The organism is Gluconobacter sp. P1D12_c, assembly GCF_018812105.1.
GTDB classification, from domain to species: domain Bacteria; phylum Pseudomonadota; class Alphaproteobacteria; order Acetobacterales; family Acetobacteraceae; genus Gluconobacter; species Gluconobacter oxydans_A.
This window is the reverse complement of record NZ_JACSIQ010000009.1, coordinates 1-115,343: the sequence shown is the minus strand read 5'-3', so window position 1 is coordinate 115,343 and position 115,343 is coordinate 1. Positions and strand designations below refer to the sequence as shown.

Below are 115,343 nucleotides of genomic sequence, written 5' to 3'. Positions count from 1 at the left end.
GTAACAACGTTCCTATGATCAATGGGGCATATCATTGTTATCTGGATGATATTCAGCTTCTGTCGCTGTTCCGTGACGATGATTTCAAGCATCTTTATCGGGGGGAATACGGTTCGGAAGAGTATCGTTCCGGACAAGTTATTGAGCTTCTGGGTGTTCGGTTTATTCCGACGACAGAGGCCCCTCAGCAGCTTTCTCTTGGTGCTGGTCCTATTCATCGTGCTCTGCTGTTGGGCCAGGGAGCTCTGATCGAGGGTGACTGTGCGCTGACTGGCCATTCGGACATCCCAGACGCTGATCGCGCACTGATTGAGATGGTGGATGGGGTTGCAATGGTGACGCGTGAGCCACTGGATCGACTGCGTCAGATTATCGCTCAGTCCTGGTACTGGATTGGGGGTTTTGCGCTGCCGACGGATGTGACGGCAGATACAAACGTTATTCCCACGGCGACGAACAGCTATCTCAAGCGTGGCGTTATAATTGAGAGCCTGGGCACGGATGCACTTGGCATGACCTTCTAAGCTGATTTCGAACCCCCATGATTCCATGGGGGTTCTTCTGGTGGAGGAGGATTATATGTCTGGGACCGCAAGCCTTTCCTCGGGCCCATTGACGGACGGGGAAAAGGTCGATGTTCGGCGATTCTGCGGGTATCCGGCAATCGGATCGCGGGAGACAGGGCAGGAATCCTGGCGCTTCTTTCAGGTTGAGGGAGCGTTGGAGTGGCGGATTAACAGCTTGTCTGGCGCAGAACTGCAGCAGGTGCGTTTGTACCTTTCACAGCTTTACCCGTTGGAAGCTGCTCTTTTGGGGGCGTCTGAAAATCTGGACACGGCACAGGCTGCGAGTTGGTACCACAACGGTCATGAAGTGCGTGATCGCGTGATGCTTCTGACGTTATGGCGTCGGCGTTTATGCGCGTTTCTTGGGGTGACAGGCGGTTTGGAATTGCAGGATGGCCGATTGGTCGTCATCTGAAGGGGGCATGATGCGGGCGGAACAGATCGCGTCCAGACTTTGTCGAGGGTATGCAAAAGCGGCAGGGATTTTAGGTCACTCCGGAGAGCAATACCGGCCGGATAATCCGTTGTCTCCCATGCAAAATATTTATGCACATCCGATGCTCGCTTTTGATTCGAGTGCTGACTTTACATTCTCCCGATCCCCCAATTGGGGTGGGGTTATGGAATATGTGCTTACGGATTGCCGTGAAGACACTGTGGTCGGAGATATTCTGACTTGCGGGGGAAATACGTTTTTTGTTGCGGCCGTGGATGACCTTCGGCCTCCGCTATGTGTGGCATGTAATCGAATTGTGGAGATCAGTGGCGTTTCTGGGACGCAAGGGAACATCGTTGAGGAATGTCCTGCTGCGATTGTTTTGCGGTCTAAAGGAGAGGGGCCTGGGAGTGGCATTCCGGGTTCAGCCAAGCCTGGGCAGTTTGTCATGTATTTACCGCGGCTGCCGGGCATTGTGTTGCAACCCTATATGACAGTCACGACGGATCTGGATACGACGTACACAATTAACGCTGCCGAGATGTCGGACTGGGGTTTGCGTTGCACCATGTCTCTGCAACAGGTCTGAGGAGAGAAAAATGGCGGATGCTTCTCAGGTCGGATTGGCTCTGGCTTATGTGTGTGCGGGAATTTTATATCCAGAAGGCCTCGAAAGGCCGTCTGTAACGGGACGGCAGACGATCGTTCGTCGCGGGTGGCTTTTACCGAGTGATATATTTGCAGCTCAAAATATTCGGAATAATACGGATTTCCTGACGGTCACACTGGCACCTCAGAAAGGTATTGTTGTGCCAGAGCCTTTGGGGCGCCCCTGGCAGGTTCAGGCGCGTGTTCTGCCCACGGTGTCGGTGAAGCAGAGCGCGCAAGCTGTTTGCATTGCTTTTCCGTCTGAGGGCGCGCCTTCAGGGGTTGTCGGTGTCTGGTACGAGGCGGGAAAAACTCAGATTTCTGCCGCCTATGCCGTGACTGAGCAGGACACTCCTGAAACTGTGGCTTTGGCCTTGGCCGGGCAACTCCCAGAGGGTCTTGCAGACGGAAATTCTGTTCAGGTTCCGAGGTATAACTTGGCCGGAAACGTTGTTGGTTATGGCCAGTCCGTAAGGGTGAACCGCCGACAGAATCAGCGATATAGGGTTTCGCTCTGGACGGCTGATTCTGGTGTTCGGGATACGCTTGGACAGTTTCTGGATACGGAGCTGGCTGAGAAGAGCTGGATTTCCACGCTGGATGGTCGGCGGGCACAGCTTAGATTCGTAAGTGTTGAGGATGTCGATACGATGCAAAATCAGGCATTGTATCGACGGGATTATTTGTACGATCTGGTTTTTGACACCCTTCAGGTTCAGTGGTCGTCTGACATGATGTTTGGGGCCGGGGCTGTTTCTGCTGGTGATCAGGTTAGCAGTTTCGGCGCAATCGGGCCTGCTTTTGATAATGGTGTGGTTCTGCATGCTCTTGAAGCAATGCAGGCTGCACAAACTTCTCAGACAGCTCAGAATTCATATCCGGGAATGATGGTCAATCAGTTTGGGACTGTCGTCTGTCAAAGCCATTAAAAACAAACTCAATGTAATAGAGAAAAATTAATTGTTCGTTTATCGGAACAATATACTGTATTTTTTGGAGGAAATATCGGGGGATGTCTCTGGTTTATCAGGCGGGTACGCTAAATACGACTGCGCTTACGGTTCCTAACCTTTATGTACAGATTGCGCAGCCACAGCCGCTGGGACTGACGGGTGCCTCTTCATCGAAGCTGGGTATCGTTGGAACGGCGGGATGGGGCCCGGTAGGGCTTCCGGTGCCCGTGGGTGGCATGAGTGATTATCTCTCTGCGTTTGGAAGTAAGCAGAACAAAACGACTGATGCAGGGCTGGCTGTAAATATTGCGGCTCTGCAAGGGGCGTCATCGTTTGTTGTCGTGCGTGTAACAGATGGAACGGATGTAAACGCAACGGCCTCTTTGGGAGGCGTTACACTCAGTGCTGTTCATACCGGCGCTTCTGGTAATTCTATCGTTGTGACCCTGACCGCAACGGGGGCGGGTTATGGGCTGGCAGTTTCGCATCCGGTTCTTGGAGCGGCAAATTATTCAGGTGCGACCTGGAATATCCTGGAAGCCGCTGTTGCGCAGGATCTGTCAGCTCTGGTGACGGTCCATTTGCCGGATGCAGTTCCTGATCCTGTTCCTGGAAGCGTGACGCTGTCTGGAGGACTAGATGGTGGGGCGCCTGATACGTCAGCTTTTCTAGGAAAGGACGATATCATTCGGACGGGAATGTATGCTCTGAGGGGCCAGGGATGTGCCGTTGCCACCCTTCATGGCGTGACAGATAGCGCGTCCTACTCGTCGCAGGCGGCATTTGGCCTCGGTGAAGGGGTTTATATGGTGGCGGCAAGCCCCGCATATGACAGTGTAAGCAATGCAGTGTCCGCCAAAGTCGCCAGCGGTCTGGACTCTTCAGCCGTAAAGTTGATGTTTGGTGACTGGATCTGGTGGAACGATGACGTCAATGGCATGATGCTTGTCAGCCCTCAGGCATTTGCTGCAGGCATTCTTTCCGCACTTTCACCTGAACAGTCGAGCCTGAACAAAGCACTTGCGGGTATTGTTGGCAGCCAAAAGGCAGGGTTAGGGGGAAGTAGCGCAACCTATTCCACAGCCGAACTGTCTACACTGTTTACGGCTGGGATCGATGTTATCTGCAATCCAGCGCCGGGCGGGACTTACTGGGCAGTACGGTGTGGGCACAATACGTCAAGCAAATCGACGGTAAATGGAGACAATTATACCCGTCTGACCAATTATATTGCGTCATCCCTTGCCGGTGGCATGGGAGCATATGTCGGACAGGTCGTGAATGATACGCTCTTTTCCGACATTCGCTCGACCTTGCTGGGTTTCCTGTCGTCCTTGTTGTCTCAAGGTATTTTAGGTGTTCAGAATTCTGAACTGCCTTACCGCGTTGTTTGCGATAGTTCGAATAATCCTCAGTCGCGGACTGCGTTGGGATATGTGCAGGCTGACGTGGCTGTGCGGTACCAGGGCATCAATGAAAAATTTGTGGTGAATTTGCAGGGCGGCACCTCCGTGACGGTGACGACTGCGGGCGGGAGCGTCTGAGCATGGCAAATCCTTACAGTATTGGTCGTGACTGCCGGATTACAGTTCTCTGGAACGGCCAGCGGGTTGATCTGCGTGATGTCACGTCTTTCGGGGCATCACAGGAGACGCATGCTCTGCGAGCGAGTCCGCTTAATGGCATGCCGGTCGAGTTCAATGTTCCGAATGGCTGGCGTGGTTCGTTTCAGATCGCACGTGCGAGTGCGGCGCTGGATAATCTGGTTGCCGCTATTGAAGCTGCTTACTGGAATGCTGGAACGGTTGGTAGCGGTACAATTTACCAGTACGTGACAGAGCCTGATGGCACGACAAGTACGTGGGAATACACGAACGTGTCCATCAAGTTGAAAAATGATGCCTGGCAGTCGGATCAGATGGTTCATCAGACGGTACAGTTCTTTGCGTCGACGAGGGCAAAGATTTCATGAACACGCTCCCAAAAGAAGTCCATCTTGCTGATGGACGGTGTCTTTCTCTGAGAGAGATTGATCCTGCGGATATGCTGGATCTGATTGAGGCGGCAGGCTCTGCTGTGACTGGTGCTTCGGCTGCTGCATGGTTGGGCTATGCGGAAATGATCTGTTCAGTTACGGCTATCGACGGTGTGCCAGTGCAGATGCCGGGTACGAAAGAAGAAATTCGTGATCTGGCGCGCCGTATCGGTAAAGGTGGAATTGCAGTGCTTTATCCATGTTTTCATCAGGATACTGATGAAGAGATGGTGGTCGCTACAGCAAAAAACTGAGTAGGCACTCTGCGTTTCAGGAGATGCTTTACCTTCTGGATCATGGGGTGCCATGGAATTTGTTGAAGTCGTGGTCTCGCGCAAGGCGGATGGCTGCGTGTGTTGTGACGGCAGAGCGTGCAGGTCATGTCTTTGACTGGGACCAAAGACAGTACCGAGAATAGGCATGCATACGGATAAATTGTGGAAAGGCGTTCTTTCGTCAGGAAAGTTGTTTTCCCGGAATGTGTTGCGACGATCTTTGCTAGAGGGGAGGACGGCTGTCATTCCCCCAGTGAGTTTTGTTAAGAGCCGCGAAAAAGGAAATTTGGATTTCCCGAAATTATCGATGGTTTCTTTAATACCCCGCGTGACGTCAGCCAAGAGCTCTTTCTTCTCGGAAGTTGGCCCTGAGACACATGTCGAAGGCATATTAGAAAACGCTCCAAAACTTGTAAGAAATAAAAGCAGCATTTTTAAAATGGGGCCTAAGCAAAGAAGTCTCGTGCATATTGTGCAGGCTAAATTGGAGAAGTCTGGCCATGCTGTATCGCAAAAAATTCGTGATGATATGCTGTTGGGCGTCCCGAAGAATTTTTTTATCAAGCCGGGAAGATTAAGCGCGGCCTCAACGAGAAAGCCTTTTTTTTCTGCAAAAAGCCGGGAGCAACACTGCCGCGTGGCACCTCATGTTTTTTCCCGCAATACGCCAGATTTAGGTGGTTCTCGCCCTGAAATTCTGAAGTCAGCAATCAATACCAAGTCTGTCCCTGTTCTAAAGTCTGGTGTGCGAGACTTGGAAGGTTGTTCAGCAGTTTCATCACAGTTCCTTCCAACATCGTTGGGAAAATTGGGGCGGATACGGCATCCTGAATTTGAAGAAAATACCTTATCCCCCATATCTCACGCCTTCCGGCCAGGAATGCCCACTTTGGGTGAAGAGCAGCGAAAAGACATCAGCGATTTTGGAAAAATGAGCCGTCTTGCTGCGCGACGTGCAACGGGTGGCGTCGATGAAATTCAATTTCCCCAATATCCAGGTTGTAGCATTGGAGTTGGATGAGATCAGAGGAGAGCCGCAATGAGTGTAACGCTCTCTGCTATTGAAAACGTTATCGGTTCCATCGGTCGTTTGGGGGCGTCTGCTCCGGTTACGCTCGGTTCACTTGTACTGAGCGGTATTGAAGTTCCTGACCGACTTGAGGTTGGTGGCCATCAAATGATGGTCGTGCATAGGCTTCCCGGAGGCGAGCGTGTTGTTGATACGCTTGGAAACGATCCTGGCCGACTGGAATTGCGAGGGCGTTTTTTAGGGCCGAACGCACAGGCTCGGGCACAAGCCGTGGAGCGGATGCGCATTTCGGGGCAGCCTGTCGCGTTTTCTGCGGCAGGTATGGCAAGTGATGTTTGGATTGCTCGCTTTGTTTATTCATATGAAGCGAAGGGGGCTGTCTGCTCCTATGAACTGACGTTGGAACGGCCAGCGGAAGCTACTGATTTTGGGACAGACCAAAGTTCACTCACAGGCATTCTAGGAAATGATACTGAGAGTGGCCTCAAGACTGTTTCAGATATGGTTGCGCGTATTTCGGAAAGCGTTTTTACAGGCACTGGGCAAGTTAATTCCATCGTAGGCCAGCTTATGCCATTGGCTACTTTAGTAGGGGCGGGGGGAGCTGCGGCCAGGGTTGTTGATGCTCTGGGTATGGCAAATACCTTGAGTCAGAGTGGTTCTAATCTTGCGGCTACTCCGTCTAGCATGACCGCTATATCTCGTCAGCTTACGACCGCGGGAAATGAGTTGATGTCCATCATGGAGAGCACGGGAAGCAATCTGGAAAGTGTTGTGATTGCGGATACATCGTCTCTGGGTGCGGTTGCCGGGAGTGCCGGTTTGCTTAGTGCAGCATCAGATACGGGTGGTCTGGTTAATCATTCTCTGGCGTATGTCAGTGGTTCTCAAGGTGCTTCCGGGCAATTGCCGGTAGTGCACGCGTGAGGAATTATGAAAAATATTGTTGTAACGGCAGCTGATATTTCGCTCTTTCATGTTGCGGCGCGTGAACTGGGAGATGCTTGCCAGTGGTGGAGAATTGCTCAGACCAATGGGATATCAGATCCAGATTTAAGCAAAGTTGAAACAGTCCAACCTCTGAAAATTCCGATGAAAGACCTTATGTTCTCATCAGGGCTTCCCAATGAGGAGGGAGGATGACCACACGCCAGATCGAAGTTCGAATTTTATGGGATGGAATAGAAAATCCGGATCTTGCGCTTAAAAAATTCGAACTGGATTCTAATAGATATGAGTCTTGTGATACGGCAGTTTTAACGTTCGCAATAAAGAGGCCGAGGGTCAGAAAGGCATCGTTCTGGTTTGAACAGGGTACACCTTTAAGCCCGTGGATTTCTGTTGAAATTAGAGACACTAAAATTTCTTCAGGATGGACGGTTCTATTTCAAGGGCGTGCAGATCATGTCCGGAACGTTGACGAGCATTCTCTTATTGAAATGGAGTGTCGGGACGCTCTCGCGGCACTTATAGACCTTCGCGTCCAAGATTCCTGGCTTAACCATACGGGGTCTGATCTGCTGCAGGATATTGCCAGAAGCGCTGCACTTGCGACCCGGATTTCTCTTCCCAACGATGGCTCTGACCATATGATGGGTCAGTTTTGGCAAGTAGAGCATAAGAGGGGCGCCCTCCTGTCGCAGCATCGCTTTCAGACGGCGGCAGATCTGGCTTTTGCTGTTGCGAGGGACGCATTGTGTGACCTTTATGTAGATGGAAAAACGCTTGTCTGTCAGCCGTCTTACGTAGACGAAGACACCGCTGAAATTATTGATGTTCGAAATGCCGTATTCGAGACAGATGTTTCTCGAGATCTCCAATTGCTCTCAGGTATTGTAGTGCACATGGCATCTTGGGATTCTCGACAGAGAAGCAGTACGCATGTTTATTATGATGGAAAAACATTTTCCCAGAATGCACCGTCAGGTTTGACTGTACTCCATAGCTTTCGTGTGCCGGGCCGTCGTTTGGAAGATTTGCGCCGACTGGCTCGTGGTAAGTATGAGCGTATTTCTGCACATGCAATGTCAGTCCGTATTTCAATGCCCGGTATAATAAGGCTGCGCCCACGGCAATTTATAAAAATTTCACTGGGGACAACGGAGCAGACGCTGGGTGTGGATCAGGTTGTTTCCCGTTTTTCTGTGAATGATGGATTTATTCAGCATGTGGTTTTGCGTAGCCGAAGAAACGGGTCATGAGTGATACAAGAATGCTAGCTGCTGCCCTGGCGAACCGAAGCGCGCACGCTGTCCTTGGAATTGTGTCCGCAGTTGATCCTTCGAACCATACCATCAAGGTTCGTATCCAGCCCGACAATGTGGAAACCGGTTGGATACCTGATGTGGGGGGCGTACAGGCCGGAAATCTGCGTATTTCTTGTCCATCTGAACCAGGGACCCACGTTGCCTTGTTACCCCTTGAAGGTGATGGTGAGCATCTGATTGCTATCGGGGCTGTTTTTGACACAGTTGTGACTGCGCCCGTCTCTCCCTCTGATGGGCAGGCTATTCAGCCAGGGACCATGCTGATCAGGGCAGGATGCGGTGCCCCTCCGACAGAAATGAACGGCAAGGCTGGTGATGTAAGTCCTCAGGCTGGTTGGTGTCAGATTGGCTCTGACGGGGTTATCCTAGGGGCAGGCAATGCGCGCCTACATATCGCAGAGAGTGGTATTTCACTGACGATAGGCGACGTAACGGCTGTGTTTTCTGCAAATGGTCTGAAGGTTTCTGGTGGCGATATTCAAACAGATCAGCACTCGTTGACGCAACACGTACATCTGATGGGTAGCCAGACGACAGGGGGACCTGTTGGATGAGTGCCATCAGTCATTTGTGTGGCGGTGATCTGCTGCTGGAGAACGGTGGCTTACAGGTTATTTCCGGGGCTGACGAAACACGCCAGAGGCTTTTAAGGCGCTTGTTAACCAATCCTGGTGATTACATCTGGCAGCCGGAATACGGGGTGGGTCTGCAAAGCATGGTTGGGGAAGTCGTTGTTCCAGCCGTCATGCAAGCTGGTATTCGGGGGCAGGTTCTCAAGGACCCTGGCGTTGATTCCGGTCATTCTGTTGATGTGACTGTGAGTGCTGCCGATAACGGGCTTTGCCTTTGCCATATCTCCTATGTCGATGCTGACACGGGGCAGCAGCAAACACTGGATTTTTCCGCCTAAACAAGAAGCGCAGAGCTATGTTCTGCGCTTCCGGAGGACGTAATGTCTCTTTCTCTTCGCTCGTTTGCTACGACGGTTTCCACCGCCGTGGCGACGGCGCAGTCTTCCTGTGCGCAGCTTTTGGATGGCTCTGTTGGATCGCCCGTGCGGGCACTGATGGAAGGTGTCGGTGGCATAGGACTATGGCTGCAATATCTTGTTTTACAAACCTTGCTCCGCACACGTCTGGCAACATCCTCTGCTGAGGATTGCGACAGTTTTGTCGAAGATTTTGGGATGATGCGTTTACTTGGAACGGCATCGACCGGGATGGTGACGATGATGTCATTTTCGCCGTCCCAGCAATCGGCAGTGATTGTGCCAGGAGCCATTGTCCGTACTGTTTCCGGCCTGTCATTCGCAGTGATCAAAGACAGCAAGCTGCCTGTCTGGTCCGACGTGGCAGGCGGGTATGTTCGGCAGACGGACATGCAGAGCATATCGGTTCCAGTTCAATGTCAGGTTGCGGGATCAAACGGTAACGTATCTGTTGGTGCGCTCTGTCTGATGGGCACAGCTATTTCCGGCATTGATACTGTTACAAATCCAGCGGCTTTTCTTAACGGTGCAGATCAGGAAACGGATGCGCAGCTGCGTGCGCGTTTTCCTCTGTGGCTTGCTGCAAAAGCATCTGGGTGCAGAGCAGCCGTTGGGAATGCTGTTGCGGGTGTTCAGACAGGATTATCGAGTTCGCTTCGAGATGGTGTTGCTGCTGATGGAACTGCGCAGACCGGGTATTTTACGGTCGTCGTGAATGACGGAAGTGGCTCGCCCTCGGACGCGCTCCTGACACAAGTTTATGAGGCTGTTGACGCTGTTCGGGCCTTGGGAGTCGGCTTTGCCGTCAGACCTCCCCAGACGCTTGCGGTGAATGTGTCCATGACAGTCGTCGTGCCAATGTCGGTTGTGGTTCAGCAGGCGGCAACAGCGATTGAGAATGCCCTTAGCTTGGACATTGCAGGCGCAGTGGTTGGTGCAGGTTATGCCTATAGCCGCCTATCATATCTAGCGTATGTCGGGGCCGGCGTGACGGTTACCTCCGTTCTGGATGTCCGCCTGAATGGTGGGCAAGCCGATATTGCTGCGAATGGCGAGCAGGCACTGACAGTCGGCACAATTCAGATCAACGTTCTTCAGAACTGACCAAACAGGCCCCCTGCTAACTGTATCGGGGCAGAAGGAAGGCTATGCCTGTTTTCAATACATACCCGCGGCTTGATACGTTGACGGGCGATGAAGTTCTGGTGCTGGCAGATTCCAGCGGCCATCAAACTGTTACTGCAACGGCTTCCCAGATTGCAGGTACTCCAGCAGTTTCCAAGCCGAGTGGGGCATTCTATCAGGATAAAGGAGCAAAGATCAGTCGTTTCGCTGATCGTGTTCTGATCGGGGATGCTGCGGCTAATCCAGGACTGAGCGATCGGGATGCAGCGTCTAAAAATGAGTGGCTATCCCAGACAATGGGAGCCACCTCGATTGGGCCCTGGGCATTGCAGGACGCGCAATGCGCTTCGGTAGCCCAGTTTGGAAATAGTGCTTTTGTGGCAGCGTCCCGGACATCTGATGCAAAAACGGCACCAGATATTTTAGGGTTTCAGCCAAGTACGATCGGCATTGCGTCATGGGGTGTCGCTGATGACACTTCTGCACCTACGACCACGACAGCCTACGCTTATTATGGAGAAGCGTGGCGCCTGGCTGGTGTGAATTATCAACCGACTTTCGTCATGGAACTTGAAGCGGTCAATTTTGGTGGCTTGGCGATTGGTCAGTCTACGCCGTATGCCCCCAATGTCGGCGGTGGTGTTTATGGCATTCAGCTCGGTGCGGGTGGTGGTCAGACTTCGGGTACTTCCGATGCTGCTGCGGGGGTCGTTTTTGTTTCAAACCCTGACGCCTGGCAGGTCGGTATTGTTTTCGGCGCGACGGCTTTAAGCGGCACAAACGGGACAGATAATGGATATGCCTCCGCCCTGTCTCTTGCGCGTAATCATGCTCTGGAGTGGCATACGCCGGAAGTTGTTAGTGGGGTCGCGGGCGGTAATGTTGGAGCATTTGTCCGCTCTACCGTAACAGAGCGTTCGAAAGGCGTACGACAGGATTTTGTCGATAATGGAATTCTGTTCAGCAATATTGAAGGACAGACACTCTTTTCCGTCGCAAGTGCTGTGGCACCCAACAACACTTTGCAGGTCCAACCTGGGGCAGGCACTCAGGCGGCTGGTCTGTATGTGCAGAGTGGCGAAAACGGATCGTCAAACCTTGGTTTGTTTCCGGAAGAGGGAGGGCAGTTGCAAATCTCTTCTCCGGTAACGAATGCGGCAGGCACGCTTCCCGCCACAGTGGGGGGCGGCTTTTTGCATATCAGCGTCAATGGAACGGATTATCGTATCCCGCTGATGACTCCAGAGCAGGCTGGAGGTTGAAGCATGGCCAGATTGTACGACCGCCAGAAAGTGGTCCTTCAGGCGACTGATGGGAAAATTCTTTTGGATACGGGGGTGGTTCCCGGATCAGTCGATGATTTTGCGTCGAGGTTGAGAAGCTTTCTGCCTGTCGGCTGGTTCCCAGCAGCGCCTCAGGATCTGGAGGAGGAAACTGCACCAGTTCTTGTCGCTGTTCTGAGGGGATTTTCAGCCGTTCTGGCTGGAATATGGACATTACTTGATGAATGTCAGCAGCAGACACGCCTCATAACGATGAGTGGCCCATTTCTGGATATGCTGGCGGCTGATTATTTTGGACCGGCTGGTTTGACGCGTCGCACTTCGGAGCTGGACAGGGACTATCGCACCCGCATCGTGTCCTCTTTGGTGGCGCAAAAGAATACGCGTGAATCTGTTTTCAACGCGCTGCTGTCAATCACAGGTGTCGCGCCCACTATTCTCGAACCTCTGAATGCAGCGGATTGCCATGCATTGGCATCACTCGCCGCTCCTGCCGGTGGTGGAGGTTATGGATATGGGAGCGCAGGGTTGCGATACGGCAGCCGGCACGGTGGCCAGTTCTTCGTGGAGACAGCGCTGGGGCACGCAGCTGATGCCCACGTAATTTACCAAACAATTGAAAAAACGGCAGCCAGCGGCATAACCGGCTGGGTCAAGGTGAGCAAATAATGGATCGGGCAATTGTATACGCAGGATCAATTCCAATGGATACGGATCTGCTGCGAATAGGGCGATATGGCAAGGCGGCGCTCGGTCATCTGTCTGATATGCTTTATGGCCGGGATGTGACAGCTGCTTCGGGTCTGATTTGTACGCCTTCTCCCTCCGGTCTGTCTGTTACAATCGGGGCAGGGTCCATCACAGCATCTGGGACTATGGATGCTGCATTTCTGGGGGGCGCCGGCGGGGGATATGGAGCGGATGCAACCCCTACAACTTGCCAGTATTCAAGTGATGGGGATGTAACGGTTTCTGTTCCAGGAACTGGCGCGACATATACGGTTTTTGCTCTTTGTACCGAACAGGATGTCGATCAGACCGTCCTCCCGTTTTTCAATGCCTCAAACCCCTCTCAGACGCAGGCGGGCATGAATAATGACGGGAATGCCTTACCAACGCGGAGACAGGCAGGCCTTTCTTTTGTTGTTTCGACAGATACACCAGCTGTGCCGCCGGGCGGTGCGATTGTTGGGCTATATACTTTGAATGTGCCTCAGGGAGCCACGTCTCTTTCTGGCGTACAGCCGCAGGCAGGAAAGGTTTTTTGGCCAACAATTCCTGAATTGGCAACGCAGACTTTACTGCGTGCCGCTATGCAGCCTCTACAGCTTGTCACAGCCAATACATCAGTTTCCATTCCAGTGTGGGCGTCCCGTGTGGAATTGCGTGTTGTGGGCGGCGGAGGCGGGGGCGCATCGTCTAATTCCATGACACTGAACGGATCATTTTCAGGCGGCGGCGGCGGCAGTGGGGGAGATGCTTCAGGGATTTATGACGTCAGCCTCGCAACTGGTAGTGCACTGAATGTGACAGTTGGCGCAGGTGGCGGATCGGAACAGACAGGTGGCACCTCCCTGGTCAGTTACAATGGGCAAACATTGCTACAGGCTGGTGGAGGGCAGGGTGGCTATTTTTATAGCGCCATGGGCTCTGCAGGTGGTGAAGGTGGCGTAGCGTCAGGCGGCACCGTCTGGAATCAGACTGGAACCTCAGGAGGAGACGGTCAAACGAATTCCAGTACCTTTGCAGGCTACGGCGGTAGCGGCCCATGGGGTGGCAGCGGTCGGTGCGGAAACGAAGGAGGGCGCAATGGCACCCATTTTGGTGCCGGAGGCGGGGGCTCTTATTCGACACCTGCAGATGGAACGCACTCGCCGGGCGGCGCTGGTTATTCCGGGTGTGTTATGTACCGTTTTCTGCCGTAAGGCAGGCGAGGGGACCTCAACTGGGTGTTCCCCTCGTTACGTAGACTCAGTTCAATGAAATTTCGCCGTCCACCATATTGCGCGGCGGCCTGTCTTTTTTTAGATTTACAACGTCCTCTCGGCTGACAGCAGGTGCGTTGTTTCCCCATGCATGACGGATAAACGTTGTGACATCTGCGATCTGCTGATCGCTAAGGCGATGCATGAAATCCGGCATCGTAAAGGCAGAAGGGGCTGTCTCGGTCTTCGGTAATGTTGCCCCGCTCTGAATGATGTGAACGAGTGACGCCGGATTTTCTCCCATGACAACAGGGTTACCTGCAAGCGGTGGAAAGACGGCAGGATATCCCTTGCCGTCTGTTCTGTGGCAGGCTGCACAATTATCGATATAGACTTTGGCACCTCGCGCGGAAATGTCTGCTCTACGCAGAGCATTGGTTGATGCCGGGTCATAGACCCAGTTCTTCTGCGTTTTATCGTAAGGCTGGAGAGTGCGCAGATATTTAGCCATCGCAAGAAGATCTGCGGCAGAAAGATGCTGCGTGCCATGAACAATGGCAGACGTCATGGCACCAAAACTTTCTCCCTGCATGTTTCGTCCGGTTTTGAGAAACGCGACGATGTCCTCTTCGCTCCATCGACCTAAGCCAGTCCGGTTTTCCTGACGAAGAGAGGTTGGGACCCATCCATCGACGGCTACTCCGCCCGACAGAAAGGCCTCACTATCGGCCGCCGTAAGAGCTTTTTCCTGCATTGCAAGACCACGTGGTGAGTGACAGGCTCCACAATGTGCTGGACCTTCCACCAGATAAGCTCCGCGGGCTATCTGTGGATCTGTAAATGTCTGAAGCGTTTTGGCTTGAGCCTTGACTGGAGCAGGGGAGAACATCCAGCGCCAGAATGTCAGCGGCCAACGCATGGAAAGTGGCCAGAGAATGCCATTTTCCGGTGTTGCAACGGATGATGCCTCAACACCTTCATGAAAATAAGTGTAGAGCGCGTGAACGTCATGATCTGTCAGGCGGGCATAGGATGGATAGGGCATTGCGGGATAAAGCGTTGCACCATCTCGGCGGATGCCTTCTCGCAGGGCTCTTCCAAATTCGGCTTCTGAATATTTGCCGATCCCGTGCTCCATATCGGGGGTAATGTTCGTGGAATGAACGGTACCGATCGGAAGAGAAAACGATACTCCTCCAGAATATTCCGGTTTTCCATGGATTGAATGGCAGGCTGCGCAATCAGAAGCGGCGGCAAGATAACGGCCTTCTTCGATCAGGGCAGATTTCTCATCATTGGCTGAGGCATCGTAACTGAAGAACAGAACGCTGCTGGTAAAGGCCAGAAAAGGAAAAAATTTCATGCCTTCACCAATGGACCAGGAGATTTCAGATAGGTTGTACGGATGTGGTAGGCCGCCCAATAGGCAAGGGCCGCGACTGTGCCTGTGGGATTATATCCCATCCCTTGCGGAAAAGCATTGGAGCCGATCACAAACACGTTCGAAACATCCCAGCTTTGAAGGTAGCGGTTGAGCGCGCTTGTCTTGGAATCTGTCCCCATGACTGCGCCGCCGCCGAGATGAGTGGTTTGATAGTGACGCGTGTCAAAAGGTTGGCCAGCGTTGAGATGAACGAGATTGGTCTTCGTGGCGCCCATGGCTTTTGCCAGCGGTTCAATCTTGCTGACAACGTACTGGTTCATGCGGATATCGTTATCTTTCCACGTGAAGGTCATGCGAAGCAAGGGCAGGCCGTAAGCGTCTTTCCATGTCGGGTCCAAGTCTAGATAAACATCCCGGTAGGCCATGTTGCTGCCATGTGCATCCACCCCGATAGAGTGCTTATAACTGTCGATGAGCGCGCCTTTATACGCTGAGCCCCATCTTGGTGTGCCCCCGCCGCCTGTCCCGATGGCGGCAGCAATGGGCTTCGTTCCGGCCTGATTGACCCACACCGGAGACCCCCCGATGAAGCCAAGCGGGCCATGATCAAAATTCATGCTGTTGAAGTCATCAAATGCGACACCAACGCCGCCCGCACCAATGAACTGGTTGGTGTATTTGGAAGGTGGTAGCCAGATGCGCGACGAAGTGATTGTCTGGTAAACGAAGTTCCGCCCAACTGTGCCTGCGTTCTGAACAGGATCATACGGCTTTCCGATACCCGAGAGGAGCATCAGATGGACGTTATGAAACTGAAACGCACTCAGAATGACGAGATCAGCGGAGAGGGAAACTTCTTTCTGCGTTTTCGTCTCCAGATACGTGACACCGGTTGCCTTGCTCTTGGTGCTGTCCAAGTCGACACGAAGAACGTGCGCATCGGAAATAAGAGTGAACCGAGGGTCCTGCCGGAGAGCAGGCAGAACGTTTACGTTCGGGGATGCTTTTGAGTAGAGGTAGCAATCATACCCGCTGCAATACCCGCAAAAATTGCAGGGCCCCATCTGGCAGCCATACGGGTTCGTATACTGGCGGGATGCATTGGCTGCGGGTAGGGAATAGGGATGATAGCCCACCTGGGATGCCGCATCCCGAAAGGTAGAGGCTGTGAAGGTGTCTTTCATGGCCGGGAGCGGGAAATTATCCGACCGGTCTCCATCAAAGATATTACCGTTTCCGACAATTTTGCCGTTGACCCGATAAGCTTCGCCAGATGTTCCGAAAACCTTTTCGGCCTTGTCGAAAAAAGGTTCCAGCTCCGCATAGGTCACGCCGTAGTCCTGAAGGTTCATGTCCTCAGGAATGAACTTCTCGCCGTAACGCTCCACTACTGAACTACGAAGCCTGAGATCTTCTGGCGAGGCCCGAAAATGGACGCCTGACCAGTGAAGCCCCGCTCCCCCAACGCCTTCGCCTGGCAGGAATGCTGCTAACTGACGATAGGGCAGTGCAGTTTGATCAATGGTATTGCGGACCGTGACTGTCGTCTGGGAAAGGTTTTGGAAGAGGCGTTTGCGAATTGCCCCTCGAAGTTCATCGATGGACTCCGGGTAAGCGCCTTCTACGGGCGTCGTACGCTCGGAGCCGCGTTCCAGCATGATGACCGACAGTCCGGCTTCGGTCAGTTCTTTCGCCATGATCGCACCAGCCCAGCCAGCTCCGACCACGATGGCATCTACGTGTTTTTTTGTCATGATTTAAGCCCCTCAGGCCGTTTCACCTGAGATGGAAACCGGACCAAACGGATAGGCTGCGCCGTCCTGATTGACCCAGTCCATGAAATCCGCCCGAGCACCCGGGAAGCCCAGCATCAGCCACCCGCCCAGCCCTCTGTTGCCCCCATAAAGAGGATCAGAAAATACACCCTCAAGGGTATTGGTTCGGAGTTGCTCGAAGAAAACCCGGCCAGGAATATCTCCCAACGAGACAGAGCCGCCCTCCAGTGCCGTCAGAATAGCGTCCTGCTCTGCCACAGGAAGATCCGGGAAGGATTTTCCATGTTGCTGGCGGGTATACGCGTCCAGTCCCTGAAGGCCTTTGCGATACAAATCGCGTGGCACAAACGGTAGCTGATAACCGAGATTAGCCGGGCCCTGTACGAAAGGGGCTGACATATACCAGTTGTCTCCCTGCGCGTAGGGCGTTTCCATCTGACGATCTATGAACTCTGCAACACCCAAGGCGCGCGCACCTGGTCCATGCTGATCCTGTGGAAAAAGCCGTTCCGTAGCGGATTCCAGCAGGCGGTACTCGTCAGGTGTGAAGAAGGAAGGGTGGTATGGCTGTTTGGATTCTTCAGCCAGGGCTTCAGCCCAGTGGGCATGGCCCCCAACCATCCAGAAGGATGTGGACCCAAGCAGGCCTTTGACAAAACTGCGGCGAAGAGGGCGGGTCACGGTCGGTTCCGTCGAAGGCACACTGTTCTCCAGCATAAGGGTAGGGTCATATTCGGAAAACAAACATATCCGGAATAAAAGATATCAGACCCCCATAGGACGGGTAGAGGTCCCAATGCCAGAGAACTTTCGATCATCATTTAGCGATGAGCGCTATTTACCCTGCTGAAGCGCTGGCTTTCCCATTGGATGGAAGTTGCAGAACGCCTGCAGGAGGAGACTTCTGCTTCGGTGCTGCTGTTACAGGGGCTGTGCTGTCATCCCCTGCGCCCGTCGGGAAAATTGCATCTGGAATGCTGGACTGAACGGGGGCAGCAACGCTTGGCGTATTTGTGACTGCGGCTGGAACATCCTGTGTGACAGGCTTGGCGGGAGCAGCTGATGCGGTACTGCCTGGTCCATCAAGAGCCTGTTGTTTCACGCCGCCATCAACCAGAGGGTTCCCTACCGCATCTGTCATCCAGCTCATGAGTTTTTTACGGACCTGAAACTCAAGTTCAACATTCATGTCCTGCATCATCTGATTGGTCAGGGCATAGAGAGAGGCTCGGGATGTAGCGCTTTTAGTGCCCGTGTCGAGCTTTCGGCTGATCCGTGCATGGATATATCCCGTATGCAGATTTCCCGCATCGGCAATATTCAGCTGCACATCCAAGGCGCCTGAGATCGCATTCTCCCCCTCTGAAGAAATGTAGGCCTGTTTAATGATGAATGCTGCCTGACCCTGCTGTCCGCTGGCAACCAGTCGTTGGTTAGCCATTTGTTTCAGGGCCTGATCAGGGGGCGTAGGGGCTTTTGAACTTAGGGAACCTGGGGCCGGAACAGCTTCATCCTGAATGTTGATTGTCGCCACATTCAGGTGCAACTGCGACAAATAGCTGTAGTCTGCGGGAGGGAATGTCTGCGCTGGCTCATCATCTGCACAACCCGCAAGACCGAGTGATAATCCCAGAGCGACTGCTCCGAACCAGTACCGTACACCCATCACGCTATTCCCCATGATCTTATTGGTCGTCGCGGCCCAATAGGCTCTTGAAACGCCCGAACAGCCCCTTCTTGTGCGGTGACTGTAATACCGGAGGCGGCTCCAACGGAAGCTCCGGCAAAAAAGACCGACGTTGAACAGGCTCTGATTCCCGAATTTCCGTCACTTCCGGACTGTTATCAGAAGGCTTTTCGGGCTTAGGATCAGTCGGTTTCACAACTGCCGTAGCCGGAGCCGCCTGAGGAACGCGGGGCGTCCGTAGCGAAGACGCCTGACCGACACCAAAATCTTCTGGAAGGAAAGGACGTGCAGCTCTGATGAGATCGGCATGTCTGGAATGTCGTGCAAACCACTCTAAAATCCATCCAGGAATCAGCGGTCCTGACGGGTCCTCACTAATTAGGAGTGGGCCTCTTGGATAGTAAAATGATGGACGGTTTCCCGGTGTTGCTTCGTTCCACACAAGGTAGAAAACTGAATTTTCCAGTGCATCGTGGAAGCGATAAGCAGTTGCTGTGCCCAGCTTCATTTCAATCTGCGCCCGTACAGGCATTGCAGAAAAAGGAGAGGACACGACCAGAACGTCCGTTCCTCTGCGAGCTGAAAGAAGTGCTTTCATCCGCCCTTCAGCCACGGGCTTCCCATCAGGGCAGGTCAGGGCTTCGCCGCTGTCCGCATGTCCGGCAGCAATGAAAATTGCATGGGGCGCATGTCGTCCTAGCCAGAGGCCCGACAGCTCCCGAAAAGCTATTGAAGGAAGGTCAGTTCTAAAAGAGGTGGCATCGTCCCGGATGTCACCACCGAGAACGCCTTCTGCCAATGGCCAGAATACCGGGTCCATGCCCGTCAGAAGGCAATCTTGCACATCCGGGCGAAGCGCCATGACATGGCTGCCCTTGTAGGCTCCATCCTCAATCCACCAGCAGGCTTGTCGCCCGCTGTCCTCATCCTGAAAGAGAATAACTTCGAACTGGCCAACAACCGGGTGGCGCTCCAAAGCTATCCAGCCTGGATAAAGCTGTTCGACGGGAAGGCCGTCGATCCTGATTCCGTCGAGCAGTGGAAGCGTCATGCAGGTTTTTCTCCAAGCTCATCACGGGTGAAACGGAAGCCGACGTTGCAGAACTCACAGTTCATCGTGATGGCGCCGTTTTCCACCATGTGATCCAGATCGTCTTCGCCAAAGCGCTCCAGAACTGAGGCCAGTCGTGCCCGGGAGCAACGGCAGCCGTAAGCCAGAGCGCGGGGTGTGGCAATCTGAACGTCTAACGTCCCGAACAGACGATGGATCAGATCACCACTTTCGAGCGTTTCGTCAAAAATTTCCTGGTCCCGCAATGTTTCGGCAAACGTGCAGGCCGTTTCCCAGGCATCCTCAGCCTGAGCGGCATTCTCGATGCCGCCTTCATCTGCGATCCGTTCCAGCACCAGAGCACTGGCGCTCCAGCCGTCAACCGTCTTGAGGCAGAACAGCCGGATCCAGCAGTCATGCTGCTCGCTGGTCTGAAAATAGTGAACGGCCATCTCAGAAAGGGTTTCACCCGTCAGCTCCACGATACCCTGATGGCGGTCCATATCCGCCCCCTGGTCGATCGTGAAAGCGAGGTAGCCGTTACCAAGCAACTCTTTGGGAGATGTCGGTAGCGCTGCAGGGTCAGTGTCTTCCGAAAGCCGGGCTGTAAAACGCAGGTCGCCTGTGTCTGTGGCATCAGCCAGCAGCATGGAGACTGGGCCGTCTCCCTTGATCTGAAGGGAGAAAGACCCCTTGAATTTCAAGGCAGACGCCATGCCTGCAACCAATGCAAGAGCCTGACCACCCATAGTCAGGACAGCATCCGGGAGATCATGCCGTGACAGGATGGCGTCTGCCAGCGCTCCCAGTCGAATCAGGCGTCCGCGGACGGGAGACTGTGCCAGATGAAATGGCACAATCCCCCCTGAAACGACCATGTTCGGGACGTTGGGGCGTCCCCTGTCAAGGAATGGCGGTGTATCTATCACCCGTTCTCTCTTCCAAGAGCCCAGAGAAGCAGGCCCTTTTGCGTATGAAGGCGGTTTTCCGCCTCGTCAAAAACAACAGACGCCGGGCTTTCGAACACCTCGGCAGTCACTTCCTCCCCGATATGGGCAGGCAGGCAATGAAGGAACAGGGCATGGGGTGCAGCTTTTGCCATAAGGGCTGCATCTACTTGGTAAGGACGGAAAGCAGAAAGACGCTGATCGCGATCCTTGTCCCCCATGCTGACCCATGTGTCTGTCAGAACAGCATCTGCGCCCACGACAGCTTCGGTAGGATTTTGGAAGACCTCGATGGAGGCACCATTCTGGCGGGCCCAGGCAACAGCACGCTCATTGGGCGCGAAACCCTCTGGCGTTGCCAGACGAACATTGAATTTGAGCAGAGCTGCCGCTTCCATCAGGGAAGTGGCTACGTTGTTGCCGTCCCCAATCCACGCGAGCGTCTTTCCCGCAATCGGGCCACGATGCTCTTCAAATGTCAGCACGTCTGCCAAAATTTGGATAGGATGGGAGACCGGCGTCAAACCATTAATGACCGGAACCGTGCTCCACTTTGCCAGCTCGCGCAGGTTCTCGTCCGTACCCGTTCGCAGAACAATTACGTCCAGAAAGCGCGACAGAACGCGTGCTGTGTCTGCAATGGTTTCCCCCCGGCCGAGTTGCATGTCGCCCGGCGACAGGACAGACACCTGGCCACCCAACTGCCCCATACCCACTTCGAATGAAACACGTGTGCGGGTGGAGGGCTGTGCCAGCATCAGTCCGAGCGTACGCCCTTCAAGAGGACGGTCCGGATGTAGTGGGTTTTTACGATTATTCTGGAGTGCCTTGATGCGGGCCGACAGATCAATGATCTGTCGGATTACGTCGCCGCTGAAATCGCGAATATCAAGAAAATGCCGTGGCATCTGCTGGTCCGTTCCTGCTGTCCGGGGGGCAATTGCCAGACTCACGACACGTTCTCCTGTTCTTTCTTATGGGCTGCTGCATATGCTTCGGCAGCTTCGATCAATTTCTTGCAGGCTTCCTGGCAGTCTTCTTCCGTCACGATCAACGGAGGCACCAGACGCAGCACATTATCGCCCGCACCAACGGTCAGAAGCCCTGCGGCCGTTACGAGTGGCATCACCTCTCCAACAGGCGGGATGCAGTGCAGACCACGCATCAGACCCATGCCGCGGACATCGTCGAAAACGCCCGGTGAACGCTTCACGACATCTCGCAGCATGCCGTCGAAGGCCTCTCCAACCGCGCAGACATGCTCCAGAAAGCCGGGGCTGAGAACTTCTTCCAGAACTGTTGTTCCTGCCGCACAAGCCAAGGGATTGCCGCCAAACGTCGTTCCGTGAGAACCGGGTGTCAGATGTTTGGCCAGCTCTTCCGTTGCGAGAACAGCTCCGAGCGGGAAGCCGCCACCAATGCCTTTGGCAATGGAAATGACGTCCGGCTTGATGCCATACCATTCATGCGCAAACAGCTTTCCTGTCCGACCAACACCGGTCTGGACTTCGTCGAAGCCAAGATAGATGCCGTGCTCGTCACAGACTGCGCGCAAGGCTTTCATGAAGACTTCGGACGCTGGCTTGATGCCGCTTTCACCCTGGATGGGCTCCACGATAATACCGGCAGTTTCCGGTGTAATAGCCGCGCGCAGGGTATTGGTATTGTTGAACGGCGCATGGTCGAACCCTTCAACAACAGGCCCAAACCCCTTTTGGTAGGCAGGATTTCCGGTCGCAGAAATCATGGCCAATGTCCGACCGTGAAACGCGCCGTCAAAGCAAAGAATGCGCGTACGCTCGGGATGGCCGTTCTCGAACTGCGCCCGACGGATCATCTTCACCATGCCCTCGTTCGCTTCAGCGCCCGAGTTGCAGAACAGCACAGAGTCCGCGAATGAGTTCTTTACCAGAAGATCCGCAAGCTTTTCAGCCTGCGGAATACGGTAGAGGTTCGAGACGTGCATGACCTTCGCGGCCTGATCCGCAATGGTCTTCACCAGCTTCGGGTGGCCGTGGCCCAGCGAAGAGACGGCAATGCCAGCCCCGAAATCCAGATATCGTCGCCCGTCCGATGCCGTCAGCCAGACGCCTTCGCCCTGCTCGAAAGCAAGGTCGGCACGTTTGTAATTGGGCATGAGGGAGGAGATCATGATGATCGTCGATCCTGGATCAGGGTGAATGAAAGCTGCAGAATCGGAAAACCCTGCCCCGGTCGCCCGGGGCAGGGCCAAAGATTCCGCAGACACATACTGTGCGGCAGAAATGCGATCCGTCAAACCCCTTGCGGGGAAAGAACGGTTGTCAGGCGCGCCTGTAAACCAGATCCCGCGCCAGCCAGCATCCGACCTTCACCGTGTTGACGCCTGAAGAATCCCGCTCGAACAGCAGCGTCCAGTCGCCCGGCGCCGTATGATCGAGCGCCCGGGGGCACGGCAAAACCCAAACATCCCGTGCCAGCCTCTGAAGCGGTTCCATCCGGCCATTGCCCAGAAAGCCTGAGAAACCGCCATAGACCACGCCGCCTGCCAGTTCGATGGTGACTTCCGCCTCATCTAGCTCCTCACAGCGATAAACGCCTTCAAGTGCTTCAATGTCTTCACCGGCAGTTTCGTCACAGGTGGTGAGAATGCCCACGCGGTTTTCACCCGGCCGCTCCATCCGGATTTCGTCTCCCTGACGAACAATCTGGACGCCCGGTGTTTCAGCCCGCGAGGCGGAAACACCTTCTAGCATTTCCGGTACCATCAGATATCGAAGCTTGACTCCGCCGGGAGCAGGCTCGATTCGCGCGGATAGCCCGGTCTCTCGCTCAATGAAGGTGCCGTACAATTCATGAGGCGGCTGTGTCGTCCGATCCGGCTCATAGGGAACACCCAGCGCTGCTGCCAAGATCTGTCCCGCCGCAACCTGTGCAGGCGACATATGATTGAACATCACAACAACAGACAGGCGCTCAGACGCGACGTGCAGCCTGTGGGACCGCCAGCCCCTAAGCGCGCCACCATGCATCGTCACATCCCGCCCGAAAAGTGATGTCCGTTGCAGACCAAATCCGTAAGGCGCGGCTTCACCATCGCGGAAGGTCACCGGCGTTGTCAGACGGTTGTAAAGCCCGTCAGGATCATCGCGCGTCGCATCAATGAAACGCTCCCAGGCAATCATGTCATCCAGCGATGCGCCCAGACCTGCATCCCCGGTCCACCAGATGTTATTGACAGCCGGGCGGAAACCGCTCTCCACGGTTCCTTCATATCCAACAGTCCCATCCGGCATGGCGCGTGTTTCGGCAGCCAGAATGGCCCGTTCCATACCCACGGGATTGAAAATGGACGTCTGAAGCAGTTCAGCAAAATTCCGTCCTGTTCTGTCTTCCAGAATGTCAGACAGCAGGCGGAAATTCTGGTTCACATAGGAGTAAGACGTACCGGGCTGGAACTGGAGCGTACGCGTGCCATCAATAACGCGACGTCCTTCCCGATCCCCGAAAAATCCTTCGACTGGTGCGCCATGCAACATCGCCACAGCCCAGTAGTCACGCAGGCCTGACTGGTTGTGTGCAAGGTGAAGCGCGCCTGGCGCAGGCTCATCCAGTTGCGGCAACCGGTCGTCCACATCTCCATCCAGTTCCGACGGGTCCTGGAAAAGATCCAGCAATACGCCGCAGGTGAACTGCTTCGTGATGGAGCACATGCGAAACAGGGAAGACGGGGTGAACTGCAGGCGCCGCTCCGCATTGGCGTAGCCCCATGTGTGACGGACAAGAACCTCCCCATCTTTCACGACAGCCACAGCCCCACCGGGGCCAGGAAAACGGACAGGAAGGGCGGAGACAGCCGCCTCGAGGCAGGCTGAAAGAGAGTCGCTCATGGGTCGAATGATGACCCTATCCGATCTTGCCGTAAATGCCCTCTTCGCAGCATACTCATCCACTATGGAGGACATACCAACAGCACCTGATTTCAAGGCACTGCGCGAAATGGCCCTGGCCCACGTGGCTCGCTTTGCCACAACCGAGCATAGTCTGCGCCAGACGCTGGAACGTCGTCTTCGGCGCTGGGGCACGCGAGCCGTGCATGCCGGGCTGCCTGAAGAAGATGCCGAAGCCACAATCAGAACTCTTCGACCCGCCGTGGAAGACGTCATTGTCGCCATGACAGAACTCGGAGCCGTCAATGATGCCGGATTCGCCCGTTCCCGCGCTCTGAACCTGACCCGGACCGGACGGTCTCGCCGGGCTGTCGCCGCACATCTGGCCACGAAGGGCGTTGATCAGACGACCACACAGGAAGCGCTCAACGAATCGCTGGGTGAAAGATCAGACGAAACGGCGCGTGAGGCGGAACTGGCGGCGGCGCTCGTTCTGGCGCGCAAACGTCGCGTCGGTCCCTTCTGCCGCCCGGACCGTCCGCAAGAGGATCCGGTTCGCGTCATGGGAATCTTTGCGCGCAATGGTTTCTCCAGGGATGTCGTGCAGACAGCTTTGGAAATGGACACTGAAGAAGCAGAAGACCGCATCATCGCCTTCCGGAGCCGCCCATGAAAAAACTGGCACTCTGCCTGCTGCTGTCGCTCACAGCCTGTGGCGGTAGTCGCGAATACAGTCGTGCCAGTTTCAATGGGCCACTCCAGTGCGCGCCTTATGCCCGCTCCCGAACAGGTCTTCAGTTGCGGGGAGATGCTGCTTCATGGTGGCGCCAGTCTGCTGGGCATTATGCCAGAAGCCATGCCCCCATCGCAGGCTCTGTTCTGGTCTTCCGGGCAACGTCCCGTGTACCGAGTGGACACGTTTCCATCGTGCGCAGACAGATTTCTTCAAACACGATCCTCGTAGATCATGCTAACTGGGAACCGGGACGCATTGACCGCAATGTTCCCATCACGGATGTTTCACCCCGTCATGACTGGACACTCGTCCGGGTCTGGTGGGCACCCATTCACGGCCTGGGGCGCCGAGCCTATCCAACCTACGGCTTCGTTTCGGCCTCCGGTCCGGATGATGCGTCCTGAGCGAACGCTTGCACAAACGCCCAAGCCTTGCCACATGAAGGTGTAGCCTTGGCTTTTCGGAGTAATACATTATGGGCAGCATGAGCCCCGTTCACTGGCTGATCCTGGCGGTCGTCCTGCTCGTCGTGTTTGGCGGCGGTGGAAAGATCAGCGGCCTGATGGGAGACTTCGCGAAGGGCATCAAGTCCTTCAAGAAGAACATGGGCGAAGACGAGAACATGACGCCGCCTGAAGCCAATCAGGCGCCGGGTCATATCTCGGCCCCCAATCAGTCGCCCGGCTACAGCCAGACGACCACCAACAGCGACACGCACCGCACGCAGGTCTGATGTTGAATACGACGTCTGATACGGCATGGACCGAGGCCGCCGGGCAAATCGTCCGGGCAGGCCAGCGGATGGATCAGCGCGGCTGGGTTCCAGCTACAGCTGGCAACCTGTCCGTACGTCTGGCAGATGGCCGCATCGCCATCACGCGGTCAGGAGGGCACAAAGGCTTCCTGACAGAGCAGGACGTGATCCAGATCACCCCTGAAGGCGTGTCACTGGACCCGACGAAGCGGGCCAGTGCGGAAACCCTGCTGCATACCCAGCTCTATGCACATGATCCGTCGATCGGGGCTGTACTGCACGGTCATTCCGTTGCGGCCACCATCCTATCCATGGATGAACCAACAGACGCGATCACGCTCGCGGGCTATGAAGTGCTGAAGGTTTTCGAAGGCCAGTCAACGCACGACACCGGCCTGGACTTGCCGCTGTTTCACAACGATCAGGATATCGCCCGTCTCTCGACAGTTGTTGCTCCGAAACTGTCGGACATGCGTCTGGGTTACCTGATCCGCGGTCATGGCGTTTATGTCTGGGGTAAGGACATGTTCACAGCATTGGCGCGGCTTGAAGGGCTTGAATTCCTGCTGGCCTGCCATCTCGCCCGTCTCCAAAAGGCACGCTGAACCATGAGCAGACTGACTGTCTATCGGGACGATAGCCCCGAAACGATCCTTCTCGACGTCACCACCCCCGGGGAAATCGCCGAGACCTTGCGCCCGCACAACATCCGTTTTGAACGCTGGACGCCGCCTGTCACGCCTGCAAAAGATGCGACGACGGACAAAATTCTGGACGCGTATCGCCCCTACCTCGACACCCTGATGGGTGAAACGGGCGCAGGAAGTGCAGACGTGGTGCGCATCAATGCGTCCACACCCAATCTGCCGGAGTTGCGCAAGAAGTTCCTCTCGGAGCATACGCACAGCGAAGATGAAGTCCGGTTCTTCGTGCATGGTCAGGGCGCTTTCGTCCTGCACATTCACGGTCGGATCTATTCGGTTCTTTGCACGGCCGGAGACTTGATTTCTGTGCCGGAAGGTATTCCGCACTGGTTTGATGCTGGCCCATCCCCGGATGTGGTCGCTCTGCGCGTTTTCACCGACACAACCGGGTGGATCGCCCAATATACAGGCGATGACATCGCCGAGCGTTTCCCCGCAGACGTCTCCATTCCCTCCTGAAAGTCCGACATGATCCGTCTCGTCCTGCTTGATATCGAAGGCACGACACTGCCGATCTCTTTCGTTCGGGACGTCATGTTCCCTTATGCGGCCAAGGCCCTTCCGGCTTTGATCGAAGACCACACAAACCCGCAGGTTGTGGCCGCACGAGCAGATATTGCCATCTCCCATCCTGGAGAAGATCCGCTGAAGGTCTGTCAGGACTGGATGGCCAAGGACGAGAAAGCGGCTCCCCTCAAAACACTTCAGGGCATCACCTGGCGGCAGGGTTTTGAAGATGGCACGCTCCGTGCAGATCTTTACAAAGACGTTCCTCCAGCCCTGAAGGCTTGGTCTGAGGGCGGCCTGCGTCTCGCGGTGTACTCCTCGGGCTCCATTCCATCCCAGAAGCTTCTGTATGGCTACACAGAGCAGGGTGACCTGACGTCCCTGTTCGACGGCTTTTTCGACCTTTCCACAGGTGGGAAGAAAGACGCGGCGTCATACACAAAAATTGCGGCAGCCTGCGGCCTGAAGCCGGAAGATATTCTCTTCCTTTCTGACATCGGAGCAGAACTGGATGCTGCGTTGGAAGCTGGCCTTCAGGTCTGTCAGCTCGTACGGCCACAGGATCAGACAGTGCCGCATGAAGGCGTACCGCACGCGACAGATCTGAATGACGTTACCCAGAAGTTCAGTCTCCCCGCATGACCCTGCACACTGATTGGCGGGATATCCCGAAGGGCGCCCTTGGTACAGTTGCCGCTCTAGGGAATTTTGACGGCGTTCATCGCGGGCATGTGCACCTTCTGAATAGCCTCCGTGCCGCACGTCCAGACCATCCGCTGTCCGTCGTGACATTCGATCCGCATCCCAGAGAGCTGTTTCGCCCTCAGGACCCGCCGTGTCGGCTCATGCTCCCGGATGTTCGCGCCAAGGCTCTCGAAGAGCAGGGTGTGTCGCACGTTTTCCAGATTCCTTTCGACGAAGAGTTTTCACGGTTAAGCGCTGAATCCTTCGTTCAGGATGTTCTTCTGCGGTCTCTAGGTGTTCGTCACGTCGCCTGTGGTGCAGATTTTGCCTTCGGTCACCGCAGAACCGGCAACACTGACGATCTGGAAGCGCTTTTGGCGCCAAGGGGCGTCGGACTGACGATTGTGCCGCAGTTCGTGGATGAGGGCGGCCCTATCTCATCCAGCCGTATTCGTCGTCTCCTTCAGGAAGGATATCCTGAAAGGGCAGCTCTGGAACTGGGTCGGCCATGGTCGATCGTCGGGCCGGTTATCCATGGAGATCAGCGGGGGCGCCTCCTGGGCTTTCCCACAGCGAACATTCCCCTCCGTCAGCATCTCGAACCCGCACGCGGAGTTTATGCCGTTCAGGTGACGCTGCCAGATGGGCGTGTCATCCCCGGAGTGGCAAATATTGGCCGCCGCCCGACGATCAACGACGGGCAGGAAAGCCGTCTTGAGGTCCATCTCTTTGATTTTTCGGAAGACCTTTACGGGAAGACTTTGAGTGTCGCTCTGATTGCTCTGCTGCGAGATGAAAAGCGCTTCACGGGGCTCGAGGAGCTCAAAGCCCAGATTGCTCAGGATGCCGAACAGGCGCGCGGTCTTCTAGGGATTTAAAACCCGCATCATTTTTTGATGGGCCTTCCAACAGGCTGTTCCGTACGGAACAGCCTGTTTTTTTATGCCCACATCCATAGGGTGTCCTCTGTGTTAATTATATCACTTAATGTCTAATTTATGACGAAAGATGTAAAATTCTCGTCTTCCTATATTGAGAATCATTCTCATTGTCGCTTTAAGGGCAATCGCTTTTATCCTTTTGCAGGATCGTGATGCGATGCACCCGAAACATTCCATCCGGCCCCTTGGGCCACTTTCTCTTGCCGCTGGTCTGACATTGGTGGGCACGGCCGCCCATGCCCAGTCCACCTCGCACCATCACAAAACGCGCCATTCACAAGGGCGGCGCAACGCAACATCTGTTTCCAAGGAGACACCGAAAACTACGGCTCCAATGCCGCATTCTGATGTTCAGCAAGCCAGTAGTGTGGAGGCCAGCGCCGCAGAGGCCGAGCACCTGCATGTCGTCGGTTCGCCGATGAACATTCTGCAGACGCCGATGGGCATTAGCCGCCTCCCGGATGATGTTCTGCATACACCGCAGACCATCAACGTTGTGCCTAAAGTCCTGATGGAGCAGCAGAACGTCAAATCCCTTGATGAAGCCCTGCGCAATGTTCCTGGCATCACAGCGTCCGTCGGAGAGGGCGAAGGTGGAATGGCGGGAGACCAGTTCCTCATCCGTGGTTTCCAGGCTCAGAACGATATTTACGAAAACGGCTTACGAGATTTTGGTGTCTATACCCGGGATAGCTTCGATTATGACCATATTTCGGTCATCAAAGGGCCGTCCTCGGAAGTGTTTGGTAATGGCACAACCGGGGGCGCCATCAATATCACGACAAAAGTCGCCCATCTGGGTGATAGCTACGGTGCCAGCCTGTCTGGTGGTTCCGGCGATTACGCACGCGGTACGCTCGACTTCAACAAACAAATCGGTGAATCCACGGCCATTCGTATTACGGGCATGGGAAATGAGAACAACACCGTCGGCCGGAATGACGTATATTCCCATCGCTGGGGTATCGCGCCCTCCATCGCTTTTGGCCTGGGCAAACGTACGACTTTTACGCTGGAATATTTTCATCAGACCGACAATCGTGTTCCTGATTACGGCGTACCCGTCATCACGAAGCCTGGAACGGCCATTGCCAAACCCGCTACTGAATATGGCCTGAACCGTAATAACTGGTATGGAACGAGTTACGATCAGGATGCTTCGAACGTGGACATGCTGACGGGGCGCCTGAAATTCGACCTCAATAAATACGTCACGCTCTACAACGATCTTCGTGGGGGCATGTACAGCAGGTATTTTTCAGCATCCCAGCCGGGATGTGACACGACGTGCGCCACAGAATTCTTTACCAATCCTGCTGCTGCACAGATCAATCGACGCGGTCATCTCGGTGGTCCTGAGCCCTATCAGCAGAATGACTGGTCTGTTCAGGATGTCTTTTCAGGCGTCGCCAAATTTTCTACGGGCCGTTTTCGCCACCAGATCGTTGCCGGTGTTGATATCGAGCATGTGTACGACCGGCGGACGAATTATGCATATAATTTCAATGGTCAGAATGGCACCCGAACAGACACAACCAGCCTAACTCATCCTTCTTCAACACAGTCCGGCTTGTTGCTCGGCTCTCTTGGCCAATACAGCTCCAACCTCGTGAATATTTCTGGCGTTGGTCATGCTTTGTACAAGACTGGTGATGCAACAGACGTCGGTGCTTTCTTTTCCGACCAGATCTGGTTGGCATCGTGGTTCTCGGTGCGTGGTGGTTTCCGTTGGGACCATTGGGACAGCCATTATTCAGCAAATGGCGGCACAACAGGCGGCGGTGTTTCGTATGGTCAGACACAGGATACGTTCAATCCGAACGTCAGTCTCATGTACACGCCAACCAGTAATATCATGGTTTACTTCAATTGGGCTCAGTCCACGACGCCTATGGGCTTGTATGTGACCAACAGTTCGGAGCCCTTGAAATCCTCAACGCAAGGTTTCAGTCCGGAGCGCAGCAGCCTCTACGAATTGGGTGCAAAGTATAATGCATTCCATGGTCGTATGGGCTTTACGGCCTCTGTGTTCCGTCTTGAAAAGGGCAATGCCCTCATGACGGATGCTGCAACCGGCACAGTCTCATCCTCCAGCGACAGGCAGCGCAATCAGGGCGTCGAACTCAGTGTGTCCGGTGAGATCCTGAAGAACTGGACCATGATCGGCACCTACGCCTACTACGACGCAACCACAGTCAGCTCCCTGACGGCTGCGGACGTTGGCAAGCGTATTCAGTACGCGCCGAAAAATTCGGCAACCATCTGGTCCACCTACACCATCGCTCCCAATCGTCCCTGGAACCTGACGTTTGGTGGCGGGCTGACATGGCGCGACGGGGTTTGGCTCAATGCCGCCAATACGGCGCGTGTTCCTGCCACCATGGAGTGGGATGCCGTGATTTCCCATAATTTCGGCAAGCACTGGCGGATCGCCATGAATGGCTACAACCTCGATAACCGCCTGAACTACAGCAACCTGTTCTCTGACCGCGCAACACCTGCAGTCGGTCGCTCCTTCCTGGCCAATATTTCGGCCAATTATTGAGCCTCATGTCAGGCCGGATTATTCCGGCCTGATTTTTGCGTCCTCGGTGGAGGGCGGTACGCCCATTTCTTTCAGACGATCCTGAACTCGTGTTTCCAGAGCCTGGTCTCTTTTGTTTCCCAGAAGAGCCAGCTTCTTGTTCATCGCCAGAAGAATATCAGACGTGGCCTCCACAACAGCCTTGCGCCACCAGCCCAGCGCTTCGTCAATCTGGCCAGCATCCACCAGCGCCGTCGCATAGTTGTGCTGCCCCCGGTAATCTCCACCTTCTGCTGACTTCCGATACCAGTCCAAGGCTGCCGCGCGGTCTTGGGGCACAACCCAGCCTTCCTCCAGAAAACGCGCATACAGGTTCATGGATTTGGCATGGCCGTTATGCGCCGCTGTTCGAAACAGATTGAGCGCCTTAGGCAGATCCTGGGGCTGCCCGATGCCCCGCATGGTCAGAATGCCCAGATTATAGCGGCCCCATTCGTCTCCAGCTTCAGCCGCTGCTGTATAACACCGGGCGGCTTCCTGAAGGTCTTTTTCGCATCCCCAGCCGAATTGAAAGCACCGGCCCCGCATATTGTGCCCCGGTCCGAACCCAGCCTTTGCGGCAATGGTAAACCATTCCAGTGCTCCGATAGGGTCTTTGGGAACATAAATGCTCTCCAGCAGGATCTGTCCCCATTGGACGATTTCCAGATGGTGCCCTTTCAGGGCTTTCTCACGGATGATCTCGATATGAGACGGCAGCAGAGGGGCTGCCTCACGTTCGGGTGGGCGGGGAAATATTTTCCTGAAAACGCGCTTCATGCCGGGGTCACCATTCGCCCTGTCCGAATGCAGAAAATACTGCCGCCGGACTTTAGCTTCCCAGGTCGTTCAAGCAAAGCGCCAGCTGTTTAAAGCGATGTATTTGCCGAAAGCGCAGGTACGATCTGCTGAACGTCGAAGCCGTCCTTTTTCAGAAGCGCAGGAAGTCCTTGTGGGCCCGCCATGTGTAAAGACCCAACTGCCACGAACAGGGACTTTCCAGAATCATGAAGGGTCAGAATTTTCTGGGCCATCGCTGCATTTCGCTCATCAATCATGTGGAACGTCTGGCGTTTCTCCTGTGGTGTCCGCTCACATTTGCACCATTGTTTGTACTGGTTCAGTCGCGTCAGATCGCTGCGTCCCCACATCGCAATCAACTGATCTTCATCTTTCCGCGCTTCCCCCGACGAAATCTGCTTGATGGTTTCATCAATGAAGGCATTTTCTTCGGACAGTTTCGGGGAGATCAGGAGGTTACGCTGTGTCTGAATATCTTCGAGAGCGATAACTTCTTTTTTCAGGCTGCCAGCCATTCCTTGAAGGACAAAGTCGACGGCATAATCGGGATAATATCCATCCGCGCGCGCAGCTGACGCGCTAAGCCCGGCCGCTTCAAGGCCGATTGCCGTAGTGGCAAAGCCTGCCGTGGGAATGCAGAGTTCATCTGCCAGGGCATCGAGTTTTTTCTTCCGCCCGGAAGCAATCAGCTTTTCACGGTTGGCTGGTTCTTCGGGTTTGCGAAGGGCTGCCAGTGTCTGGGGATCCTGCAGATTCAGTTCAAGCGCAACAGCCTGACTTCGCAGGATGGCGGACCGTATGAGCGGCCCAGGCATCAGCCATTCTTCGCGAGAGGCATGAACAGTGCCGTACAGCCAAGACGTATGACCATCTTTCGTGGCTTTCCACAGAAAACCGCGGTCCTGGGATGTCATCAGAAGATGAGGCAGATCAGATTTGGACGGAACAGCTGCCGGCGCCGGACAACGAGGGGCCTGTGCTACCGCGAGAGAAGGAGCAATCGCCAGGATCGCAGCCAGCCAGAATGTCTTCATGAAAATGCCCCTGTACAGATCTTCTGCCAAAACAGATCATGCTTCTGCCCCTGAAACAATCCATGACCAGACCTGTCATTCAATTGTCTTGAAGGCCTGAATAACAGCGTTTTTGGCAGAACATGACGCGGTTTACCCTCAGAAGACTTGACCACATCCCCGCCCAATCTCCATATGGTCCCCCTTATTTTGTGTGAATGACCAAAGTTGGCCCGTCCCATGTCCGACAAGTCCGATACGACCTTCAAAGAACAGCAGGACCGCTACCGCGATACTGTGTTCCTGCCGCGCACCGGCTTCCCCATGCGGGGTGGCCTGCCGAAGCGTGAGCCTGAGACGCTTGCCCGCTGGGCGGCCATGGATCTGGACGGGAAAATCCGTGAGGAAGGGAAGGGACGCCCGGTCTTCACGCTGCATGACGGCCCTCCGTATGCCAACGGGCACATTCACATTGGTCATGCGCTGAACAAGGTGATGAAAGACGTCATCAACCGTGCGCATCGTATGTCCGGTTTCGAAGTCCGCTATCAGCCGGGATGGGACTGTCATGGTCTGCCGATCGAATGGCGGATCGAGGAACAGTATCGTAAGGCTGGCAAGGACAAGGATCAGGTTCCCCTGCTTCAGTTCCGTGCAGAGTGTCGCCAATATGCCGCCGAGTGGGTGAGCAAGCAGGCGGAAGACTTCAAACGCATCGGTGTTCAGGCCGAGTGGGCCAATCGTTACGTCACGATGGACTACAGCTCTGAAGCCAAAATCGTTGGAGAAATCGGCAAGTTCCTGCTGAATGGCGGTCTGTATCGGGGTCTACGCCCTGTTATGTGGAGCCCCGTCGAGAAGACCGCGCTGGCCGAAGCCGAGATCGAATACCACGACGTTGATTCCACCACGATCTTCGTTGCCTTCCCGATCATCAAGGACCCGACGCCGGGGGACGCCCTTGATGGCGTCTCAGCCGTTATCTGGACCACAACGCCTTGGACCATTCCAGCCAACCGCGCGCTCGCTTATGGTCCGGACATCACTTACGTGGTTCTGCGTGCTGACGAGATCACGGAAGCCAGCGTTGTCCCCCAGGGCGCGCGTCTGCTGATCGCGGAAGACCGTGTTGAGGCCTTCTGCGCTGAAACCGGTATCAGTGCGCATCACATTCTTTACACGCTGCCCGGCAGCGCGCTGGAAGGTGCTATTGCCGCGCATCCGCTGCGTGGTCGTGGTTACGAATATGACGTGCCGATGCTTCCGGGCGACTTCGTCACGACAGATGCTGGTACGGGCCTTGTTCATATGGCGCCGTCTCATGGTCAGGATGACTTTATCGTCTGCCGCCAGTTCGGCATTGAAGTGCCGGAACTGGTGCAGGATGACGGTCGCTACGCGTCATGGGTTCCGCATCTCGAAGGCATCCATGTTTTCAAAGCGGCTGACCCGGTCTGCGATCTGCTGACGGAAGCCCGTCAGTCCGCTGAACATGACGACGCGCCAGCGACCGGTCTTATGGCGCGCAGCAAGATCCGTCATTCGTATCCGCATTCCTGGCGCTCCAAAGCGCCGATCATCTTCCGCGCCACACCTCAATGGTTCATCGCGATGGATGGGGAAACGAAGCTGCGCGAGAAGGCTCTCAAAGCGCTTGATCCTGTCACCTTCGTGCCTGAGGCCGCCCGTCGCCGCCTGACCTCCATGGTCGAGCAGCGTCCGGACTGGTGCATCTCCCGTCAGCGCGCGTGGGGCGTGCCGATTGCCGTCTTCGTCGAGAAGCGGAGCGGTGAAGTTCTGCGTGATGCAGACGTCATGGACCGGATCGTCAAGGCTTTCCACGAAAAGGGTGCGGACGTCTGGTACGACACAGACCCGGCTGTTTTCCTTGGTCCAAACCGTGACCCGGCGGATTACGAACAGGTCTTCGATATTGTGGACGTGTGGTTTGAATCCGGCTCCACGCATCAGTTTGTTCTGGGGCAGGAAGGCCTGAACTTCCCGGCAGACGTCTATCTGGAAGGCTCTGATCAGCATCGCGGCTGGTTCCAGTCATCCCTGCTGGAAAGCGTCGGCACACGTGGCGTCGCCCCCTACAAAGCCCTTGTGACGAACGGCTTCGTGCTGGACGAGCAGGGCCGCAAGATGTCCAAGTCCCTCGGGAACGTCATTGCCCCGGCAGACGTCACGGACTCACTGGGCGCTGACATTCTGCGCCTGTGGGTGCTGAACTCCGACACGAACGAAGATCTGCGCATCGGCAACGAGATCCTGAAGCAGCAGGGCGAACTGTACCGTCGCCTGCGCAACACCCTGCGCTGGCTGCTGGGCGCGCTGGATGGCTTCACGGAAGAAGAGGCTGTCTCCTACGCTGAAATGCCGCCGCTGGAGCAGTATATCCTGCACCGCCTCTCGGAACTGCGCGGCCTGATCAGCACGGCCGTCGAAACGCATCAGTGGGTGGGTGTCTATCCGGCCCTGCATGGTTTCTGCACGACGGATCTGTCCGCCTTCTATTTCGACATCCGTAAGGACGCGATCTACTGCGACGCTCCTTCTGATCTGACGCGCCGCGCCTCCCGCACGGTTCTGGATGCACTGCACCGTGCGCTTTGCACCTGGCTGGCACCCGTTCTGGTCTTCACCGCAGAAGAAGCCTGGAGCGCCCGTTTCGGTGAAGAGAGCAGCATCCATCTGGAGCAGTTCTTTGAGCCTGAGGCCGAGTGGAACAACCCGGAACTGGGCGCCAACTGGGACGAGATCCGCGCTTACCGCCGCCTTGTCACGACCGAGCTGGAAACAGCCCGCCGTGATGGCGTCATCGGCGCCTCTCTGGAAGCCAGTGTGACGCTTCCGATCTCACAGGAAGAGGCAGCGTCTCTTACCGGAATTGACTGGGCAGAGCTGCTCATCACGTCCCACGCGGAGATCGAGCTTCTTCCGGGCGAAACAGTTCACGGTGGCCCAGAAGTCGAGCGTGCGCCGGGCCACAAATGTGCCCGTTGCTGGAAGGTGCTTCCGGATGTGGGTGAAAATGCCGAGCATCCGGCCCTGTGCCGTCGCTGCGTCAGTGTGGTGAGTGCCTGATGTCCCTCTGGCAGGAAGGTATGAGCCGTATGGGGCGGCTGGTTCTTGGGCTCGCCCTGCTGGTTCTGGTCCTCGTGCTGGATCAGGCCAGCAAAGACTGGATTCTCTACGGTTATAATCTGCCGGAGAAAGGGTCCGTTCAGATCCTCCCATTCCTGAACTTCACTATGGTCTGGAACCATGCCGTGACGTTTGGAATGTTTGGTGGTCTGGGCAGCAAAGGGCCTCTGGTCTTCTGCACGGTCTCGCTGCTGGCTGTCTGCCTGCTGGTCTGGACCATGACAAAGACGCGCCGAACACTGGTTGCCGGCGCCTGCGGGGCCATCGCAGGCGGCGCCATCGGTAACGTCATTGACCGCCTGCGGTACGGCGCTGTTGTAGACTTCCTCCATGCTCATGCCTTCGGCTGGTCATGGTATGTCTTCAACATTGCCGATGCCGGTATTGTGTGTGGAGTGGCCGTCTGGCTGATCGACTCTCTTCTTGCTGAACGTAACAGCCAGCCGCAGTGAGCAAGGGGAGCTTGCCCCCACGCTGTGTGGACTGTAGGACTATCCCATCATGATCGCGTCCCAGGGTCCCTCAATGCGCCGTAACCGTCTTCCAGTTGCCCGTCTCAGCGTACAGATGGGTGCAATTGCTTCATTCGGCCTGATGCTGTCTGGTTGCTCAGGCAGCGATCTGGAGCGGGCCTTCGGCATGGAACGCTACATGCCAGACGAATACACCGTCACGACGCGTGCTCCGCTGTCTATGCCGCCTACAGAGAAGATGCAGCTTCCTGGTGCTGCCGACGCGCACCGTCCGGACGAGAGCCCGCGGATGCAGGCTCTTGAAACGCTGTCTCCGGATGCAGCCCTTCACCCGTTTAACGGTGAAAACAGCAGCGGCCAGTCCGCGCTGGTGGGCGAGGTGGACAAGGCTTCGGGTGCTCCCAACAATGCCGAACTCGGTGCTGCCGATGCGGGCTTTGTTGACAACCTGATGTTCTGGAAGGGCGGCCAAGCTGGCTCGGTGGTCGACGGAGACGCTGAAAACCGCCGTATTCGTGAGAACTCGGCTCTGGGGCGCAACCCTGCAACAGGCGCTACCCCGACCGTCAAGAAAAAGAGCGGTCACTTTCTGGGCGTGCTGTAAACAGCACTCTCCCTGCCTTCAGGATTGTGAGTCACCGTCCTGTCTGAGAAAAATTCCCTTGCACGCCCGGTTATCCGTCGGCTTTCAGGTCATGTTGTTGATCTGATTGCGGCGGGTGAGGTGATTGAACGCCCGGCTGCGGCTCTGAAAGAGCTTGTCGAGAACGCGATTGATGCTGGCGCCACACGCCTTGTGGTCGCCCTTCGCGCTGGCGGCACAGATCGTATTGATGTCACCGACAATGGTTGCGGCATGACGCCGGAAGAGCTGGACATGGCTGTCCAGCGCCATTGCACATCCAAATTGCAGGACGAACGTCTCGTTCAGATCCGCACGCTTGGTTTCCGTGGAGAAGCCCTGCCATCCATTGGGGCAAGCGCGCGCCTTTCCATTACATCCCGAACAGCCGAATCTGACACGGCCTGGTGCATTCGTGTCGATGGAGGCGTTATCACGCCGCCGCACCCATCCTCCGGTCCGGTGGGCACACGGATTGTGGTTACGGATCTGTTCTTCGCCACCCCTGCGCGACGCAAATTTCTTAAAAGCCCGCGTGTTGAAAACAGTCATGCCGAATCGGTCATGCGGCGTCTGGCTCTGAGCGCGCCGCATTGCGCCATGCGCGTCACGCTGGACGACAAGGTCCTGTTTGACCTACCCGAACAGAGCCCTATCGCCCGGACGGCAACGGTTCTGGAGACAACACCAGACACGCTGATCCCGCTTGATGAACAGCGCGGCCATATACGCCTGTCCGGATTTGCATGTGGCCCTGCCAAAACCAAGGCTACCGGTTCGGGTCAGTTCATCATGGTCAATCACCGCCCGGTTACAGATCCCATGCTGCGGACAGCCATCCGTGTGGCGTATCGTCCCGTCATTGAGCGGGGGCGTTTTCCGGTGATGGCTCTTCATCTCAAGGTGCCTCTGGAGCGACTGGATGTGAACGTACATCCTGCCAAGACGGAACTGCGCTTTGCCGATGAAGCTGAAGTCCGGGCACTCGTTATTGGCGGTTTGGGTCGGGCACTCGGGCATGGGTCTAGCGGCGGAGGCGGAATCCACGCCAGCTTTGGATCACGTCCAGCGCGTCCTTCAATTTCCTATCCGTCGCGGCCAGACGTTCCTGTTGAACTGCCCTCTTTCAATGAGTTCCGGGCAGAGTCAGCAGCATCGTTGCCCTTAAGTGTGCCAAAGGCAGCGCCATTCGCTCCCGATCGATCGGGGTTTGCTGAACAGGAAGCCGGTTTTGCGCCGGCTGCGCGTGCGCCCCAACCTGTCCCAGAGCATCTTGACGCCTCTTTTCCGCTCGGCGCTTCGGTGGCTCAGGTCTTTGACACATATATTATTGCCGTTGCCCCTGATGGGGATCTGGTTCTCGTGGATCAGCATGCGGCTCATGAGCGTCTGACTCATGAGCGCTTGCGAGAGCAATATGCCAGCGGAACTTTACGGTCTCAGGCTCTTCTTCTGCCTGAAGTCGTGGACCTTCCCCGACGGGACGCTGAGGCTCTGCTGGCAAGGTCTGAAGATCTGTCCAGACTGGGGATAGACCTCGAATCCTTTGGCGCAGGGAGTGTGCTGCTTCGATCAGTCCCCGCCCTTCTCGGCACAAAGGACGTTCAGGGCCTTCTGCGGGATGTAGCGGATGAACTCGCCAATGATCCGGATCTTGATGCTGGCAATACGGATAGTTTTTCCAATCGTCTGGATGCCATTCTGGCCCGGATGGCCTGTCATGGAAGCATTCGCGCGGGCCGACGCCTGAAACCGGAAGAAATGGATGCCCTTTTGCGGGAAATGGAGCGTACTCCGCGCGCCAATACCTGTTCGCACGGCCGTCCAACCTGGTTAAAACTGACGCGTAGCGAGATCGAGCGTCTTTTCGGGCGTATTAAATAGTCGCCCGATTGTGATCCCATTGCTTGATCTGAGGCATGGACGGCGTGCTCTTGCGGGTGTGTCTGTAACCAGTCGCTGAACAGGCGTAAATTTTGGAACCATGGAGTCCGCTGGCTGCGCTTTGAAGGTAGCAACGCCAGAAACGTTGAAGGAAGAATACAGACATGCCGGCCAGCTCCAGCAGGAACACGGTTTTCCTTGATGCCCTTCGTTCGATCGTTGGCCGTCGTCATGTTCTGACCAAGCCCAACGCGACTTATCGCTTCCGTAAAGGATACCGGTTTGGGCTCGGCGATGTGCTGGCCGTTCTGCAGCCGGGAAACCTTGTTGAACTGTGGAAAGCTGCCAAGCTCTGTGCTGAAAGCGGCAAGATCATCATCATGCAGGCCGCTAACACTGGCCTGACCGGTGGCTCTACACCAGACGGCAATGACTACGACCGCGAGATCGTCATCATCAGCACGAACCGGCTGGATGGCATCCACCTGATCGGTGAGGGGCGGCAGGTTGTCTGTCTTCCTGGCTCGACCCTGCATGATCTGGAAGAAAAGCTCGCCAAGATTGGCCGCGAGCCCCACTCGGTTATTGGCTCATCCTGTATCGGTGCCTCTGTTCTCGGGGGTGTGAGTAACAATTCCGGCGGCGCTCTGGTCCAGCGCGGGCCTGCTTTCACGGAAATGGCCCTGTTCGGTCAGATGGGGGCAGATGGGAAACTGCATCTCGTCAACCATCTGGGAATCCGCCTTGCAGGTGATCCAGAGCAGATTCTTTCTGCCGTCCAGGCTGGGCAACTTCCGGATAGCGCTATCGACTGGAACGCAGGCCGCGGCCATGACGCTGGTTACGCCCAGCATGTGCGGGACGTGGATGCTGAAACGCCTGCACGCTTTAATGCGGATCCCAACCGCTGGCATGAAGCCGCTGGATGCGCGGGGAAGCTGGTTGTGTTTGCCGTTCGCCTCGACACCTTCAAGGCCAATAAGAATCCAGCGGTGTTCTACATCGGGACCAACAGCACGCAGGATCTGGAAGACCTACGCCGCCATATCCTCACAAGCTTCGACGAGCTGCCAATCGCCGGGGAATATATCCACCGCGACGCGTTCAATATTGCCGAAGTGTATGGCAAGGACACGACAGCCATCATTCGCTACATGGGCACACGGTTCCTGCCCACGTTTTTCGGTCTGAAATCCCGGTTTGATATTGCCGTACAGCGCATCCCGGGCATTTCAGGCCACCTGAGTGACCTGTTGCTTCAGGCGTTCAGCAAGGTCATTCCCAAGCAGCTCCCAGCACGCATGTGTGATTTCCGGGATCGTTTCGAGCATCATCTCATGCTCAAGGTATCGGCGGAGCTTGCAGCGCCCGTCAAAGCGTATCTTGAAGAATGGCACTCAAAAACGTCTGGCGATTTCTTTGCCTGCACCCCGGAAGAAGGCAAGCTGGCGTTCCTTCATCGCTTTGCCGCAGCCGGAGCAGCCATCCGTTATCGTGCCGTTCATTCAAAGACGGCAGAAGACATTGTTGCTCTTGATGTGGCGCTGCGCCGAAATGACCGGGAGTGGTTTGAAACCCTGCCGAAAGAGATTGAAGACAAGCTTATCGTCAAACTCTACTACGGCCACTTCTTCTGCCACGTGATGCATCAGGATTACGTGGTGAAAAAGGGCTACAACGCCATGGCCGTGGAACACTCCATGCTGCCAGGTTTGGAAGCCCGGGGCGCCCGTTATCCTGCCGAGCATAACGTTGGTCATCTTTACGATGCGCCGGAAGAGATGATCGAACACTATCGCAGTCTGGATCCATGCAACTGTTTCAATCCGGGTATTGGCAAAGCCACCAAACGCCGGAACTGGGTTGCTGAAAGCGTCTGATTATCCTTTGCCCGGATGGTCAGTGCAGAGTGGCTTTCCGGGCTGTGAGAACGTTGCCGAGAGACGCAACAACGATGCACAGAACGCCTGCCCATCGTGTGATCGACAGCGCTTCGCCCAGAAAGATCCAGCCTGAAACGGCGCCGAGCATGGGCTCCATGCTCAGCAGAATCCCAAGGTCTTTCGGCCTAAGGCGACGCATGGCCATCATGTCGAGAATATAAGGCACGGCTGAGGAGAGAACGGCCACGCTGAGGGCCGCTCCACCTTGCCAGGGATGCGTGATGACGGTGGGAATTGTGGGGATCAGGCAGGGAAGAAGAAAAATTCCCGCCGTTGCCATACCCAGCGTCGTTGCTTGCCCCGCATCCAGGATCTTCCCCATGCGTGTGCCTGTGAGGATGTACACGATCCATCCGCAGCCACTCAGGAGTGCTGCACAGACTCCGAATATATCCAGAGCATGGGCAGATCCGGCAACGGCTGCCGTCTCTGGGCGCAGTAGCAGATACAGTCCAGAGATTACAAAGAGCACCCAGCACAGGTCGAGCCAGCGACGTGACCCAGCAAGTGCGAGCGTCAGCGGGCCCGTGAATTCAAGTGCAACCACGATTCCCAGTGGCAGGCGAACCAGCGCCACATAGAAGCAGAAGTTCATGACCGCGACAGACGCGCCATAAGGCACCAGCAGCTTCAGGGCAGCTGGTGTCAGGGTCATGCGAGTCGGGCGCCAGATGGCCAGCAGAATAAGCGCGGCCATACAGACACGCAGCCCCACCATCCCGGTCGGACCAAAGAGCGGAAAAAGCCCCTTCGCCAGCGTGGCGCCGATCTGGAAGGAGGATATCCCTCCGATCAGGAGCCCTACCGCCTTGAGTTGTCCGTATTTTTCAACAGGCTGCACACCAGTGGTCACGTTCAGACGTCAAGATCTTCGACGGAACGGGCGTGCTCCTGAATGAAGCGGAATCGGAGTTCCGGCTTGCGCCCCATGAGGCTTTCCACGCGTTCGCTTGTCAGCGCGCGATCCTCAGGAAGAGCAACAACCCGCAGAAGCGTCCGGCGTGCAGGGTCCATCGTCGTCTGCTTGAGGTCCTTCACAGGCATCTCGCCCAGACCCTTGAATCGGGACACTTCGACCTTTGCATTGGACTTGAAGTCCGCCTTGATGCGCTTGTCACGGTCCTGATCGTTCATCGCATAGACCGTCTTTGCCCCATGCGTCAGGCGATACAGCGGCGGCTGAGCCAGATGCAAATGCCCATGACGGATCAGTTCCGGCATCTCGCGATAGAAGAACGTCATCAGAAGGGAGGCGATATGCGCACCGTCGACGTCTGCGTCTGTCATAATGATGACGCGGCCGTAGCGAAGCCGGCTGATGTCGAAAGACGCCCCCAGACCGCAGCCAAGAGCTTCCGTCAGGTCACGGAGTTCCTGATTCCCGCGCAGCTTGTCGGCGGTGGCGGAGGCGACGTTAAGGATCTTGCCGCGCAGTGGCAGAACAGCCTGCGTTTCCCGGTCACGTGCCTGGCGCGCAGAGCCACCGGCCGATTCGCCCTCGACCAGAAACAGTTCGGTCTCGGAGGCATTCTCGCGGGTGCAGTCTGTCAGCTTGCCGGGAAGGCGCAGTTTGCGGGTTGCACTTTTCCGCGCTGTTTCCTTGACTTCACGACGGCGCAAACGCTCTTCAGCGCGCTCCACCAGGAATGCCAGAAGATTATCGGCCTGCTGCGGGTTCCCGCCGAGCCAATGGTCGATTCGGTCACGCAGGGCGCCTTCTACAAGACGCGAGGCTTCCTGATTGGTCAGTTTGTCCTTGGTCTGGCCCTGAAACTGCGGGTCACGAATAAAGACAGAAAGCTTGGCCGCAACGGCGCCAAGAACATCTTCAGCCGTAATCGCTGCTGCGCGTTTGACCTTCCGTTGGTCCCCCCAGGAACGGAAACCCTTAACCAGAGCGGCTCGGAAGCCCGCTTCATGCGTTCCGCCCTGCGGCGTGGGAATCGTGTTGCAGTAGGAGGTGAGTGTGGATGTACCAGCTTCCAGAAACGCGACAGCCCACTCTACCTTGCCACCTGTCCGGCCGTCGGCTGCCAGAGGCAGCTCAGCTTCTCCGGCCCAAAGTGGCGTCAACAGATCAGGGTTGGCACCGAGTTCTGCCATCAGGGCATCTTCCAGACCATTCGGAAACTGGATCGTGGCTTCAACTGGTGTTTCGTCGCCAGCCTTGATCAGCTCCGGATCACATTTCCACTGAATGATGACGCCACGGAACAGGGCGGCCTTGGAGCAGCAGAGCCGGTACAGGCGGGATGCGGAAAAATGAAGATTCCCGAAGATTTCCGGATCCGGCGAAAATCGGACCGTGGTGCCTCGGCGATTGGGAGCCTTGCCGACTTCGGCCAAAGGGCCAAGCGGCACACCACGGGAGAAATCCTGCCGATAAAGTACCCGGTCCCGGGCGACCTCCACTTCGAGCTTCTCGGAGAGTGCGTTGACAACCGAACTGCCGACACCATGCAGGCCGCCAGACGTATCATACGCCTTGCCAGAAAATTTTCCGCCCGCATGAAGCGTCGTAAAGATCACTTCCAGCGCGGATTTATCCGGGAATTTGGGGTGAGGGTCCGTTGGGATGCCACGGCCGTTATCGCGCACCATGAGTGTCCGCGGGCCTTCCAGTCGCATTTCGATGCTACTGGCATGGCCGGCTACGGCTTCATCCATGGCGTTATCGAGAATTTCGGAGGCAAGGTGATGATAGGCGTTATCATCCGTGCCACCGATATACATTCCAGGGCGACGACGAACAGGCTCCAGTCCTTCAAGGACCTCGATATCCTGTGCGCCATAATCCGTGTTGACGGCGCCTTTGCGGCCGCCAGTCGCCTTGGTATTTCCTGCTTTGCCTGACTCGAACAGATCGCTCATGTCTGCGTTGTCGCCGCCCCAGTCCGGAACGTCAAGAGAACGCTTCCGGACGGAACAGAACGACTGACTTCCGGCAGCAGATCAGGCGCGGTGCGTGCGGCGGGTCGTGGTGCTTTTGGTTGTGCCATGGCGCGGACGACGGTCAACCGTGGCAGGTGCTGCACAGCTCTCATAGGAGGCAGGCTGCGCTACGTCCTTGGCTTCTGCGTAGTGAGCCAGATCAGACGCGCTTTCGAGTGCATCGATCTCATCGAACATAGCTGTGCGCTGTTCACAGAAGACCGTGCCGGACTTCAGGCCGCCAAGAGACTGCACATCAGCCAGTTGCGTAATGTAATCATCATGAGCTGCCTGAGCGCGGCGACCGTATGTGGTGCGGAAATAGCCATCAAGGCGCTTTTCCGCGTCCAGAAGGGACGGGCGGAACTTGGCAACGAATGCGTTGTAGCGATCCTGCGACTTGCAGGAGAGAGCCGTTACCATCAGTTCGGACTTCAGGCCCGCGACGTCAAAAGCTTCATGAGCTGGGGAGTTGCCGCACTCAGCTGCGAAAGCTGGCGTGGCATGAGCGGCGAACAGTGTTGTGCACGCCAGGCCAGCACCAGCCAGACGGACGAAGGAACGACGGAAAAACGAAGGCATCGACAAACTCCACAAGGCCGGGACTGATGGCCGGAAACAGACAGACAGCATAATCCGGGCTTGCGGCCCGCGGAAAGATGAATCCGCATGTGAGAAACGTGCGGCAAGCTCTTTACCTGCAACATAATTTCGTGGCGGAAAATGGGCGTTGGCGTTCTCAATTGTAATTTATCGCGCCGACCGCAAAAAAAGCCCTGAAAGTGCGCTTAAGGGAGACGGACAGGCTTTCACCCTCCCTCGTCCTGTTCTACATGCGAACGTCTATCTTGTCGCGGGAAGCGCGGCATTAAGTCTGTCACGAGCGTTGGAGTTGACCGTGCGCCTGCGAGGTTCCGTCATTACCCTGGGATCGGCCTTTGCCTTTTCCCTGCTTCTTTCCGGCTGCGCACAGCAGGCGATCGTTCAACGCTCTGTGACGCCGAACCCCTTCGGCTACCAGAAGGTTTCTGCAGTCTGCCACGTCTCGCCGGTCACAACCGCCGCTGATGGCACGATGAACGTGGACATGACCGTTCGCAGTGACGATGGCCTCTGTGCGATCTCCGTGCAGAAATCCTTTGGCAGCAGCTATTCCTCTTTCGGTGTGAATCCTGCGCCGTCACACGGCAAGGCTTTCCTCTACAATTACGATGGCCACACCTACGTGAACTATACCCCTGCAACGGCCTATGCTGGTGCAGACACGTTCACGGCGGAGCTGATCCCAGGTGGTGGCAAGAAGCGCGAACACCTCGTTGTACACATCACTGTGGACGCGACCGGCGTTGTTGTTGCCAAGCCTGCTGTTACGGCACCAACGCCGAAGGCTGCTACAACCACTACGAAAAAGAAGACAGCTACGCGTCAGACGACACGTCGCAAGCATTGAAGCTCTTAATCTTCGTGACGAAAAAGGCGGGGTTTATCCCCGCTTTTTTTGTGTCGTTTTTACCGGATCAGACATAAAAAAAGCCGGCGCCTTTGACTGGGTGCCGGCTTTCAAGAGCGTTTAAAACGTAAGGCTAAACCTTACTTGAAATCGATTTCAACGCGGCGGTTCTGAGGCTCACGAGCATTCGGGCCTGTCGGAACGAGGGGGTGAGTCTCGCCAAAGCCCTGCGTGGAAATGAGGCCAGCTGCCACACCGTCACGGATCAGCTCAGCCTTCACGCTCTCAGCACGACGCTGGGACAAGCCCAGATTGTAAGCCTGACCGCGGGGGCCTGGCTGTGCAGCAGATGTGTCCGTATATCCACTGACTTCAATATGCGTAACCTGGGTCGACGTGGAGTTCTTGGCAGCTTCAGCCACCACAGACTTCGCACGCTCGCTCAGAGCAGCCGAATCCCAGTCAAAGAAGACCAGATACGTGCGTGTCGGGGCAGGCGCTGGCGCAGCGATCACTGCCGGAGCCGGTGGTGCAGGCGGCGGAGCCGGGTTGAACTCGTAACGCAGGCCTAGGAGCAACGAGTGATTGAAGTTCGTGCGGGTATCGCGGTTGCCCGTGGAAGAGCCATAAGCCTGCTTCTGATCCCAGCCGCCGTAAACGCCTGTTGCCGTAGCGTGATGACCGTTAGGACCAAGCAGGGAATAGAAACGGTATTCTGTCGTGGCAGAGAGACCAACCACCCAGGGAACAGGGAAGGACAGACCGAAGATGCCCTGATAGGCGAAGTTTCCTGCCGTACCCGTGACGTGCTGGTCGAATGCACCGCTGGGCGCATGAACATAGGTGTTCATGGACTGCCAGCCGTAGCCTACACCTGCGCCGAAATACGGATAAACCCAGGACTGCCCGATATCCATGTCAAACAGGGCATTTGCCATTACGCCGTAGCTCTGCTGGCGACCACCAACAGAAGACGGAAACAGGCTGCTCTTGAACTGCTGGAGACGGTTGTTGCGGTAATTTCCCTCAACCTCGACCCGGAACCCGTTTCCAAGGCCCCAGCCAACGCTGCCGAGTCCCGTGACGCCTGCCTGATAGTGGTCACGGCCGCTCGGGAAGACAGGAGAAAGACGGACTGTCTGATCCTGGTTGAAGCTCGCGCCGCCAGACCCGGAAACGTACAGTCCCCTGACCGGCTGCGCCTCTGCGGCCCCCATGACCAGCATCGAAACGCCTGCAGTGAGCCCGGCCCGGGCAAGCCAGGTCCTGAAAACGGATCGCTGCATCATGTCATTTCTCTCCAACCAACCCAATTTGAAAGTCTTCTTGCCGAAACTACAGGCGATGGCAACGCGCCGAACCCTTTAATGGGTGATGCGAAAGTTTCACAATGGGCATGTTCGTCGCCCAGTGTGTCCTCCCTCCCACAGTTCAGTGCATCACGTCCAGATCTGCGCGACGCGAACCGAGTGTTCGTTCCAGTGGCGTGGCCACATTCCGGACTTCCAGTTCAATGACCCAGAGGTCCGGATCATAACGACGCTGGCGTTCCAGATAGTCTTCCAGTCCGGCAGCACCTTCAACGTCCGCCCGAATCCAGTCCGAACCATTTTCACGGAGGAGGGCAACATTGTCGTCGCGGTCCCTGAGAACGATCAGGACGGCTCCCGCATCCTCATCACCTTTTTTCAGGACCATGGCGGACGTGCCGTCGGAAGAAATCCGTCGCATCACGGCGCGCACCCAGAGACCTGTTTTTAAACGTGCACCCATGAAAGTTCCGTCCATATCCTGAAAAGTTAGTGCAGAGGTGCGGTATTTTCGTCAGGGACAGCTTCAAGCGCTGCCTTGTAGGCCGAAGCAGAAGACAGCATGAATCTTGCCGTGTCCATGTCTGCGTCTGTCCCAATCGCTGCCGGGCAATGACGTCGAATGTCCAGAATTCGGGCAACGGGAACAGGGTAGCGCGCTGCCCGAGCCATCTGAACGGCGCCTGCCTGCGGGGCATTCCCGTTTTTTAGAGCGTCAAGCTGGGCATGCAGGTCGTCGCTCCCCCGGGAGGTGCAAACCTGAGGCATGACGCCCAGACCTTGAATGGGCCAACCCAGCGGGGCCTGATTGCGGCTCCATGTCACGAACAGTTCGCCGCCATTGGGCATCTGGCCAATCACCTGAACCAGACCCTTGCCCAAGGTCTCGCTGCCAATGACGACGGCGCGGCGATGATCGGCCAAGGCTGCGGCAAGAATTTCCGCTGCACTTGCTGTGCGACCATCCACGAGGATGACAATCGGCGCTCCACTTGTCATGTCGCCGCCTTGAACGGCCCAGATGTGATTGGCCTGAGGATCGCGGCCATGCGTCGTGACTGCTACGCCATGATCAAGGAACAGGGCGGCAGCCGTAACAGCCTGTTGAAGAACGCCGCCACGATCCCCGCGCAGATCAATGATAATCCCCGCAGGGCGCTTCGCTTTGCCTGCTGCCTGCGTGGCACCAGGGCCATCAGGTGTGTCATCTTCCACCACCTGGTCGAGATACTGGCTGATTTCCTCAGCCGTCTGGGTCGAAAAGGAAGTGATCCTCAAAAGCGTGTAGGCATCCATCGTAGATGCAAAAACAGTCTCGGGCGGAACCTGTGCTCTCATCAGCTTCAAGGTCGCCGGACGTTTTCCCTTAGAAGCCAAGGCCAGAGATACGGCTGTGCGCTCATCGCCGTCCAGCCAGCTCTGGACGGTATCAGGGGACTGTCCGTGCGTAGATTTTCCATTCACCGAGACCACGCGCTGTCCCATGTCCACCCCAGCCTCCCAGGCCGGTCCATTGGCATTGACAGCCGTCACAACGATCGAATGACCTTTTTGTCCCAGCGTCAGGCCTACAGTGCCGCTTTGGCCGGTCCGGCGTGTTCTGTCCGCAACCGCGGGGGTCGGTCCCAGATACCGTGAATACGGGTCCATGTGGTTGAACAGTTCATCAAAGAACCCTTGAAGCAGGGCATCATCACCCGCCTCCCGGATCGTGGATGAGTGGGACCAGGCAGCGCCCATGGCGGCAGTTACAAGATCGGCCCATCCGGTTCGGCTGGTATCGGCTGGGAGGGGATGCTTGAAGAAAACCTTCTGCCCCCGCGTGATTGTCACGGTTTCAGGAATATGCTGACCGTCACGATCCTCAGCAGGGTTCGTTGTCACGATAATGGTGGGATCAATCGCCGTTAGCCCATCCAGTCCCCAGATACAGAATTCCCTTGCGGAATGGGCATCAAGGGTGCGCGGCGCCAGAAACCCAAGGGCGGCGACAAGAACGTCCCTGGTCATTCCACCAGAAAAGGCCGGAGCGGCTTCAGGTGCTGTAGGTGTGGTGCTTGATGGCGTGGCCTGCGTCTGGGCCAGAGCAGGCTGGATACCCCCTCCTAGTGCCAGTGTGAGAAGGCTTAGGATAAGAACCGGGCGGCACGCCGTCTCGCGAATATGCGACAGAAACAGGATCATGGGACGTGCGGCATGGCGCAAAGAGGGGTCCTTGAGGAGAGGCGGAAAGAAGGAAGTGGTTACCCCATCCATCTTTTGACCACGCCACAAACTTCAGCCCCGGTAAAGACACACCAATGACATTGTTGGAAGGAGTGCAACCAGGTCACACCCCCTCCAGAGTAACGCTTCAGGCTTCCGAGGAAGAGTCTGCTGCCGTTTTCCGCTTTTTTGTTGCGGATCCGGCTGTTTTCCGCGCCGTCGAAGTTTTTGTTGTGGCGCGGGTCGTCTTTTTCTTTGGAGCTTCTTCGCCAGAAGTTGCATCCACATCCGAAGTTTTTTTGCTTTTTGCCGTTTTGGCAGGAGCCTTCTTCGCCGTGGTCTTCTTGGCGCCCCCCTTCAGAGGTTTGCCCTTCTCAGCCAGGAGTGCCACCGCAGCGTCGAGCGTGATGTCGTTCATGTCCTGATCTTTGGGCAGATTGGCAATCAACTGGCCATGCTGCGCATACGGACCAAAACGACCCTTGCGGATCATGACCGGCTCACCGTCCTTGGGATGTGCTCCCAGGTTACGGATGGAGGCGAGCTTCTTCGCCAGGCTGTCGACTGCCCGGTTCAGCCCAACCGTCAGAACGTCATCGTCCTTGTCCAGCGTGCCGTAGATCGCACCCATTTTTACATAGGGGCCAAACCGTCCAAGGCCGGCTTCGATCTTTTCCCCAGTTTCCGGATGCATGCCAACCAGCCGGGGTAGGGACAGAAGTCCCAGAGCCTGCTCCATGGTCATGGTGTTGCCGTCCAGCCCCTTGGGGATGGTTGTACGCTTGGGCTTAGCCTTTTTGTCTTCCGGGTTAGGTTCCCCCTGCTGGACGTACAGTCCATAGGGCCCACGACGAATGGTGATGTCCTCACTGGTGTCCGGATGCTGGCCCAGAACCTTGATGCCGTCCTTGAGCCCCTCATCCGCACCGTCATCAGCGACCAGACGTCGCGTGAACTGGCAGGTCGGATAGTTGGAGCAGCCGATGAAGGCGCCAAATTTGCCAAGACGCAGCCCCAGACGGCCTGTGCCGCAGGATGTGCAGACCCGAGGATCAGTACCGTCTTCCTTGGGCGGGAAGAAGTGATCGCCCAGATCTTCATCCAGAGCGTCAATGACGTCTGAGATTTTCAGATCTTTTGTCTGATCTACGGCTGCCGAGAAGTCATGCCAGAAGGCTGCCATGACGTCGTGCCAGTCAGCCCGGCCACCGGAAATGTCATCCAGCTGTTCTTCAAGAGACGCCGTGAAGCCGGTATCGACATAACGCTCGAAAAAAGACGTCAGGAACGCAGTGACAAGGCGTCCGCGGTCCTCCGGCAGGAAGCGCTTGGCTTCCAGTCGAACGTAGTTACGGTCCCGCAGAACGCCCAGAACAGAGGCATAGGTGGAAGGACGACCAATGCCGATCTCTTCCATTTTCTTGACCAGAGACGCTTCGGAGTAGCGCGGAGGCGGCTGGGTGAAGTGCTGTTCAGCGTCAATAGCCGTCGTCGCGACGCGGTCCCCTTCCTTCATGGCAGGAAGCAGCTTGCCGTCGTCGTCTTCCGCCTTCGAATCGTCCTTGCCTTCGATGTAAAGCTTCAGGAAGCCGTCGAACGCAATCGTCGAACCCGTTGCTCGAAGCAGTGTTTGTCCGCTGGCATCCGCCAGGGTGACTGCAACCTGATCAAGCTCGGCAGATTGCATCTGTGACGCCACCGCGCGCTTCCAGACCAGTTCATACAGCCGCCGCTGTTCAGGAGACAGCGCATGAGCGACCTGTTGAGGTGTGCGGAACACATCCGTAGGGCGCACGGCTTCATGCGCTTCCTGCGCGTTCTTGGCTTTGGTCGAATAGGCGCGCGGATAATCCGGTACGTACTCGTCCCCAAACGCCTTGCCGATATGCCCGCGAATCGCGCCGATTGCCTCTTTGGCCATCGTGACGCCATCGGTTCGCATGTAGGTGATCAGACCGATCGTCTCACCACCAAGATCTACGCCCTCATAAAGCTGCTGGGCCGTGCGCATCGTTGTCTGCGCGCTCATGCCAAGCTTGCGGGAGGCTTCCTGCTGAAGCGTAGAGGTCGTGAATGGCGGCGGTGGGTTGCGCTTTGTCCGTTTGCGCTCGACAGAGCGAACGGTGAACTGACCGGCCTGTACGATGTCACGAGCCTCAAAGGCCAGCTGTTCGTTATTGAGATCGAACTGGTCGAGTTTGTCACCACGAAGATGGGTAAGGCGCGCCTGAAAAGCGGCTTTCGCCGGAGTATTGAACCCGCCAGTAACGGTCCAGTATTCCTTCGGCTTGAAAACCTCGATCTCGGCTTCACGCTCACAAATGAGGCGGAGCGCTACGGACTGCACGCGGCCGGCACTCTTGCTGCCGGGCAGCTTACGCCAAAGCACTGGCGACAGCGTAAAGCCCACCAGATAGTCCAGCGCACGACGGGCCAGATAAGCGTCAATCAGGGGCTGATCCAGCTCCCGTGGGCCAGCCATCGCAGCAGTGACGGCAGATTTTGTAATTTCGTTGAAGGTGACGCGATGAACGTCGATTCCCTTCAGGAGCTTCTTTTCTTCAAGGACACTGCGCACATGCCACGAGATTGCTTCACCTTCGCGATCCGGGTCAGTAGCCAGATAGAGGTTCTTTGCTCCTTTGAGAGCCTTGGCAATGGCCGCAATCTGTTTTGCGCCCCGGTCGTCCGTCTGCCAGCTCATGGCAAAGTTCTCGTCCGGGCGTACGCTCCCGTCCTTGGGCGGGAGATCCCGCACATGGCCGAAGGAAGCAAGAACGGTAAACCCGCTTCCCAGATACTTGTTGATCGTCTTGGCCTTTGATGGGCTCTCGACTACCACAACGTCTGTCATTGCCACTCCGGTCTTCCGCGTCACTTCCTGTTCGGCTGTAACGCCACGCGCCCGCCGGGCACGAACTCCACGACACCCCCAAGCTCAAGCTCGGTCATTGTCGACAGTACTGCCGAAACGGAGAACTGGCAGCGGCGCATCACCTCGTCAACTGTTACCGGTGTCATGGAGAGAAGCGGAAGCACCTCAGATAGTACAAGATCTGGGTCTTCCCAGTGATCCTCCGTACTCACATTCCATGCTGTGTAAGGTTCTGAAAAGCCTTGTAAAATACCAGGTTGGTGCGCCTGCTTTACCCATGGAGGTGAAAGGGGAGCCGGGAGCTCGGAAGGGAGGCAAGAAAGAATATCCTGCACATTTTCCGTGAGCGTCGCTCCGCGCCTTAAAAGCTCATTGCCGCCGCGAGACCGGGGATCAAGTGGCGAGCCGGGAACGGCATAGAGTTCCCTGTCGTATGAGATCGCCAGACTGGCCGTAATCAGCGTTCCGGAATGCAGTGCGGCTTCAACAACAACGCATCCGAGAGAGATCCCGGCAATCAGCCGATTGCGGCGAGGAAAGTGCCGCGCCTGGGGAACGGTACCCAATGGCGCCTCTGTCACCAGGCACCCGCGTTCGGCAATACTGGCCTGTAACTTCGCATTTTCTGGCGGATACACGTGATCCAACCCTCCAGCGACAGCTGCCGTCGTCAGGCCGGGATAAAGGGCTGCCTCATGAGCCGCCGAATCGATCCCACGAGCCAGACCTGACACAACACAGATTTTCGAGTCTGCCAGCTCGGCAGAGAGGCTCTCGGCCATGCGAATGCCCGCAGCAGAAGCATTGCGTGCTCCCACAATGCCGACAGAGCGCAGAGAGAGTTTAGCTGGATCTCCCTGAACAAAGAGCACAGGTGGAGCGTCTTTGATGAAGGATAGCATCAGGGGATAATTGGCGTCCCCCCGGATCAAAACCTTTCCACCCATTTTCCGGAGGGTTTCAACTTCATCGGCCATCTGGTTAGCCGATGGAATAACCGGAAGATCCAGGCGACCAGCCTGACGCATCCGTTCAGGAAGTGCGGAAAGAGCCGCAGTCGGGCTGCCATATTGGCAAATCAGTCTGGAAAAATTGATCGGACCCACGCCCGGCGTGCGAGCAAGACGCATAGCGTCGAGTCGCTCTTGATCAGACAACCGGAACGGTGGAGCAGAAAACGTCGTCATGTTTTCGCTCCTATACGAATTTCATTAACGGTTGCTTAAAATCAGGATGATTTTGTCTTGGCGTTCACCCGAGGTTCGTTGCCCGTCAGCAGACGGACTATATTGCTATAGTGTCGCACCCAAATCAGGAGGGCGATGAGAAAAGTCGCGACAGGAATGGGAGAACTGGCACCCCGGCCCAGCACGACAACCATCAAAATCGGCGCGACAAGAAATGCTGAAAGCGCTCCAGCCGACGAAATCCGGCTTATCCGCGCTACGGCGAGCCAGACCACGCAGCACGCCACACCAACAGGCCAACATAGAACCCAGATTGTCCCGAGTCCCGTGGCAACGCCCTTGCCGCCCCTGAATCCCAGCCAGACGGGAAAACAGTGTCCGACCACCACAGAGACTGCCGCTACGGCCATGGCGAGTGACGGCGGGCCACCACCGAACCGAAGCGCCAGAAAGACTGCCAGCGCCCCTTTGAGGGCATCCAGAAGAAGGGTGGCCGCTGCCAAGCCCTTGCGACCGGTCCGCAGGACATTGGTGGCGCCGATATTCCCGGAACCAATCTGGCGAATGTCTCCACCGCCACCGAGAGCCGTTAAAATCAGCCCGAACGGGATGCTCCCGATAACATACGCGACTGTGGCGACAAGCAGCAGATTGGGATGAGACAGCGTCATGCCAAGCCCTCAGCCGTGAAGACCTCGCGGCCCCGTCGGAAGGTCCGCAGGACCCGTCCTGTCAGCTTCTGACCATCAAACGGCGTATTTTGCGCCCGGCCCGGCAGTTCGCCAGCCGTCACTTCCCAGACGGCGTCAGGATCGAACATGCAGAGATCGGCATCCTGACCAATTGCCAGTGTTCCAGCCGAAATACCCAGAAGAGCGGCAGGAGCACAGGTGACAAGACGCAGGGCATCCATCAGAGGCAGCCCTGCACCCAGTGTCACACCCAGGAGCGTGACAAGACCTGTCCCACCTGCACGCGCCTGCGCGAACGGAAGACGTTTGTCGTCCGCATCTGCCGGGGCGTGATCAGATGCCACGGCATCAATCGTACCATCAGCAAGCGCAGCACATACAGCTGCCCGGTCCGACTCTGCACGGAGCGGTGGGGAGAATTTCGCGTAGGTACGGAAGTCCCCAATGTCTTCTTCCGTCATGGCGAAATAAGGAGGCGCTGTGTCACATGTTACTTTGACGCCACGTGTTTTGGCTGTTCGGATCAGATCCAGCCCTTCGGCGGTAGAGACGTGTGCGAAATGCAGTCTCGCCCCAGTCATCTCGGCCAAACGAAGATCGCGGGCAATCATGATCGCCTCAGCAGCGGCCGGAACCTGCGGTAGGCCTAGCCGGACTGCCAGCGCACTGGCGGTCGCGCAAGCGCCCTTGGCGAGCGAAGGCTCTTCCGGGTGCTGCACAACCAGCGCGTCAAGGAAGCGGGAATAGGACAGCAGATTGCGCATCTGCTTGGCGTCTGTGATGGCACGCGTGCCATCGGTAAAAGCAACAGCTCCTGCATCTTGCAAAAGGCCCAGCTCCGCCATGTCTCCGCCCTCGCAGCCACGCGTCAGCGCGCCATAAGGGTGAATGGAGACCATACCCGTCTCTTCGCCGCGCACCTTCAAAAGATGCACCAAAGCCGGATTGTCTATCGCTGGAGATGTGTTGGGGAGAACGGCCATGGTGGTAATCCCACCCGCTACGGCAGCCCGCGCACCTGACTTGACGCTTTCACGATACTCAAAGCCCGGTTCACCCAAGGCGACACGCATATCCACAAGCCCAGGGCACAGAACTGCACCCTGACCATTAATCACGCGCGCGCCTTCTGGCGTCTCGGGGGTGTCGATAGCGGCGATGCGGCCGTCTTCAACCGTCAGGCGTCCGATGCCATCTCGGCCAGATGCTGGATCGACCAGACGGACATTTTCAAAAACAGTAATCGTCATGAGGGCATCCGTGCGCGTGACAGGCGATCAAGAACGGCCATACGCACCGCCACACCCATTTCTACCTGTTCGGCAATCACGCTCTGGTCTGAATCTGCTACATCAGAGGCAATCTCGACACCTCGGTTCATGGGGCCGGGATGCATGACCAGCGCGCCCGGGTTAGCCAGTGCCAGACGGCGGCTATCCAGACCGAAAAAGCGGAAATATTCGCGCGAGCTTGGTACGAGACCGGCGCCCATGCGCTCTTTCTGAAGCCGCAGGGACATGACGACGTCTGCGCCCTTCAGGGCCTCGTCCATGTCCGAATACAGCGTGACGTTCCCAAGCTCTGCCATGGCGGACGGTAAAAGCGTTGGCGGCCCAACCAAGCGGATTGTATTTCCCATTGCGGTCAGGAGATGGATATTGGATCGCGCGACCCGGCTGTGACCCACATCTCCGCAGATCGCAATGGTCAGACCTTCCAGCCGCCCGAAATGACGACGGATGGTCAGAGCATCCAATAAAGCCTGAGTTGGATGTTCATGCGTGCCATCGCCAGCATTCACCACGCTGGCTTCGACCTTCTGGGACAGCAGGGCAGGCGCACCGGACTGGCCATGACGCACGACCAGAAGATCGCAGCGCATGGCATTCAGCGTGGATGCCGTATCCAGCAGCGTCTCGCCCTTATTCACCGAGCTGGTCGCGACCGTCATGTTGATGACGTCTGCGCCAAGGCGTTTGCCTGCCAGTTCGAAACTGGTGCGGGTCCGGGTGCTGTCCTCGAAGAACAGATTGATGACTGTCCGGCCCCGCAACGCATCACGTGGTGCGGAACGGGAACGGCTCAGGAGTGCATAGCTCTCCGCCAGATCGAGGAACGGAGCAATTTGCCCCGCTGTCAGCCCCTCGATTCCCAGCAGATGCCGGGGGACGGATGGCCGCTCAGGCACTGAGCACACTCGCAATGCGGGCCAGAACCTCGTCACGGCCAAGAGCCGCCAGCGTCAGGTCAATGCCCGGAGATGTCGTGGACCCTGTCATTGCTGCCCGGAGCGGCTGAGCTACGGACCCAAGCTTCAACTCGTTCTTCTCGGCATAGGCGCGGAGGGCACTGTCGATGGCTTCCGCTGTGAAATCCTGCAGAGCTGCCAGATCATGCCCGACGCCTTCAAGAACCTTACGACCGTTCTCGTCCAGCAGCTTCTCAGCCTTGGGCGTAAAGGTCAGCGGAAGTGTGAAGCCTGCGAAGGCTGCGTTATCCGTCAGTTCGACCAGCGTCTTGGCGCGTTCCTTAAGGCCGGACATCATGGCCAGAATACGGGCACGCGTGCGGTCATCAGCAACAACGCCTTCACGGCCTTGCAGACGCTCCAGAACATCGTTTGTGAGACGCTCATCGTCAGCCTGACGCATCCAGACACCATTAAGGTGAGCCAGCTTTACGTAATCCATACGGGACGGGGAGCGACCGACGCCATCCAGATCGAACAGCTTGATCTGTTCTTCACGGGACAGAACCTCAGCATCACCATGGCCCCAGCCCAGACGGAGCAGGTAGTTGCACAGGGCTTCCGGCAGATAGCCTTCCTCGCGGAAGTCCACGACGGACTGCGCGCCGTGACGCTTGGACAGCTTGGCGCCATCCGGGCCGTGAATCAGCGGTAGATGGGCGAAGTGCGGGAGATCCCAGCCCATCGCGCGGTAGATCATGGCTTGACGGAAGGTGTTCGTCAGATGGTCATCACCGCGCATGACATGGGTAATCTTCATGTCATGGTCATCACAGACCACGGCGTGCAGGTAGGTCGGCGTACCGTCGGAGCGCAGGATGATCAGGTCATCCATTTCCACGTTCGCAACGCGGACTTCGCCCTGCACCAGATCCTTGATGACGGTCTCGCCCTCACGTGGTGCCTTCAGGCGAATCACATAAGGCGCACCTTCCGGCGCTTCGGACGGATCACGGTCACGCCAGGTGCCGTCGTAACGGGGCGGACGCTTCTCGGCCATGGCCTTCTCGCGCATGGCTGTCAGTTCTTCTGGCGTGCAATAGCACTTGTAGGCTTCGCCTTTGGCCAGAAGCTCAAGAGCGACTTCCGTATGGCGATCCTGACGGGCTGACTGGAAAACGGGTTCGGCATCGGCCGTAATTCCCATCCAGGCAAGGCCATCAAAGATGACGTCCACCGCACGTTGCGTGGAACGTTCCTTGTCAGTGTCCTCAATCCGCAACAGGAATTCGCCACCGTGATGGCGTGCGAAGAGGAAATTGAACAGAGCAGCCCTGGCATTACCAACATGCAGCAGGCCCGTAGGGGAGGGTGCAAAGCGCGTACGGATGGTCATGCGGCTCTCATATCATGGTCATGCGGCACGGGCCATCCGCATCCTTCGACCATGAAGTGTGTCACTCTTTTGCAATGTGTTGCCTTTAGGTGTCACAAGGCCGTTACATGAAGAAAAACCCGGTTTTTCAAGCGTGTGTGATTTCCTGCACCAAGGATGCGTTCCCTATCCTGCCTTCAGTATTTCCATTGGGGGTGATCATGGACAGGCGAGATTTCAACGCCATGCTGACGGGGGTCGGGCTGACTCTGGGGAGTGGCCGCATCCGGAAGGCCGCTGCGTCTTCCGCACGGGTTGAGACCTTCATGCTCCGCTCCAATGGATGGGTGCCCAACAACCAGCATCTACCCGTCATTCTCTATCGAAATGTGCTCGAGAGCGGCGTGGGCCGTGAAGATGTCTATGAACACCTGTTCGGTCAGAACGGTTGGCCTGCGCGGTGGCGGAATGGGGTTTATTCCTTCCATCACTATCATAGTCTGGGCCATGAGGTTCTGGGGTTCTCTAACGGTTCAGCCAGATTGATTCTTGGCGGCCCTGAAGGGCGGGAAGTCGAGGTTCGCGGTGGCGATGTTGCGCTGCTCCCGGCAGGAACCGGTCACTGTAACGTGGGCTCCACAGACGATTTCACAGTCATCGGGGCTTATCCCCCGAGCCAGTCTTTCGACATTCTGCGGAGTGCACCGTCTGCGGAGCAACTGGCTCGGATCAACGCGCTGACTTTCCCTTCGATCGACCCCGTCCAGGGTAAGGGCGGTTCTCTGTCCCGAGAATGGCACCCTTCATGAAGAATTTTCCTCTCCGCAGACGCCCTTTCCTTGCCGCTGTTGCCGGACTGGCTGCCGTTGGCAGCGCAGCAATGGCCGACTCGAAGCGTGAACTCCCAAGAATCGGTATTATTGGTTCCGGGCAGGTTGGCAGAACGCTGGCAGCCCTGTGGGTACAGGCGGGTTACTGTGTCATGCTTTCCGCCCGTAATATTGCGGACGCCCAAGCTCTGGCGCAGACGCTCGGGCCACTGGCGTCTGCCGGCACGCCCCTTCAGGCTGCTGCTTTCGGCAAAGTCGTAGTGCTTGCCGTGCCGTATGGCGCGATACCTGCTCTCGGGCGCGATCTGAACCGGACATTGACCGACAGGGTCATAATTGACCCTGCCAATCCCTATGTGGGCCGCGACGGATGGATTGCTGATGTTGCTCTCAGAGATGGCGCAGGCATCACCACACAGCGATATTTTCCCTCTGCGCATGTCGTACGGGTTTTCAATTCCATCGACATGACCAGCCTGCGTGCCGAAGCACACCGGCCAGACCCACGTCTCGCCGTACCAATCGCGGGTGATGACACGGCGGCGGTGCTCAAGGTCAAGGATCTGGTTGAGGCCGCGGGTTTCGACCCTGTTGTGACGGGAGGGCTCGCCAGCGCTCGGCTCTTCCAGCCAGGAAGCGCGGGTTTTGAGCTGGAACGGGACGCTGCGGGTCTCAGAAGCGCGCTGCACCTTCATAACTGACGGGCACAGGAATTACGGCAGAGCGTGATGGACTAAAATCCGTTACGCTCTGCCCGTGACCCGTCCGATATTTCCTGCCGATACTCTGTTGCTTGATGAGTTTGACACCTCTCTGGACGCGCCAGCCAGTGGTGGCTTCCGCCCGTCGCTGATTGAGAGGATCTTGGCAGAGCAGGGGCGGCGGCTGTTCTGCTGGCTCCCTGTGGCGGTTGCTTTGGGGGCCCTCACGTATCTGACACTCCGCTCCGAACCTCCTCTTTGGCCTGCATCCGGTATTTCGGGCTGCGTAGCGGTGGCCGTCTGGTTCTGGCGGAATCGTCCGGCCTTACTGTTTCTATTTGCGGTACTTTCAGGGTTTTTGATCGGCTTTCTGGACGTCTCATGGCAGACACGCCGACAACCGCCCATGCCGTCTCTGCCAACGCGAGCCTCTGTCGTAACAGGGCAGGTTATCGCGCTGGAAGCACTGCCTCCCAGGCCAGGTAGTGATGAAGGCGGGAGACGGATTGTTCTGGCGCAGGCGACGTTCGATACGCCTGTCGACGCAGGAATGGCGCCTCTCAAACGTACGTTGCGTTTGAAACTCCGTGATGATGATCCGGCATCCCCACTACCGGACAGTACCGTCCAGATCAGGGCAATGTTGCGGTCTCCTTCGGCTCCGTCATGGCCGGGCGGCCGCGATCTGCAGCGGGAAGCCTGGTTCTCTGGCTCAGCAGGGAGTGGGTATGCTTTGGGCACACTCCAGCACGTGGACAGTGCAGACACGACGGCAGGCCTGGAGGGACTGAGAGAAGTCATAGAAGCGCGCATCGAAAGCGTGCTCCCCGGCCAGACCGGCGCCATCGCCGCGACGCTGCTCGCAGGAGAGGCGGGCGGGATTGATGCCTCTACCCGTCAGGAATTCGCTGCCTCCGGGCTGGCGCATCTTCTGGCGGTCGCCGGCCTGCATCTTGGGTTAGTCATGGCTGTCGTCACGGTTTCTGTTCGCGCGTTTCTGACTGCCTTCGAGCGTCTGGCACTGTATTGGCCCTGCCGAGAAATCGCAGCAGTTTCAGGATTTTTTGCCGGTATCGGATATGTCCTGTTGACCGGTGCTCATCTGCCCAGCGTCCGCGCGCTCGGCATGGCGGCACTGGTCACGCTGGCTCTTGTTACAGGGCGGCGCGCACTGTCCATACGGTCACTTGCCCTGATTGCGCTCGTTATCCTGCTGGTCTCTCCGGTTTCCGTTCTGGACGTTTCTTTTCAGATGTCTTTTGCCGCCGTGATGGGTCTGATCGCCGGGTATGAAGTTCTGCGTGAACCGCTTGTACGACTTCGAGGCGAAGGGGGGGCAGGGCGCGTCGTCCTGTCCCATCTGGCTGCCTTGTCCCTCACCAGCCTTCTGGCCGGGATAGCGACCCTGCCGGTCAGCATGGCGCATTTTGGTGTCTTCCAGCCGTGGTTCGTGCTCGCCAACATGCTGGCCGTTCCTTTGGCCGCCGTCTGGATCATGCCCGCAGGTCTCCTGTCCCTGCTCCTGATGCCACTGCATGCCTCGGGTCTTCCGCTCATCGTCATGGGGTGGGGCATCCGGATTATTCAGATCATCGCGCACACAGTTGCGATGTTCCCGTTTGCTTACGAACCTGTTCCAGCCATGCCAGGCTGGGGGCTTGCTGCCTTGCTTCTCGGGCTGTGCTGGTTGTGCCTCTGGAAGGGGTGGTCTCGCCTCGTTGGATTAGGGCCTATTGGTGTGGGAATTCTCTCCATCTGGATGGCGCCTCATCCGGACCTTCTGGTTTCCGCTAATGCAGGGTTGCTTGCCTTGAGGGACGACGGCGTTCTGATGGTTGGTCCTCATGGCAGTCTCGAAAACCTGGCGCTTCAGGACTGGGAACGGGCGCTGGCTCTACCAACAGGCTCCCTGCCACCTGACTGTATGACGGGTCTCTGCCGTGTCTCACTCAATGGCCAGACGGTGTTGCTGCGAGCCAAAGATAACTTGGATGGCGCTCGTCTCCCGTCTGAGCAGGACTGTCAGGGAATAAGCTTGTTCGTGAGTGCATCTCCGGCCCGTAATGCCTGCCCCGGAGTTCCGTTTATTGACCGTTTTTCGGTCTGGAGAAATGGCGCCTATGCGGTCTCTCTCCATCGAGGCGGTCCAGAGCTCGTCTCGGATCGAAGCTGGCGTGGGAGCCGTCCCTGGGTTCCTGCCATAGGCTCACACGGAATGCCCAATCTGCCCTTGGCTGAGGCAGAGTAGCTTCAATCAGGCCGCCTCTTTTGTACGGGGCGGGGTGAGACGCTTGTCCGGATACAGGCACCATTGTGTCGCCGGGCAGCGCCAGCATTCCGGCGCACGGGCCTTACAAACATAACGCCCATGCAGGATCAGCCAGTGATGAGCTGGCCGCAGCATATCCTTGGGGATACGCGCTACCAGACCATCCTCAACCTGCCGGGTTGTTTTCCCCGGAGCCAGCCCGGTCCGGTTCCCGATGCGAAAAATATGCGTATCAACCGCCATGGTATCGGCGCCAAACGCGACATTCATCACAACGTTGGCCGTCTTCCGCCCCACACCCGCCAGCGCCTCAAGAGACTTGCGATCAGCAGGGACTTCCCCGCCATGTCGTTCCAGAAGCTGCTCGCACAGTAGGGCCACATTATGCGCCTTCGCGCGCCATAAGCCGATCGTCTTGATATATTGTGCGATCCCGGCTTCCCCAAGTTCCGCCATGCTTTTCGGATCAGGCGCGTGTTCAAACAGCCCCTTGGTGGCTTTGTTGACGGACTTGTCCGTGGCCTGAGCCGACAGAACCACGCTCACCAGAAGCTCAAACGTATTGCGGAAGATCAGCTCACTTTCCGCATCCGGGTTGGCTTCGGCCAGTGCTGTAATGAAAGCCTTGGCCGAGGCCTTGCTCATGGGTCTGGGGGCGTCTGTCATGGCTGAAACTCCGCGCGGGCTGTTGCGTCTGATCCGGACTGTCCGGCAAGATACGCGAAACATCTGAAAATTTCATGCCATCAGGCCGTTGTCCTTGAGGGACAAGACGGCGGAGCTCTTCGTGTCCGATACTTCTACGCAACTCACCGGCCAGAAACAGGAAGGCCGGAAAATCGACGTTTCCTTTACAGAAGTCCTGTCCTTTGTCTGCCGCCGCTGGCTGGCACATCCAGCGCTGCTGGCCTGGACACTCTCTGGTGTGGCGCTCGCCACACTGGCAGACGTCGTCACACCGATTCTGGCTGGTCGCCTCGTCTCGGATATTTCCAAACACGCCGCCGGGCCAACCATCCCGAAAACCGATGAGCTTCTGAGCCTGCGTAATGATGCGTTCCTCATGGTGGGAGGATTAATTGCGCTTGGCTTGATTGGGCTGTTTGGTCGTCGGTCGTCTTTTGTCGGGATTTCACATCTGACGCTGGCAATCATGCACAAGGTCCTCAATCAGGCCTTTGCCCGCGTGCAGCGATTCTCAACCGACTGGCACGCCAATACCTTTGCCGGATCGACGGTTCGCCGCCTGACCCGAGGCATGTGGGCTATCGACACACTGGACGACACCCTGCTGCTGATGATCGGGCCAGAGGTTCTGGTGCTCGGTGGCACTACGGCCGTCCTCATGTTCCGTTCTCCCCTTATGGGATCGGTCCTTGCGGTTTCGGTCGTGCTGTTTGCCTGGCTCTCAATTATCCTGACGCTTCGTTACGTTGCGCCCAGTGCCCGTTCGTCCAATGAATGGGACACGAAAATGGGTGCAGCCATCGCGGATTCCGTTACCTGCAATCCGGTTGTCAAAGCGTTCGGCTCTGAAAAGCGGGAAGAGCAGCGGCTGGACACCATCGTCGAAGGCTGGCGCGGACGTACCCTGAGGACATGGCTGCGCGGCACCAATAGCGCCAATATTCAGGCGCTGGCTTCTCTCGTGATGCGGATGCTCATGATCGGGCTTGCCGTCATGCTGTGGTGGCAGGGCAAGGCCGGTCCGGGTGACGTCGCATATGTTCTGACAATGATGTTTCTCGTGCAGGGATATCTTCGGGATCTTGGTCAGCAGGTCAGTCAGGTGCAGCGTTCCGTCAATGAGATGGAAGAGCTGATCGCCATCTTCCGCCGGGATTCGGCTATTCAGGATGCACCAGACGCTCAGACTGCACGGTTTACGCAGGGCGAAGTCCACTTCGATAACGTGACGTTCCAGTACCCGGGGCAGGACAAACCTCTTTATCAGGACCTCACGATCGATATTGCGCCGGGATCACGTGTGGCCCTCGTGGGGCCGAGTGGATCTGGAAAGACGACCCTCACGAAGCTTCTGCAACGCCTGTATGATGTGAACAGTGGACGCATCACGGTTGATGGGCAGGACATCGCGCATGTCACGCAGGATTCCCTGCGGTCGCATATTGCCATTGTGCCACAGGAACCTGTGCTGTTTCACCGGACGCTGGCTGAGAATATCGCCTATGCCCGGCCTTCGGCATCCATCGAAGACATCAAGGAAGCAGCGCGTCAGGCCAACGCAGCAGCCTTTATTGAGCGTCTGCCGGAAGGCTACAACACGATGGTCGGCGAACGCGGGGTCAAGCTCTCGGGCGGTGAGCGTCAGCGTGTCGCGATTGCCCGGGCATTCCTTGCAGATGCACCCATCCTTATTTTCGATGAAGCAACATCCAGTCTGGATTCAGAATCTGAATCCCTGGTGCAGGAGGCAATGCGCCGCCTGATGCAGAATCGCACCGTCATCGTGGTGGCCCATCGCCTTTCCACGGTGATGGAGCTGGATCGGATTCTTGTCTTCAGTCGGGGTGAGTTGAAGGAAGATGGCACTCATGCCGAACTGGTAGCTCAGGAGGGCGGTATTTATCGCCGCCTGTTCGAGCTTCAGTCTCTCGAAGGCTAAAAGTTCCTAGGGTCTTTTCACAATTGCGAGACTGTATTGGTCTTTTCTGCATAACAGAACGTTTCCCCTCAGCCTAAATGCTGCTGAGGGAAAATTCCATCATGACACTTCGTTCTGCTTTCGCTGGGCTTTTGCTGGCCGCACCGGCGACGTTGATGGCCTGCACCGCGCAGGCAGAACCTGTAGCATTCGATCATGCCCGTCTGATCGATGGAACAGGAGACCCTGTCCGTGAGAACGTCACAGTCGTCATTAACGATGGACGAATTGTCTCTATCGGTGATCCGGCCCCATCAGGAGCCGAACATGTCGATCTCAGTGGCAAAACCCTGTTGCCCGCTTTGATCAGCGACCACAGTCATGTCGGTATCATCAAGGGAACGTCTGGCAGCAACGAGAACTACACCCGAGCCAATATTCTGGCGGCTCTGAAGCAGTACAGTGATTACGGCGTCCTCACCGTAACTGCGCTGGGCCTGAATCGATCGCCGCTCTTTGATGATCTGCGGCGGGAGCAGCACGCGGGTAAGAATCCAGGCGCGGATCTGTTTGGCGTCGATCAGGGCATTGGTGCTCCCAATGGTGCGCCGCCATCGGCCATGGTCAAAGGGCTCGGCCCGGATCAGGTTTATCGTCCGACCACGCCGCAGGAGGCGCGTCAGGACGTAGACCGTATGATTGCGGAACACACGGATCTCGTGAAACTCTGGGTGGATGATTTCCGGAACGGTGTGCCGAATGGCAAGACGCTTCCGAAGATGTCTCCTGACATATACCGGGCGGTCATAGACGAAGCCCATCAGCACAATACGCGCGTGGCGGTCCATATTCATGACCTGGATATTGCCAAAGCTGTCGTGGATGCAGGAGCCAATATCCTCGCACATGGTGTGCGAGACCAGCCGGTTGATCAGGCTCTGATCGACGCCGTGAAGGCCCATGGTGTTTGGTACATCGCTACTCTGGGCTTGGACGAGGCGAATTACCTTTTTGCAGAGCATCCGGAGCTTTTGAATGTTCCCTTCGTTGCGGCCGCCATCGATCCTGCCCTGATGGCTCAGCTCTCAGAAGCAGACTGGCGCAAACAGACACTTTCCAAGCCGCTTGTCGCGGCTTCTCATACTGCGCTTGCGATTAATCAGAAGAACCTTCTGACGCTTTATCGGGCAGGTGTGAAAGTGGGCTTTGGAACAGACTCAGGGGCTGCTCCAACGCGTTTGCCGGGGTTTGCGGAACATCGCGAACTTGCCTTGACGGTAGAAGCTGGACTGACACCGCTTGAAGCCATTCATCTGGCGACTGGAAATGCCGCTGAACTGCTTGAACTTGAAGATCGCGGTGTTCTGAAAACAGGGAAGAGGGCAGATCTTCTGATCGTTCGTGGCACCCCAGACCAAAGCATCGCAGATATCGATCAGATAGATCAGGTGTGGCAGCGGGGTATTCTCGTCAGTCACGGGCCTGTTGTTAAGCACCAGGGGCTCTGACGGGAGTTCATCCTGACTCCTGTCATTTCAAAAGAGTATCTGTCGAACCGTTTTTCTCTGCAGGTACCAGATTTTATACTGTTACCAGATCGATTCATGACATAATATTTCTATGAAGCAGGCGGGAATGTAGTGTGGATGAGAGACTGCAGTCTGCTTCATGGAGCTGTCCATGGTCGGGAAAGTGCGTGCTCGACGGTGGACAATAAAATCACTGCATACGGCAGGAAAACGCATGTCCTCTTTTGACTACCTTACAAATGATCCCGGCCTCCACCTTGCTTGTGATGATGGATATCTCATCCATCCAGCCCGCTGGCAGGGAAGTCATGCCCTTTTTATTCTTTCCACCCCCATAAAATCACTCTGGCTTCTCTCTCGCAGGCACAGTCAGTCTTGCCGCAGCGAAGAGCGCGGGGTCCTGATCCGGGACATCACTCTTTACGCGGCGAGAGGGGCTCACCGCCTCACATCACATCTTAAATTTCCTGAAAGTATGGGATGGGCGTCGAGCGAAGGCGATGATGCCCGCTGGACAGAGGGGCGTGCTCACCTGGAACTCGAAAATGTTCTGGGAAGGGAAACGGGCATGCTGTCCGTGGAGGTCTGTTCAAAAGGGCCCTATCATCTGGAACAGGAGAGTTCGCAGCTCTCCTGTTCGGCGAGCGTAGAGTTCAACCTTCCACACATTCAGTAAGGAAAAGGGTGAGCGCGCGGCCGCGGTGACTGATCGCGTTTTTCTCGTGCTCGCCCATTTCTGCGAAGGTCCGGCTTTCGCCTTCTGGTGCAAACATCGGATCATAGCCGTGACCATGATCCCCACGCGGAGGCCAGACTGTCTGGCCATGGCATTCCCCAACCACGGAATGTGTTTCGCCGTCTGGCCATGCCAGGCAAAGAGCCGCCACGAATGATGCTGCATGGTCTGACGTTTCACCCATTTCGCGATGCACACGCTCCATGGCAACAGTCATGTCCTTTGCAGGGCCACCCCATCGTGCCGAATAAACGCCAGGCTGGCCGCCAAGTGCCGAGACGCAAAAGCCGGAATCATCCGCCAAGGCTGGCAAACCAGATGCACGGGCCGCCGCCAAAGCCTTGATTTCAGCATTGCCTGTAAATGTGTCTGCCGTTTCATCCGGTTCTGGCAGATTCAGCTCCCCTGCAGACACAACAGTGATGCCGCTTTGCGCAAGCAGGCTGGAGAATTCACGCAGTTTCCCGGCATTGTGGCTTGCCAGAACAATTTTTGACCCACGGGACAGGCGACGCATTACAAAGTCTCCAGTGCGGAAGTCTGAGCTTTAAAGAGGGAAGCTGTGCCCAGCTTGGCCAGACGCAGCAGTTCAAAAAACTCAGTTTCCTGAAAAGGGGACGTTTCCGCCGTCCCCTGAATTTCGACGATGCCACCCTCTGCGGTAAGAACAAAGTTCGTGTCAGCCTGAGCGGCACTGTCTTCCACGTAATCCAGGTCCAGCACGGCGCCAGCAGAGGTCAGGCCGCAGGAGACCGCCGCAATTTGGGCTGTCATGACTGAGGACAGATTGGCTTTTTTCAGAGCCATGGAGAGAGCAACCCAGGCGCCGGTAATGGAAGCGCAGCGGGTCCCGCCATCAGCGTTCAGGACATCACAGTCCAGCGTGATGGTCCGTTCTCCCAGCTTCTTCAGATTCACACAGGCTCGCAGGGATCTGGCAATCAGGCGCTGGATTTCCTGCGTCCGGCCAGACTGCTTGCCCTTGGACGCTTCACGGTTGCCACGCTGATGGGTTGCGCGCGGAAGCATGCCATACTCGGCCGTAATCCAGCCCTGACCCTTGTTGCGCAAAAATGGTGGGACACGATTTTCGAGAGACGCCGTGCACAGAACTTCCGTTCCACCCACACGGATAAGTGCTGAACCTTCCGCATGTCGGGCAAAGCCTGTTTGGATGGAAATGGCGCGACCTTCGTCACAGGCGCGTCCGGATGGGCGCTTTGTCATGCGAAAAAATCCTCTCTCAGAACCGAACCCTGCCTCTACCGCGTTTGACGAGAAGCCTTCCAGCCCCGACATACAGTTTTACCATGATCAGACCTGACCCTTCCTTCTTCCGCATGCCGAACTCCTTTGCTTCCGGATTGGGAGAGCGGGAAGCTGCGATCCTGCGGGAAATCGTTGAAGAATACGTTGAAACAGGGGAGCCAATCGGCAGTCGTACTCTGGCGCAGCGCTTGAATCTGTCTCTGTCTCCCGCGACGATCCGCAACGTCATGGCAGATCTTGGCCGGGCCGGACTGTTGTTCAGCCCTCATGTGTCCGCAGGGCGTCTGCCGACCGAGAAGGGTGTTAAACTCTTCGTGGAAGGTCTTCTTCAATTCGGTGCCCTGACTGACGAAGATCGAGCCAGTATCGACAGTCGGCTGGAAATTCATGGCCGGTCCTATCAGGAGACGCTGGCGGAAGCATCGTCCATGCTGTCGGGTCTGTCATCCGCAGCAGGTCTGGTGCTGGCCCCTAAATCTGACGCGACGCTCAAACATATTGAGTTTGTTGCGCTCGGTCCGGGACGTGTTCTCGTGGTGCTGGTCAGTTCAGACGGCCAGGTGGAAAATCGCATCATCGAAACCCCAGCAGGACTACCGCATTCTGCCCTGGTCGAGGCTGGCAACTATCTTAACGCTCACCTGGGAGATCTGACGCTTGGCACTCTGAAAGAGCGTGTCAGCAAGGAAATGGACGTCAACCGCCATGAACTTGATGCTTTGACCGCCAGCGTCATCGAAAGTGGTCTGGCCACGTGGGACGCTGATGGTGGAACGCTGTTCGTTCGGGGGCAGGGCAAGCTGCTGGCGGATATCACCGAGATCGAACGACTCACCACGATCCGTATGCTGTTCGATCATCTCGAAACGCAGGAGACCATGCTTCAGCTCCTGCAACTGGCAGACGCTTCGGAAGGCGTGCGAATCTATATCGGCAGTGAGAGCGGAATGTTTGGAATGTCGGGCGTGTCCATGATCGTCGCGCCAGCCCGTAATGAAGCCCAGAAAATTGTGGGTGCCATTGGTGTCATCGGGCCAACGCGCCTGAATTACGGGCGAATTGTACCCGTCGTGGATTACACGGCCCGGATGGTCGGACGCCTGCTGGGATAGTGACTGCAACCCTTCCGCCTTTGCGCTGTTGAATCCTGCGTCCATCGGAAAGGAAAGAGTCCATGGCTACGATTGACGCAAAGAAATCCGGTACGTTCCTCATTGGTGGTGATCTCAAGGTCCACCGCCTCGGGTTTGGGGCGATGCGCATTACCGGCAAGGGCATCTGGGATGAACCTCCAGACCACGAAGAAGTGGTCCAGACCCTTGAAAGCCTCCCGAAGTTCGGGGTGGATTTTATTGATACCGCGGATTCTTACGGTCCGTTCGTCTCGGAAAACCTGATCCGTGAAGTGCTTTATCCTTACAAAAAGATGGTCATTGCGACGAAGGGCGGCCTGACACGGCATGGTCCAGACATCTGGAAGCCAGTCGGAAACCCGGACTATCTGAGGCAGTGCGTGTTGATGTCCATGCGACGGCTGGGCGTGGAGCACATTGATCTCTGGCAGCTGCATCGGATTGGACCAGATTGCCCGGCAGAGAAGCAGTTCGAGGCAATTGCGAAGTTCCGCGAAGAAGGCCTGATCCGACACGTAGGTCTGTCGGAAGTGAGCGTGAAAGACATCAAGCTCGCGCAGAAATACTTCCCGGTCTCAACGGTTCAGAACCGCTTCAATCTTGTGGACCGCAAGTCCGAAGACGTTCTGGATTTCTGTACCAAGGAAAACATCGGTTTCATTCCCTGGGCGCCTCTGGCTGCCGGAGAACTCGCCAAGCCCGGTACGGACATGGACAAGATCGCGCATCGACATCATGCAGATGCAGGGCAGATTGCCCTGGCGTGGCTCCTGAAAAGGTCGCCGGTCATGTTGCCCATTCCGGGGACCGGAAGCAGAGCCCATCTGGCCTCTAATGTTCGGGCAGCCTCCCTGAATCTCAACGATGAAGAGTTTGCTACTCTGAATCGGCAGGGTGAAGAGGTGTGGAAGAAATCCGCCACCGGATCATAACGATCACGAGCCGCCGTAAACTGTCACAAAATGACCCTTTTCAGTGGGGGCGACGAACGGCTCGTTTCAGTGCTATGCAGTTTGTATGACGCGCCGTTCCATTCGCTCCCGTAATCCGCAGGACCCCAGGGCCAGTGTGCCCCGCGGGCCCCGTTTCCGCCGTTTCCGTCAGTCTCTTGCCATCGTCGCCGGTGTCGGGCTGGTCGGTGTTGCGGGTGCGGGTATCTTGGGTTGGACCACCTACGCCAAACTCGTGGCTGATCTGCCAAGTGTGGACAGCCTGAGAGCCTATCAGCCCCCGACCGTCAGTCGCATCTATGCGTCTGATGATCGCCTGATGGCTCAGCTTGCCAATGAGCGGCGTATTTTCGTTCCGCTGGAAGCGATTCCGGATCGGGTAAAGCGCGCCTTCCTCGCAACGGAAGATCACAATTTCTACACCCATGGTGGTGTGGATGTGATGGCCATTGCCCGTGCAGGCGTAACGGACGTTTTCGCCCGCCATGGGCGCCGTGCTGTCGGTGCGTCCACCATTACGCAGCAGGTTGCGCGTGGGATGCTGCTTAACAGCAATGCCCGCACACTTGATCGTAAAATCAAGGAAGCCCTGCTTGCCGTAAAAATGGAGCAGGTGCTGTCCAAAGACAAGATTCTTGAGATCTATCTGAACTGGGCGGATCTGGGGAACGGCTCTTTCGGTGTCGCCGCCGCGGCCCAGACCTATTTCAACAAGCCTCTCGACCAGCTGAATGATGCAGAAGCCGCGTCACTGGCGGCCCTTCCGAAGTCCCCGACACACTACAATCCGTTCCTTCATCCTGACGCAGCCTTGATGCGCCGAAATCTTGTTCTGGATCTGATGGCCGATAACGGCGTCATCTCCCGCGAGCAGGCTCAGGAAGACAAGAAGGAGCCACTGGTCCCGCAGAAGAAGCAGCGGTTTGGACCTTTGCCGGATTCAGAATGGTTTGGGGCCGAGGTCCGGCGTCAGCTCATCAGTTTGTATGGTCAGGATCGCGCTCTTCAAGGCGGCCTTGAAGTTCATACCAGTCTGGATCAGCCCCTTCAGGTATCAGCGACAAAGCTGCTGCATGAAGGTCTGATGGATTACGATCGGAGCCGCGGCGGTTGGCGTGGCCCGGTCATCCATCTGGATGGCATTGACGCAGAAGGCTGGGAAGAAAGTCTCGATAAGGTCTCCGGTCCAGCCGGAATGCTAAGAGAGTGGCGTCTGGGCGTCATTCTTCCTGGCGGAACTCATGTTGGCTGGAATGAGGAAGGCCAAGCGAAGACTGGTCCTCTTCTGGCAACAGACATCGCATGGGCACGTCGGATGCACCCGCTTCGTGCCGGAGATGTCATCATGATTGAACCGCAGGAAAGTGGATCCGTTGTCCTGCGTCAGATTCCGCAGGTCGAAGGCGCTGTCGTGACGATGGATGTCCATACAGGCCGTGTTCTGGCGATGGTTGGTGGATGGTCGTTCCACGAAAGTCAGTTCAACCGCGCAACGCAGGCTCTGCGTCAGCCAGGCTCTTCCTTCAAGCCGTTTGTGTATCTGGCAGCCATGGAGCAGGGTATTTCGCCGTCCGAAAAGTTTGACGACTCCCCTGTCTCTTACGGCGACTGGCACCCCAAGAACTACGAGCACGACAACTGGGGTCCGACCACTCTGCACGATGCCCTGCGTGAAAGCCGGAACCTCGTGACGATCCGGGTGGCCGCCCATCTGGGCATGAAGGCTGTTGCAGATACTGCCATCAAGGCGGGGCTTGTGGATGAAATGCCGCATGTCTTGCCCGCCGCTCTTGGTGCTGTCGAGACAACGGTTCTCAAGGAAACGGCAGCCTACGCAACGATTGCAAACGGCGGTCATGTAGTGTCGCCAACTCTGATGGATGACGTTCAGGATCGTCTGGGCAATATCATCTGGCGTGCGCCAGGTCTGGCGTTGGGAACAACGTTGCAGGCTCCCCCAGCTCCACCGGCGGCCGATCCTTCATCCCCCACAGTTGCTCCGGTCACGCCTGAAGTTGGTGCAACACCTACGCCGCCCGCGGCTCCGGTTGCCGGGAGCATTTCGGTTCCCTCCATTACAGACAGCCGTCCCGTGCTCGCCAGCGAAGCCAGCTCCTACCAGATCGTCGCCATGCTGAAAGACGTCATTGCGAACGGCACAGGTCGCATGGCAGGGGCTGGGATCGACCGTCCCATCGCGGGGAAGACCGGCACCAGTCAGGATTTCCATGATGCCTGGTTTGCTGGCTTTTCGCCGGATATCGTCACGATCGTCTGGGTCGGTTTCGATACGCCACAAACGCTCGGGCGGAACGCTGATGGTGCCCGCATTGCCGGCCCGATCTGGAACAAGATCATGAAGGTGGCGCTCGCCAACCGGCCGAAGCTAGATTTCCGTGTTCCGGCCGATATCACGCTGGCGTCCTACAACACCGGCCGTATCACTGCGACTGACGGCTTCAAGGCTGATCAGGTTCCGGGTGCGTCGGTGGCTCTGCATGGCTTCGGTGCTGGTACGGAAGCCCTGACAGCGGCAGATACCGGGGCGGATGCGGTTATTTCGGATTCCGAGAGCGATATGACAGACACCAGCGCGCCGAGTGTTGGGTCTTCCCCGAATGCCAAGCCTCAGGCCCAGAAACCTGCGGCATCGGATGGTGACATTGGTGTAGGCGGCCTGTACTGAGGGCAGCCAAACCACCTTATATATAAGTGGAGTATTTATAATGTCGGCTGAGACCGAAGCCCTCTCCGAACAGATCAAGCAGTCGGTGGCACTGCTGAGGAGGCATCTTTAACTGGGATGTCGCCACAACACGCCTCGCGGAACTGAACCACCGCGCGGAAGACCCAGACCTTTGGAATGATTCTGACGCTGCCCAGAAGCTGATGCGCGAGCGAACCATGCTCGCCAATCAGATCGAGGGCGTTGAACAGATCGAACAGGACGTTGAAGGCACACTGGAACTTGTCGAGCTCGCAGAAATGGAGAACGACACGGATCTGGTGCAGGAGGCCATTGCGACGCTGCGTGGGCTGGCTGCCGATGTGCACAAGCGCGAAATCGAGAGTCTGTTGTCCGGCGAAGCTGACAGCAATGACTGCTACGTCGAAGTGAATGCCGGTGCAGGTGGAACGGAAGCCCAGGATTGGGCCGAGATGATTCTGCGCATGTACACCCGTTGGGCAGAACAGCACGGCTACAAGGTGACCTTCATTGAAAGCAGTGAAGGTGAGCAGGCGGGCATCAAGTCTGCCACCATCCAGATCAGTGGCCTCAACGCTTATGGTTGGATGAAAACGGAAGCTGGCGTGCATCGTCTCGTCCGCATCTCGCCCTTCGATGCTGCTGCCCGTCGTCAAACGTCCTTCGCGTCTGTCTGGGTGTATCCGGTGGTCGATGATTCCATTGAAGTGGAGATCAACGATTCGGATCTGCGTGTGGATACCTTCCGTGCTTCAGGCGCAGGCGGTCAGCACGTTAACAAGACCGATTCGGCCATTCGTATTACCCATATCCCGACAGGCATCGTTGTTGCTTGTCAGACGGATCGCTCACAGCACCGCAACCGTGCCAAGGCGATGGAAATGCTGAAGGCCCGGATGTACGAGGCAGAACTGCAAAAGCGCGAAGCTGCTGCAGCCCAGACGGAAGCTGCCAAGACGGATATCGGATGGGGTCATCAGATCCGCTCCTACGTCTTGGCACCCTATCAGTTGGTCAAGGATCTGCGGACAGGCGTGGAAAAGGGAAATCCGGACGCTGTTCTGGATGGTGCCTTGGACGACTTCATGTCGGCTTCTCTTGCGCAACGCGTCGGGGCAACACGATCTGAAGCCAGCGCTTCTGCTCAGTAAGAGTACTCTGGCGCATTAAAACGAAACCGGAAGGCCGGGGCGGCGTAATTAATACGCTGTCCCGGCCTTCTTGTTATAATTCTGTTACAGTTTTTGGAAATTTGATTTTCTGAAGGCAGAAAAAAAGCGGAAAAGTGTACTTTTTCGCCCACTCTCCTGCGAATATTGGCGCCAGACGATCGAAAGATGAGAATTTTTCGTTTCGGGACAGGCAATAATCAGCTTGACACCATGGCCCGAAGGCTGCCCAATCAGCATATCGGGTATGTTCTCACGACATGAGACGAATCACACGTCCGTGAGGTGAGGGAACTCGATGTAAACACAAGGTCGAGATCTCGCACCGTACAGGTGTGGATCCATTGTCGGTGTCAGTGAGGGGTAAGAAGGTTTCGACATGAAGAGCTACGCCGCACAGCAGCGCAAGCCGACGGACTATATTGTCGCGATCGTCGTGGCCGTGCTGGCTATGGGCGCGGTAATCTATGCGCTCATGAGCGGTGCTGTGGGCAAACTCGTCCACGAAAAGCCGCCCATCAAGACGGAAGTGATCAAGGAGCAGCCTAAGCCGCCTCCGCCACCACCACCTCCGCCGCCGCCGCAGATGGAACAGCCGCCGCCGCCGTATATTCCGCCGCCGAAGATCAGTGTTCCGCCGCCACCCAAGGCGATCCAGCGGGTCACACACGCCAAGCCACCGCATCCGGTTCCGCCGAGCCCGACGCCTGCACCTGAGCCTGTTCCGGCTCCTCCGCAGGGTCCGCCAGCTCCGGCAGTGCCTGATCACACGGCTGGCGCGTCTCCGATCAACGGCGCCAAGCCGGAGTATCCGGAGGAAGCCCAGGAAGAGAACCGTGAAGGTAAAGTTACGGCTTCCTGCGACATTCTTCCGAACGGTCACACGGCAAACTGCGCGATTGTCAGCTCCACCGGTGGTCACGAGTTTGTGGAAAGTGCGCTCGACTTCCTTCGTCGAGCCCGGTACCAGCCCGCCGTCGTTAACGGCGCTCCGGTTACCGAGCATCACCACATTCTGCACGTTGACTTCACGATGGGCGACTAAGTGTCCGTCAGCCAGTAGTCCAATAAGATTGCCTCTTCGGATCAGGTGGTTCGGAGAGGTTCAGGAAAAGGGCCGGTCCCCATATGGCCGGCACCCCAGACAGCTCCTAAAACGGGCATCTCTAACGAGGATATGGAGTTCATGACCAGACTGTTCCGCCTTCCTGCTCTTGACGTTCCGACGAAGGCGCGCGCCGTCCGGGCCAGCGCCATGGCTCTGACGCTGGCCCTGGCTTCGGGTGCAATCGCACCGGCCGTCGCTTTCGCTCAGCCTGCACCGGCTGATCAGAGTGCTCCGGCTGCCGCTCCGGCCGACCCGTCGGCAGTGCCGCCGGCTCCGTCCTCGGACCCGTCTGCTGCACCTGCTGCTTCTGCACCGAATGATGCTGGCGCTCCGGCACCTGCCGCCGGTGATGCAGCTGCTCCTGCTGACCAGACGCCTGCTGCTGCTGCCACCCCGGGTGAAAGCGCAACGGCCGCTCCTGAAGCTCCGGCTCCGCAGGGCAACCCATACGGTCTTGGCGCTCTGTGGGCCAATGGTGACGTGATCGCTCGTGGCGTTCTGATCATTATGGTTATCATGTCCGCTGGTACCTGGATCATCATGGTCATGAAGTTCCTGGAGCAGGGCCGTGTGTTCGCTGCTTCCAAGGAGGCTTCCCGTGAATTCTGGACGAAGCCGTCCGTTCAGGCTGGCGCTGCGTCCCTGAAGGCTTCTTCTCCGTTCCGTTACATTGCTGAAACCGGTATCGTTGCTGCAGAGCACCACGAAGGTTCCATGCGTGATGCGATCGACCTGCACTCCTGGACGGAAATGTCCATCGGACGCTCCGTTGACACCATCAACACGCGTCTTCAGGGCGGCCTCGCGTTCCTCGGTACGGTGGGTTCCACCTCTCCGTTCGTCGGTCTGTTCGGTACGGTTTGGGGTATTTACCACGCTCTGACCGCCATCGGCATCGCAGGCCAGGCATCCATCGACAAGGTTGCTGGTCCGGTGGGTGAATCCCTCATCATGACGGCAATCGGTCTTGCAACCGCTGTTCCGGCTGTTCTGGGTTACAACCTGCTCGTTCGCCGTAACAAGGGCGCTATGGATCGCGTTCGCAACTTCGCTGCAGACGTCCAGTCTGTCCTGATCGGTGGCTTCCGTCACGGCGTGTCTCCGGAAGACGGCGGCATGTCAGCTCCGACCACCATCACCACCAGCCAGCGGGTCTGATACTATGGGAATGAACGTCGGAGGAGGCGGCGGTGACGACGAGGTGGTGTCGGCAATCAACACCACCCCCCTCGTCGACGTCATGCTGGTGCTGCTGATCATCTTCTTGATCACCATCCCAGTCGCCACGCATACCGTGAAGGTCAAGCTGCCGGTTGATGCAAATCAGCCGACACAGACCAAGCCAGGAAACGTTGTTCTGGCAGTGACTGCGAATGGCCAGGTTTTCTGGAACACCACACTGGTCCCTACGCATCAGGATCTGCTGAACCGCCTCGTAGATGTGGCCAAGCAGAAGCCTCAGCCGCAGGTCCAAATCCGTGGTGACGGTGCTGCCAAGTATCTGGCAGTTGGCCAAGTGGTCGCTACGGCTCAGGAAGCTGGTATCGCTCACGTGGACTTCATCACCGAGCAGCCCCACACGAACTGAAGGTCTGCCGGGCCGTTATAGAAAAACGGTCCGGCAACCTCTTTCAAGTCACCCTTTTGGAGAACCGCCGTCATGGGCATGAGCGTCGGATCGGACAGCACGCACGAAGACGAAGGTATCGTCGATATCAACACCACGCCGTTGATCGACGTGATGCTGGTGCTGCTGATCATGCTGATCATCACCATCCCGCTGCAGACACATTCGGTGGCGATCGATCTGCCTCAGGGCAATCCTCCGCCGTCTACCGAACAGCCCAAGCTGGTGACTGTTAGCATCAACTACGACAACAGCATTTCGTGGAACAGCGAGCCGGTCAGCTCGGAAGCAGCACTCCAGGCCCATTTCCAGGCCGCTGCTGCTGAAGGTGATCAGCCTGAAGTCCACATTCATCCTGACCGTCTTGCCGATTATAAAACGGTTGCCCACGTCATGGCTGACGCTCAGCGTCTCGGCGTGACCAAGCTGGGTATCGTCGGTCTGGATCAGTTCATGGAAGGACAGTAATTCGTGTCTTTGTCCCTTAACCGCCGTCTGAGCGCCCGCTCCCTTCTGCTGGCTGGCGCTATTGGTGCAGCTCTTGTTGCTGGGCCTGCCGCCCACGCTGATGATGTGCTGGGCCAAGCTGTCGGCAAGGATCTTCAGCAGGCGCAGAGTGCTCTTGCCGCGAAGAGCTATGAAAAAGCCATGGCTGCGGTTGATGCCGCAGATGCGGTCAAGGGCAAGACGGATTACGAATCCTACACCATTGCCCAGATGCGTGCAGCGGTTGCCGCTCAGTCCGGTAACGTGGCTGCGGCAACGAAGGCGTACGATGTGCTCATCAACAGCTCTCGCACGCCGAAGGCTGCCAAGGGTCAAATGTTGATGGCTCAGGCCACCATGGCTTATGGCGCCAAAAACTATGCGGCTGCCATTCCACCGACCGAGCGCTATCTGCATGAGCACGGGCCCGATCCGCGCATGCAGACCATGCTGATCCAGTGTTACTATCTTCAGGGTGACTGGAAGGGAACGGCCAAGGCTGCTCAGGAGCAGGTGGACGAGACGATCAAGGCAGGTAAGATTCCTGCCGAAAATCAGCTTCAGATGCTTGCCACGGCTTATACGAATCTGAAGGATGCGGACGCCAAGACGCACGCCTACGTCCTGCTGGCCAAGTATTATTCCAAGCCTGATTATTGGGCGATGCTGATCCATGATCTGGTCGCAAATCCTAATCTGGCACCGCCGCTGGTCTTCTATGTTGAGCGTCTGCGTCTGGCGACGGGTGTCCTGAAGGATCCGTCTGATTATCAGGATATGGGCGAGCGCGCTGTGCAGTTGGGTCTGCCCCAGCTTGCGCTGAACCTGCTCAATCAGGGCTACGCCAACAAGTCTCTGGGTAACGGTCCGACAGCTGCTGGCGATGCAAAGTTCCACGCATTTGTTGCACAGCGTGCTGCTGCCGATCGTGCACAGCTTGCGCAGGCTGCTGCTTCTGCTGCCACAGATCCTTCTGCCGGTCCTGCTCTGACAGCGGGTTATAATCTCGTTCTGAACGGTCAGGCTGATCAGGGTCTTGCCCTGATGAAAACGGGCCTGGGCAAAAATCCGCACTATCCGGATCTGGCTCAGGTCGAATTTGGCATGGCTCAGATGGATGCAGGCCATAAGGCTGATGCCATCAAAACCTTTGAATCCATTGCCGGTAATGGTCCTGCAAAGGATGTTGCTGAGCTCTGGGCTCTCTTGCTGTCTCGTCCTGCCGCTCACTGAGCTGGATAAGAGCTACAAGTTCAAGGAAAACGCCGGGGTTATTCCCGGCGTTTTTTGTTTAAAAAGGCAGGACCGAGTCCATGACCTGCTGCCCGTAGCGCGGCGTCTGGATCTGGGTAATGGTTCCTCTGCCACCGTACGAAATGCGGGCTTCTGCCATTCTGTCGTGAGTAACAGTATTGTCGGCCGTAATGTCCTGTGGTCTGACAATGCCACTGACCCCGAGTTCGCGTAGCTCGCTGTTAACCCGAACTTCCTGTTTCCCCATCACGACAAAATTTCCGTTTGGAAGAACCTGTGTGATGGTTCCTGCCAAGCGAAGGGTCACGGTTTCATTCCGGATGATCTTTCCTGTCGCGCTGCTATCGCTACTGCTGGCTGTGTTCAGACTGTCAGCGCCTGTGACCGCGCTGATCACCCGTCCTTTAATTCCAAACAGATTGGGGATTCCGAATTTTTCATCTGCTGCCCGATTGGCCGTCGTGCCGTTATTGAAAGCAGCGTTGTCGGTGATGTCCACAATGATCGTGACCAGATCTCCGACCTGAGAAGCGCGCTGGTCCTTGAAGAATGCACGGCTGCCACTTCGCCACAGGCTGGAAGCTTCTTGCGGAGGGGGACGCAGGGGCGGCATTGGCATTGTGACCGGACGATAGCTGGCTGCCAATGTGGGGTCGGTGATTGACGTCATGCGGGGTGGGCGACCAACCTCGGAGAGCTGGGCCAGCGAGTTACAGGCGGAGAGGGCGGGAATCAGCCCCAATAGCCCCAGGCAACGCACAGCATGACGAGATGGAAGCAGCATGTGTGGGGCAATTCCGTTTGTTATGAACAAAACGACCCAAACATATATTTCGTAAAAAACGGGTTAACTCTGCCCCCGGACAAGCCCTTTAGCGCACTTTTCTCCAGTTTGTGAAAGTTACAATATCCATATTATCCCACGTCTAGGGGGCATGTCGTGCAAGGGACAGCATTTGCAGGATGGAAGCTGATGTCGTCGTGTGCATAAACAGGATGGGTTGAGGCGACATCAAGGAAAATTCATTTTTGAGCGGTGATAGTTCGATAAGCGATCACGTAGAAAGCGATACGGGAGAAAGCCGCATGGCCGTTGTGCGGCGTATGATGCGTGTTGCTGCTGCCGTATGTGTGCTGTCCTCGGTCGGTGGAGCCATGGCTGCCGAACCGGCGTCTGAATCGTCTTCGACCGAAGGACGTACTGCGTCAGATCAGGCCAGTGGGGAAACAGAGGCTGCACCGTTGTCAGCAGGGGCTGCGGAGCTTTTGCCCAAAGCGTCGGCTTATGAAGACCTTGCTGGAAATCTGTCTGCTCCGCCTTCGCTTTTTCCTTTTGTGAATGATGCTCATGGTTGGTTGAGGCGCCATGGAACGATTGCCCAGTTCGACAATATGAACGAGATGATGGGCGCCGTGACGGCTCCGACCAAAGGGTATGGTTACAAGCAGGGCGCGTCTAATGCCGGACAGTATGCTCTGAATATTGTGACGGATTGGAACCGTCTGGCGAAGCTTCAGGGCTTTGCGACTCATGTGATTTTCATAGGACGCTACGGCACAACGGCTAACCGCATGTTTGGAGACTGGCTGGCTCACAGTCAGGAGACCTACGGTGGTGGCGGAAACGTCGTCGTGCATCTTGTGATGGCATATGGGGAGCAGCACCTGTTCCAGAACCGACTGGCAATCGCAGCGGGGCGTATGTCCCAGCTTTCGGATTTCGCCGCCGGTACTGTGTTTTGTTCCTTCGTGAACAATAGCTTCTGTGGTCGCCCCAAAGGTGCTTCTGACAGCGCCTATTACAGCTCTTATCCGGCGTCTGTCTGGGCGTTGCGTGTGAGAGGGCGTCCCTGGCGGCGGGATGTTTATGTCGAGACGGGTGTCTATTTTGCGGAAGAAGGCATTTATTCGGTCGCGCAACATAGAACAGGGTTCAAGCTGAATGGCTCGAATATTGTTGGTGAAATTTTTCCCGTAGAAATCGGATGGCAGCCCATCTTCCGTCGCCCTTCCGGAGAGCTGGCGTATCCGGGCCATTACAAACTTGGCATAGCCGTGGAGACGATGGGGCGGTCTGAGAACTTTCTGGATACGTTGGGAAACCCGTATGCAGATAGCGGATATTCTGCTGCCCGCCATAGCGGTTCATGGTCCACCTGGCTGATGGTAGACCAGCGGATCAAAGGCTCCAGAATTAACCCACAGGGCGGTGTCACGCTTATGGGGGGCGTTGTACTGAACGAGCCGCGGACTGCACTCAGGGATCGGCAGATCTATCTGGGAGCAACCTGGAAAGGCTTCTGGGCTGCCCGACCGTCAGACTCGATTGGACTGGCGGTCTCGTATGTTCATATCGCGTCAGGTGTGCAGAGAACTGAACGGATTCTTCTGGCTGCCGGCAAGTCTCTGCCTTATCGGGCGACGGGCTTGCAGACGCATCAGGAAGTTGCAGAGTTGAACTACACGTTCGCAATCGGCCGTGCGATGACGTTTGAGCCTGATCTCCAATATTACCATAACCCGAACGGGCAGGTGAACTTACGGGATGCCGTTATGATGGGCTTCAAGAGTCATATCGAAATCTTCTGAATTCGTTACGTGCAGGGAACCGGAAACGGCGCTGATCGTTTCTGATGGCTTCACCGTCTTTTCGGAGGATTACTCCACGTGCGTAAATCGATACTGCTTCTTCTGGCCCTTTCCGTGTCCTGCGTGACGTTGACGGCCTGCGAACACCACCGGACGTTCGGTGAAAAGGTGCGTGACACCGTTGATCCGCCGAAGGGCCCGATCGAACGCGCTGGCCGCTCTGTTGATCGTTCCCTCGGGAACTGATCCGGTACCCCTGCACAAGAGTTGCTCTCTTGCCCCGTGACTGAATGTGGTCGAGAACGAAGGGATGGCGGAACGGCCGTACCTTTGTTCGGTCCTCAGATCCGTCAGCATGGGAGAATGATCAATGCCGCCCGTTTCGGAAAATTCGCTTCTCACGTTGTCTAATTCCCGTGGTCCCTCAGGGCGGCCAGTGTGAGTGCAGGCGATGCGAATTCTTCTGACGGGCGGTCTTGGGTTTGTCGGCACCCATCTCAAAACACGCCTTAAAGACCGGATGCCCGATCATGTTCTGATCGAAGGGCAGCTGGATCTTCTTGATCGTGAGGCCGTAGAGCGTGTTGTGCAGGATACACGCCCTGACGCCTGCATTCATCTTGCGGCTGTGTCATCGGTTCTGGAAGCCAGTCAGGACACGCGGCGCGCCTGGCAGGTCAATCTTGATGGCACAATGAATCTGGCGGAGACGTTTCAAAAACACGCCCGTCACATCAGATTTGTGCATGTCTCCTCAGCGGAAATCTATGGCGCCTCTTTCGCAGAGGGCGTTCCTTTGACCGAAGCGGCAACTGTAGCGCCGTTGAATTCCTATGCTGCCAGTAAGGCGGCCGCGGACATGGCTGTAGGAATGATGGCGAAAGAAGGCCTGCATGCTGTAAGGATGCGGCCGTTTACGCAAGCTGGAAGCGGCCAGGATGTGAATGCCATTCTACCCTTTCTGGCCTCTCAGGTCGCTCGGGTTGAGGCGCATCAGCAGACTAGCATGACGATCAACCATCCGGATGTCGGATATGACATTACAAACGTCCGGGATGCGTGTGACGCCTATATCGATGCCCTGACGTTAGAGGATGCTCCCGCGGATGGTACGATTTTGAACATCTGTAGCGGTGAGACCCGAACCGTACAGTCCATGTTGAATGATCTGCTGGAGATGGCAGGGGTGCACGCAGAAGTCCGTTTGGATTCTACTCATCCGACACCGTCAGGTCTGCAGAACATGGTGGGGGACCCTTCTGAAGCCCAACGCATTCTGGGATGGACAGCTCAGATTTCCTGGAAAAACACCCTTGAGGAAGTTCTGAACGACTGGCGTTGGCGCGTACGGTCCTGATCGCTCAAAATTTTGAGTCAGCAGGCAGAAACTGAAATCTACCTACTGGCTTGTGGTCAGTGCTGTCCCTCATCGGCGGACTGTGGGCACAGTGCCCGTTCAACCAAGGCGCAAACAATATGTGCGGCGGTGATGTGCATCTGCTGGATCAGGGGCGTCCATGCGGAAGGGACGCGGAGCACGAAGTCCGCTTCGGGAATGTCCACGGATGTCTGGCCAGTAAAGACGACGGTTATAACACCCTGTGCGCGCGCAGCCTTGAGCGCCTCTATGATATTCGGCGAACGTCCGGACGTTGTAATGCCGAGGAAAACATCCCCCTTGCGCCCCAGAGCGAGAACCTGCCGGGAAAAGACGTGATCGAAGCCATAGTCGTTGCCAATGGCCGTTAAGCTGGATGTATCGGTTGTCAGTGCAATAGCGGCAAGTGGCCGGCGATCATACATCAGGCGTGCAGTGAATTCACCGGCAATGTGTTGGGCATCGGCGGCGCTTCCACCATTGCCTGCCACCAGAAGCTTTCGGTCATCCTGCAGAGCTGACATGATGGTCAGAGCAATTCCTGCCATCATTTCGGAACAGGCGTCGTCCTTTGAGAACGCCACCATCGTTTCTGCCGACTGGTTAAGATAGTCCTGCATATAATTCCGCTCGGAAGCAGGAAGGTCATTCAGCAGGGTGGATGTCTGGATCGATGACATCAGGGTCAACAGCTCCTGGAATACGATATAAAAAGCGGCGGTAATGCTTCTTGAGGCTCACCGGTATGACACAGAGACAGACTGGCTCAGGGCGCATCTGTCAAGCCGCTGACCAATAAAGCAGTCTCGCTAACTTGTGCGCTAAAGATTGAAACGCTTTTTGCGTGTGGCTCGTTGCAGGCCTGTATCCGTGAGGAGATAGACCCGATGTCACAGCCATCCTCCAGCAATTCGAGTGCACCTTTCCTGACTACCCTTCGCGCAAGTGAAGCCAATACGCCTGACAGGAGGCGCTGGTGGAAGGAAGCCGTGGTCTATCAGGTTTACACACGTTCATTCTGTGACAGCGACGGAGACGGAATTGGTGATCTTCCGGGCCTCATCAGCCGGTTGGATTATCTGCAATCGCTCGGAGTACAGGTGATCTGGCTGGCCCCGCACTATGACAGCCCGAATGTTGATAACGGGTATGACATCCGGGATTACCGTAAAGTCGATCCCTTTCAGGGGACCATGGAAGACTTTGACCGGCTGGTGGAAGGCTTAAATGCCCGTGGGATGAAACTCATTGTGGATATCGTGGCTAACCACACGAGTGATCAACATGTCTGGTTTCGCCAAAGCCGCGCCAGCCGGGAAAACCCCTATCGCGATTTCTATATCTGGAGGGATGGCCGGGATGACGGACCGCCCAATAATTATCTGTCCATCTTTGGTGGAAGCGCATGGCAGAAAGATGAAACAACAGGGCAGTATTATCTGCACTATTTCGCTCGCGAACAGCCTGATTTGAACTGGGAAAATCCGGCAGTCCGGAAAGAAATGTACGAAATGATGCGTTTCTGGCTGGACCGGGGCGTCGCAGGCTTCCGGCTGGACGCGATCTGCTTTCTGTCCAAGTTACCTGATCTCAGAGACCTCACGCTGGCTGAGATGGAGAGCCTTGAGCATGTCTATGTCACCGGCCCCAAAGTGCATGATTATCTACAGGAGATGCATCGGGAGGTTTTCGCAGGCCGGGACCTTCTGACAGTTGGGGAAGCTTTTGGTGTGCCATTCGATGAGACCCCGGCTTTTGTAGAGGAAAGCCGAAGGGAAATGACGATGGTCTTTCATTTCGAAATTGTCCGCCTTGGTCGACATGACTGGCAGGTTCAGGATTGGACGATCAAGGATCTCAAAGCGGTTTTAAGAGGGGAAGATACGTCGTCTGGCCCAGAAGGCTGGCTGACATCCTTTCTGGAAAACCATGATAACCCACGATCTGTCTCATGGTTTGGAGATCCTTCGCCCAAAGGGCACGGCCCATCAGCCAAGGCTCTGGCAACAATGCTCCTGATGCGACGTGGGACGCCCTATATCTATCAGGGGCAGGAAATTGGCATGACGAATATCCGGTTTGATGGGATCGAGGATTTTGAGGACATCAATGCCAGGGGCATCTGGGACAATACTGTCGGCATTGGAAAAATGTCCGCAAAGGAGGTGTTGTCCAGCCTGTCAAAGATCAGTCGGGATAATGCACGAACCCCCATGCAATGGGATGGAACGTCGCGTGCCGGGTTTACGACTGGTGTGCCGTGGTTTCGGATCAATCCAAATCATACGGACATCAATGTGGCCCAGCAGGAAGCTGACCCCGGGTCCATTCTGAACTATTACCGCCGGTTGATTGAGCTTCGCGCTACGCATCAGGCGCTGATTTACGGTACATTTGAAGATGTTGATCCAGACCATCCTTCGGTCATTGCGTTTACGCGTACGCTAGAGGACGAGCAGTTTCTTGTTCTGATCAATATGTGTGGGGAAAAGGAACACTATATTCTGCCGCATGGTCTGAAAATATCTGAGGTTCTGATCGACAGCGCATCTGCTCAGGCAGCGGACGTGCTGCCTGAGCTGAAGCCCTGGCAGGCAGGCGTCTATCGGTTGGCACCACCAGCGGACATCTGAAGAGACGTCTGCTCAATTAATCAGCCTCAAAAAGTTCTTTGCCCACCAACCCAGACCTCCGCGATTTGCAGCGTGTCATCCAGAACGGTGAAATCGGCCAAGAGATCGGGAGTAATTGTGCCCCGATCATGAAGGCCAAGATAAGTCGCTGCATTGGTGCTGACGAGCCGTGCAGCCTCCGGAAGTGATTTCCCGGCCTGCACGGCGTTGCGCACAGCCTGGTCAAGGGTCAGGACACTTCCTGCCAGAGATCCGCCGGGAAGGCGGACAACGCCGTCCTGGATCAGGACGTCTTGGCCGCCCAGACTGCTGGGGCCTTCCGGTTCACCTGTTCCCCGCATGGCATCTGTCACGAACAGGAGGCGGTCTCCCATGATGCGTGAGGCCAGACGAAAGCTGGCGGGGTGCACGTGGTAGGTATCGAAGATCATTTCCGCATACGCGGTGTCGCTGCACATGAGTGCCGTCACAGGGCCGGGCTTGCGCCCCTCGATTGCAGACATGGCATTGAAAAGATGGGTCGCACCAACGGTTCCGCCAGCTCCACAGACAAGGCAGATGGCGCGTTCGGCGCCTTCATGATCTGTGGTGGTATGGCCAAGACTGACCCTTACGCCAGCCGCTGCAAAACTGCGCATGGCACTGTCTGCATGGTCCAGTTCGGGAGCCAGCGTGACCACGCGGACACACCCGGTCTCGACAGCTTCCTGAACCCGGTCAGGGGAGGGCGGAATGGCAAAGGGAGGCTGCGCACCCAGCTTGTGGGGACTCACAAACGGCCCTTCCAAATGGGCTCCATGAATGCGCGGACCGTTGTCCACCCCGCGTTCACAGACTTCCGCGACGGCGCTCAGGGCATTCATTACGTCATTCCAGGGTGCCGTAATGGTTGTCGGGAGAATGGTCGTAGTGCCGTGAGACATGTGGAACCGGGACAGTGTTTCAATGGCTTCCACACCGTCCATAGTGTCGGCCCCACCGCCACCGTGAACATGTCCATCAATGAAGCCTGGAAGAATGTAGCGGTTGCCAGCGTTTTTCAGCGGCTCAAGATCGTGGATATGGGTGCCGAAGGTCACGCGACCGGGGACGATCCGGTCCCGGAGTACGAGATTTCCATCGAGATGAGACGTCATTGTTTCTGGTCCAGTGGGAGAAGGCCCGTCTGTCCGTAGCGGCGAGCGTAGAAAAGAACTGCGAGATAGGATGGCAGAACGAGGAGGGCGAACATGGCCTGAAACCCGACATAAGGCTTTAGCAGGACATAGATCTGCGGAATGATCGCACCGCCGCTATACGCCATGACAATCAAGGCCGAGGCCAGTGGAGTCCAAGGGCCAGCGCCTCGAATGGCAATCGGGAAGATCGTCGGCATGATCATGGCGTTTGTGGCGCCCAGCAAAGCGACGCAAAGCACCGAGGCGTAACCATGCGTCAGGAAGGCCGCAATGGTCAGGATGCAGCCGCCAATGCAGGAGAACTCAAGAAAGCGCTCCTGCGTGATGATGCGTGGAACAACGACGAACCCGGCGACATAACCAGCCAGCATTCCAGCAAGAGTCAGGGAGGTGAAGAACTTGGTCTCGCTCAGTGGAAGGCCAAAGCCCTGCCCATATGTGCCGATGGCATCGCCCGCCATGACTTCGATGCCGACATAGATGAACATGGCCGCAATGCCGAAGACGAGATGCGGCCGGAAGATCTTTTCACTGCTTCCGCTCACGCTTGGAAGGGGCGGAGCCTGAAGTTCTGGTAGGGGGAAGAAAATCACGCCCACCGCAGCCACCAGCAGAACAACAGCCATGCTCATATACGGCGCATAAATGGCATGGACGAAACTGTTTAGAATGGTGTCTCGTGCTTCTGATGTTGCAGCAAGCTGCGCTTTCTCTGCGACATTTCCGATATCGCCCATGACGACTGTGGCCAGGACGATAGGCGCCAGAATGCCGGCGAATTTATTGCAGACACCCATGATGGCAATACGCTGGGCGGCGCGCTCCGAAGGACCAAGCAGGCTGACCAATGGGTTGATAACGACCTGCATCAGTGCAAGCCCTGAACCCAGCACCAGAAGCCCAGCCAGTGCGCCGCCATAAATGCGCATGGAGACAAATTGCCCGAAGAGAGCCACGCCCGCCGCACACAAAACCAGAGCTCCGGACAGACCGCGGCGTAAACCCAGCGAACGGGCGACAAACGATGCGGGAATGGAGAACAGGAAATACGACAGGTAGAAGACCAGAGGCACCAGAAAGGCGCTGACGTCTCCCAGTGAGAACGCAACCCGGACAAACGAGATCAGCGGCCCGTTCAGCCAGGTCACAAAACCCATCATGAAGAAGATGGCGGCGGCAACACCAAGCGGACCAAGGCCGTATGAGCCAGTCAGGCTGTCCGGGGAACGGTTCATGTCACTTCGGCTCCACAGGCCTGATCGTACAGGCCAAGAACTGTGTCGATTGCGGAAAGAATTATGGCGCGCGGATGCCGTGGAAGCAGCCCGTCGCGGATTTTCTCGTACTGCACAGGCAGGAATTGGCTCAGAAGAGGATCTGGCAGCCCTGTTTCCTCAAGCTGGCGCAGAAGCGTTTCAACGGCGGCTTCCGCATCAGGTTGAGGCCAGTAATAGCGGATGCGGTCGCTGTAAGCATAGTGACGGAGAATGGCGAGCTTGCTCTCTGTGCCTTCGTAATGGCCACGCCACTGCGCGGGCTGCTGCGTCATGATCCGTTCCATAACCGCCCGCAGGCTTTCCTGCTGCGGCAGAAGGACGGAGCGGATGCTGTCCAGCCCATACAGGGCTTCACGCAGGGCAAAAGTGAGGCCCGGTCCGACTTTTAGAAGCAGAAAGCCGTCTTCCACAAGTGCGCGCAGGGCGGGGGGGGGCTGATAATCGGTCGAATGGGCTTCGAAGATCTGGCCCGGCATCTGGTTTAGCGTGGCCGAGAGGGACTGCGCGCGCGGCCGGTCGTAAATCACGACATCTTCCACACCGAATTCCACGCCCGGCTGAACGACAAGCCCGATCACACGGCTCCAGACGTCGTCGCCCAGAACCCGGCGGAACAGCGTTTCGTGAACCTGAAGTGTTGCAGTGGCAGCGTCCGGAGAGGTTGGCTCCAGATGGTCCAGAGCCTCAGCCGCACCACCTGGAACAGGGACTTCCGTTCCAATGATATAGACGGCCTGACCGGGAGCCGCGCTTTCGGCGCGCTGTGCAAGGGCGCAGGCGCGTTCGGCAACGGTTTCATCGGAAAGCGCAACCGGTTCGCCCGTGCAGCCCATGCTGGCATCGAGGTGCAGCTTTACGAAGCCCGCTTTTGCAAAGGCTTCGATCATGGTCAGGGCCTTGTCCATGGCCTCCTGCGGGGGCAGGGATTTCCATGGATTGGGGCCAAGATGGTCGCCGCCCAGCAGAACAAGATGCGTCGGGCAGCCGACCTTCGCGGCAATTCCAAGCACAAGATTCCGGAAATCTGCCGGGGTCATGCCAGTATAACCCCCATCCTGATTGACCTGATTGCAGGTCGCCTCGATCAGAACATGTCTCTTGGTCCGGGCAGCGCGTTGAAGCGCTGCCTCCAGCACCAATGGGTGTGCGGAACAGACAGAGGTCAGTCCTTGACGTTGGGCTTTCGGAACGTCTGGATCGTGCGTCTGGCGAACGAGGTTCAGGAACGGAGAAAGGCTCATGAATCAGGCGATCGTCACAACTTTGGTCAGATGACGAGGGGCCAGAGTATCCAATCCCTTCGAGCGCGCGACATATTCGCCGAAGAGCTGAAGCACTGGCAGAACGACCAACGGGCGAACATCTGCGTCTTCCTTAACGGAAAGAGAGACGGTGCCGGGGCCACCAATGCCTAGAACGCGTGCGCCCTTGCCCATCAGATCCTTGGCAAGAATGCTCTCTTCTCCCAGCGTGTCCGGGTGGTACAGGAAGACGACGAGAGAGCTGTCATCAATCAGGCTGATCGGACCGTGACGGTATTCCAGAGGATGATGCGCTTCCGTCTGGCTCAGGCTCATTTCCTGAAGCTTCAGGGAGCCTTCGCGGGCAACACCATAAAGCGCACCAGCGCCCAGGAACACGAAATGGGAACGGCCTTCGATCAGAGCCTTGAGCTGCGGATCTGCGGCGTCAAGGAGTTCCTCGGCAGCCTTTGTTGTATCCGGCGTGACAGAAATACCTGCATAACGCAGGCCCATTAGCAGCATCAGACTAGCCGACGCTGTCATGACGATGCCTTCTTCCGCATGGGTTTCGGCCAAGACGGTTTCGTCTGCGTTCTTCTCGAGACTGGTCTCTTCCGCGCAGGTGAAAGCCGTAACGTGTAGACCGTTCTTTCGGCTTTCGATGGCAGCGGCAACCGTCTCAGTCGACTCTCCGCTGCGTGAAAGAGCAAGAATGTTTGGGCGGATTGAGGACGGCACATAATCCTGCGGGCGGCGTGTCCACTCATTGCCTGCAACAGCACGCGAAAACACACCGTTGGCGTTCAGGCTTGCCGCGATTGAATCCGCAATATGAACGGATGTTCCACATCCCACGACGACCGTGAAAGTCTCCGGGTCCGGATGCACATCCTGCATGTCTACCTTGTTCCAGAGGGGAAACTGTTCGCGAATACCGCGCTCAGTAGCGTTCATAAGAAAACCTTTCAGGCCTCTGAGCCTACGGTGTCGAGGGTACGGGAGAGGGATTGAATCCAGTGTGTATCTGCTGCCCATCCGGCTTGGCGGGCAGCAGAAATGAGGCCTCCACCAATGGGAGGGAGAAGGGGCGGGCGAGGTGCTCCGCATTGTCTTGCGATGGCATTTCGCAGGTACGCGCTTTGCAGCGTACCGCCCGCATAGCTCCAAGGCAGGTCTAATCCTGGCATTTTTCTACGCGCCGCAAGGATATGCGTGGCCAGATCTGATGCGGCCTGATCCAGAAGAGCCATGGCCGGGACACAACCGTCTTCAGCAAGGGCAGACACATGGCGGGCGAGAGCTGCAACGGCAGAGCGAGGATGCTCAAGGGTGCCATACCATTCCAGAAGAGCCGGCGTGCAGAGTTCCGGGCTGGATGGCAGGCCCATGGCCGCAGTGAAGGGCGCCAGGAAGCTGGCATCCTGCGTGTTTCGACCATCGAGAATGTGCGTCAGAAGTGCCAGGGCGTTTCGGCCGATCTGGTAGGCGCTGCCTTCATCGCCAAACAGGCTACCCCATCCGCCGACCCGGCAATGCTTGCCCGCAGCATCGGACGCCCACGCCATAGAGCCTGTGCCAGACAGAAGAAGAATGCCGGGCTGCCCCCCAAATGCGGCTGAACAGGCCATGTCCACATCATTTGTGAGGGAATATGGAATGTCTCTGAGATTTTCGGAGACAGCGTTTTTTTGCCGGGCGCAAAGCGTTTCACTTTCGCCGTATCCGGCCAGCCCAAGTCCGACAGACTGGGTCTCGACAGGGAGCGCCTGCAGAAGGCCTGTCAGCCTCTCGCGCCAGAGGGGTTGGTCAAAGGGGTTCGTTCCGCCTGTCTGCCGGCTGGCGGCGACTGTTCCATCCTGACGAAGGACAACAAGGAGAGTCTTGCTGCCCCCGCCATCAATCGCTGCGATACAGGGTTCAGTCACGGCCAGGCTTTCTTGCGGGTAGTAGGATTCCTGTCTCGATCTGACTAGCCAGAGGCCAGTCATGTCAAGTCATCTTTCTGAGCGAAACGTTCCGATTTCGATCATTTTATGAGTGCTTTTTGAAAAATATGGGTATGCTTCGGCGCACCGTGTCATGGCTCAGTGGGGAGAGCGTCTTTTGGCTTCTGACCGGCTGGCTCAGATCCGGCATTACCTTTACCTGAACGGAATGAGCGGTGTCCACGAGCTGGCCAGACAGGTGGATGCCTCTCTTGCGACGATCCGGCGGGATCTTCAGTTGCTTGAAGAGCAGGGCATTGTCATCCGGACACGCGGCTGTGCTTCCCTGACTGTTTCCATCGATCGAGAGGTTGCGTTTGAGGCACGGGAAAATCACGCACTCGAACACAAGCGAGCCATTGCGGATCTGGCTTTTTGTCGTATCGAGCGAGGGTCAAAGGTTTTCTTTGATGCCGGGACAACTGTTCTGCAGCTCGCGCGGCGCCTTCGTATTTCTCCCATGCCGCTGACAGTCTTTTCCAACAACATCATGGTTTCGGAAATGCTAAGCGGTGTCGAAGGTGTCGAGACGATTCTTCTTGGTGGCAGAGTAAGGTATACTAATCGCAGTCTGGTCGGACTTTTGGCAGAGCAGGCACTCGAGAAACTCTGGTTCGATCAGGTATTTCTCGGTGCCAGTGCTGTGCAGGCAGATGCGACGATTTCGACGCCTGATGAGGAAGAAGCCAGGCTCAACGCGCTTATGATGAAGCGGACGGAGACGTGCTTTCTTCTTGTGGATAGTACAAAATTTGCGCGCCACTCCACTTACAGTGTCGGGCTCCTGGATCAGGTTTCCTGTATATTTACAGACACCGATCTTGATGCCCGACAGGTTCAGTCTCTGCGAGACGAGGGGCATGACGTCGTGCTCGCGGGGCATGCAGAAGGAAAGATATAGGATGCTGAACGAGCCCAAAATTCTGGCTGAGGTTTCAGGCCTGGCTGATCTTTATGAAAAAGCGTTGGGTGAGAATGATCTTCAGACCCTGGATGACCTCTTTTATGCGGGGCCGGAGACAGTCCGGTACGGGGTTGGTGAAAATCTCTATGGCATCGAAGAAATCAGGGAGTTCCGGAAGCAGCGTCCAGGAGGTTCTCCGCCACGGGATGTGCTGAAACGCGTCATCACGGTGATTGGTCAGGATGCTGCCGTGGTTGATCTGGAGTTTCAACGCCGGGGTGGTTCTAAAATTGGCCGTCAGAGTCAGACATGGTTTCGTACACAGAATGGCTGGAAGATTCTGGCTGCGCATGTTTCCCTGATGGCCGACATATCCTGAAGACTGACTCTGAAGAGGCGACGGCAGCAGCATGAATCTTTCGGAAGATAAAGAAATCGAGGTTCTCGCAACGGCGAATGGCCTTGTGATACCCGCTGAATTTCATAAGGGAGTTCGGATGAACCTCGACCTTCTGCGTTCCTATGCGACCCTGATCGAGGGAATGGAACTGTCAGACAGGCTTGAACCTGCGTTCGAGTACGAACCATGAGCGGGCTTGAATTTCGCACGCTGGACATTGCTGCGCGTGTTCGAAGCGGCGAGTTATCTGCAACAGCCGTAACCAAAGCTGTTTTTGCAGACATCGCCGAGCGGGATGGAGCATTGAATTGCGTCACGCGTCCCCTCACGGATCGGGCATTTGCCGCTGCAGCAGCAGTTGATTCTGCTGTTGCGGAAGGCTGTGATCCTGGCGCATTGGCGGGTGTCCCATTCGGGATCAAGGATCTGTTTGATGTGGCCGGTCAGGTTACGACAGCAGGTTCGAAGGTGCTGGCAAATGATCCGCCTGCGACAAGGGATGCCGCACTCGTGGCACGTCTGATCGAAGCGGGAGCCATCCCTGTAGCACTGACAAACATGGACGAGTTTGCTTACGGCTTTGCCACGGACAATGCCCACCATGGCGTCACACGCAACCCTCATGCGCCGGATCATCTGGCGGGTGGTTCGTCTGGTGGATCGGCGGCTGGGGTGGCGGCGCGCCTGTTTTCGCTTGGTCTGGGGTCCGATACCAACGGGTCCATCCGTGTTCCAGCCTCTTTGTGTGGTGTTTGGGGGCTCCGGGGAACGCAGGGGCGTTTTCCGATTGAGGGTAGCTACCCGTTTGTTGCCAGCCTCGACACAGTTGGGCCTTTCGCGGACAGTGCTGGCGGCCTGAGAGCGTGCTTTGAGGCATTGGTACGGACGGAAAACGCACCTGTTGATGTTGGTGGCTTGAAAGTGGCACGGCTGGGTGGATGGTTTGCGGAGAACATGTCTGCTTCCATGCAGGAGGCAGTAGATGCGCTGGCGGGCCGCCTTGGTGCCAAAAACACAGTTGAACTGCCTGAAGTTGCGCGGGCGAGAGCGTCTGCTTTCGTGATCAGTGCCTCGGAAGGAGCAGCGTTGCATCTGCATCGTCTGCGCACACAGGCGAAAGATTATGATCCGTCAGTGCGTGACCGTCTGCTTGCTGGCGCCCTTTTGCCGGCTTCCCTGATTTTCCAGGCGCACCGTCTGAGAAACTGGTTCCGCGCACGGATGCATGAGGCTTTTGCTGATGCAGATATCCTGCTGGCGCCTGCTGTGGTGGGTGAGGCACCGCGCTTTGATCAGCCATTGATCGAAGTAGGGGGTAAAATGGTCTCTGCGCGTGCCAATCTGGGGCTTTATACGCAACCGCTGACGTTGGCAGGCTTCCCGGTTTTGACGGTCCCGATGAAAACGGCAGGACTGCCGTTGGGAGCCCAGCTTATTGCGCGCCCGGGAAGGGAAGATCTGCTGCTGGCTCTAGGGGAATCCCTTGAGCGGGATGGAACTGCCGAAGCTCGATTGGTCTGAACATGAAAAGGAGGCGCTTTTACAGGAGCGCCTCCTTCTCTTGAAATTACCAGGCCGCCACGGACCCATCGCTGCGTGGGTCGGTAGCCCCTTCGAGGCGACCATTCGCGTGTCTTACGATGGCTCCGGCATGTCCCATAATGGATGACATGCCAGAAAGCTGCTCAATCACATGTCCTGCATCCTGAAGGGCCTGAACTACGGTCGGATCAAATCCAGGCTCCAGTTTGAGCGACGTGCTTTCCTGCCCCCATGTGCGACCCAAAAGCCAGCGAGGGCGGCAGATCGCCTCCTGCAGTGGAACACCGTGTCGGGCGTAGCGGCTGAAAACGGCAGCCTGTGTCTGGGGTTGGCCTTCACCCCCCATGGTTCCGTAAACCATGACGCGTCCATCATTGAGGCGCGCAGCGGCGGGGTTCAGGGTGTGGAAAGGCTTTGAGCCGGGAAGCAGGCAGTTCCAGCCAGAGGGTTTCAGGCGGAATGAAGATCCACGGTTCTGCCAGAACAGACCGCTTTGCGGCAGCATCACACCGGAACCAAACTCGAAATAAAGGCTCTGGATCATGCTGACGGCTACACCATTGCTATCAATGGCACCCATCCACGTTGTGTCGCCCCACTGGGTCTCTTCCGTCCAGGGGAATGCTTCTGTCATGGAAATGCGGGCGGCCATTTCGTCGAGCGCTGACGGGTCTTGCAGAAGGGCGCGAATATCGTCTTCCGCAGTTGAGCGGCCATCGATTTCGCGATTTCGGTAACGAAAAGCCTGCTTCGTGGCCTCGATCAGTCCGTGAAGGTGCTCATAACTTTCTGGCGCGTCGCATTGTGGAAGACGATCTTCCAGCGCGAGGATCAGCAGAGAGGCTGCCCCCTGTGTCGGGGGTGCCATATTATAGAGCGTCCCCATCGACGTCTGAACATCCAGCGGCGCTTTGACTTCAGCGCGATGAGACAGGAAGTCTTCCAGACGCAGGGGGCTGCCAGCGGCCTCAAGATCGGCCGCCATGCCTTTTGCCAGATCGCCCTCATAAAAACTTCGCAGACCGTGATGAGCGAGGCTTCGCAGTGTAGCCGCCAGAATAGGGGAGGTCTGAATTTCTCCTTCCTGCCAGGGAATATCGTCAGGGATGCAGAAAGACCGAAAAGCCTCGTTTCCACAAAGTTCTGCCTGCTTTTCCTTTAGAAGTGCGGCTTCGCTCTCCGAAACGACGCGTCCGGTGCTGGCATAATGGATGGCATCGCGCAGGAGGCGATCTAGCGGGAGGGAAGGTTGTTGCTTGGCACTTTCTTTCAGGGCTGCTTCCCATCCAGAGACCGTTCCGGCGACGGTATTGGCCGCCAGACCGCCGCGCCAAGGGATGACGCTGTGGCCAGCCTGAGCATACAGATCCAGCGTGGCATTTCTGGCCAGCCGTCCGCAGGCATCAATCGCAATGGTCTGCCCGTTGGGGTAGGAAATCAGCCAGAACGAATCTCCCCCGAGGCCTGTCATGTGGGGGTAGACCGCGGCCAGTGCAGCGGCTGTTGCTACAATGGCTTCAATAGCTGTCCCGCCATCTTTCAGGACGTCCAGTCCAGCCTGACTTGCGAGATGATGAGGGGATGTCACCATCCCGCGGAGAGAATTGGGCGTCTGCATGGAAAATACCCGTCAGGCAGGAGGGGAAGATTGGAGGCGGGAGATATGGTCACACAAAGTCTGGATCAGCAGCTCTTCTGGCCCCTGAGCCGTCTGGTGACGTGTGGCCGCAATGAAATCGACATTCGGGATGCGCGGCAGGGAGGGCATTTCGCAAAGGGAAAGCCCATCAGACTCTCGCAGAAACCCTGGCTGCGCCGTAATGCCGTATCCTGCACGGACGGCGGCCAGAATTGCGCTCAGATTGCCGCTGGTGAAGGCGATGTGCCACGGGAGTTCGGCACGGTTCAGGGCTTCGATTGCAAGGCGCCGGGTGACGCTACCTTCCGGGAACGTCACCAGTGGAATGGACTGACCGTCTGAGAAAGGTGTTTGCGCCGGGCCGAACCACCGCAATTCTTCGGTCCAGAGCTTCTGGCCGTGCGTCTCGGAAGAGCGACGCATCCCGCAAAGCAGATCAATTTCGTCATTGTCCAGAAGGCGCGTCAGGGATGCACTGAGCCCGATAGTCATTGTGATCTGAAGAGAGGGATGTGCCGCGCGAAAAACGCCCAGAATTTCTGGGAAACGCGTTAACAGGAGGTCTTCCGTCACACCCAGCCGGATGGTTCCACGTGGTGTCCCGTCCCGGAAGTAGGCGAATAGGCTATCTTCAACCTGCAGAAGGCGCTGCCCTAATGAGACGAGGGCCGTGCCGTTTTGTGTCAGGCGTACAGCTTTGGTGCTGCGTGCCAGCAGCCGGGTGCTCAGTTGCTCTTCCAGCCGGCTAACATGCTGACTGATCGTGGACTGACTGACACCCAGCATCTGCGCTGCAGACGTGAAATGCAGAGTTTCCGCAACCGCCAGAAACGACTGCAGATGCATGGGATCAAGGTGGGTTTGATCTTTCATGCGAATATGTGAGGTGAGTTTTATCACGAGGTCAACTTGATCTGGTCCCGTTATGAGCGCAAACTTTATTCAAGATTGTACGTCCTTCTGGCGGAGACAAAATGACAGCCCACGGAGCCCGTGCCGTTCAACGGTGCCGCATTCTCGTTGAACCTCCATTCAGCGAGACGGCTGGTAGCCTTTTCCGTTTCTGGCTCGGAACATCCTATCGACATACCCTCGCTCAGGTCCAGATCTGGATGGAAGAAGCGGGCATGGATGTGCGGACCGATGCCGTGGGCAATCTGGTTGGTCGCTATGAAGGGACAGATCCAAAGGCGCCGGTTCTCATGATTGGCTCACATCTTGATACCGTGCGGAATGGGGGAGCCTTTGACGGCAACCTCGGGGTGATGCTGGGAATCGAGCTGGTTGCAGCCTTGAAGGATCAGGACACGCGCCTTCCATTCCCAATCGAGGTTATTGGGTTTGGTGACGAGGAAGGATCCCGGTTTCCTGTTCCCATGATCTGCTCCCGAACAATGACGGGGGAGATCAGTGCCGTTCCTCAGGGCGTAACGGATTCTCAAGGCATGACGGTTGCCGAAGCGATGCTGTCATATGGCCTCGACCCGTCGCAGCTAAAGAATGCAACGCGCCGGCCAGAGGATATTCTGGCCTTTATCGAACCGCATATCGAACAGGGCCCTTGTCTGGAAGCTGCGGATGAGCCCTTGGGCGTCGTGACTGCGATCGCTGCCCAGACCCGTCAGCGCGTCATGGTCAAGGGGCAGGCCGATCATGCTGGTACTACGCCGATGACTCTGCGCCGCGATGCGCTAGCCGGGGCTGCGGAGATGATGCTGGCAGTAGAAAAGCGTGGGTTGAACGGGGCCGGAAATCTCGTGGCAACGGTCGGGCAGATGGAAGTGACGCCTAACACGTCAAATGTCATTCCCGGCGATGTCTGGTTCTCATTGGATATGCGCGCAGGCTCCAATGAGGTCCGTGACGCACTGGCTGAAGGCATCCGGTCTGATATTCGCGACATTGCGAACCGGCGCGGACTGGACGTCTCCTTTACTGCTCCACAGCAACTGGCAGCGGCAGCGTGCTCTCCGGGGATCATTGAACGATTTGCTTCGGCTGTTGAAGCGGTAACAGGGCGCTCTGCCCCTCGGCTTCTCAGCGGTGCCGGGCATGACAGCATGGCCATGGCGGGCTTCTGCCCGATGGGTATGCTGTTTATTCGCAGCCCGGGTGGTCTGAGCCATCATCCAGATGAAACAGTGCTTGTGGAAGACGTTGAACTCGCCCATCGCACCCTGCTTGCTTGCGTCAAGGAATTTCAGTCATGACATCATCTTTTGCTCAAATTGATCCGCCGTCGCGCCTGCTGATGGGCGCAGGGCCTGCCAATGTGCATCCACGCATTTTGCGGGCCATGGCAACGGACGTCATTGGCCAGATGGACCCCGAAATGACGGCGTACATGGATGAAACCATGGCGCTGTACCGGGAAGTCTTTCAGACAAAAAATCACTGGACGCTGCTGATCAACGGTTCTGCCCGTTCGGCCATTGAGGCTGCTCTGGTTTCGCTGGTTTCTCCGGGCATGAAAGTGCTTATTCCGCGGATCGGGCGCTTTGGCCTTCTGCTAACGGAAATTGTTCATCGGTGCGGCGGTATTCCCTGCACTGTGGATGTGGAGTGGGGGCAGGTTGTTGATCCTGCTGCCATTGAAGCTGCCATCATTGAACACAAGCCTGGCCTTGTGGCGACCGTGCATGGCGATACGTCCACCACAACTGCCCAGCCGCTTGCGGAAATTGGTGCTATTTGCCGCCGTCACAACGTCCTTCTCTACGTCGATGCGACTGCTACGCTGGGCGGAATGGAGTTCAAGACGGACGCCTGGAACATTGATGTCGCAACTGCCGGGCTTCAGAAATGCCTTGGTGGACCGCCGGGATCTGCACCGATCACGCTATCGGATCGTGCTGTAGAGGCCATTCTGCGTCGGCGCCATGACGAAGCCGGTATTGCGACAGGCCAGCCGCAGGGTGAGGGGCCGGTGATTCAGTCGAATTACTTCGATTTGGCGATGCTCATGAATTACTGGTCTCCGGCACGGATGAATCATCACACTGAAGCGACGTCCATGCTTTATGCGTCCCGCGAGGCTGCTCGGATTGTGGTTGAGGAAGGTGTGGATGCCCGGGTCGCACGTCACACGCGCGCCGGACGGGCCATGGTGGCGGGTCTGCGGGCGATGGGGCTGCGCGTCTATGGCGACGACGCTACGCGGATGACCAATGTGACTGGTGTATGGGTTCCTGAAGGGGTTGATAATGCCCGGGTTCGCGAGCTGATGCGCAAGGACTTTGAAATCGAGATTGTCTCATCTTTCGGTCCACTGACAGGCAAGATCTGGCGTATTGGCGCGATGGGTGTGAATGCGCAGAAGCACAAGGTTCTGCTGACCCTGTTGGCGTTTGAAGCCGTTCTCGCAGGTGAGGGCGTCAAGCTACCCCGTGGGGCCGGAGTAGATGCGGCGCGTGCTGCCTGGGATGCTGCCTGAAGTCTTTCGCAGTCAGATCAGGCCGGATTTAACTTTTCGGATGATTTTTCCGGCCTGACCCACTTTTCCTGCCACCGCCACTTTCCTTGTTGACGGTTGCCCAGGCACGGCTCTCAGCTTCTTTCTTAGGGACGCCGTGCTTTTCATAGCTTTCTTCGATGTGCTCAGCTTGGCGTTTCTGCTTGTCTGTGTAGGCTGATTTGTCTCCACGTGGCATGGTCTGTCCTCCTGAAAACAAGGTCTGAAGCGGCATTACGCTTTAAGAACCGCCAGGTTTTGCCAGTAAGATGGCCGGATGTGGTATTTTCATAGAATGTAAGACAGTTTTCTTTCATTAAGGGCTTGCCAAGCTCAAAGCCGTTAGTTAGAAAGCGCCCACCTCGATGGATGCGCCGGTGTAGCTCAGCTGGTAGAGCACGTCATTCGTAATGATGGGGTCGGGAGTTCGAATCTCTTCTCCGGCACCATCGAGGTATTTTCCTCAAAATAGATCAGGCTACCAAGCATACAGTTCCAGTATGCAGACGGACTTTGATGTCTGGTTTTTGTCAGATTATTGCCAGAAAATTTTCTGGCTCTGGGCAAATGCTGTAAAATGGGTCTACCATTCGGCATCAGATCCTGATGCGTGGGCCACGTTGTGCTGGCTGCACTGTCTTATGGCGGCTCCATGCGTTAGGTTAGGAGCGTCATGACTGACCGTTTTCACAAACGCCTCTGGCAAAATGCCGTCAACCTGTCCCGGACCCCGCAGCGTCCGCGTGCATCGTTGCACGTTGTGGAAGGTTTGCACGAATGCTCCGTCTGTGGGCTGTTCCAGAGGGTTCCCGAACTCAAGCCTGGGTTTCTGGCAGAGTGCGAACGCTGTGGCGCGCAAATTGCACGCCGTCGGAAGACCTCCGTCATCGGTGCGCCTGCTGCTTTCTGTGTGGCCTCCGCTGCGCTCTACATTGCTCTCCTGATCAGTCCCCTCATGACGCTGAACGTCTATGGACGTGAGAACACCGTCGCTTTGATGTCTGGCCCTATTGAGCTATCGCATCAGGGCTACAACACCATGTCTTTCCTGGTCGGACTGACAACTCTGGTCATGCCAGGTATTGTCATCGCCTTGATGGGGGCTGTGCTGTATGGCGCGTCCCGCCCCCACATGCCTGACTGGACCCCGAGACTTCTGACCTGGTACGATCGCCTTCGCGGCTGGTCCATGGTGGAAGTCTATGTTCTGGGCGTTCTGGTTGCCTATACCAAGCTCGTTGATCTTGCCCTCGTCGATCTGCAACCCGGAGTGTACCTGCTGGGTGGCCTGATGCTGACGATGGCCGCAATGGATTCCACGTTTGATGACGATCTGATCTGGAACAATCGAGACTTGCGAAAAAGGGTGGACGGGCATCGCGGGCGCATTCTGGATGTTGCTCATCTGGATGCTCACGAAGACGCGCTTCCTCCTGTTGAGCACATGCTGTCCTGTCACGCCTGCGGACTGGTGGTCGCTTTTGATCATCCTGTCTTGCAGGAGGCAGATATGGGCGATTGCCCGCGGTGCGATCAGATTTTGCGCCGACGTAAAAGACAAAGCCTAGCATCGGCCAGCTGTCTTCTGATCGCAGGCGTTATTTTCTACATTCCGGCCAATATGCTGCCTGTCATGACCTACACCAAGGTGGGGTCAGGCGCGCCGAGTACCATTATCAGCGGCGTGATTGAGTTGTGGCAGGCTGGTATGGTGCCTTTGGCCCTACTGGTTCTTTTTGCCAGCATTACCGTTCCGGTTCTGAAAATTCTGGCCTTGAGTTTCATGATCATCAGCACGAAGCTGAGGTCCCGGTGGCAGCTACCGCTGCTCGGGAAACTCTATCGCATGGTGGACATTATAGGGCGTTGGTCGATGATCGACGTCTTCATGATCTCTATTCTTTGTGCGGTGGTCCATTTTGCGTTTCTGGCCAATGTGACTGCCGACCCCGGCATGATTTGCTTTGCTTTGGTCGTGATCCTGACCATTTTTGCCGTGGAGCTGTTTGATCCTCGGGCAATGTGGGATGCGGCAGGCCTGAACAGTTCTGTGGCCAGCGACGCAACGAGGCGGAGCCTTTCTGATGGCAGGCCAACCGATGGCCCCACCCCTTCTTCTGATACCTCTATGGAGCCTGAAAGCGCGTGAGCGATTCCCGAAATAATCGCGGGCAGCAGCCGGCCTTTCCGGAGGAAGCTCCGGTACGCCGGACCCGCTTCTCCCTGATTCTGCTGATTCCAGTTCTGGCTATTCTGATTTCTGGTTGGCTGGCCTGGAAGCATTTTGCCACGCGTGGGCCCGAGATCACGATTACCTTTGATACTGCAGATGGCCTCACTCCTGGCCAGACGCAGGTCAAGAACAAGGCCGTGACGCTGGGTACAGTGCAGGACATTACTCTGAGCCGTGACATGCGTCATGTGAGCGTCAAGGTTCAGATGAATGCGAATAGCGCCCATATTCTGACAGACAGCACGCGCTTCTGGGTTGTGCGGCCACGTATTAATGGCGCCAGTATCACCGGACTCGATACGTTGATTTCCGGGGCTTATATCGCGATTGATCCTGGAACCTCTGGGGAGCATTACCAGACTGAATTCCGCGGTCTTGAAGCAGCTCCGGGCGTCCGCTCTGACCAGCCTGGAACAACATTCTGGCTCGTGTCACCGGCTCTCGGTTCATTGGGTGAGGGCGCTCCCGTTTTCTTCCGGGATGTCCCTGTTGGGGATGTGCTGGGCTATACGATGCCCCCGGGAGGTGAAGGCCCGATTGTTGTGCAGGTCTTCATCAAGGCGCCATATGATCATTACCTGCGTACGGACAGTCGCTTCTGGAATGTCTCGGGAATTCAGGTTGGTCTGGGTGCCGGCGGTCTGAAGGTTCAGATGCAGTCGCTGCAAGCACTATTTTCCGGTGGTGTGGCGTTTGGGCTACCGGATAATCGGAATGCCGTGAACGCGCCTGTTGCCCCTGCAAACTCGGTTTTCAAGCTCTATACGAGCCAGGCTGATGCAGAAAGCGCCCGCTACCATCAGCGCCTCCGTGTCGTGACGTATATCGATACATCCGTGAAGGGGCTTGCGGCTGGAAGTCAGGTCAGTCTGTTCGGCCTGCAGGTTGGAACAGTGACCTCTGTAAAGTTGCAGATGCCTTCTCCGCAGGCGCACCCGAAGGTGCGGGTGGAAATGCAGATCGAGCCCGAGCGCATGATGCCGGAATGGAGCGAAAGCCAGCTTGCGCGTGCCAAGGAGTATCTTGCCGCGTTCGTGGCCAATGGCCTGCGTGCTTCCGTCCAAAGCGCCAGCTTCCTGACGGGTGAATCGCTGATCGGGCTACAGTTCGTGAAGAATGCACCACCTGTGACCATGACGTATGAGGGTGACGTCGCTGTGCTCCCCAGTCAGCCAGGTGGCATGGACGGGATTATGGAATCTGTTTCCACCATCACGGACAAGATTGCAGCGATGCCGCTCACGCAGATTGGTGAGCACGTCAATGATCTGATCGCACATGCAGATGGCCGTTTGAACAGCCGCGAAGTGACGCAGTCTCTGGTTGCGTTGCGTAATTCACTCCAAAACCTGGATGCGTTGAGCAAGAATGCCAATCAGCATCTTCCAGAGCTTATGACGGCCCTGCAGGGAACCTTGGCCAACGCTCAGACTCTTCTTGGGTCCTACGGCGGAGATACGGATTTTCAGCGTAGCCTTCAGGGCATGATTACACAGATGACGCAGATGGCGCGTTCGCTCCGCTTCCTGACGGACTATCTGGGACATCACCCATCAGCACTTATTACCGGTCGTAGGAACTGATCCCATGGCAAAATATTCGCCTCTTCGTATGCGCCTGTTGTCCATGGGATGCATGTTTGGTCTTGCAGTCTCACTGACGGCCTGTAGCAGTGATCCCAAACTGTATACGCTGGCACCTGTATCCGGGATGGTCCAATCGGGTGGTCCTGTTGTCGTGGAAGTCCGAACGCCTGCTGTTCCTTCTCGCCTCGATCGGGATACTATTGTCCGCCAGAATCGCGATTACCAGACGACATTGGCGACTGGCGATAGCTGGAGCGAAGCGCTTCCTGATATGATAGCCCAGACATTGACGACTGATCTGTCGCAGCGTCTTCCGGGGACAACTGTCGTGTCGCAGGGAGATGCGGTAACTACGACACCCTCTGCTTATGTAGAGGTGACAATCCGGAATTTCGAAGCCGATGCGGCTGGCCATGCGCTTATCACTGGTGCTGTATCCGTTCATCCTGCCCAGAAGATGATTGGCCCGGTTCTGACTGAAGCATTTAGCTGGCAATCTCCTGAGAGTGCGCAGCTGAACACCGGTAAGCTGGTAGCATCTCTCAGTCAGGGGCTGTCCGTTCTCGCAGATCACGCGGCTTACCGGCTGCGATCACTTCCCTCTACAAGCCGGTAAGAGGGACTACCCCGAGGCAATAAAAAAAGGCTCCCAAATGGGAGCCTTTTTTTATTCATATCGTCTCAGCAGAAGAGATTAGAGCTTCTCAACCTGCGTGAAGTCCAGGTCCACCGGGGTCGAACGACCGAAGATGGAAACGCTGACCTTGAGGCGCTGACGTTCTTCGTCGACTTCCTCGATCATGCCCGTAAAGGACGTGAACGGGCCGTCTGCAACGCGGATCTGCTCGCCGATCTCGAAGGTGAGGGCAGAACGTGGACGTTCCACACCTTCCTGAGCCTGCTTCATGATCCGGTCTGCTTCTGCAGCTGTAATCGGGGTTGGGCGATTGCGCGTTCCCAGAAAGCCGGTGACCTTGGGGGTATCCTTGACGAGATGCCATGCATCATCCGTCAGTTCCATCTTCACAAGAACATAGCCGGGGAAGAACTTGCGCTCTGAATTGACCTTACGGCCCCGGCGCATTTCCGTCACGTCTTCCGATGGGACAAGGATCTGCTCGAAATGGTCAGATAAGCCCTTCTGTGCAGCCTGTTCCTGAATGTGGCTCGCGATCTTTTTCTCGAACCCGGAATAGACATGCACAACATACCAACGTTTTGCCATGCTGCGGACCTAGCCTCCAACGCCAAACAGCTCGCGGACGCCCAGGCCAATGACCTGATCCACGATGAAGAAGAAGATGCAGGTCACGGTAACCATGGCAAGCACCGCACCCGTCGTAATGAGGGTGTTACGACGTGTAGGCCACGTAACCCGCTTGGCTTCGTTGCGCACGTCTTTGATGTACGTGCCCAGATTGAAGCCGGATCCGTTTTTATGAGGCGCCGTCTTACGCGACTCGTCTTTCGGGGTAGTGACCGACACCATCGTCCTCGAATCAAATGAAAATCCGCGTCCCGGTGCCGGAAAAGCTATCCGGTAAAGCGGGGTGGCAGGGGCGGAGGGTCTCGAACCCACAACCTTCGGTTTTGGAGACCGACGCTCTAGCCAATTGAGCTACGCCCCTATCATCGGGGGTACCACAAAGACTGTGATACACCAACGACAGTGGGGCGGAAAAGATAATGTTCAGGGATGAAAGTCAAGTACCCATAAGCATCTAGGTTCATATTTTTCATTTCTGGCATTCCCCCTCTTGCGAGGGTGCTGAAGAATGGAGTATGACACCGGCAACCTAAGGGCGGGCGTAGCATAGTGGTAATGCAGTAGCCTTCCAAGCTTCTGAGGAGGGTTCGATTCCCTTCGCCCGCTCCAGCAGGTTCCCCAAAAAAACTGATCCAAGCGACTAGCCGGGCTGGCCACTTTTATTGCCTTTTCTGCTCTGCCAAGCGTCTGGCCGCAGTTCCTGTGAGCTGACTGCGTACTCCGCAACTCTCTTGCCCGGTGTCGGCATTTTGTCTCGGCCTCACAGCGGCAAGCGAGCATGCGCCTTGACTGTTTTATTGGGAATGAAGAATTTGCCTGCAAAAAGCAGTGTTACACTGAAAAATTGAGTTGTGCGGTAAGGTTGTAGCTCTGCCTCGGTTGCACTGGATCATGGGGACGTGCTAGAGGCGGCGCCAAGTGGAGGACCGGGTTCAGACGAATCCTGCGTAGGGTCGTGTGTGCCTGAATCCCAACGGATTTGGAAGCAAGGGACCGGATAAGCCGGTTCCGGCCGCATCCTGCGGCGGAAAAGTGAGACGGAACACGCGTGTGACGGTGACACAGGTGCCGCAGATGGGACCCACAGGTGGCTTGGCTCAACGCTATGCCCGAGCGCTTTACGATTATGCCTCAGAGCAGGGAGCGCTCTCTGATGTGCTGGCTCAGGTTCGGGGACTTCGCGATGCGATTTCCCAGAGTGCTGACCTGCGGACGTTCCTTGCGGACTCCCGCCTTGATGCGCATCGCTCAAGCAAGGTTGCTGGTGCCCTGACCGAGAAACTCGGTTTCGGAGATGCCGTCCGTCGCTTCGTCGGCGTGATTGCTGCGAACCACCGTCTTGCTGATCTCGCTTCTATCCTGGACGGCGTGCTGGCCCTTGATGCGAGCCTCCGCGGCGAAACCGTTGCAGAAATCCGCTCCGCTCAGCCTCTTACTGACATGCAGCGCAGCCAGCTTCAGGGCCGTCTGGCCGAAGCGGGTTACAGCCGCGTGTCCATGATCGAACGTACAGATGCCTCCCTGATCGGCGGTATGACTGTACGTGTCGGTTCTACATTGTTTGATACTTCGATCGCCGGGCGCCTGACTCGCCTGCAGAACGCCATGAAGGGAGCCGCGTGATGGATATCCGTCCCGCTGAGATTTCGGACATCCTCAAGCAGCAGATCGCGTCTTTCGACAAGGTCGAGACCGTTTCCGAGACGGGCACGGTCCTGTCGATTGGTGACGGCATTGCTCGTGTTTACGGCCTGACGAATGTCATGGCTGGCGAAATGGTCGAGTTTGAAGGCTCTGGCCTCAAGGGCATGGCGCTGAACCTCGAAGCCGACAACGTCGGTATCGTGATTTTCGGTGATGGCGACGAAATCCGTGAAGGTGACACGGTTCTTCGCACGAAGTCCGTTGTTGAAGTTCCGGTTGGCAAGGGGCTCCTTGGTCGCGTTGTTGACGGCCTTGGTAACCCGATCGACGGTCGTGGTCCGCTGACGGACGTGGAATATCGCCGCGCCGAAGTGAAGGCTCCAGGCATCATGCCACGTCAGTCGGTCAGCGAACCGATGCAGACGGGTATCAAGGCTATTGATGCTCTGGTTCCGATCGGGCGTGGCCAGCGTGAGCTGATCATTGGTGACCGTCAGACCGGTAAGACGGCGATCCTGGTTGACACCATTGTGGCCCAGAAGCCAGTCAATGCTGAAGGCGACCCGAAGAAGTCTCTTTACTGCATTTACGTTGCTGTTGGTCAGAAGCGCTCCACGGTTGCAAACCTAGTTCGTACGCTGACGGAGCAGGGCGCGATGGAGTATTCCATCGTTGTTGCTGCTACGGCTTCTGATGCTGCACCAATGCAGTATCTGGCACCCTACACGGCTTGCGCTATGGGTGAGTATTTCCGTGACAACGGCATGCATGCTCTGGCTTGCTACGATGACCTGTCGAAGCAGGCTGTTGCATACCGTCAGATGTCACTGCTGCTGCGCCGTCCGCCGGCACGTGAAGCTTTCCCGGGTGACGTGTTCTATCTGCACTCCCGTCTTCTCGAGCGTGCAGCCAAGATGTCTGATGCCAACGGCGGCGGCTCTCTGACGGCTCTGCCAGTCATCGAGACGCAGGCTGGTGACACGGCTGCATACATCCCGACCAACGTGATTTCCATCACCGACGGTCAGATCTTCCTTGAGACGGACCTGTTCTACAAGGGTATCCGTCCGGCTGTGAACGTCGGTGGTTCTGTGTCCCGTGTGGGCTCGGCCGCTCAGATCAAGGCGATGAAGCAGGTTGCCGGCAAGATCAAGCTTGAGCTGGCTCAGTATCGTGAAATGGCTGCGTTCTCGCAGTTCGCTTCCGATCTGGATGCTGCAACGCGCAAGCAGCTTGATCGTGGTGCACGTCTGGTCGAGCTGCTGAAGCAGCCTGAGACGTCCCCGCTTCCGGTTGAAGAGCAGGTTGTTGTTCTTTTCGCTGGTACCCGTGGATATGTTGATCCGATCGCCGTGGATAAGGTCGTGGCCTACGAGGCTGCACTGCTGACTGAAATGCGTGGCGCTGGCGCTGGCATTCTGACGGCTATCCGCAACGATCGTCAGATCAAGCCGGAGACGGAAGGCAAGCTCAAGGAGCTGCTCGAAGCTTTCGGTAAGCGCTTTGCAGCCTGAGGATAGTCCATGGCTTCGCTGAAGGAACTGCGCGGTCGGATCACGGGCGTCAAATCGACGCGCAAGATCACGAACGCCATGAAAATGGTCGCAGCATCCAAGCTGCGACGCGCCCAGTCCCAGGCTGAGGCGGCTCGTCCCTACGCCGAGGCCATGGGCCGCATGATGGCGGAACTGGCAGCGGCAAGCCGCGGCGCTGATGCGTCCAGCCTGCCGACGCTGCTGGGCGGTACGGGTAAGGATCAGGTCCATCTTGTGGTGGTCCTGACTTCGGATCGTGGTCTGGCGGGTGGCTTTAACGCCAACATCGTTCGGAGTGCACGTCAGCTGATCCGCACGCTGCGGGATGAGGGGCGGACAGTGCGTCTTCTGCCGGTTGGCCGTAAGGGTGCTGATATTCTTGCAAAGGAATATCCGGATCTGGTGGTTGAGCGCATGGCAGGGACGGAAGGCCGTGACGTCGGTTTCGACAAGGCTGAGTATGTGGGCAAGAAGATTGTCGCCATGCTTGAAGCCGGCGAGATTGATCGCTGCACGCTGATCTACAACCGCTTCGTCAACGCGATGACGCAGATTGCCATCCAGCTTCCGCTGGTGCCTCTGTCTGTTGCGGAAAATGACAATGCAGCGCCTGCCGAGGCTGCCCAATACGAATTCGAGCCCGATGAGGCTACGCTCCTGGCCAATCTTCTGCCACGCAATCTTCAGGTGCAGATTTTCTCTGCCCTGCTGGAGAGTGCAGCAGGTGAGCAAGGTGCACGGATGACGGCTATGGACAACGCGAGCCGGAACGCCAGCAAGGCAATCGACCGTCTGTCCCAGAAGTACAACCGTACGCGCCAGGCCAACATTACCAATGAACTGATCGAGATCATCTCCGGCGCAGAAGCCGTTTGAGATCACGCAGGAGACGAACCGATGTCTGAGACTCTTAACCCTTCTGCCCCGACTGCAAATAACGTCGTCGGCCGTGTCACGCAGGTGCGTGGCCCGGTTGTTGACGTGCAGTTCGAAGGCGATCTTCCGCATATCCTGAACGCCCTGCATGTTCAGAACGGCGATCACACGCTTGTTCTGGAAGTTGCACAGGAAATCGGTGAGCGTCAGGTCCGCTGCATTGCCATGGACACGACGGACGGCCTGAGCCGTGGCGCGGAAGTCCGTGACACTGGCAAGCAGATCATGGTTCCGGTTGGCCCCGCTACACTTGGCCGTATCCTGAACGTCATTGGCGAAGCCATTGACGAACGTGGTCCGATCGTCAGTGACAAGTATTTCCCGATCCACCGTAAGGCTCCGTCCTTCGAGGAGCAGGCTGCTGCGTCCGAAATTCTCGTAACAGGCATCAAGGTCGTTGACCTTCTTTGCCCGTACCTGAAGGGCGGCAAGATCGGCCTGTTCGGTGGCGCAGGCGTTGGCAAGACCGTTATTATTCAGGAACTCATCAATAACATCGCGAAGGCACACGGTGGCGTGTCCGTGTTCGCAGGTGTGGGTGAGCGTACCCGTGAAGGTAACGACCTGTATTTCGAAATGCAGGACGCTGGCGTTATCAAGATCGCTGAAGACGGTTCCACGGAAGGCTCCAAGGTTGCTCTGGTCTATGGCCAGATGAACGAGCCGCCGGGAGCACGTGCCCGTGTTGCTCTGACGGGTCTGTCACTCGCAGAATATTTCCGTGACGAAGAAGGTCAGGACGTTCTGTTCTTCGTGGACAACATCTTCCGCTTCACGCAGGCTGGTTCGGAAGTGTCCGCTCTGCTGGGCCGTATTCCGTCCGCCGTGGGCTATCAGCCGACGCTGGCAACGGAAATGGGTGCCCTTCAGGAGCGCATCACGTCCACCAAGAAGGGCTCCATCACGTCCGTTCAGGCCGTGTACGTCCCTGCTGACGATCTGACCGATCCGGCACCTGCCGCGACCTTTGCTCACCTTGATGCCACGACGGTTCTGAACCGTTCGATTGCAGAAATGGGCATCTATCCGGCTGTTGATCCGCTGGACTCCACGTCCCGCTCGCTCGACCCGAAGATCGTCGGTCAGGAACACTACGACATCGCTCGTAAGGTTCAGCAGACGCTTCAGACCTACAAGGGTCTGCAGGACATCATCGCGATCCTGGGCATGGATGAGCTGTCTGAAGAAGATAAGAAGATCGTTGGCCGCGCACGTCGCATCCAGCGCTTCCTGTCCCAGCCGTTCCATGTGGCTGAAGTCTTCACCGGCGCACCTGGCAAGCTGGTTGCTTTGGAAGACACGATCCGTTCCTTCAAGGCTGTTGTGAACGGTGAATACGATCACCTGCCAGAAGGCGCGTTCTACATGGTTGGCGACATTGACGAGGCCATCGCCAAGGCCGAGAAGATGAAGCAGGAGGCCTGATCCTGATGCCCCTACGCATCGAGATCGTCAGCCCGGAAAAGCGCCTTGTTGACCGTCAGGTCGACATGGCGGTGGTCCCGGGCATGGAGGGCGATATTGCAGCCATGCCGGACCGTGCACCGCTGATGCTTCAGCTGCGTGGTGGCGTTGTGGCCCTGTATGAAGGCGACAAGATCGTCGACCGTTATTTCGTGGGCGGTGGTTTCGCAGATATGGGCGCAGAACACTGCACCATTCTGGCAGATTCTGCTCAGCTCATGAGCGAGCTGTCTGCGGATGATGCCCGTGATCGTCTGCGGGATCTGGAAACCACATGGGCCCAGATCGAGCCGAACGACACTGATGCGCATGACCGTCTCAGCCGTGAAATCCAGAGCGTTCGCGCTGAACTGGAAGCTGTTGAAGGTCCTGCTTCAGTCTGAGGCTGAACGCAGCATCTATGAAAAGAGAAAGAACCCATCCGGTCAGTTGACTGGGTGGGTTTTTCTTTGTCTGCAAGCTTCCTGTATGCTGCCGTCCAGACTTTACCAAGTGATGGTGGCGCGTAATGACGGACTCTTCCCCTGACACTGAAATTATGTCCGAGGGCGTTGATCTCGCCTCTGTAGAGGCAATCGAATGTGCAGGGGATGTAGTAGACGCAGAGCGGGAAGAAGGCGCGACACCTGAACCGATTGCAGAAGATATCATCGAGCTGACAGTTGTCGTTCGGGAGAGCGTCAGTAGTGCTCTCTGGGAAAACAGCGTCCCAGTTTTGCTGGAGCTTGCGGTTCGTAATCTTGCAGATCGAGATCTCTCAGATGTCGAGATTACGCTGCATTCCAAGCCCGGTGTGCTCCGAACAACCTCCTGGCGGCTCCAGTCTCTCGGAATGGGACAGTTTCGGGCGTTAGAGCGCCTCGATGTGGAACTGGATGGCGCCTATCTCGCCTCGCTGAGTGAAGCAACGCGCGCTGAAGTTCATTTTACAGTTTCGGAGATACAGCCCGATGGTGCGCGGGCAACGCTTCTCGAACGCGTTCTTCCTCTGACTGTCCGCTGCCGGAGCGAATGGGGCGGATTACAGGGGCTGCCCGATCTGCTTGCTGCCTTCGTTCTACCAAATGATCCTGCTGTCGCAAAAATTCTTCGTTCAGCTTCTCTTCTTCTACAGGAGGCCGGCCACAGTGGCTCTTTGGAAGGATACCAAGGTGGTCGAAAGCGGGCGTGGGAACAGGCACAGGCGATCTGGTGCGCAATCGCTGGCTTGAACATTACGTATGTCAGTCCCCCGGCCTCTTTTGTGGAGGCTGGCCAGAGGATGCGTCTTCCCACTCAGATTGTGGAAGACCGACTGGCGACTTGCCTGGATACAGCCTTACTGTTTGCGTCCTGTCTTGAGGCTGTTGGCTTGCGGCCATTACTGATCATGCTCAAAGGTCATGCGTTTTCTGGTCTATGGCTATCTCGGGAGCAGTCTGGAACCTCAGTCATTCAGGATCTGCCTGGATTGCGGAACAGGGTAGCCCTTGATGATGTCTGTGTGTTCGAGACAACGCTTGTAACGGCAGCGTCTTGCCCGGATTTCGCAAAGGCATGTGAGCGTGGGCTTGCCCAGCTTCAGGATGATGGTGAAGACTCGAAATTTGAAGAGGTCATAGACGTCCACCGCGCCCGACTGCGCCGCATTCGGCCGTTGTCATCGCTTGTGCCTAATACTGATCCGGGCGAGAGCGATGACGTGGCGACCTCTGCCACGCCTCAGCTAAAAGCAGCGCCTGATCTTCGGGAAGAACTCGGAGACCATGAAAACGAAGAGACACCGGAATCCCGTTTGGATCGCTGGTGTAAGCGGCTACTGGATATTTCAGGCCGAAGCCGCCTTCTGAACCTGCCACGCTCTGAGAAGCAGATCATCGAGATCTGCTGTGCAGATACGGGAAGGTTGGAAGACCGTCTGGCAGAAATGCGGGGAGGGGAACGGAAACCAGCGCTCAGGCTGCGAGCCCGTCCCGAACTGATGGATGGGTCTGACCCGAGAAGTGCTGTGCTTCATCAGCAGCGTCATCATGACGATCAGCACAGGGCTATTGCCGCAGAGGCTCTGGAGCACGGTGAGCTACTGGTTGCAAGGGATGAAGCTGGCTTACAGTCCGCTCTTACAGAAATCTATCGCAAGGCTCGTGCGGCTGCGCAGGAGGGCGGGGCAAACACACTTTTCCTGACTCTGGGAGAACTTGTGTGGGAACCTCGTGGGCGGGATTGCAAGGCGAGAGCCCCATTGATTCTGGTCCCCGTTATTCTGGAACGTAGCAGCATTAACGCTCCATTCCGGTTGCGCGCGCATACCGATGAAAGTCGGGTGAATGGCAGTCTTCTGGAAGTTCTTCGACAAGATTTCGCCATGCGGTTTCCTGAACTTGAAGGAGAGCTTCCTCAGGATGAAGCTGGTTTGGACGTTGCGCGCATCTTTGACATTTTCCGCGCAAAAATCCGTCAGCTCCCGCAATGGGAAGTGCAGGAACGTGTCAGCCTGACGACCCTCTCTTTCGCCAAGTTCCTCATGTGGAAGGATTTGCAGGAAAGACGGGACGCGCTGCGTATTAACCCGGTTGCCAGTCGTTTGCTGGATGGGGTTTCAGAATCTGATGACACCGGAAGTGGTTTCCCCACGGCTTTGTTCGAGGGGCAGAAATCGCTGGATAACGCTCTGGACGAGGCGTCCCTGCTTTGTCCCATGGAAGCTGACTCGTCCCAATTAACCGCCGTAGCTCGGGCGGCAGCGGGTGAAAATTTCGTCCTGATCGGTCCGCCTGGAACCGGCAAAAGCCAGACGATTGCCAATATTATCGCTGATACGCTGGGACGGGGTAAGACGGTCCTGTTCGTCGCAGAAAAAAGAACTGCGCTGGAAGTCGTACGGAATCGTCTGCGTTCTGTAGGGCTGAGTGAGTTCTGCCTGGATCTGTTTTCGCCTCAGGCTGGGCGCGGCGCAGTGCTGGAACAGTTTCAGCAGGTTCAACTGGTCAGGGAAGAGTTTTCAACAGCGGAATGGACGTCGGCCCAAAGCCGTCTGATGGCCGTCCGCCAGGATTTGAATGCCTATGTGCAGGATCTGCATAAGCGGTGGAGCAACGGATGGACTCCCTATCAGGCCATAGGCGTGGTTCTGGAGGCCGATCGTAACGGCACTTATCCGCTTGCTCTGAAATGGTCAGCTCCAGACGCCCATGCGGAAGCAGACTGGGAGTCGCTCAGGAATGCAGCCAGTCTGTTGGCGGGACTCTATGAGCGCTTCGGACGGGATGCCCTGTCGCCTCAGTTGTTGGGAATAGAGCAGGAAGAGTGGACGTCTCGCTGGCAGGATCAGATCCTTCAGCAGAGTCAGGCCTTGAGAGGGCAGCTCGATGCGCTGTCCCAAGCAACGGACGATCTGTGCCGCGTACTGGGTTTGACTGGGACTGACCGATCATTGGCTCAACTCCATCGACTACAGTCGTTCTGTGCTCTGTTGTATCGGCCGGAAGCGGCCTGGGGAGCATGGGCCCTTTCCGAAGATGCGCACGACAAGGCTCAGGTTGTTCTTGCGGAAAAAGAACGGATTGCACGTCATTGCACTCTGGAGCAGGGGCTGGCTGTGCGTTGGAGTGATGCGAAAACACTCCCGTTGGAAGACTTGCATCGTGAGTGGAAGGACTCCGAAGACAAATGGCTTCTTTCGCGCAGGAGTGCTCAGAAAGCTGTACGCCGCCGACTTGAAGCGAGTGCGAAAAGCGTCTTACCGGACGACTTGAGTGATGAGCTGTCCCGGCTTCTGGAGCTGTCTGCGCTGGAACGCGACCTGAAGGGAGCCCCTCATAGAGAGGTTGTCGGTTCTCTCTGGAGTGATGTGACGACCGATTTTGGCAAGATCGAAGCCGCTCTGCTCTGGGGAGCTGAGATTCGCGCCGCATTGGCAAGCTGCGTCTCGGATCTCGCAGGATTGCTCTCTGTGAGACGGCATATCCGGGAGCTGCTGACAGAAGGGCGTGATCTTCTTGCAGAGAGTGGTCCGGTAGGTCTGAAAATTGCGGGGTTCAGGAAGGCACTTTCGGCTGCTGAGGAAAGCCTGAGCCTTTTGGCCGACCTGGCGGGAAGTCCTTGTCTTGCAATCGAGCCAGATGGCGAAGACTGGCTGCTGCGTTTGTCTCAACATCTGACTGGCTGGCTTGAGCAGGGTAAAAATCTGCGGGACTGGTGTGCGTGGCGAAAGGCCTGTCACACAGCTGAGCGTCTGGGATTGGGTCCGTTAGTAGAGGCCCTTGTGGCAGAGCGCGTGGCTCCGAAAGAGCTTCAATCCGTTCTGACTGCCGCTTATGCCCGATGGTGGTTGGCAGCAGCCGTTGATGAGCAGCCACGACTGCGCGGTTTCGTTGCCGCAGCGCATGAAGAACAGATCGAGCGCTTCAAGACCTGGGATGGAGACGCTGCCAGTCTGGCAGGGCGTCTGATCCGGGCAAGGCTCTCAGGTAATATTCCCGCTCAGGACGTGCGGCGGCAGGACTCACAGTATGTGATGATTCATCGTGAAGCGCAGAAGAAAGCCCGGCATATGCCGATTCGTCAGTTGGCTGCTGCTGCACCACGGGCGGTGAGAGCGCTTACGCCCTGCTTCATGATGAGCCCTCTTTCCGTAGCGCAATATCTCCCCCCGGACAGTGAGCCGTTCGATCTGGTCATTTTCGATGAAGCCTCGCAAATCCCGACATGGGATGCCATCGGGGCCATCGGACGTGGCCGACAGGTGATCGTGGTCGGAGACCCCAAGCAGCTACCGCCGACCAGCTTCTTTGCGCGAAGTGAGAATGAGGACGACGACGGTGAACTCTGCGATATGGAGTCCATTCTCGATGAGTGTCGTGCGGCTGGTGTGCCGGAAATTACGCTGAAATGGCACTATCGCAGCCGGCACGAGAGCCTGATCGCGTTTTCCAACAGTCAGTATTATGGCAGCGACCTCATCACGTTCCCCTCGAACGTGACGCAGGATCGAGCCGTTTCCTTCCGGTTTGTGGAGGGGGGCAACTACCAGAGAGGTGGCAGCAGAACCAATCCCGCAGAAGCCAGAGCTGTTGCGGATGCTGTTGTAAGGCATTTGAAGACTGCCGGAGAGAAATCCGTTGGCGTCGTAACGTTCAACGGAGAGCAGCAGACACTGATTACTGATCTGCTGGAAAAGGCCCAGATGGAGGATTCCTCGCTGGTGCCGTTCTTTAGCGAAGAGTGCCCGGAACCTGTCCTAATTCGGAATCTGGAAAATGTGCAGGGAGAAGAGCGGGACGTGATGTTCTTTTCCCTCACCTATGCGCCGGAGCTAAAAGGGGCGCCTTACGTTTCGTTTGGGCCGTTGAATCGTGCGGGCGGTGAAAGACGCCTCAACGTCGCTGTGACGCGGGCGCGTGAAAAGCTGGTTGTTTTTGGTTCTCTGCGTGCTGAACAGATCGATCCGTCCAGAAGCTCTGCAGAAGGTGTACTGCATCTTCGGAAGTTCCTGACTTTTGCAGAGCACGGTGCAGGTGCACTTGCCGGTTTGCATCAAGGGTCAGTCGGAGAAGAAGAAAGCCGCTTTGAACTCGAAGTCTCGGCGTTGTTGCGTCAGCGCGGATGGGATGTTCGTCCCCAGATAGGTGTCTCCCGCTTTCGGATTGATCTTGGCGTGGTGGACCCGGACATGCCCGGAAGCTTTCTTGCGGGCGTCGAGTGCGATGGCGCGACTTACCATCGCAGTGCCACCGCGCGTGATCGCGACAGACTGCGTCAGGCCGTTCTGGAAAATCTTGGCTGGGCGATTTTCCGTGTTTGGTCGACTGACTGGTGGCTGAATGCGAACCGCGAGGTGGAACGTCTGGATCAAGCCCTGAAGCTGAGATTGGAAGCCGTAAGAGAAAGTCGACTTAGTCTTCCGGTCGAGGAGCCAGATACTGAGGTCCAGGAAGTGCCGGAGACTGAAAGCGCTTTCGTAGAAGAGCCATCTCTCTACGCGGGGTTTGTCCCTCATGACACGAGCGATGCTGTGCGTGCTCCCTCTACTCCGGAGGACGATAGTGAAGAGGCATTATCGGCCCAGCCAGATGCGGCGCGTTTCACAGATGATGACTATCTGCCGGTTCTGCAGTCTCTGATTCAGCAGGCTCTTTGTGAGAAGGGGGTTCTGCATGAAACGGCCCTAATCCAGAAAATCGCGAGACAACATGGTTTCGCACGGGCGGGACGACAGATCCGGGAGCGAGTTCTTACAGCCATCCCTGATGGCGTGGGAAAAACTACCGAAGACGCTGGAACGTTCTTTTGGGAAACAGAAGACGTTGTCTGCGATCCTGAGACCGTCTTGAAGCGAGACTCTGGAGAGAGTGTTGATCCTGCTCAGGTTCCGATGTCGGTTCTTACCGCCCTGGCCAGAAAGCAGCAGGACCGGGGCTTGGGAGAAGAAGAGGGCATCGGAGAGATGCGAAAAGCCTGCGGATTAGGGCGTATCGGGGCGGCGAGCAGGCTGCGTTTCCACGGCGCATGGCTTTCTGCGGCGGCAAACATAGAAAACTAAGGAAAAAGGGACGCCAGATGATTTTTCTGGCGTTTTTTTTGATTTTTTTAGTTTTGTTTTGTGAATGGAAAATGTGTGTAAGGGGGAAAAGTTCAGGAAATCTGTGGGTTAGTGTTGTGGATAAGTGTTGTGTGATGATTGTTTGACAGTGATGGGTGTGGGCCGTATAAGCCCGTTCACCGACGCAGCGGGGCCTTCTTCGAGGGTCTGGCGGGGTTGGTTGAGATGCTGATCTTTGAAAATTGAATATGGAATTGGAAGGGATATGTTGGCGGCGTTTTGGTGCTGCTGGTTTTGGGATTATTTTCCTGAGACCTGAGTGTCGAAGTGTTAGAC

At 56.7% G+C, this 115,343-nt stretch carries 102 protein-coding genes, 3 tRNA genes and 1 pseudogene (1 of these 106 running past the window's edge); 67 read left to right on the top strand and 39 right to left on the bottom strand.

Going from position 1 to position 115,343, the window contains the following annotated elements:
- The 17 genes from KP705_RS11470 to KP705_RS11390 form a co-directional block, all read left to right on the top strand.
- Nucleotides 1–524, top strand: the 3' end of a protein-coding gene (locus tag KP705_RS11470; RefSeq protein ID WP_215764473.1) for a DUF4043 domain-containing protein. Its footprint begins 856 nt before the window's first position; the window shows 524 of its 1,380 coding nt (coding positions 857–1,380); its start codon lies beyond the left edge, outside the window; it ends in the stop codon at nucleotides 522–524.
- A 55-nt stretch (nucleotides 525–579) separates the two neighbouring features.
- Nucleotides 580–981: a hypothetical protein gene (locus KP705_RS11465; protein WP_046900935.1), complete on the top strand. Its 402-nt coding sequence runs from the start codon at nucleotides 580–582 to the stop codon at nucleotides 979–981.
- Between the two features lie 118 nt (nucleotides 982–1,099).
- Nucleotides 1,100–1,591 carry a hypothetical protein gene (locus KP705_RS11460; protein WP_252348344.1) on the top strand — a complete coding sequence of 164 codons (492 nt, stop codon included), beginning with the start codon at nucleotides 1,100–1,102 and terminating at the stop codon, nucleotides 1,589–1,591.
- A 10-nt stretch (nucleotides 1,592–1,601) separates the two neighbouring features.
- A complete protein-coding gene (locus tag KP705_RS11455; RefSeq protein WP_046900293.1) occupies nucleotides 1,602–2,579 on the top strand; it encodes a hypothetical protein in 978 nt (325 codons plus the stop codon).
- A gap of 83 nt (nucleotides 2,580–2,662) precedes the next feature.
- A complete protein-coding gene (locus KP705_RS11450) occupies nucleotides 2,663–4,147 on the top strand; it encodes a phage tail protein (RefSeq protein WP_215764472.1) in 1,485 nt (494 codons plus the stop codon).
- A gap of 2 nt (nucleotides 4,148–4,149) precedes the next feature.
- Complete coding sequence (locus KP705_RS11445) at nucleotides 4,150–4,575, top strand: hypothetical protein (RefSeq protein WP_046900291.1); 426 nt, start codon at nucleotides 4,150–4,152, stop codon at nucleotides 4,573–4,575.
- Nucleotides 4,572–4,892: a hypothetical protein gene (locus tag KP705_RS11440; RefSeq protein WP_046900290.1), complete on the top strand. Its 321-nt coding sequence runs from the start codon at nucleotides 4,572–4,574 to the stop codon at nucleotides 4,890–4,892. Before KP705_RS11445 ends, KP705_RS11440 begins: the two co-directional genes overlap by 4 nt.
- A 274-nt stretch (nucleotides 4,893–5,166) precedes the next feature.
- Nucleotides 5,167–5,934: a hypothetical protein gene (locus tag KP705_RS11435; RefSeq protein ID WP_215764471.1), complete on the top strand. Its 768-nt coding sequence runs from the start codon at nucleotides 5,167–5,169 to the stop codon at nucleotides 5,932–5,934.
- 18 nt (nucleotides 5,935–5,952) lie between these two features.
- Nucleotides 5,953–6,870, top strand: a complete 918-nt coding sequence (locus tag KP705_RS11430) for a hypothetical protein (RefSeq protein ID WP_215764470.1) — start codon at nucleotides 5,953–5,955, stop codon at nucleotides 6,868–6,870.
- Nucleotides 6,871–6,876: 6 nt separating this feature from the next.
- On the top strand, nucleotides 6,877–7,086 hold the full coding sequence (locus KP705_RS11425) for a hypothetical protein (protein ID WP_215764469.1): 210 nt from the start codon (nucleotides 6,877–6,879) through the stop codon (nucleotides 7,084–7,086).
- On the top strand, nucleotides 7,083–8,144 hold the full coding sequence (locus KP705_RS11420) for a hypothetical protein (protein WP_203548163.1): 1,062 nt from the start codon (nucleotides 7,083–7,085) through the stop codon (nucleotides 8,142–8,144). Before KP705_RS11425 ends, KP705_RS11420 begins: the two co-directional genes overlap by 4 nt.
- A complete protein-coding gene (locus tag KP705_RS11415; RefSeq protein ID WP_252348343.1) occupies nucleotides 8,141–8,764 on the top strand; it encodes a baseplate assembly protein in 624 nt (207 codons plus the stop codon). The genes KP705_RS11420 and KP705_RS11415 overlap by 4 nt, the downstream gene beginning before the upstream one ends.
- Entirely contained in the window at nucleotides 8,761–9,120 is a 360-nt protein-coding gene (locus tag KP705_RS11410; RefSeq protein ID WP_064274262.1) for a hypothetical protein, read from the top strand. The genes KP705_RS11415 and KP705_RS11410 overlap by 4 nt, the downstream gene beginning before the upstream one ends.
- A gap of 42 nt (nucleotides 9,121–9,162) precedes the next feature.
- Entirely contained in the window at nucleotides 9,163–10,302 is a 1,140-nt protein-coding gene (locus tag KP705_RS11405; RefSeq protein ID WP_215764468.1) for a baseplate J/gp47 family protein, read from the top strand.
- 44 nt (nucleotides 10,303–10,346) lie between these two features.
- Nucleotides 10,347–11,585: a hypothetical protein gene (locus KP705_RS11400; RefSeq protein WP_215764467.1), complete on the top strand. Its 1,239-nt coding sequence runs from the start codon at nucleotides 10,347–10,349 to the stop codon at nucleotides 11,583–11,585.
- A gap of 3 nt (nucleotides 11,586–11,588) precedes the next feature.
- The gene (locus KP705_RS11395; protein WP_064274259.1) at nucleotides 11,589–12,275 is read left to right on the top strand and encodes a hypothetical protein; all 687 of its coding nucleotides are present in this window, start codon (nucleotides 11,589–11,591) and stop codon (nucleotides 12,273–12,275) included.
- 35 nt (nucleotides 12,276–12,310) lie between these two features.
- Nucleotides 12,311–13,531, top strand: a complete 1,221-nt coding sequence (locus tag KP705_RS11390) for a hypothetical protein (protein ID WP_252348342.1) — start codon at nucleotides 12,311–12,313, stop codon at nucleotides 13,529–13,531.
- Between the two features lie 46 nt (nucleotides 13,532–13,577).
- On the opposite strand, the gene KP705_RS11385 is transcribed toward KP705_RS11390, so the two are convergent.
- The 9 genes from KP705_RS11385 to KP705_RS11345 all read right to left on the bottom strand — a co-directional run bounded on the left by KP705_RS11385 (nucleotide 13,578) and on the right by KP705_RS11345 (nucleotide 24,244).
- Nucleotides 13,578–14,894, bottom strand: a complete 1,317-nt coding sequence (locus tag KP705_RS11385; RefSeq protein ID WP_215764465.1) for a cytochrome c — start codon at nucleotides 14,892–14,894, stop codon at nucleotides 13,578–13,580.
- Nucleotides 14,891–16,669: a GMC family oxidoreductase gene (locus KP705_RS11380; protein ID WP_046900279.1), complete on the bottom strand. Its 1,779-nt coding sequence runs from the start codon at nucleotides 16,667–16,669 to the stop codon at nucleotides 14,891–14,893. Before KP705_RS11380 ends, KP705_RS11385 begins: the two co-directional genes overlap by 4 nt.
- A gap of 12 nt (nucleotides 16,670–16,681) precedes the next feature.
- The gene (locus tag KP705_RS11375; RefSeq protein WP_080951425.1) at nucleotides 16,682–17,407 is read right to left on the bottom strand and encodes a gluconate 2-dehydrogenase subunit 3 family protein; all 726 of its coding nucleotides are present in this window, start codon (nucleotides 17,405–17,407) and stop codon (nucleotides 16,682–16,684) included.
- A gap of 121 nt (nucleotides 17,408–17,528) precedes the next feature.
- Nucleotides 17,529–18,356: a hypothetical protein gene (locus KP705_RS11370; RefSeq protein ID WP_215764478.1), complete on the bottom strand. Its 828-nt coding sequence runs from the start codon at nucleotides 18,354–18,356 to the stop codon at nucleotides 17,529–17,531.
- 19 nt (nucleotides 18,357–18,375) lie between these two features.
- Nucleotides 18,376–19,428: a hypothetical protein gene (locus KP705_RS11365; protein WP_215764464.1), complete on the bottom strand. Its 1,053-nt coding sequence runs from the start codon at nucleotides 19,426–19,428 to the stop codon at nucleotides 18,376–18,378.
- Nucleotides 19,425–20,306, bottom strand: a complete 882-nt coding sequence (locus KP705_RS11360) for an Hsp33 family molecular chaperone HslO (RefSeq protein ID WP_215764477.1) — start codon at nucleotides 20,304–20,306, stop codon at nucleotides 19,425–19,427. The genes KP705_RS11365 and KP705_RS11360 overlap by 4 nt, the downstream gene beginning before the upstream one ends.
- 47 nt (nucleotides 20,307–20,353) lie before the next feature.
- Entirely contained in the window at nucleotides 20,354–21,283 is a 930-nt protein-coding gene (gene argF, locus KP705_RS11355; protein ID WP_046900932.1) for an ornithine carbamoyltransferase, read from the bottom strand.
- 41 nt (nucleotides 21,284–21,324) lie between these two features.
- On the bottom strand, nucleotides 21,325–22,527 hold the full coding sequence (locus KP705_RS11350; RefSeq protein WP_046900931.1) for an aspartate aminotransferase family protein: 1,203 nt from the start codon (nucleotides 22,525–22,527) through the stop codon (nucleotides 21,325–21,327).
- A gap of 151 nt (nucleotides 22,528–22,678) precedes the next feature.
- Nucleotides 22,679–24,244 carry a D-aminopeptidase gene (locus tag KP705_RS11345; RefSeq protein ID WP_046900275.1) on the bottom strand — a complete coding sequence of 522 codons (1,566 nt, stop codon included), beginning with the start codon at nucleotides 24,242–24,244 and terminating at the stop codon, nucleotides 22,679–22,681.
- Nucleotides 24,245–24,308: 64 nt separating this feature from the next.
- On the opposite strand from KP705_RS11345, the gene KP705_RS11340 reads away from it, so the two are divergent.
- The 8 genes from KP705_RS11340 (at nucleotide 24,309) to KP705_RS11305 (ending at nucleotide 31,115) form a co-directional block, all read left to right on the top strand.
- Complete coding sequence (locus KP705_RS11340) at nucleotides 24,309–24,917, top strand: regulatory protein RecX (protein ID WP_046900930.1); 609 nt, start codon at nucleotides 24,309–24,311, stop codon at nucleotides 24,915–24,917.
- A complete protein-coding gene (locus tag KP705_RS11335; RefSeq protein WP_046900274.1) occupies nucleotides 24,914–25,384 on the top strand; it encodes a CHAP domain-containing protein in 471 nt (156 codons plus the stop codon). The genes KP705_RS11340 and KP705_RS11335 overlap by 4 nt, the downstream gene beginning before the upstream one ends.
- A gap of 71 nt (nucleotides 25,385–25,455) precedes the next feature.
- Complete coding sequence (locus KP705_RS11330; RefSeq protein WP_046900273.1) at nucleotides 25,456–25,713, top strand: twin-arginine translocase TatA/TatE family subunit; 258 nt, start codon at nucleotides 25,456–25,458, stop codon at nucleotides 25,711–25,713.
- Entirely contained in the window at nucleotides 25,713–26,339 is a 627-nt protein-coding gene (locus KP705_RS11325) for a methylthioribulose 1-phosphate dehydratase (RefSeq protein WP_215764463.1), read from the top strand. Before KP705_RS11330 ends, KP705_RS11325 begins: the two co-directional genes overlap by 1 nt.
- A 3-nt stretch (nucleotides 26,340–26,342) precedes the next feature.
- On the top strand, nucleotides 26,343–26,897 hold the full coding sequence (locus KP705_RS11320; protein WP_215764462.1) for an acireductone dioxygenase: 555 nt from the start codon (nucleotides 26,343–26,345) through the stop codon (nucleotides 26,895–26,897).
- A gap of 9 nt (nucleotides 26,898–26,906) precedes the next feature.
- Nucleotides 26,907–27,587: an acireductone synthase gene (gene mtnC, locus KP705_RS11315; RefSeq protein WP_215764461.1), complete on the top strand. Its 681-nt coding sequence runs from the start codon at nucleotides 26,907–26,909 to the stop codon at nucleotides 27,585–27,587.
- Nucleotides 27,584–28,507, top strand: a complete 924-nt coding sequence (locus KP705_RS11310; RefSeq protein WP_215764460.1) for a bifunctional riboflavin kinase/FAD synthetase — start codon at nucleotides 27,584–27,586, stop codon at nucleotides 28,505–28,507. Before mtnC ends, KP705_RS11310 begins: the two co-directional genes overlap by 4 nt.
- A gap of 220 nt (nucleotides 28,508–28,727) precedes the next feature.
- Complete coding sequence (locus KP705_RS11305; protein ID WP_215764459.1) at nucleotides 28,728–31,115, top strand: TonB-dependent siderophore receptor; 2,388 nt, start codon at nucleotides 28,728–28,730, stop codon at nucleotides 31,113–31,115.
- An 18-nt stretch (nucleotides 31,116–31,133) separates the two neighbouring features.
- On the opposite strand, the gene KP705_RS11300 is transcribed toward KP705_RS11305, so the two are convergent.
- Together KP705_RS11300 and KP705_RS11295 are read right to left on the bottom strand one after the other, a co-directional pair.
- Nucleotides 31,134–31,913 (bottom strand): tetratricopeptide repeat protein, encoded by a 780-nt coding sequence (locus KP705_RS11300; protein ID WP_046900267.1) that lies wholly within the window; start codon nucleotides 31,911–31,913, stop codon nucleotides 31,134–31,136.
- A gap of 89 nt (nucleotides 31,914–32,002) precedes the next feature.
- Complete coding sequence (locus KP705_RS11295; protein WP_046900266.1) at nucleotides 32,003–32,968, bottom strand: TraB/GumN family protein; 966 nt, start codon at nucleotides 32,966–32,968, stop codon at nucleotides 32,003–32,005.
- A 219-nt stretch (nucleotides 32,969–33,187) separates the two neighbouring features.
- Between KP705_RS11295 and ileS the strand changes: the two genes are divergently transcribed.
- The 5 genes from ileS to dld all read left to right on the top strand — a co-directional run bounded on the left by ileS (nucleotide 33,188) and on the right by dld (nucleotide 40,953).
- The gene (gene ileS, locus KP705_RS11290; RefSeq protein WP_215764458.1) at nucleotides 33,188–36,034 is read left to right on the top strand and encodes an isoleucine--tRNA ligase; all 2,847 of its coding nucleotides are present in this window, start codon (nucleotides 33,188–33,190) and stop codon (nucleotides 36,032–36,034) included.
- The gene (gene lspA / locus KP705_RS11285; protein ID WP_080951423.1) at nucleotides 36,034–36,546 is read left to right on the top strand and encodes a signal peptidase II; all 513 of its coding nucleotides are present in this window, start codon (nucleotides 36,034–36,036) and stop codon (nucleotides 36,544–36,546) included. The genes ileS and lspA overlap by 1 nt, the downstream gene beginning before the upstream one ends.
- A gap of 49 nt (nucleotides 36,547–36,595) precedes the next feature.
- Entirely contained in the window at nucleotides 36,596–37,171 is a 576-nt protein-coding gene (locus KP705_RS11280; protein WP_046900263.1) for a DUF3035 domain-containing protein, read from the top strand.
- Nucleotides 37,172–37,210: 39 nt separating this feature from the next.
- A complete protein-coding gene (gene mutL, locus KP705_RS11275; RefSeq protein ID WP_215764476.1) occupies nucleotides 37,211–39,073 on the top strand; it encodes a DNA mismatch repair endonuclease MutL in 1,863 nt (620 codons plus the stop codon).
- Nucleotides 39,074–39,237: 164 nt separating this feature from the next.
- Entirely contained in the window at nucleotides 39,238–40,953 is a 1,716-nt protein-coding gene (gene dld, locus KP705_RS11270; RefSeq protein ID WP_215764457.1) for a D-lactate dehydrogenase, read from the top strand.
- 19 nt (nucleotides 40,954–40,972) lie between these two features.
- Here dld and KP705_RS11265 read toward each other — a convergent pair whose 3' ends face one another.
- The 3 genes from KP705_RS11265 to KP705_RS11255 all read right to left on the bottom strand — a co-directional run bounded on the left by KP705_RS11265 (nucleotide 40,973) and on the right by KP705_RS11255 (nucleotide 44,529).
- The gene (locus KP705_RS11265; protein WP_203548184.1) at nucleotides 40,973–41,869 is read right to left on the bottom strand and encodes a DMT family transporter; all 897 of its coding nucleotides are present in this window, start codon (nucleotides 41,867–41,869) and stop codon (nucleotides 40,973–40,975) included.
- Between the two features lie 2 nt (nucleotides 41,870–41,871).
- Nucleotides 41,872–43,887, bottom strand: a complete 2,016-nt coding sequence (gene parE / locus KP705_RS11260; protein ID WP_215764456.1) for a DNA topoisomerase IV subunit B — start codon at nucleotides 43,885–43,887, stop codon at nucleotides 41,872–41,874.
- An 81-nt stretch (nucleotides 43,888–43,968) separates the two neighbouring features.
- Nucleotides 43,969–44,529, bottom strand: coding sequence for a hypothetical protein (locus KP705_RS11255; RefSeq protein WP_374195565.1), 561 nt, complete (start codon nucleotides 44,527–44,529; stop codon nucleotides 43,969–43,971).
- 148 nt (nucleotides 44,530–44,677) lie between these two features.
- On the opposite strand from KP705_RS11255, the gene KP705_RS11250 reads away from it, so the two are divergent.
- On the top strand, nucleotides 44,678–45,397 hold the full coding sequence (locus tag KP705_RS11250; RefSeq protein ID WP_235271733.1) for a hypothetical protein: 720 nt from the start codon (nucleotides 44,678–44,680) through the stop codon (nucleotides 45,395–45,397).
- A gap of 140 nt (nucleotides 45,398–45,537) precedes the next feature.
- On the opposite strand, the gene KP705_RS11245 is transcribed toward KP705_RS11250, so the two are convergent.
- The 9 genes from KP705_RS11245 to gltX form a co-directional block, all read right to left on the bottom strand.
- The gene (locus KP705_RS11245) at nucleotides 45,538–46,686 is read right to left on the bottom strand and encodes an OmpA family protein (RefSeq protein ID WP_046900257.1); all 1,149 of its coding nucleotides are present in this window, start codon (nucleotides 46,684–46,686) and stop codon (nucleotides 45,538–45,540) included.
- Nucleotides 46,687–46,828: 142 nt separating this feature from the next.
- A complete protein-coding gene (locus tag KP705_RS11240) occupies nucleotides 46,829–47,170 on the bottom strand; it encodes a DUF1491 family protein (RefSeq protein ID WP_046900928.1) in 342 nt (113 codons plus the stop codon).
- A gap of 26 nt (nucleotides 47,171–47,196) precedes the next feature.
- Complete coding sequence (locus tag KP705_RS11235) at nucleotides 47,197–48,963, bottom strand: S41 family peptidase (protein WP_046900256.1); 1,767 nt, start codon at nucleotides 48,961–48,963, stop codon at nucleotides 47,197–47,199.
- Between the two features lie 97 nt (nucleotides 48,964–49,060).
- On the bottom strand, nucleotides 49,061–51,766 hold the full coding sequence (gene topA, locus KP705_RS11230; RefSeq protein ID WP_046900255.1) for a type I DNA topoisomerase: 2,706 nt from the start codon (nucleotides 51,764–51,766) through the stop codon (nucleotides 49,061–49,063).
- A gap of 20 nt (nucleotides 51,767–51,786) precedes the next feature.
- Complete coding sequence (gene dprA, locus KP705_RS11225) at nucleotides 51,787–52,974, bottom strand: DNA-processing protein DprA (protein ID WP_215764455.1); 1,188 nt, start codon at nucleotides 52,972–52,974, stop codon at nucleotides 51,787–51,789.
- Between the two features lie 41 nt (nucleotides 52,975–53,015).
- Complete coding sequence (gene plsY, locus KP705_RS11220) at nucleotides 53,016–53,645, bottom strand: glycerol-3-phosphate 1-O-acyltransferase PlsY (protein WP_046900253.1); 630 nt, start codon at nucleotides 53,643–53,645, stop codon at nucleotides 53,016–53,018.
- Nucleotides 53,642–54,916, bottom strand: coding sequence for a dihydroorotase family protein (locus tag KP705_RS11215; RefSeq protein WP_046900252.1), 1,275 nt, complete (start codon nucleotides 54,914–54,916; stop codon nucleotides 53,642–53,644). Before KP705_RS11215 ends, plsY begins: the two co-directional genes overlap by 4 nt.
- The gene (locus KP705_RS11210; RefSeq protein WP_046900251.1) at nucleotides 54,913–55,854 is read right to left on the bottom strand and encodes an aspartate carbamoyltransferase catalytic subunit; all 942 of its coding nucleotides are present in this window, start codon (nucleotides 55,852–55,854) and stop codon (nucleotides 54,913–54,915) included. The genes KP705_RS11215 and KP705_RS11210 overlap by 4 nt, the downstream gene beginning before the upstream one ends.
- On the bottom strand, nucleotides 55,847–57,250 hold the full coding sequence (gene gltX, locus KP705_RS11205; RefSeq protein WP_046900250.1) for a glutamate--tRNA ligase: 1,404 nt from the start codon (nucleotides 57,248–57,250) through the stop codon (nucleotides 55,847–55,849). Before gltX ends, KP705_RS11210 begins: the two co-directional genes overlap by 8 nt.
- 200 nt (nucleotides 57,251–57,450) lie before the next feature.
- Between gltX and KP705_RS11200 the strand changes: the two genes are divergently transcribed.
- The 3 genes from KP705_RS11200 (at nucleotide 57,451) to KP705_RS11190 (ending at nucleotide 61,008) form a co-directional block, all read left to right on the top strand.
- The gene (locus KP705_RS11200) at nucleotides 57,451–58,038 is read left to right on the top strand and encodes a hypothetical protein (RefSeq protein WP_064274299.1); all 588 of its coding nucleotides are present in this window, start codon (nucleotides 57,451–57,453) and stop codon (nucleotides 58,036–58,038) included.
- Nucleotides 58,035–58,760, top strand: coding sequence for an NADPH-dependent F420 reductase (locus KP705_RS11195; RefSeq protein WP_211499090.1), 726 nt, complete (start codon nucleotides 58,035–58,037; stop codon nucleotides 58,758–58,760). Before KP705_RS11200 ends, KP705_RS11195 begins: the two co-directional genes overlap by 4 nt.
- Nucleotides 58,761–58,923: 163 nt before the next feature.
- Nucleotides 58,924–61,008, top strand: coding sequence for a ComEC/Rec2 family competence protein (locus KP705_RS11190; protein WP_215764475.1), 2,085 nt, complete (start codon nucleotides 58,924–58,926; stop codon nucleotides 61,006–61,008).
- A gap of 6 nt (nucleotides 61,009–61,014) precedes the next feature.
- On the opposite strand, the gene nth is transcribed toward KP705_RS11190, so the two are convergent.
- Nucleotides 61,015–61,695, bottom strand: coding sequence for an endonuclease III (gene nth / locus KP705_RS11185; protein ID WP_215764454.1), 681 nt, complete (start codon nucleotides 61,693–61,695; stop codon nucleotides 61,015–61,017).
- A gap of 121 nt (nucleotides 61,696–61,816) precedes the next feature.
- Between nth and KP705_RS11180 the strand changes: the two genes are divergently transcribed.
- The 3 genes from KP705_RS11180 (at nucleotide 61,817) to KP705_RS11170 (ending at nucleotide 65,839) form a co-directional block, all read left to right on the top strand.
- Nucleotides 61,817–63,655, top strand: coding sequence for an ABC transporter ATP-binding protein (locus KP705_RS11180; RefSeq protein WP_046900924.1), 1,839 nt, complete (start codon nucleotides 61,817–61,819; stop codon nucleotides 63,653–63,655).
- A 101-nt stretch (nucleotides 63,656–63,756) separates the two neighbouring features.
- Nucleotides 63,757–65,142 (top strand): amidohydrolase family protein, encoded by a 1,386-nt coding sequence (locus tag KP705_RS11175; protein WP_046900923.1) that lies wholly within the window; start codon nucleotides 63,757–63,759, stop codon nucleotides 65,140–65,142.
- Between the two features lie 235 nt (nucleotides 65,143–65,377).
- A complete protein-coding gene (locus KP705_RS11170; protein WP_046900248.1) occupies nucleotides 65,378–65,839 on the top strand; it encodes a hypothetical protein in 462 nt (153 codons plus the stop codon).
- On the opposite strand, the gene rdgB is transcribed toward KP705_RS11170, so the two are convergent.
- Nucleotides 65,817–66,416, bottom strand: a complete 600-nt coding sequence (gene rdgB, locus KP705_RS11165; protein WP_064274232.1) for an RdgB/HAM1 family non-canonical purine NTP pyrophosphatase — start codon at nucleotides 66,414–66,416, stop codon at nucleotides 65,817–65,819. The genes KP705_RS11170 and rdgB overlap by 23 nt on opposite strands.
- The gene (rph, locus tag KP705_RS11160) at nucleotides 66,416–67,126 is read right to left on the bottom strand and encodes a ribonuclease PH (protein WP_046900922.1); all 711 of its coding nucleotides are present in this window, start codon (nucleotides 67,124–67,126) and stop codon (nucleotides 66,416–66,418) included. Before rph ends, rdgB begins: the two co-directional genes overlap by 1 nt.
- Nucleotides 67,127–67,209: 83 nt before the next feature.
- Between rph and hrcA the strand changes: the two genes are divergently transcribed.
- The 9 genes from hrcA (at nucleotide 67,210) to KP705_RS11115 (ending at nucleotide 77,581) form a co-directional block, all read left to right on the top strand.
- Complete coding sequence (hrcA, locus tag KP705_RS11155; RefSeq protein WP_046900246.1) at nucleotides 67,210–68,280, top strand: heat-inducible transcriptional repressor HrcA; 1,071 nt, start codon at nucleotides 67,210–67,212, stop codon at nucleotides 68,278–68,280.
- Nucleotides 68,281–68,342: 62 nt separating this feature from the next.
- Nucleotides 68,343–69,233 (top strand): aldo/keto reductase, encoded by an 891-nt coding sequence (locus KP705_RS11150; RefSeq protein ID WP_046900245.1) that lies wholly within the window; start codon nucleotides 68,343–68,345, stop codon nucleotides 69,231–69,233.
- 85 nt (nucleotides 69,234–69,318) lie between these two features.
- On the top strand, nucleotides 69,319–71,937 hold the full coding sequence (locus KP705_RS11145) for a penicillin-binding protein 1A (protein ID WP_215764453.1): 2,619 nt from the start codon (nucleotides 69,319–69,321) through the stop codon (nucleotides 71,935–71,937).
- A 40-nt stretch (nucleotides 71,938–71,977) separates the two neighbouring features.
- Nucleotides 71,978–73,109 (top strand): peptide chain release factor 2 gene (gene prfB / locus KP705_RS11140; protein ID WP_099213300.1). Its coding sequence is split into 2 segments (ribosomal slippage): nucleotides 71,978–72,046 and nucleotides 72,048–73,109, totalling 1,131 coding nucleotides; the frame shifts between segments, so codons are not numbered across the junction.
- Between the two features lie 397 nt (nucleotides 73,110–73,506).
- Nucleotides 73,507–74,172: an energy transducer TonB gene (locus KP705_RS11135; protein WP_046900242.1), complete on the top strand. Its 666-nt coding sequence runs from the start codon at nucleotides 73,507–73,509 to the stop codon at nucleotides 74,170–74,172.
- Between the two features lie 141 nt (nucleotides 74,173–74,313).
- Nucleotides 74,314–75,393: a MotA/TolQ/ExbB proton channel family protein gene (locus KP705_RS11130; RefSeq protein ID WP_080951457.1), complete on the top strand. Its 1,080-nt coding sequence runs from the start codon at nucleotides 74,314–74,316 to the stop codon at nucleotides 75,391–75,393.
- Between the two features lie 4 nt (nucleotides 75,394–75,397).
- A complete protein-coding gene (locus KP705_RS11125) occupies nucleotides 75,398–75,823 on the top strand; it encodes a biopolymer transporter ExbD (protein ID WP_046900241.1) in 426 nt (141 codons plus the stop codon).
- 72 nt (nucleotides 75,824–75,895) lie between these two features.
- Nucleotides 75,896–76,330 carry a biopolymer transporter ExbD gene (locus KP705_RS11120; protein ID WP_046900240.1) on the top strand — a complete coding sequence of 145 codons (435 nt, stop codon included), beginning with the start codon at nucleotides 75,896–75,898 and terminating at the stop codon, nucleotides 76,328–76,330.
- 3 nt (nucleotides 76,331–76,333) lie between these two features.
- Nucleotides 76,334–77,581, top strand: coding sequence for a hypothetical protein (locus KP705_RS11115; RefSeq protein ID WP_046900239.1), 1,248 nt, complete (start codon nucleotides 76,334–76,336; stop codon nucleotides 77,579–77,581).
- A 58-nt stretch (nucleotides 77,582–77,639) separates the two neighbouring features.
- On the opposite strand, the gene flgH is transcribed toward KP705_RS11115, so the two are convergent.
- Nucleotides 77,640–78,386: a flagellar basal body L-ring protein FlgH gene (gene flgH / locus KP705_RS11110; RefSeq protein ID WP_046900238.1), complete on the bottom strand. Its 747-nt coding sequence runs from the start codon at nucleotides 78,384–78,386 to the stop codon at nucleotides 77,640–77,642.
- Between the two features lie 302 nt (nucleotides 78,387–78,688).
- Here flgH and KP705_RS11105 point away from each other — a divergent pair, with 302 nt between their 5' ends.
- From KP705_RS11105 to KP705_RS11095, 3 genes are all read left to right on the top strand, one after another.
- Nucleotides 78,689–80,191: a carbohydrate porin gene (locus tag KP705_RS11105; protein ID WP_235271731.1), complete on the top strand. Its 1,503-nt coding sequence runs from the start codon at nucleotides 78,689–78,691 to the stop codon at nucleotides 80,189–80,191.
- Between the two features lie 78 nt (nucleotides 80,192–80,269).
- A complete protein-coding gene (locus KP705_RS11100) occupies nucleotides 80,270–80,437 on the top strand; it encodes a hypothetical protein (RefSeq protein ID WP_167386170.1) in 168 nt (55 codons plus the stop codon).
- Nucleotides 80,438–80,642: 205 nt separating this feature from the next.
- Nucleotides 80,643–81,548, top strand: coding sequence for an NAD(P)-dependent oxidoreductase (locus KP705_RS11095; RefSeq protein ID WP_215764452.1), 906 nt, complete (start codon nucleotides 80,643–80,645; stop codon nucleotides 81,546–81,548).
- Between the two features lie 56 nt (nucleotides 81,549–81,604).
- On the opposite strand, the gene KP705_RS11090 is transcribed toward KP705_RS11095, so the two are convergent.
- A complete protein-coding gene (locus KP705_RS11090) occupies nucleotides 81,605–82,249 on the bottom strand; it encodes a D-sedoheptulose 7-phosphate isomerase (RefSeq protein WP_203548205.1) in 645 nt (214 codons plus the stop codon).
- Nucleotides 82,250–82,456: 207 nt separating this feature from the next.
- Here KP705_RS11090 and KP705_RS11085 point away from each other — a divergent pair, with 207 nt between their 5' ends.
- Nucleotides 82,457–84,202 carry an alpha-glucosidase gene (locus KP705_RS11085; RefSeq protein ID WP_215764451.1) on the top strand — a complete coding sequence of 582 codons (1,746 nt, stop codon included), beginning with the start codon at nucleotides 82,457–82,459 and terminating at the stop codon, nucleotides 84,200–84,202.
- Nucleotides 84,203–84,228: 26 nt separating this feature from the next.
- On the opposite strand, the gene nagA is transcribed toward KP705_RS11085, so the two are convergent.
- From nagA to KP705_RS11060, 5 genes are read right to left on the bottom strand one after another with little or no spacing between them, the layout of a single operon-like run.
- Entirely contained in the window at nucleotides 84,229–85,338 is a 1,110-nt protein-coding gene (gene nagA / locus KP705_RS11080) for an N-acetylglucosamine-6-phosphate deacetylase (RefSeq protein ID WP_215764450.1), read from the bottom strand.
- Nucleotides 85,335–86,615: a glucose/galactose MFS transporter gene (gene gluP / locus KP705_RS11075; protein ID WP_211514318.1), complete on the bottom strand. Its 1,281-nt coding sequence runs from the start codon at nucleotides 86,613–86,615 to the stop codon at nucleotides 85,335–85,337. Before gluP ends, nagA begins: the two co-directional genes overlap by 4 nt.
- Entirely contained in the window at nucleotides 86,612–87,898 is a 1,287-nt protein-coding gene (locus KP705_RS11070) for a D-tagatose-bisphosphate aldolase, class II, non-catalytic subunit (RefSeq protein ID WP_215764449.1), read from the bottom strand. The genes gluP and KP705_RS11070 overlap by 4 nt, the downstream gene beginning before the upstream one ends.
- 3 nt (nucleotides 87,899–87,901) lie before the next feature.
- Entirely contained in the window at nucleotides 87,902–88,855 is a 954-nt protein-coding gene (locus KP705_RS11065) for an SIS domain-containing protein (protein WP_046900231.1), read from the bottom strand.
- Nucleotides 88,856–88,866: 11 nt separating this feature from the next.
- Nucleotides 88,867–89,889: an N-acetylglucosamine kinase gene (locus KP705_RS11060; RefSeq protein ID WP_046900230.1), complete on the bottom strand. Its 1,023-nt coding sequence runs from the start codon at nucleotides 89,887–89,889 to the stop codon at nucleotides 88,867–88,869.
- A 115-nt stretch (nucleotides 89,890–90,004) separates the two neighbouring features.
- Here KP705_RS11060 and KP705_RS11055 point away from each other — a divergent pair, with 115 nt between their 5' ends.
- The 4 genes from KP705_RS11055 to KP705_RS11040 are packed head-to-tail and all read left to right on the top strand — an operon-like array spanning nucleotide 90,005 to nucleotide 92,711.
- Entirely contained in the window at nucleotides 90,005–90,787 is a 783-nt protein-coding gene (locus KP705_RS11055; RefSeq protein ID WP_046900919.1) for a DeoR/GlpR family DNA-binding transcription regulator, read from the top strand.
- Nucleotide 90,788: 1 nt separating this feature from the next.
- Nucleotides 90,789–91,169, top strand: coding sequence for an oxalurate catabolism protein HpxZ (gene hpxZ, locus KP705_RS11050; RefSeq protein WP_064274221.1), 381 nt, complete (start codon nucleotides 90,789–90,791; stop codon nucleotides 91,167–91,169).
- Nucleotides 91,170–91,200: 31 nt separating this feature from the next.
- Nucleotides 91,201–91,380, top strand: a complete 180-nt coding sequence (locus tag KP705_RS11045; RefSeq protein WP_046900228.1) for a DUF4089 domain-containing protein — start codon at nucleotides 91,201–91,203, stop codon at nucleotides 91,378–91,380.
- Nucleotides 91,377–92,711, top strand: a complete 1,335-nt coding sequence (locus KP705_RS11040) for an AtzE family amidohydrolase (protein ID WP_046900227.1) — start codon at nucleotides 91,377–91,379, stop codon at nucleotides 92,709–92,711. The genes KP705_RS11045 and KP705_RS11040 overlap by 4 nt, the downstream gene beginning before the upstream one ends.
- A gap of 46 nt (nucleotides 92,712–92,757) precedes the next feature.
- On the opposite strand, the gene KP705_RS11035 is transcribed toward KP705_RS11040, so the two are convergent.
- Together KP705_RS11035 and KP705_RS11030 are read right to left on the bottom strand one after the other, a co-directional pair.
- Nucleotides 92,758–94,323, bottom strand: a complete 1,566-nt coding sequence (locus KP705_RS11035; RefSeq protein WP_305798444.1) for a gamma-glutamyltransferase family protein — start codon at nucleotides 94,321–94,323, stop codon at nucleotides 92,758–92,760.
- Nucleotides 94,324–94,362: 39 nt separating this feature from the next.
- The gene (locus tag KP705_RS11030; protein WP_215764447.1) at nucleotides 94,363–95,244 is read right to left on the bottom strand and encodes a LysR family transcriptional regulator; all 882 of its coding nucleotides are present in this window, start codon (nucleotides 95,242–95,244) and stop codon (nucleotides 94,363–94,365) included.
- 101 nt (nucleotides 95,245–95,345) lie between these two features.
- Between KP705_RS11030 and KP705_RS11025 the strand changes: the two genes are divergently transcribed.
- Nucleotides 95,346–96,581 (top strand): allantoate amidohydrolase, encoded by a 1,236-nt coding sequence (locus KP705_RS11025; RefSeq protein WP_046900225.1) that lies wholly within the window; start codon nucleotides 95,346–95,348, stop codon nucleotides 96,579–96,581.
- Nucleotides 96,578–97,804, top strand: coding sequence for an alanine--glyoxylate aminotransferase family protein (locus KP705_RS11020; protein ID WP_046900224.1), 1,227 nt, complete (start codon nucleotides 96,578–96,580; stop codon nucleotides 97,802–97,804). Before KP705_RS11025 ends, KP705_RS11020 begins: the two co-directional genes overlap by 4 nt.
- Before the next feature lie 49 nt (nucleotides 97,805–97,853).
- Here KP705_RS11020 and KP705_RS11015 read toward each other — a convergent pair.
- A pseudogene (locus tag KP705_RS11015) lies at nucleotides 97,854–98,021 on the bottom strand (plasmid stabilization protein); the annotation flags it as partial.
- A gap of 174 nt (nucleotides 98,022–98,195) precedes the next feature.
- Here KP705_RS11015 and KP705_RS11010 point away from each other — a divergent pair.
- The 4 genes from KP705_RS11010 to KP705_RS10995 all read left to right on the top strand — a co-directional run bounded on the left by KP705_RS11010 (nucleotide 98,196) and on the right by KP705_RS10995 (nucleotide 102,257).
- Nucleotides 98,196–98,271: transfer RNA gene (locus KP705_RS11010), tRNA-Thr, on the top strand.
- Nucleotides 98,272–98,495: 224 nt separating this feature from the next.
- Complete coding sequence (locus KP705_RS11005; RefSeq protein ID WP_046900222.1) at nucleotides 98,496–99,971, top strand: paraquat-inducible protein A; 1,476 nt, start codon at nucleotides 98,496–98,498, stop codon at nucleotides 99,969–99,971.
- Nucleotides 99,968–101,638, top strand: coding sequence for an MlaD family protein (locus KP705_RS11000; protein ID WP_215764446.1), 1,671 nt, complete (start codon nucleotides 99,968–99,970; stop codon nucleotides 101,636–101,638). The genes KP705_RS11005 and KP705_RS11000 overlap by 4 nt, the downstream gene beginning before the upstream one ends.
- 4 nt (nucleotides 101,639–101,642) lie before the next feature.
- Nucleotides 101,643–102,257, top strand: a complete 615-nt coding sequence (locus KP705_RS10995) for a membrane integrity-associated transporter subunit PqiC (RefSeq protein WP_215764445.1) — start codon at nucleotides 101,643–101,645, stop codon at nucleotides 102,255–102,257.
- Between the two features lie 78 nt (nucleotides 102,258–102,335).
- On the opposite strand, the gene nusG is transcribed toward KP705_RS10995, so the two are convergent.
- From nusG to KP705_RS10980, 3 genes are all read right to left on the bottom strand, one after another.
- Nucleotides 102,336–102,866 carry a transcription termination/antitermination protein NusG gene (nusG, locus tag KP705_RS10990; protein ID WP_046900219.1) on the bottom strand — a complete coding sequence of 177 codons (531 nt, stop codon included), beginning with the start codon at nucleotides 102,864–102,866 and terminating at the stop codon, nucleotides 102,336–102,338.
- 9 nt (nucleotides 102,867–102,875) lie between these two features.
- Entirely contained in the window at nucleotides 102,876–103,220 is a 345-nt protein-coding gene (secE, locus tag KP705_RS10985) for a preprotein translocase subunit SecE (RefSeq protein ID WP_308267426.1), read from the bottom strand.
- A tRNA-Trp gene (locus tag KP705_RS10980) sits at nucleotides 103,193–103,269 on the bottom strand. Before KP705_RS10980 ends, secE begins: the two co-directional genes overlap by 28 nt.
- 174 nt (nucleotides 103,270–103,443) lie before the next feature.
- On the opposite strand from KP705_RS10980, the gene KP705_RS10975 reads away from it, so the two are divergent.
- From KP705_RS10975 to KP705_RS10945, 7 genes are all read left to right on the top strand, one after another.
- A tRNA-Gly gene (locus KP705_RS10975) sits at nucleotides 103,444–103,517 on the top strand.
- A 441-nt stretch (nucleotides 103,518–103,958) separates the two neighbouring features.
- Nucleotides 103,959–104,531: an ATP synthase F1 subunit delta gene (gene atpH / locus KP705_RS10970; protein WP_064274294.1), complete on the top strand. Its 573-nt coding sequence runs from the start codon at nucleotides 103,959–103,961 to the stop codon at nucleotides 104,529–104,531.
- Nucleotides 104,531–106,066, top strand: a complete 1,536-nt coding sequence (gene atpA, locus KP705_RS10965) for a F0F1 ATP synthase subunit alpha (protein ID WP_046900218.1) — start codon at nucleotides 104,531–104,533, stop codon at nucleotides 106,064–106,066. The genes atpH and atpA overlap by 1 nt, the downstream gene beginning before the upstream one ends.
- A 9-nt stretch (nucleotides 106,067–106,075) precedes the next feature.
- Nucleotides 106,076–106,963: a F0F1 ATP synthase subunit gamma gene (locus tag KP705_RS10960; protein ID WP_215764444.1), complete on the top strand. Its 888-nt coding sequence runs from the start codon at nucleotides 106,076–106,078 to the stop codon at nucleotides 106,961–106,963.
- A gap of 21 nt (nucleotides 106,964–106,984) precedes the next feature.
- Complete coding sequence (gene atpD, locus KP705_RS10955; protein ID WP_046900216.1) at nucleotides 106,985–108,448, top strand: F0F1 ATP synthase subunit beta; 1,464 nt, start codon at nucleotides 106,985–106,987, stop codon at nucleotides 108,446–108,448.
- Between the two features lie 5 nt (nucleotides 108,449–108,453).
- Nucleotides 108,454–108,870: an ATP synthase F1 subunit epsilon gene (gene atpC, locus KP705_RS10950; RefSeq protein ID WP_046900215.1), complete on the top strand. Its 417-nt coding sequence runs from the start codon at nucleotides 108,454–108,456 to the stop codon at nucleotides 108,868–108,870.
- Between the two features lie 125 nt (nucleotides 108,871–108,995).
- The gene (locus KP705_RS10945) at nucleotides 108,996–115,007 is read left to right on the top strand and encodes a DUF4011 domain-containing protein (protein ID WP_215764443.1); all 6,012 of its coding nucleotides are present in this window, start codon (nucleotides 108,996–108,998) and stop codon (nucleotides 115,005–115,007) included.
- Nucleotides 115,008–115,343 lie beyond the last annotated feature (336 nt).

Coding starts and splice junctions, on each gene's coding strand:
- KP705_RS11465 (WP_046900935.1), top strand. CDS start 580: ATGTCTGGGACCGCAAGCCTTTCCTCGGGCCCATTGACGGACGGGGAA.
- KP705_RS11460 (WP_252348344.1), top strand. CDS start 1,100: ATGCAAAATATTTATGCACATCCGATGCTCGCTTTTGATTCGAGTGCT.
- KP705_RS11455 (WP_046900293.1), top strand. CDS start 1,602: ATGGCGGATGCTTCTCAGGTCGGATTGGCTCTGGCTTATGTGTGTGCG.
- KP705_RS11450 (WP_215764472.1), top strand. CDS start 2,663: ATGTCTCTGGTTTATCAGGCGGGTACGCTAAATACGACTGCGCTTACG.
- KP705_RS11445 (WP_046900291.1), top strand. CDS start 4,150: ATGGCAAATCCTTACAGTATTGGTCGTGACTGCCGGATTACAGTTCTC.
- KP705_RS11440 (WP_046900290.1), top strand. CDS start 4,572: ATGAACACGCTCCCAAAAGAAGTCCATCTTGCTGATGGACGGTGTCTT.
- KP705_RS11430 (WP_215764470.1), top strand. CDS start 5,953: ATGAGTGTAACGCTCTCTGCTATTGAAAACGTTATCGGTTCCATCGGT.
- KP705_RS11425 (WP_215764469.1), top strand. CDS start 6,877: ATGAAAAATATTGTTGTAACGGCAGCTGATATTTCGCTCTTTCATGTT.
- KP705_RS11420 (WP_203548163.1), top strand. CDS start 7,083: ATGACCACACGCCAGATCGAAGTTCGAATTTTATGGGATGGAATAGAA.
- KP705_RS11415 (WP_252348343.1), top strand. CDS start 8,141: ATGAGTGATACAAGAATGCTAGCTGCTGCCCTGGCGAACCGAAGCGCG.
- KP705_RS11410 (WP_064274262.1), top strand. CDS start 8,761: ATGAGTGCCATCAGTCATTTGTGTGGCGGTGATCTGCTGCTGGAGAAC.
- KP705_RS11405 (WP_215764468.1), top strand. CDS start 9,163: ATGTCTCTTTCTCTTCGCTCGTTTGCTACGACGGTTTCCACCGCCGTG.
- KP705_RS11400 (WP_215764467.1), top strand. CDS start 10,347: ATGCCTGTTTTCAATACATACCCGCGGCTTGATACGTTGACGGGCGAT.
- KP705_RS11395 (WP_064274259.1), top strand. CDS start 11,589: ATGGCCAGATTGTACGACCGCCAGAAAGTGGTCCTTCAGGCGACTGAT.
- KP705_RS11390 (WP_252348342.1), top strand. CDS start 12,311: ATGGATACGGATCTGCTGCGAATAGGGCGATATGGCAAGGCGGCGCTC.
- KP705_RS11385 (WP_215764465.1), bottom strand. CDS start 14,894: ATGAAATTTTTTCCTTTTCTGGCCTTTACCAGCAGCGTTCTGTTCTTC.
- KP705_RS11380 (WP_046900279.1), bottom strand. CDS start 16,669: ATGACAAAAAAACACGTAGATGCCATCGTGGTCGGAGCTGGCTGGGCT.
- KP705_RS11375 (WP_080951425.1), bottom strand. CDS start 17,407: ATGCTGGAGAACAGTGTGCCTTCGACGGAACCGACCGTGACCCGCCCT.
- KP705_RS11370 (WP_215764478.1), bottom strand. CDS start 18,356: ATGGGTGTACGGTACTGGTTCGGAGCAGTCGCTCTGGGATTATCACTC.
- KP705_RS11365 (WP_215764464.1), bottom strand. CDS start 19,428: ATGACGCTTCCACTGCTCGACGGAATCAGGATCGACGGCCTTCCCGTC.
- KP705_RS11360 (WP_215764477.1), bottom strand. CDS start 20,306: ATGGTCGTTTCAGGGGGGATTGTGCCATTTCATCTGGCACAGTCTCCC.
- argF (WP_046900932.1), bottom strand. CDS start 21,283: ATGCCACGGCATTTTCTTGATATTCGCGATTTCAGCGGCGACGTAATC.
- KP705_RS11350 (WP_046900931.1), bottom strand. CDS start 22,527: ATGATCTCCTCCCTCATGCCCAATTACAAACGTGCCGACCTTGCTTTC.
- KP705_RS11345 (WP_046900275.1), bottom strand. CDS start 24,244: ATGAGCGACTCTCTTTCAGCCTGCCTCGAGGCGGCTGTCTCCGCCCTT.
- KP705_RS11340 (WP_046900930.1), top strand. CDS start 24,309: ATGGAGGACATACCAACAGCACCTGATTTCAAGGCACTGCGCGAAATG.
- KP705_RS11335 (WP_046900274.1), top strand. CDS start 24,914: ATGAAAAAACTGGCACTCTGCCTGCTGCTGTCGCTCACAGCCTGTGGC.
- KP705_RS11330 (WP_046900273.1), top strand. CDS start 25,456: ATGGGCAGCATGAGCCCCGTTCACTGGCTGATCCTGGCGGTCGTCCTG.
- KP705_RS11325 (WP_215764463.1), top strand. CDS start 25,713: ATGTTGAATACGACGTCTGATACGGCATGGACCGAGGCCGCCGGGCAA.
- KP705_RS11320 (WP_215764462.1), top strand. CDS start 26,343: ATGAGCAGACTGACTGTCTATCGGGACGATAGCCCCGAAACGATCCTT.
- mtnC (WP_215764461.1), top strand. CDS start 26,907: ATGATCCGTCTCGTCCTGCTTGATATCGAAGGCACGACACTGCCGATC.
- KP705_RS11310 (WP_215764460.1), top strand. CDS start 27,584: ATGACCCTGCACACTGATTGGCGGGATATCCCGAAGGGCGCCCTTGGT.
- KP705_RS11305 (WP_215764459.1), top strand. CDS start 28,728: ATGCACCCGAAACATTCCATCCGGCCCCTTGGGCCACTTTCTCTTGCC.
- KP705_RS11300 (WP_046900267.1), bottom strand. CDS start 31,913: ATGAAGCGCGTTTTCAGGAAAATATTTCCCCGCCCACCCGAACGTGAG.
- KP705_RS11295 (WP_046900266.1), bottom strand. CDS start 32,968: ATGAAGACATTCTGGCTGGCTGCGATCCTGGCGATTGCTCCTTCTCTC.
- ileS (WP_215764458.1), top strand. CDS start 33,188: ATGTCCGACAAGTCCGATACGACCTTCAAAGAACAGCAGGACCGCTAC.
- lspA (WP_080951423.1), top strand. CDS start 36,034: ATGTCCCTCTGGCAGGAAGGTATGAGCCGTATGGGGCGGCTGGTTCTT.
- KP705_RS11280 (WP_046900263.1), top strand. CDS start 36,596: ATGATCGCGTCCCAGGGTCCCTCAATGCGCCGTAACCGTCTTCCAGTT.
- dld (WP_215764457.1), top strand. CDS start 39,238: ATGCCGGCCAGCTCCAGCAGGAACACGGTTTTCCTTGATGCCCTTCGT.
- parE (WP_215764456.1), bottom strand. CDS start 43,887: ATGAGCGATCTGTTCGAGTCAGGCAAAGCAGGAAATACCAAGGCGACT.
- KP705_RS11255 (WP_374195565.1), bottom strand. CDS start 44,529: ATGCCTTCGTTTTTCCGTCGTTCCTTCGTCCGTCTGGCTGGTGCTGGC.
- KP705_RS11245 (WP_046900257.1), bottom strand. CDS start 46,686: ATGATGCAGCGATCCGTTTTCAGGACCTGGCTTGCCCGGGCCGGGCTC.
- KP705_RS11240 (WP_046900928.1), bottom strand. CDS start 47,170: ATGGGTGCACGTTTAAAAACAGGTCTCTGGGTGCGCGCCGTGATGCGA.
- KP705_RS11235 (WP_046900256.1), bottom strand. CDS start 48,963: ATGGATGGGGTAACCACTTCCTTCTTTCCGCCTCTCCTCAAGGACCCC.
- topA (WP_046900255.1), bottom strand. CDS start 51,766: ATGACAGACGTTGTGGTAGTCGAGAGCCCATCAAAGGCCAAGACGATC.
- dprA (WP_215764455.1), bottom strand. CDS start 52,974: ATGACGACGTTTTCTGCTCCACCGTTCCGGTTGTCTGATCAAGAGCGA.
- plsY (WP_046900253.1), bottom strand. CDS start 53,645: ATGACGCTGTCTCATCCCAATCTGCTGCTTGTCGCCACAGTCGCGTAT.
- KP705_RS11215 (WP_046900252.1), bottom strand. CDS start 54,916: ATGACGATTACTGTTTTTGAAAATGTCCGTCTGGTCGATCCAGCATCT.
- gltX (WP_046900250.1), bottom strand. CDS start 57,250: ATGACCATCCGTACGCGCTTTGCACCCTCCCCTACGGGCCTGCTGCAT.
- KP705_RS11200 (WP_064274299.1), top strand. CDS start 57,451: ATGGACAGGCGAGATTTCAACGCCATGCTGACGGGGGTCGGGCTGACT.
- KP705_RS11195 (WP_211499090.1), top strand. CDS start 58,035: ATGAAGAATTTTCCTCTCCGCAGACGCCCTTTCCTTGCCGCTGTTGCC.
- nth (WP_215764454.1), bottom strand. CDS start 61,695: ATGACAGACGCCCCCAGACCCATGAGCAAGGCCTCGGCCAAGGCTTTC.
- KP705_RS11175 (WP_046900923.1), top strand. CDS start 63,757: ATGACACTTCGTTCTGCTTTCGCTGGGCTTTTGCTGGCCGCACCGGCG.
- KP705_RS11170 (WP_046900248.1), top strand. CDS start 65,378: ATGTCCTCTTTTGACTACCTTACAAATGATCCCGGCCTCCACCTTGCT.
- rdgB (WP_064274232.1), bottom strand. CDS start 66,416: ATGCGTCGCCTGTCCCGTGGGTCAAAAATTGTTCTGGCAAGCCACAAT.
- rph (WP_046900922.1), bottom strand. CDS start 67,126: ATGACAAAGCGCCCATCCGGACGCGCCTGTGACGAAGGTCGCGCCATT.
- hrcA (WP_046900246.1), top strand. CDS start 67,210: ATGATCAGACCTGACCCTTCCTTCTTCCGCATGCCGAACTCCTTTGCT.
- KP705_RS11150 (WP_046900245.1), top strand. CDS start 68,343: ATGGCTACGATTGACGCAAAGAAATCCGGTACGTTCCTCATTGGTGGT.
- KP705_RS11145 (WP_215764453.1), top strand. CDS start 69,319: ATGACGCGCCGTTCCATTCGCTCCCGTAATCCGCAGGACCCCAGGGCC.
- KP705_RS11135 (WP_046900242.1), top strand. CDS start 73,507: ATGAAGAGCTACGCCGCACAGCAGCGCAAGCCGACGGACTATATTGTC.
- KP705_RS11130 (WP_080951457.1), top strand. CDS start 74,314: ATGACCAGACTGTTCCGCCTTCCTGCTCTTGACGTTCCGACGAAGGCG.
- KP705_RS11125 (WP_046900241.1), top strand. CDS start 75,398: ATGGGAATGAACGTCGGAGGAGGCGGCGGTGACGACGAGGTGGTGTCG.
- KP705_RS11120 (WP_046900240.1), top strand. CDS start 75,896: ATGGGCATGAGCGTCGGATCGGACAGCACGCACGAAGACGAAGGTATC.
- flgH (WP_046900238.1), bottom strand. CDS start 78,386: ATGCTGCTTCCATCTCGTCATGCTGTGCGTTGCCTGGGGCTATTGGGG.
- KP705_RS11105 (WP_235271731.1), top strand. CDS start 78,689: ATGGCCGTTGTGCGGCGTATGATGCGTGTTGCTGCTGCCGTATGTGTG.
- KP705_RS11095 (WP_215764452.1), top strand. CDS start 80,643: ATGCGAATTCTTCTGACGGGCGGTCTTGGGTTTGTCGGCACCCATCTC.
- KP705_RS11090 (WP_203548205.1), bottom strand. CDS start 82,249: ATGTCATCGATCCAGACATCCACCCTGCTGAATGACCTTCCTGCTTCC.
- KP705_RS11085 (WP_215764451.1), top strand. CDS start 82,457: ATGTCACAGCCATCCTCCAGCAATTCGAGTGCACCTTTCCTGACTACC.
- nagA (WP_215764450.1), bottom strand. CDS start 85,338: ATGACGTCTCATCTCGATGGAAATCTCGTACTCCGGGACCGGATCGTC.
- gluP (WP_211514318.1), bottom strand. CDS start 86,615: ATGAACCGTTCCCCGGACAGCCTGACTGGCTCATACGGCCTTGGTCCG.
- KP705_RS11070 (WP_215764449.1), bottom strand. CDS start 87,898: ATGAGCCTTTCTCCGTTCCTGAACCTCGTTCGCCAGACGCACGATCCA.
- KP705_RS11065 (WP_046900231.1), bottom strand. CDS start 88,855: ATGAACGCTACTGAGCGCGGTATTCGCGAACAGTTTCCCCTCTGGAAC.
- KP705_RS11060 (WP_046900230.1), bottom strand. CDS start 89,889: ATGACTGGCCTCTGGCTAGTCAGATCGAGACAGGAATCCTACTACCCG.
- hpxZ (WP_064274221.1), top strand. CDS start 90,789: ATGCTGAACGAGCCCAAAATTCTGGCTGAGGTTTCAGGCCTGGCTGAT.
- KP705_RS11045 (WP_046900228.1), top strand. CDS start 91,201: ATGAATCTTTCGGAAGATAAAGAAATCGAGGTTCTCGCAACGGCGAAT.
- KP705_RS11040 (WP_046900227.1), top strand. CDS start 91,377: ATGAGCGGGCTTGAATTTCGCACGCTGGACATTGCTGCGCGTGTTCGA.
- KP705_RS11035 (WP_305798444.1), bottom strand. CDS start 94,323: ATGGTGACATCCCCTCATCATCTCGCAAGTCAGGCTGGACTGGACGTC.
- KP705_RS11030 (WP_215764447.1), bottom strand. CDS start 95,244: ATGAAAGATCAAACCCACCTTGATCCCATGCATCTGCAGTCGTTTCTG.
- KP705_RS11025 (WP_046900225.1), top strand. CDS start 95,346: ATGACAGCCCACGGAGCCCGTGCCGTTCAACGGTGCCGCATTCTCGTT.
- KP705_RS11020 (WP_046900224.1), top strand. CDS start 96,578: ATGACATCATCTTTTGCTCAAATTGATCCGCCGTCGCGCCTGCTGATG.
- KP705_RS11005 (WP_046900222.1), top strand. CDS start 98,496: ATGACTGACCGTTTTCACAAACGCCTCTGGCAAAATGCCGTCAACCTG.
- KP705_RS10995 (WP_215764445.1), top strand. CDS start 101,643: ATGGCAAAATATTCGCCTCTTCGTATGCGCCTGTTGTCCATGGGATGC.
- nusG (WP_046900219.1), bottom strand. CDS start 102,866: ATGGCAAAACGTTGGTATGTTGTGCATGTCTATTCCGGGTTCGAGAAA.
- atpA (WP_046900218.1), top strand. CDS start 104,531: ATGGATATCCGTCCCGCTGAGATTTCGGACATCCTCAAGCAGCAGATC.
- KP705_RS10960 (WP_215764444.1), top strand. CDS start 106,076: ATGGCTTCGCTGAAGGAACTGCGCGGTCGGATCACGGGCGTCAAATCG.
- atpD (WP_046900216.1), top strand. CDS start 106,985: ATGTCTGAGACTCTTAACCCTTCTGCCCCGACTGCAAATAACGTCGTC.
- atpC (WP_046900215.1), top strand. CDS start 108,454: ATGCCCCTACGCATCGAGATCGTCAGCCCGGAAAAGCGCCTTGTTGAC.
- KP705_RS10945 (WP_215764443.1), top strand. CDS start 108,996: ATGACGGACTCTTCCCCTGACACTGAAATTATGTCCGAGGGCGTTGAT.